General features: G+C 66.6%; 94 protein-coding genes, 1 tRNA gene, 1 pseudogene and 1 riboswitch (2 of these 97 cut by a window edge). Of the genes and pseudogenes, 43 read left to right on the top strand and 53 right to left on the bottom strand.

From position 1 onward, the window contains the following. On the bottom strand, nucleotides 1-919 hold the 5' portion of the coding sequence (locus BM244_RS15365; RefSeq protein WP_093399773.1) for a S1C family serine protease. It extends 584 nt beyond the left edge of the window; only the first 919 of its 1,503 coding nucleotides appear in the window; it begins with the start codon at nucleotides 917-919; the stop codon falls past the left edge of the window. Between the two features lie 136 nt (nucleotides 920-1,055). Here BM244_RS15365 and BM244_RS15370 point away from each other — a divergent pair, with 136 nt between their 5' ends. The 3 genes from BM244_RS15370 to BM244_RS15380 all read left to right on the top strand — a co-directional run bounded on the left by BM244_RS15370 (nucleotide 1,056) and on the right by BM244_RS15380 (nucleotide 5,813). Further along, nucleotides 1,056-2,603: a TadA family conjugal transfer-associated ATPase gene (locus tag BM244_RS15370; RefSeq protein WP_093399774.1), complete on the top strand. Its 1,548-nt coding sequence runs from the start codon at nucleotides 1,056-1,058 to the stop codon at nucleotides 2,601-2,603. 535 nt (nucleotides 2,604-3,138) lie between these two features. Beyond that, on the top strand, nucleotides 3,139-4,362 hold the full coding sequence (locus BM244_RS15375) for a S41 family peptidase (protein ID WP_175518223.1): 1,224 nt from the start codon (nucleotides 3,139-3,141) through the stop codon (nucleotides 4,360-4,362). Nucleotides 4,363-4,370: 8 nt separating this feature from the next. Beyond that, nucleotides 4,371-5,813 carry a hypothetical protein gene (locus BM244_RS15380; RefSeq protein WP_093399775.1) on the top strand — a complete coding sequence of 481 codons (1,443 nt, stop codon included), beginning with the start codon at nucleotides 4,371-4,373 and terminating at the stop codon, nucleotides 5,811-5,813. A 15-nt stretch (nucleotides 5,814-5,828) separates the two neighbouring features. Here the strand turns inward: BM244_RS15380 and BM244_RS15385 are convergent, their stop codons facing one another. Both BM244_RS15385 and phaR read right to left on the bottom strand, forming a co-directional pair. Continuing rightward, complete coding sequence (locus tag BM244_RS15385) at nucleotides 5,829-6,014, bottom strand: hypothetical protein (RefSeq protein WP_093399776.1); 186 nt, start codon at nucleotides 6,012-6,014, stop codon at nucleotides 5,829-5,831. Nucleotides 6,015-6,017: 3 nt separating this feature from the next. Continuing rightward, nucleotides 6,018-6,560, bottom strand: a complete 543-nt coding sequence (phaR, locus tag BM244_RS15390) for a polyhydroxyalkanoate synthesis repressor PhaR (protein WP_093399777.1) — start codon at nucleotides 6,558-6,560, stop codon at nucleotides 6,018-6,020. Nucleotides 6,561-6,631: 71 nt separating this feature from the next. Here phaR and BM244_RS15395 point away from each other — a divergent pair, with 71 nt between their 5' ends. Beyond that, complete coding sequence (locus BM244_RS15395; protein WP_254784471.1) at nucleotides 6,632-7,633, top strand: alpha/beta fold hydrolase; 1,002 nt, start codon at nucleotides 6,632-6,634, stop codon at nucleotides 7,631-7,633. A 33-nt stretch (nucleotides 7,634-7,666) separates the two neighbouring features. Then, nucleotides 7,667-8,854: an acetyl-CoA C-acetyltransferase gene (locus tag BM244_RS15400; protein ID WP_093399779.1), complete on the top strand. Its 1,188-nt coding sequence runs from the start codon at nucleotides 7,667-7,669 to the stop codon at nucleotides 8,852-8,854. Between the two features lie 89 nt (nucleotides 8,855-8,943). On the opposite strand, the gene BM244_RS15405 is transcribed toward BM244_RS15400, so the two are convergent. From BM244_RS15405 to BM244_RS15440, 8 genes are all read right to left on the bottom strand, one after another. Further along, nucleotides 8,944-12,147, bottom strand: a complete 3,204-nt coding sequence (locus BM244_RS15405) for a TonB-dependent receptor domain-containing protein (RefSeq protein WP_093399780.1) — start codon at nucleotides 12,145-12,147, stop codon at nucleotides 8,944-8,946. Nucleotides 12,148-12,340: 193 nt separating this feature from the next. After that, nucleotides 12,341-13,369, bottom strand: a complete 1,029-nt coding sequence (alr, locus tag BM244_RS15410; protein ID WP_093400051.1) for an alanine racemase — start codon at nucleotides 13,367-13,369, stop codon at nucleotides 12,341-12,343. A gap of 49 nt (nucleotides 13,370-13,418) precedes the next feature. Further along, nucleotides 13,419-14,198: an ABC transporter ATP-binding protein gene (locus tag BM244_RS15415; protein WP_093399781.1), complete on the bottom strand. Its 780-nt coding sequence runs from the start codon at nucleotides 14,196-14,198 to the stop codon at nucleotides 13,419-13,421. After that, nucleotides 14,189-15,157, bottom strand: a complete 969-nt coding sequence (locus tag BM244_RS15420) for a FecCD family ABC transporter permease (protein WP_093399782.1) — start codon at nucleotides 15,155-15,157, stop codon at nucleotides 14,189-14,191. Before BM244_RS15420 ends, BM244_RS15415 begins: the two co-directional genes overlap by 10 nt. Nucleotides 15,158-15,314: 157 nt before the next feature. Then, entirely contained in the window at nucleotides 15,315-16,133 is an 819-nt protein-coding gene (locus tag BM244_RS15425) for an ABC transporter substrate-binding protein (protein WP_093399783.1), read from the bottom strand. Beyond that, complete coding sequence (locus tag BM244_RS15430) at nucleotides 16,130-18,028, bottom strand: TonB-dependent receptor plug domain-containing protein (protein WP_093399784.1); 1,899 nt, start codon at nucleotides 18,026-18,028, stop codon at nucleotides 16,130-16,132. The genes BM244_RS15425 and BM244_RS15430 overlap by 4 nt, the downstream gene beginning before the upstream one ends. 115 nt (nucleotides 18,029-18,143) lie before the next feature. After that, a riboswitch (cobalamin riboswitch) is annotated at nucleotides 18,144-18,361 on the bottom strand. A gap of 309 nt (nucleotides 18,362-18,670) precedes the next feature. After that, nucleotides 18,671-20,767 carry a TonB-dependent receptor gene (locus BM244_RS15435; RefSeq protein WP_093399785.1) on the bottom strand — a complete coding sequence of 699 codons (2,097 nt, stop codon included), beginning with the start codon at nucleotides 20,765-20,767 and terminating at the stop codon, nucleotides 18,671-18,673. A 144-nt stretch (nucleotides 20,768-20,911) separates the two neighbouring features. Further along, nucleotides 20,912-21,337 carry an organic hydroperoxide resistance protein gene (locus BM244_RS15440; RefSeq protein ID WP_093399786.1) on the bottom strand — a complete coding sequence of 142 codons (426 nt, stop codon included), beginning with the start codon at nucleotides 21,335-21,337 and terminating at the stop codon, nucleotides 20,912-20,914. 119 nt (nucleotides 21,338-21,456) lie between these two features. Between BM244_RS15440 and BM244_RS15445 the strand changes: the two genes are divergently transcribed. Continuing rightward, complete coding sequence (locus BM244_RS15445) at nucleotides 21,457-21,906, top strand: MarR family winged helix-turn-helix transcriptional regulator (protein ID WP_175518225.1); 450 nt, start codon at nucleotides 21,457-21,459, stop codon at nucleotides 21,904-21,906. A 94-nt stretch (nucleotides 21,907-22,000) separates the two neighbouring features. Then, nucleotides 22,001-22,192: pseudogene (locus BM244_RS23145) on the top strand (glutathione S-transferase); the annotation flags it as partial. Between the two features lie 68 nt (nucleotides 22,193-22,260). On the opposite strand, the gene BM244_RS15450 reads toward BM244_RS23145, so the two are convergent. Then, a tRNA-Val gene (locus BM244_RS15450) sits at nucleotides 22,261-22,335 on the bottom strand. Nucleotides 22,336-22,379: 44 nt separating this feature from the next. After that, nucleotides 22,380-22,757: a cell cycle two-component system response regulator CpdR gene (cpdR, locus tag BM244_RS15455; RefSeq protein WP_093399788.1), complete on the bottom strand. Its 378-nt coding sequence runs from the start codon at nucleotides 22,755-22,757 to the stop codon at nucleotides 22,380-22,382. A gap of 170 nt (nucleotides 22,758-22,927) precedes the next feature. Between cpdR and BM244_RS15460 the strand changes: the two genes are divergently transcribed. Continuing rightward, a complete protein-coding gene (locus BM244_RS15460; RefSeq protein ID WP_093399789.1) occupies nucleotides 22,928-23,773 on the top strand; it encodes an N-formylglutamate amidohydrolase in 846 nt (281 codons plus the stop codon). Nucleotides 23,774-23,781: 8 nt separating this feature from the next. Here BM244_RS15460 and BM244_RS15465 read toward each other — a convergent pair whose 3' ends face one another. The 3 genes from BM244_RS15465 to BM244_RS15475 form a co-directional block, all read right to left on the bottom strand. Continuing rightward, nucleotides 23,782-26,952, bottom strand: coding sequence for a TRCF domain-containing protein (locus tag BM244_RS15465; protein WP_254784473.1), 3,171 nt, complete (start codon nucleotides 26,950-26,952; stop codon nucleotides 23,782-23,784). A gap of 110 nt (nucleotides 26,953-27,062) precedes the next feature. Next, the gene (locus tag BM244_RS15470) at nucleotides 27,063-28,004 is read right to left on the bottom strand and encodes a Gfo/Idh/MocA family protein (RefSeq protein ID WP_093399790.1); all 942 of its coding nucleotides are present in this window, start codon (nucleotides 28,002-28,004) and stop codon (nucleotides 27,063-27,065) included. Nucleotides 28,005-28,079: 75 nt separating this feature from the next. Then, entirely contained in the window at nucleotides 28,080-28,790 is a 711-nt protein-coding gene (locus tag BM244_RS15475) for a FadR/GntR family transcriptional regulator (RefSeq protein ID WP_093399791.1), read from the bottom strand. A gap of 160 nt (nucleotides 28,791-28,950) precedes the next feature. Here BM244_RS15475 and BM244_RS15480 point away from each other — a divergent pair, with 160 nt between their 5' ends. The 9 genes from BM244_RS15480 (at nucleotide 28,951) to BM244_RS15520 (ending at nucleotide 37,378) form a co-directional block, all read left to right on the top strand. Then, nucleotides 28,951-29,823, top strand: coding sequence for a 2-dehydro-3-deoxygalactonokinase (locus BM244_RS15480; protein ID WP_093399792.1), 873 nt, complete (start codon nucleotides 28,951-28,953; stop codon nucleotides 29,821-29,823). Further along, nucleotides 29,820-30,464, top strand: a complete 645-nt coding sequence (locus BM244_RS15485) for a 2-dehydro-3-deoxy-6-phosphogalactonate aldolase (RefSeq protein WP_093399793.1) — start codon at nucleotides 29,820-29,822, stop codon at nucleotides 30,462-30,464. Before BM244_RS15480 ends, BM244_RS15485 begins: the two co-directional genes overlap by 4 nt. Before the next feature lie 241 nt (nucleotides 30,465-30,705). Then, entirely contained in the window at nucleotides 30,706-31,827 is a 1,122-nt protein-coding gene (locus BM244_RS15490) for an 8-amino-7-oxononanoate synthase (protein WP_093399794.1), read from the top strand. Then, nucleotides 31,824-32,441 (top strand): dethiobiotin synthase, encoded by a 618-nt coding sequence (bioD, locus tag BM244_RS15495; RefSeq protein WP_093399795.1) that lies wholly within the window; start codon nucleotides 31,824-31,826, stop codon nucleotides 32,439-32,441. The genes BM244_RS15490 and bioD overlap by 4 nt, the downstream gene beginning before the upstream one ends. Next, nucleotides 32,438-33,697: an adenosylmethionine--8-amino-7-oxononanoate transaminase gene (locus tag BM244_RS15500; protein ID WP_093399796.1), complete on the top strand. Its 1,260-nt coding sequence runs from the start codon at nucleotides 32,438-32,440 to the stop codon at nucleotides 33,695-33,697. Before bioD ends, BM244_RS15500 begins: the two co-directional genes overlap by 4 nt. Nucleotides 33,698-33,789: 92 nt before the next feature. After that, nucleotides 33,790-34,908 (top strand): extracellular catalytic domain type 1 short-chain-length polyhydroxyalkanoate depolymerase, encoded by a 1,119-nt coding sequence (locus BM244_RS15505; RefSeq protein WP_175518227.1) that lies wholly within the window; start codon nucleotides 33,790-33,792, stop codon nucleotides 34,906-34,908. 360 nt (nucleotides 34,909-35,268) lie between these two features. After that, a complete protein-coding gene (locus BM244_RS15510; RefSeq protein WP_093399798.1) occupies nucleotides 35,269-36,642 on the top strand; it encodes an MATE family efflux transporter in 1,374 nt (457 codons plus the stop codon). 85 nt (nucleotides 36,643-36,727) lie between these two features. After that, on the top strand, nucleotides 36,728-36,946 hold the full coding sequence (locus tag BM244_RS15515; RefSeq protein WP_093399799.1) for a hypothetical protein: 219 nt from the start codon (nucleotides 36,728-36,730) through the stop codon (nucleotides 36,944-36,946). 36 nt (nucleotides 36,947-36,982) lie between these two features. Next, entirely contained in the window at nucleotides 36,983-37,378 is a 396-nt protein-coding gene (locus BM244_RS15520) for an MAPEG family protein (protein WP_093399800.1), read from the top strand. Nucleotides 37,379-37,381: 3 nt separating this feature from the next. On the opposite strand, the gene mmsB is transcribed toward BM244_RS15520, so the two are convergent. The 6 genes from mmsB to BM244_RS15550 all read right to left on the bottom strand — a co-directional run bounded on the left by mmsB (nucleotide 37,382) and on the right by BM244_RS15550 (nucleotide 44,324). Beyond that, nucleotides 37,382-38,257 carry a 3-hydroxyisobutyrate dehydrogenase gene (gene mmsB, locus BM244_RS15525; RefSeq protein WP_093399801.1) on the bottom strand — a complete coding sequence of 292 codons (876 nt, stop codon included), beginning with the start codon at nucleotides 38,255-38,257 and terminating at the stop codon, nucleotides 37,382-37,384. Between the two features lie 132 nt (nucleotides 38,258-38,389). After that, the gene (locus BM244_RS15530) at nucleotides 38,390-39,166 is read right to left on the bottom strand and encodes an enoyl-CoA hydratase (RefSeq protein ID WP_093399802.1); all 777 of its coding nucleotides are present in this window, start codon (nucleotides 39,164-39,166) and stop codon (nucleotides 38,390-38,392) included. Nucleotides 39,167-39,219: 53 nt separating this feature from the next. Next, nucleotides 39,220-40,263, bottom strand: a complete 1,044-nt coding sequence (locus BM244_RS15535) for an enoyl-CoA hydratase/isomerase family protein (RefSeq protein WP_093399803.1) — start codon at nucleotides 40,261-40,263, stop codon at nucleotides 39,220-39,222. A 115-nt stretch (nucleotides 40,264-40,378) separates the two neighbouring features. After that, entirely contained in the window at nucleotides 40,379-41,521 is a 1,143-nt protein-coding gene (locus BM244_RS15540; RefSeq protein ID WP_175518228.1) for an acyl-CoA dehydrogenase family protein, read from the bottom strand. 53 nt (nucleotides 41,522-41,574) lie between these two features. Continuing rightward, nucleotides 41,575-42,444: a formyltetrahydrofolate deformylase gene (purU, locus tag BM244_RS15545; protein ID WP_254784474.1), complete on the bottom strand. Its 870-nt coding sequence runs from the start codon at nucleotides 42,442-42,444 to the stop codon at nucleotides 41,575-41,577. Between the two features lie 353 nt (nucleotides 42,445-42,797). Beyond that, nucleotides 42,798-44,324 carry a CoA-acylating methylmalonate-semialdehyde dehydrogenase gene (locus BM244_RS15550; RefSeq protein ID WP_093399805.1) on the bottom strand — a complete coding sequence of 509 codons (1,527 nt, stop codon included), beginning with the start codon at nucleotides 44,322-44,324 and terminating at the stop codon, nucleotides 42,798-42,800. 107 nt (nucleotides 44,325-44,431) lie between these two features. Here BM244_RS15550 and BM244_RS15555 point away from each other — a divergent pair, with 107 nt between their 5' ends. Both BM244_RS15555 and BM244_RS15560 read left to right on the top strand, forming a co-directional pair. Then, on the top strand, nucleotides 44,432-45,349 hold the full coding sequence (locus BM244_RS15555) for a LysR family transcriptional regulator (protein ID WP_093400054.1): 918 nt from the start codon (nucleotides 44,432-44,434) through the stop codon (nucleotides 45,347-45,349). Nucleotides 45,350-45,402: 53 nt separating this feature from the next. Beyond that, the gene (locus tag BM244_RS15560) at nucleotides 45,403-45,792 is read left to right on the top strand and encodes a hypothetical protein (RefSeq protein WP_254784475.1); all 390 of its coding nucleotides are present in this window, start codon (nucleotides 45,403-45,405) and stop codon (nucleotides 45,790-45,792) included. Between the two features lie 158 nt (nucleotides 45,793-45,950). On the opposite strand, the gene BM244_RS15565 is transcribed toward BM244_RS15560, so the two are convergent. From BM244_RS15565 to BM244_RS15580, 4 genes are all read right to left on the bottom strand, one after another. Continuing rightward, nucleotides 45,951-47,033: an acyl-CoA dehydrogenase family protein gene (locus BM244_RS15565; protein WP_093399806.1), complete on the bottom strand. Its 1,083-nt coding sequence runs from the start codon at nucleotides 47,031-47,033 to the stop codon at nucleotides 45,951-45,953. A 4-nt stretch (nucleotides 47,034-47,037) separates the two neighbouring features. Next, nucleotides 47,038-48,234 carry an acyl-CoA dehydrogenase family protein gene (locus tag BM244_RS15570; RefSeq protein ID WP_093400055.1) on the bottom strand — a complete coding sequence of 399 codons (1,197 nt, stop codon included), beginning with the start codon at nucleotides 48,232-48,234 and terminating at the stop codon, nucleotides 47,038-47,040. A gap of 295 nt (nucleotides 48,235-48,529) precedes the next feature. Next, the gene (locus BM244_RS15575; RefSeq protein ID WP_254784476.1) at nucleotides 48,530-50,068 is read right to left on the bottom strand and encodes an alginate export family protein; all 1,539 of its coding nucleotides are present in this window, start codon (nucleotides 50,066-50,068) and stop codon (nucleotides 48,530-48,532) included. 52 nt (nucleotides 50,069-50,120) lie between these two features. After that, nucleotides 50,121-51,464, bottom strand: a complete 1,344-nt coding sequence (locus tag BM244_RS15580) for a dicarboxylate/amino acid:cation symporter (RefSeq protein WP_302847286.1) — start codon at nucleotides 51,462-51,464, stop codon at nucleotides 50,121-50,123. Nucleotides 51,465-51,701: 237 nt separating this feature from the next. Here BM244_RS15580 and BM244_RS15585 point away from each other — a divergent pair, with 237 nt between their 5' ends. Both BM244_RS15585 and BM244_RS15590 read left to right on the top strand, forming a co-directional pair. Further along, nucleotides 51,702-53,456, top strand: coding sequence for a sensor histidine kinase (locus tag BM244_RS15585; protein WP_217649128.1), 1,755 nt, complete (start codon nucleotides 51,702-51,704; stop codon nucleotides 53,454-53,456). After that, a complete protein-coding gene (locus BM244_RS15590; protein WP_093399808.1) occupies nucleotides 53,453-54,778 on the top strand; it encodes a sigma-54-dependent transcriptional regulator in 1,326 nt (441 codons plus the stop codon). Before BM244_RS15585 ends, BM244_RS15590 begins: the two co-directional genes overlap by 4 nt. A 124-nt stretch (nucleotides 54,779-54,902) precedes the next feature. Here BM244_RS15590 and BM244_RS15595 read toward each other — a convergent pair whose 3' ends face one another. The 14 genes from BM244_RS15595 to rpiA form a co-directional block, all read right to left on the bottom strand. Beyond that, on the bottom strand, nucleotides 54,903-55,961 hold the full coding sequence (locus BM244_RS15595; RefSeq protein WP_093399809.1) for an AbrB family transcriptional regulator: 1,059 nt from the start codon (nucleotides 55,959-55,961) through the stop codon (nucleotides 54,903-54,905). After that, the gene (locus BM244_RS15600; RefSeq protein ID WP_093399811.1) at nucleotides 55,958-56,620 is read right to left on the bottom strand and encodes a spermidine synthase; all 663 of its coding nucleotides are present in this window, start codon (nucleotides 56,618-56,620) and stop codon (nucleotides 55,958-55,960) included. The genes BM244_RS15595 and BM244_RS15600 overlap by 4 nt, the downstream gene beginning before the upstream one ends. Continuing rightward, complete coding sequence (locus BM244_RS15605; RefSeq protein WP_093399813.1) at nucleotides 56,617-57,915, bottom strand: Hsp70 family protein; 1,299 nt, start codon at nucleotides 57,913-57,915, stop codon at nucleotides 56,617-56,619. Before BM244_RS15605 ends, BM244_RS15600 begins: the two co-directional genes overlap by 4 nt. Before the next feature lie 299 nt (nucleotides 57,916-58,214). Beyond that, complete coding sequence (locus BM244_RS15610) at nucleotides 58,215-58,673, bottom strand: YaiI/YqxD family protein (RefSeq protein ID WP_093399814.1); 459 nt, start codon at nucleotides 58,671-58,673, stop codon at nucleotides 58,215-58,217. Nucleotides 58,674-58,808: 135 nt separating this feature from the next. After that, nucleotides 58,809-60,578 carry a DEAD/DEAH box helicase gene (locus BM244_RS15615; RefSeq protein WP_093399816.1) on the bottom strand — a complete coding sequence of 590 codons (1,770 nt, stop codon included), beginning with the start codon at nucleotides 60,576-60,578 and terminating at the stop codon, nucleotides 58,809-58,811. Between the two features lie 56 nt (nucleotides 60,579-60,634). Then, nucleotides 60,635-61,807 carry a BaiN/RdsA family NAD(P)/FAD-dependent oxidoreductase gene (locus BM244_RS15620; protein ID WP_302847287.1) on the bottom strand — a complete coding sequence of 391 codons (1,173 nt, stop codon included), beginning with the start codon at nucleotides 61,805-61,807 and terminating at the stop codon, nucleotides 60,635-60,637. A gap of 508 nt (nucleotides 61,808-62,315) precedes the next feature. Further along, nucleotides 62,316-62,498: a hypothetical protein gene (locus BM244_RS15625; protein WP_055881387.1), complete on the bottom strand. Its 183-nt coding sequence runs from the start codon at nucleotides 62,496-62,498 to the stop codon at nucleotides 62,316-62,318. After that, nucleotides 62,498-62,965 (bottom strand): GreA/GreB family elongation factor, encoded by a 468-nt coding sequence (locus BM244_RS15630; RefSeq protein ID WP_093399817.1) that lies wholly within the window; start codon nucleotides 62,963-62,965, stop codon nucleotides 62,498-62,500. The genes BM244_RS15625 and BM244_RS15630 overlap by 1 nt, the downstream gene beginning before the upstream one ends. Before the next feature lie 4 nt (nucleotides 62,966-62,969). Continuing rightward, a complete protein-coding gene (locus tag BM244_RS15635) occupies nucleotides 62,970-63,713 on the bottom strand; it encodes an HAD-IIB family hydrolase (RefSeq protein ID WP_093399819.1) in 744 nt (247 codons plus the stop codon). Further along, nucleotides 63,710-64,522 (bottom strand): Cof-type HAD-IIB family hydrolase, encoded by an 813-nt coding sequence (locus BM244_RS15640; RefSeq protein WP_175518229.1) that lies wholly within the window; start codon nucleotides 64,520-64,522, stop codon nucleotides 63,710-63,712. Before BM244_RS15640 ends, BM244_RS15635 begins: the two co-directional genes overlap by 4 nt. Before the next feature lie 8 nt (nucleotides 64,523-64,530). Next, complete coding sequence (gene gnd / locus BM244_RS15645; protein WP_093399824.1) at nucleotides 64,531-65,514, bottom strand: phosphogluconate dehydrogenase (NAD(+)-dependent, decarboxylating); 984 nt, start codon at nucleotides 65,512-65,514, stop codon at nucleotides 64,531-64,533. A gap of 136 nt (nucleotides 65,515-65,650) precedes the next feature. Continuing rightward, a complete protein-coding gene (tal, locus tag BM244_RS15650; protein ID WP_093399825.1) occupies nucleotides 65,651-66,775 on the bottom strand; it encodes a transaldolase in 1,125 nt (374 codons plus the stop codon). Then, nucleotides 66,775-68,865 (bottom strand): transketolase, encoded by a 2,091-nt coding sequence (tkt, locus tag BM244_RS15655; protein WP_093399827.1) that lies wholly within the window; start codon nucleotides 68,863-68,865, stop codon nucleotides 66,775-66,777. The genes tal and tkt overlap by 1 nt, the downstream gene beginning before the upstream one ends. A 69-nt stretch (nucleotides 68,866-68,934) precedes the next feature. Further along, the gene (gene rpiA, locus BM244_RS15660; RefSeq protein ID WP_093399828.1) at nucleotides 68,935-69,615 is read right to left on the bottom strand and encodes a ribose-5-phosphate isomerase RpiA; all 681 of its coding nucleotides are present in this window, start codon (nucleotides 69,613-69,615) and stop codon (nucleotides 68,935-68,937) included. 455 nt (nucleotides 69,616-70,070) lie between these two features. Here rpiA and BM244_RS15665 point away from each other — a divergent pair, with 455 nt between their 5' ends. From BM244_RS15665 to BM244_RS15675, 3 genes are read left to right on the top strand one after another with little or no spacing between them, the layout of a single operon-like run. Next, nucleotides 70,071-71,297 carry an efflux RND transporter periplasmic adaptor subunit gene (locus BM244_RS15665; protein ID WP_254784477.1) on the top strand — a complete coding sequence of 409 codons (1,227 nt, stop codon included), beginning with the start codon at nucleotides 70,071-70,073 and terminating at the stop codon, nucleotides 71,295-71,297. 6 nt (nucleotides 71,298-71,303) lie between these two features. Continuing rightward, nucleotides 71,304-74,600 carry an efflux RND transporter permease subunit gene (locus tag BM244_RS15670; RefSeq protein WP_093399830.1) on the top strand — a complete coding sequence of 1,099 codons (3,297 nt, stop codon included), beginning with the start codon at nucleotides 71,304-71,306 and terminating at the stop codon, nucleotides 74,598-74,600. Then, nucleotides 74,597-76,183 (top strand): efflux transporter outer membrane subunit, encoded by a 1,587-nt coding sequence (locus tag BM244_RS15675; protein ID WP_093399831.1) that lies wholly within the window; start codon nucleotides 74,597-74,599, stop codon nucleotides 76,181-76,183. The genes BM244_RS15670 and BM244_RS15675 overlap by 4 nt, the downstream gene beginning before the upstream one ends. 404 nt (nucleotides 76,184-76,587) lie before the next feature. Here the strand turns inward: BM244_RS15675 and BM244_RS15680 are convergent, their stop codons facing one another. Continuing rightward, on the bottom strand, nucleotides 76,588-77,157 hold the full coding sequence (locus BM244_RS15680; RefSeq protein ID WP_093399833.1) for a 3'-5' exonuclease: 570 nt from the start codon (nucleotides 77,155-77,157) through the stop codon (nucleotides 76,588-76,590). A 5-nt stretch (nucleotides 77,158-77,162) separates the two neighbouring features. Then, complete coding sequence (locus BM244_RS15685) at nucleotides 77,163-78,302, bottom strand: Gfo/Idh/MocA family protein (RefSeq protein WP_093399835.1); 1,140 nt, start codon at nucleotides 78,300-78,302, stop codon at nucleotides 77,163-77,165. Nucleotides 78,303-78,530: 228 nt separating this feature from the next. On the opposite strand from BM244_RS15685, the gene BM244_RS15690 reads away from it, so the two are divergent. The 3 genes from BM244_RS15690 (at nucleotide 78,531) to BM244_RS15700 (ending at nucleotide 84,226) form a co-directional block, all read left to right on the top strand. Beyond that, nucleotides 78,531-81,212: an EAL domain-containing protein gene (locus BM244_RS15690; RefSeq protein WP_254784478.1), complete on the top strand. Its 2,682-nt coding sequence runs from the start codon at nucleotides 78,531-78,533 to the stop codon at nucleotides 81,210-81,212. Between the two features lie 64 nt (nucleotides 81,213-81,276). Continuing rightward, nucleotides 81,277-82,002: a haloacid dehalogenase type II gene (locus tag BM244_RS15695; protein WP_093399836.1), complete on the top strand. Its 726-nt coding sequence runs from the start codon at nucleotides 81,277-81,279 to the stop codon at nucleotides 82,000-82,002. A gap of 118 nt (nucleotides 82,003-82,120) precedes the next feature. Continuing rightward, nucleotides 82,121-84,226, top strand: a complete 2,106-nt coding sequence (locus BM244_RS15700) for a PAS domain-containing protein (RefSeq protein ID WP_217649129.1) — start codon at nucleotides 82,121-82,123, stop codon at nucleotides 84,224-84,226. A gap of 48 nt (nucleotides 84,227-84,274) precedes the next feature. On the opposite strand, the gene BM244_RS15705 is transcribed toward BM244_RS15700, so the two are convergent. Together BM244_RS15705 and BM244_RS15710 are read right to left on the bottom strand one after the other, a co-directional pair. Beyond that, nucleotides 84,275-85,075, bottom strand: a complete 801-nt coding sequence (locus BM244_RS15705) for a thermonuclease family protein (protein WP_254784479.1) — start codon at nucleotides 85,073-85,075, stop codon at nucleotides 84,275-84,277. 645 nt (nucleotides 85,076-85,720) lie between these two features. After that, nucleotides 85,721-86,386: an opacity protein gene (locus BM244_RS15710; protein ID WP_093399838.1), complete on the bottom strand. Its 666-nt coding sequence runs from the start codon at nucleotides 86,384-86,386 to the stop codon at nucleotides 85,721-85,723. Nucleotides 86,387-86,683: 297 nt separating this feature from the next. On the opposite strand from BM244_RS15710, the gene BM244_RS15715 reads away from it, so the two are divergent. After that, a complete protein-coding gene (locus tag BM244_RS15715; RefSeq protein ID WP_093399839.1) occupies nucleotides 86,684-86,893 on the top strand; it encodes a hypothetical protein in 210 nt (69 codons plus the stop codon). A 36-nt stretch (nucleotides 86,894-86,929) separates the two neighbouring features. Here BM244_RS15715 and BM244_RS15720 read toward each other — a convergent pair whose 3' ends face one another. Both BM244_RS15720 and BM244_RS15725 read right to left on the bottom strand, forming a co-directional pair. Then, nucleotides 86,930-87,274, bottom strand: a complete 345-nt coding sequence (locus BM244_RS15720; protein ID WP_093399840.1) for a DNA primase — start codon at nucleotides 87,272-87,274, stop codon at nucleotides 86,930-86,932. A gap of 79 nt (nucleotides 87,275-87,353) precedes the next feature. Beyond that, nucleotides 87,354-88,613: a multidrug effflux MFS transporter gene (locus tag BM244_RS15725; RefSeq protein ID WP_093400062.1), complete on the bottom strand. Its 1,260-nt coding sequence runs from the start codon at nucleotides 88,611-88,613 to the stop codon at nucleotides 87,354-87,356. Nucleotides 88,614-88,740: 127 nt separating this feature from the next. Between BM244_RS15725 and BM244_RS15730 the strand changes: the two genes are divergently transcribed. From BM244_RS15730 to BM244_RS15745, 4 genes are all read left to right on the top strand, one after another. After that, a complete protein-coding gene (locus tag BM244_RS15730; RefSeq protein ID WP_093399841.1) occupies nucleotides 88,741-89,238 on the top strand; it encodes a hypothetical protein in 498 nt (165 codons plus the stop codon). Nucleotides 89,239-89,356: 118 nt separating this feature from the next. Next, nucleotides 89,357-90,313, top strand: coding sequence for an isopenicillin N synthase family dioxygenase (locus BM244_RS15735; RefSeq protein WP_056055084.1), 957 nt, complete (start codon nucleotides 89,357-89,359; stop codon nucleotides 90,311-90,313). Nucleotides 90,314-90,653: 340 nt separating this feature from the next. Continuing rightward, nucleotides 90,654-93,428: a DNA polymerase I gene (gene polA / locus BM244_RS15740; protein ID WP_093399843.1), complete on the top strand. Its 2,775-nt coding sequence runs from the start codon at nucleotides 90,654-90,656 to the stop codon at nucleotides 93,426-93,428. 118 nt (nucleotides 93,429-93,546) lie between these two features. Further along, a complete protein-coding gene (locus tag BM244_RS15745; protein WP_093399845.1) occupies nucleotides 93,547-95,064 on the top strand; it encodes a lipopolysaccharide biosynthesis protein in 1,518 nt (505 codons plus the stop codon). A gap of 4 nt (nucleotides 95,065-95,068) precedes the next feature. Here the strand turns inward: BM244_RS15745 and BM244_RS15750 are convergent, their stop codons facing one another. Continuing rightward, nucleotides 95,069-96,097, bottom strand: a complete 1,029-nt coding sequence (locus BM244_RS15750) for a polyprenyl synthetase family protein (protein WP_093399846.1) — start codon at nucleotides 96,095-96,097, stop codon at nucleotides 95,069-95,071. A gap of 109 nt (nucleotides 96,098-96,206) precedes the next feature. Between BM244_RS15750 and BM244_RS15755 the strand changes: the two genes are divergently transcribed. From BM244_RS15755 to BM244_RS15805, 11 genes are all read left to right on the top strand, one after another. Further along, on the top strand, nucleotides 96,207-96,494 hold the full coding sequence (locus BM244_RS15755; RefSeq protein WP_093399847.1) for a chorismate mutase: 288 nt from the start codon (nucleotides 96,207-96,209) through the stop codon (nucleotides 96,492-96,494). A gap of 46 nt (nucleotides 96,495-96,540) precedes the next feature. Further along, on the top strand, nucleotides 96,541-97,308 hold the full coding sequence (locus tag BM244_RS15760; protein ID WP_254784480.1) for a virulence factor: 768 nt from the start codon (nucleotides 96,541-96,543) through the stop codon (nucleotides 97,306-97,308). Nucleotides 97,309-97,318: 10 nt separating this feature from the next. Further along, nucleotides 97,319-97,705, top strand: a complete 387-nt coding sequence (locus BM244_RS15765; protein ID WP_093399851.1) for a DUF2147 domain-containing protein — start codon at nucleotides 97,319-97,321, stop codon at nucleotides 97,703-97,705. Between the two features lie 4 nt (nucleotides 97,706-97,709). Then, on the top strand, nucleotides 97,710-100,268 hold the full coding sequence (gene mprF, locus BM244_RS15770; RefSeq protein ID WP_217649130.1) for a bifunctional lysylphosphatidylglycerol flippase/synthetase MprF: 2,559 nt from the start codon (nucleotides 97,710-97,712) through the stop codon (nucleotides 100,266-100,268). A gap of 182 nt (nucleotides 100,269-100,450) precedes the next feature. Next, complete coding sequence (locus tag BM244_RS15775) at nucleotides 100,451-101,125, top strand: dTMP kinase (RefSeq protein WP_093399852.1); 675 nt, start codon at nucleotides 100,451-100,453, stop codon at nucleotides 101,123-101,125. A gap of 342 nt (nucleotides 101,126-101,467) precedes the next feature. Next, nucleotides 101,468-101,821, top strand: a complete 354-nt coding sequence (locus BM244_RS15780; protein WP_254784481.1) for a MarR family winged helix-turn-helix transcriptional regulator — start codon at nucleotides 101,468-101,470, stop codon at nucleotides 101,819-101,821. Further along, nucleotides 101,818-103,860 carry an FUSC family protein gene (locus tag BM244_RS15785; protein ID WP_093399855.1) on the top strand — a complete coding sequence of 681 codons (2,043 nt, stop codon included), beginning with the start codon at nucleotides 101,818-101,820 and terminating at the stop codon, nucleotides 103,858-103,860. The genes BM244_RS15780 and BM244_RS15785 overlap by 4 nt, the downstream gene beginning before the upstream one ends. Next, entirely contained in the window at nucleotides 103,857-104,063 is a 207-nt protein-coding gene (locus tag BM244_RS15790; RefSeq protein WP_093399857.1) for a DUF1656 domain-containing protein, read from the top strand. The genes BM244_RS15785 and BM244_RS15790 overlap by 4 nt, the downstream gene beginning before the upstream one ends. Next, nucleotides 104,060-104,959, top strand: coding sequence for an efflux RND transporter periplasmic adaptor subunit (locus tag BM244_RS15795; RefSeq protein WP_093399859.1), 900 nt, complete (start codon nucleotides 104,060-104,062; stop codon nucleotides 104,957-104,959). The genes BM244_RS15790 and BM244_RS15795 overlap by 4 nt, the downstream gene beginning before the upstream one ends. A gap of 164 nt (nucleotides 104,960-105,123) precedes the next feature. Further along, nucleotides 105,124-106,515, top strand: coding sequence for an efflux transporter outer membrane subunit (locus BM244_RS15800; protein ID WP_093399860.1), 1,392 nt, complete (start codon nucleotides 105,124-105,126; stop codon nucleotides 106,513-106,515). Further along, entirely contained in the window at nucleotides 106,512-108,014 is a 1,503-nt protein-coding gene (locus tag BM244_RS15805; RefSeq protein ID WP_093400064.1) for a DHA2 family efflux MFS transporter permease subunit, read from the top strand. Before BM244_RS15800 ends, BM244_RS15805 begins: the two co-directional genes overlap by 4 nt. Nucleotides 108,015-108,042: 28 nt before the next feature. Here BM244_RS15805 and mdoH read toward each other — a convergent pair whose 3' ends face one another. From mdoH to kdpC, 6 genes are all read right to left on the bottom strand, one after another. Then, complete coding sequence (mdoH, locus tag BM244_RS15810) at nucleotides 108,043-109,845, bottom strand: glucans biosynthesis glucosyltransferase MdoH (protein WP_254784482.1); 1,803 nt, start codon at nucleotides 109,843-109,845, stop codon at nucleotides 108,043-108,045. 17 nt (nucleotides 109,846-109,862) lie between these two features. Then, nucleotides 109,863-111,356, bottom strand: coding sequence for an OpgD/OpgG family glucan biosynthesis protein (locus tag BM244_RS15815; protein ID WP_093399862.1), 1,494 nt, complete (start codon nucleotides 111,354-111,356; stop codon nucleotides 109,863-109,865). Between the two features lie 90 nt (nucleotides 111,357-111,446). Beyond that, the gene (locus BM244_RS15820) at nucleotides 111,447-111,692 is read right to left on the bottom strand and encodes a hypothetical protein (protein ID WP_093399864.1); all 246 of its coding nucleotides are present in this window, start codon (nucleotides 111,690-111,692) and stop codon (nucleotides 111,447-111,449) included. A gap of 269 nt (nucleotides 111,693-111,961) precedes the next feature. Beyond that, complete coding sequence (locus tag BM244_RS15825) at nucleotides 111,962-112,651, bottom strand: response regulator transcription factor (protein ID WP_093399865.1); 690 nt, start codon at nucleotides 112,649-112,651, stop codon at nucleotides 111,962-111,964. Further along, on the bottom strand, nucleotides 112,648-115,308 hold the full coding sequence (locus BM244_RS15830) for a sensor histidine kinase (RefSeq protein ID WP_093399867.1): 2,661 nt from the start codon (nucleotides 115,306-115,308) through the stop codon (nucleotides 112,648-112,650). Before BM244_RS15830 ends, BM244_RS15825 begins: the two co-directional genes overlap by 4 nt. Beyond that, nucleotides 115,305-115,343, bottom strand: the final stretch of a protein-coding gene (gene kdpC, locus BM244_RS15835) for a potassium-transporting ATPase subunit KdpC (protein WP_093399868.1). 537 nt of this gene lie beyond the right edge of the window; only the last 39 of its 576 coding nucleotides appear in the window; its start codon lies beyond the right edge, outside the window; it ends in the stop codon at nucleotides 115,305-115,307. The genes BM244_RS15830 and kdpC overlap by 4 nt, the downstream gene beginning before the upstream one ends.

The raw sequence follows: 115,343 nt of genomic DNA on the forward strand, positions 1-115,343 counted from the left end.
CCAGCGCCCCCGCCACCAGCAACAGCCCGGCGATCGCCATGACGTTCTCGCGCGCGCGCCCAGCCTCGGTCCGCGCCTTCTCCAGCGCGACCTCCCGAGTCATCGCATCCTGCGTCGCGGCGTCGCGCTTGGCGGATGCCGCATCGGCCGTCGCCCGCGCATCCGCGTCGGCGTCCTGTCGCAAGCGATCCTCGATCGACGTGCACCCCGTCCCGATCGACGCGTATGGCTGTTTCGCATCGTGGAGGAAGCCGGCCAACTCGGTATCCGCGATCGCGAACCCGAACGTCGAATCGCCCTCCTCGCCGCGTGTGATCGCCGAGTTCACCCCGATCACCCGCCCACACCGGTCGAGCAGCGGCCCGCCCGAATTGCCGCGCGCGATGCTGGCCGTGTGAAGAAGCACCTCGACGCTGCTCAACACGCGCCGCCCGGAAAGCACGCCCTCCGACCGCACCGGCGTCATCGGCCGGATATAATCCGCCGCCGACCGCGCCGTCGCCAGGTCGACGTTCCCCGGAAAGCCCAGCGACACCACCGGATCGCCCTCGGTCATCGGCCCGGTATACAGCGCGCTCGGCGGCAGGCGCGCGCCGGTGAACTCGATCAGCGCCAGGTCGCGCTGCGAATCATACGCGATCACCTTGCCCTGGTACGACTTGCTGCCCTCGGTAGGGACGATGCCGACGACGACGTTGTCGGGATAGCGCTCGGCGAGATCGACGACGTGCGCGTTGGTGACGATCCGGTTGGGCGCGATCGCAAAGCCGCTGCCGTGGCCGAAGCCGACCACCTGATCGTCGACCACCGCGATCGTCACGACGCGCACCACCCCGCGCCCGGTGGCGGCGATGTCGTCGGCCGATGCCGAGCTGGCCAACCCGAAGGTCAGCGCGAGGAGGAGCAGCAGGCGGATCATGCGCCTGCCTTCGGGGAGTTCTTGACCGCGATCAACCCTTCGCGCTCGGCAGGACGATATCCGCCATTCCGGTTTGGTTAGCGAATTATCAAGCCTTGGCGCCTACCCCGGTGCGCAATCATCCAGGGATTTGGGCATGAGCGCATTCGGGCGTCGTAATGGCATAAGCGGAGGGCAAGCGGCCCGGCCCGCATTCGGCGTCGCGCGGCCCATGCAAGGGGGGCCTGCGCAAGGCGGCCCCGCGCCGCGTCCCGAACAGGAGGGTGGCGCGCAATTTCCGCCGATCGACTCGCTGCCGATGCCCGGCGAGACCGACGGCTTCGGCCCCGGCACGATGCCCGGCGCGCAGATCGACGCGATGCAGCGCCTCTCCGATCGCCAGAACGCCAGCGGCGAAGCGGGCAACAGCCGCGTCGAGGGCTTCGAGCAATCGATCCACAAGATCAAGGAACAGGTCCTGCCGCGCCTGCTCGAACGCGTCGATCCAGAGGCGGCAGCGACGCTCGGCAAGGACGAACTTGCCGAGGAATTCCGCCCGATCATCGGTGAAGTCCTCGCCGAGCTGAAACTGACGCTCAACCGTCGCGAACAGTTCGCGCTGGAAAAGGTGCTGGTCGACGAGTTGCTCGGGCTCGGGCCTTTGGAAGAATTGCTGGCGGATCCGAACATCACCGACATCATGGTGAACGGTCCCGACCAGACCTATGTCGAGCGCAAGGGCAAGCTCGAACTCGCACCGATCCAGTTCCGCGACGAGGAGCATCTGTTCCAGATCGCGCAGCGGATCGTGAACTCGGTCGGCCGCCGCGTCGATCAAACGTCGCCGCTCGCCGATGCGCGCCTGAAGGACGGCTCGCGCGTCAACGTGATCGTGCCGCCGCTGAGCTTGCGCGGTACCGCGATCTCGATCCGTAAGTTCTCGGCGAAACCGATCACGCTCGACATGATGGCGAGCTTCGGATCGATGTCGCCGAAGATGGCGACCGCGCTGAAGATCGCCGGCGCCTCGCGCTTCAACGTCGTGATCTCGGGCGGTACCGGTTCGGGCAAGACGACGATGCTCAACGCGTTGTCGAAGATGATCGACCCCGGCGAGCGCGTGCTGACGATCGAGGACGCCGCCGAGCTTCGCCTGCAACAGCCGCACTGGCTCCCGCTCGAGACGCGGCCCGCCAATCTGGAGGGTCAGGGCGAAATCTCGATCCGCGATCTCGTCAAGAACGCGCTGCGTATGCGGCCGGACCGGATCATCCTTGGCGAAATTCGTGGCTCCGAGTGTTTCGACATGCTCGCCGCCATGAACACCGGTCACGACGGCTCGATGTGCACGCTCCACGCCAACTCCCCGCGCGAGGCGCTTGCGCGTATGGAGAACATGGTGATGATGTCCGACATCAAGGTGCCCAAGGAAGCGATCTCGCGCCAGATCGCGGACTCGGTCGAGCTGATCATCCAGGTGAAGCGCCTCCGCGATGGCTCGCGCCGCGTGACCAACATCACCGAGGTGATCGGGATGGAAGGCCCGGTGATCGTCACGCAGGAGCTGTTCAAGTTCGAATATATGGATGAGTCGGCCGACGGGAAAATCCTGGGCGAATACCGCTCGATGGGGTTGCGGCCGTACACGCTGGAGAAGGCCAAGCAGTTCGGGTTCGACCAGGCGTATCTGGAGGCGTGCCTGTAGGGGAGTCGCCGATTGCACCCACCTCCTCGACTGTTACCGTCCCTGTTAAGCCGATCACCTGGGCGTAGGCCACCACCCCGGCGGAGGCCGGGGCCCAGTTGGAAAGGTGGCAATGACCGAGCGTGGTCCGCTGTCATTACCGTCCCCCAACTGGGCCCCGGCCTCCGCCGGGGTGGCGGCCGTTGCGAACGTTGAATGCATCCCGAACTGTTCGCTAGGCTGCCCTCGGCACGCTAGTTCGCCGGGCTGATCGCAAGACTGGTTCAAGCCACTGCACGCCCCTCCTACCGTTGCCTCGCGAACGCGGGGGGCCAGGAGTTACGAACGCCCCCGCTTGCGACCCCGGACTCTCCCGTTCGCGGGAGAACAATTATTGTTTCACGAAGCCAAGCTTACCTGGATCAAGATAAGCGCGCCGTGCCAAGCGGATACTGCCCTGCAGGCAAGCACGCCGCATCGATCCCCACCCCATCTCCACCCCGCCCCGGCAAAGCCCGCTTGTACCCATCACCCGACCCGCTAGGGACAACGCGACATGCGCCGCGCCCTGCTCACACTCGTCCCGCTGATCGCGGTCCTCTTCGTATCGGCGCGCGAACCCTCGAAATCCACGCCGGCGACCGCGACCTCCCCCGCCGCGCGTGACCGCGGCGTCTACCACCTCGCTACCGATGCCGAGGCCCGCTGGATCCCGTTCGACCTCACCCCCGGCAACCAGATCCGCTTCACGATGCAGCTTGACGGCCGCGACGTCACCGCGATCCTGGATACCGGAGTCAGCTACAGCTTGCTCGCCAAGGCCTCGCCCGCGGTCGATCCCGCCAAGCTGGCCGCCGGCGGCAGCGCAACCGCGATCGGCGGATCGGTCGCACTCGGCTGGATGCCGACGCGCTCGATTGCACTCGGGGGCCTAGCGCGGACCGGCGGCGGCGTGACCGTCGCTGACCTGCCCGCGATCGCCACGGGTAGCGCGTCCGCGGTCGACCTGCTGGTCGGCGCCGACATGCTCGCCGGCCACGCGCTCGACATCGATTACGCCGCCAAGCGCTTCCGCCTGCTCCGCTCCGGCCGCCTGCCGTTCAAGGGCGAGAGCGCACCGCTCCGCGTCTCCGCAGAGCGCAGCGTGTACGAAAGCGTGCTGACGCTGGGCAGCCGACAGCTCGCGCCGATCGTCGTCGATACCGGCGATGGCTCATCGATCACCGTCACGGCGACGGGCTGGGAGGCGGCAAACCTGAAGGCGTTGCGCACCACCAGCGCGATCTCGTTCGGACTAGCCGGCCCGGCGGTCAGCGGCCTCGCGATCGTCCCGGAAATCCGTATCGGCGAGATGGTCGCGCGCGCGGCCGAGGTTCGGATCGAGCCCGCCGGCGGCTTCTCGCAGGCGATCGGCACCGCAGGCCGGATCGGCTCGGGCTTCCTCCAGAATTACCGCGTCCTGCTCGATCCCGGCGCACGGCGCATGGTGCTCAGCCGAGGTCCCAAGGCCGACCTGCCGCCGCCGCGTTCGACCAGCGGGTTGCTCATCGGCATCGAGAAGAACCGACTGAAAATCCTTCATGTCATGCGCGGCGGCCCGGCAGCCGCCTCGGGCTGGAAGGACGGCGACCTGATCTGCACGATCGATGGTACGCCCGTCACCAGTGGCTATTCGACGAGCCCGATCGCGTCATGGACCGCGGGCATGCCCGGTCGCGTCGTGACGCTCGGACTGTGCGACGGCACGACACGCAAGCTCGAATTGACGCATTTTTATTAGGACTGCCCATGTTTAGCCTGCGTCACCGATCGGGGCAGGCAATCTTGCTGCTTCTCGTCGCCTTCGCCCTCCGTAGTCCGTTCTTCGGCAATCCGGTGATCCATAGCGACGAGCAATTCTACCTGCTGGTCGGCGATCGCCTGCTGCAGGGCGCATGGCCGTTCGTCGACATCTTCGATCGCAAGCCGGTCGGCCTGTTCCTGATCTTCGCCGCCATCCGCAGCGTCGGCGGCGATGGCGTGCTGATGTACCAGCTTGCCGCGACCTTGGTCGCGGCCACCACGGCATTCCTGGTCGCCCGGATCGTCAGCCGCCTGTCTCCCGATGACTCGAGCCCGGTGGCGAGCGTCGGCGCGGGTCTGATCTATCTCGTCTGGATCATCGTGTTCGACGGGGCGGGCGGGCAGTCCGCGGTATGGGGCAATGCCTTGATGGCGGCCGCTGCACTACTGGTGCTCGATACGACGCGCGGCCACCGGCATATCAGCCTGCGGGGTGCGGGTGCGATGCTGCTGATCGGCACGGCGATGCAGATCAAGTACACTGCGATGTTCGAGGGTATATTCTTCGGCCTGACACTGTTGTGGGCGGCGCATCGTGATGGGCGGTCGATCGGTCGCCTTGCCGCCGATGCAGCCATGTGGATTGGCGCAGCGCTGTTCCCGACCGCGCTCGCATGGGTAATCTATGCCGCGGCCGGTCACGGCGATGCCTTCGTCTTCGCCAATTTCCTGTCGATCTTCGGGCAGCGGGACGACGATACGCTCCGTTCCAACCTGTTGAAGCTGTTGGGCGGCGTCGGCCTGAGCTTGCCGCTCGCCTGGCTTGCATGGCGCGGGAGACGGGCCGGCAGCTTCGCGCTCGGATGGGTGGCCGCAGCGGTGATCGCGATCCTCATCATGCACACGTTCGAGCTGCTCTACATGCTGCCTCTCGCACTGCCGCTGTCGATCGCCGCCGGCACCGGACTGGCAGGCCCGACCGTCCGCGCGACGATATTCCGCCTTGCCTCCGTGCTGGTCTTCGGCGCGCTGGCAGCGACCATCCTGACGAACGTCCGCGTCGGACGGCGCGGCAACGCTCGCCAGATCGCACAACTCGTCGAGATGATTGGCCAGCAGCCGCGCGGCTGCATGTTCGCCTATGGCAGCGAGCCGATCCTCTACTTCCTCACCCGGTCCTGCCTGCCGACGCCTTATATCTTCCGCAGCCATCTGGGCCAGACGACCGAGGCGCACGGCACGGGGATCGATCCGGTCGTGGAGGTCGCACGGTTGCTCGCGGCCCGCCCCGGCGTGATCGTGGTGCGGGCGCCCAAGCCCAGCACGAACCTCGCGACCCAGGCGCTGGTCCTTCGCGCCATCGCCACGCGCTATCGACTGGTAGGCTCGGTGAAGATCGGCGAGTTGCGCCAGAGCGTCTATCGCCTGCGCACCGACGCGTCCCACTGACGAGGCGCCGCGACCTCAGGTCTTGAACGCGAGCCCGATCGTTACCGCGAGGCCGATCAGCGCCAGCATCTGCACGGTCAGCCAATCGACCCAGCCGACCGAGTCCGGATCGTGCCGCCGTCGCCTGCGACGCTCGCCCAGACCCGCAACGACGGCGATCGCAGCGAGTCCCCCGCCAGCACTCCACAACACAGGCGTCATACCTCAGCCGAGCTTCTCGACCTTTTCCTGCAATTTCGCGAGTTCGCTGCGCAACGCCGCGATCTCGTCGTCTTTGCTGGCGGCGGGGGCTGGCGTCGCCGCGGCCGGTGTCATCGCCTGCGCGGCGACGTCGAACATCGCCAGGTTGCGCTTGGCAATGTCGGCGAACGGCGAGTTCGCGAACGCGCCCTCTACCGCGGACTTGAACTGGTCGTGGTTGCGACGGAAGCTGTCCATCGACGCCTCGAGATAGCCCGGCACCATCGTCTGCATCGAATCGCCGTACATCGAGATCAGCTGGCGCAGGAAGTTCACCGGCATCATCGTCTCGCCGCGGCTCTCCTCCTCCATGATGATCTGCGTGAGGACGTTGTGCGTGATGTCCTCGTCGGTCTTCGCATCGACCACCTTGAAGTCGCGGCCCTCGCGCGTCATCGTCGCGAGATGATCGAGCGTGATGTAGGATGACGACTCGGTGTTATAGAGCCGCCTGTTGGCGTACTTCTTGATGATGACGATTCCGTCGGCAGCCGGTTGCTTCTTCATGGATCCCCCGTCTTATGTTTGAAACGGAGGCTACAGTCTTTGATGACGCACCGCAACACGGTCCAAGGCCCTTGCCCTTGTTCCTGTCCGTGCTGCGCAGCGAGACCGCAGCATCGCCGGATCGCATGGCCCAAGCTTTAGCCGGATTGCGCGCCTATCAGCGCGCGCCGCGAGAGAAACCCCTCGATCCGAAGCCTGCGATCCACCGCGCCGGACGCGTCTCGTTGCGCGATTACGGCGGTGAGGGCCGTCCCGTCGTGTTCGTCCCGTCTCTGATAAACCCGCCTGACATCCTCGATCATTCGCCCGAGTCTTCGCTGGTGCAGTGGACAGCCTCGCAGGGGTTTCGTGCCTTGCTCGTCGATTGGGGATCGCCCGGCAACGAGGACCGCGACCTCGATCTGGCGGCGCATGTCGAGCGGTTGCTGGTGCCGCTGCTCGAGGTGCTGCCCGAGCCGCCGGTGCTGGTCGGCTATTGCCTCGGCGGCACGCTCGCACTCGGCGCCGCCGCGATCACTCGCGTAGCCGGGGTCGCGACGATCGCCGCGCCCTGGCACTTCGCCGGCTATGGCGAAGGCCGTCCCACGCTCGCCGCGACCTGGGCCGCCGTACAACCTGCCGCGGCGATGCTCGGCCTGCTCCCGATGGAAGTCCTGCAAGCCGGCTTCTGGCAACTCGACCCGGTCCGCACCATCGCCAAATACGAGAGTTTCGCCGACCTCCCCCCAGACAGCGACGCAGCACGCGCATTCGTCCGACTCGAGGATTGGGCGAACGCCGGCGCCCCCCTTCCCTACGCCGCCGCCGCCTCGCTGTTCGAGGACTGCATCGCCAACGACTTGCCAGGCAAAGGGCAGTGGACGGTCGCCGGCATCCCGGTCGATCCGCTCGCGCTCGCCTGCCCGACGGTCGAGTTCGTATCGCTCAGCGATCGCATCGTCCCCGCCGCTACCGCGATCGGCCTCGCCGACCGCCGCGACCTCGGTGCCGGCCATGTCGGCATGATCGTCGGCCGCTCGGCACGCGCGCGTCTCTGGGAACCGCTCGCCAACTGGATCGCCGCGCTCGCCTGACCTACATGGGGTCCAACCATAGAGGATCCCGACATGACCGATCTCAATCCGAACGACGTCGTCATCACCGCCGCCAAGCGCACCCCCGTCGGCAGCTTCCTGGGCGCCTTTGCTTCAACTCCGGCGCACGAACTCGGCCGCATCGCGATCGAAGCCGCGCTCGAACAGGCTGGCGTCGCTGGCGAAGACGTCTCCGAAGTCATCCTCGGCCAGGTCCTTACCGCAGCCCAGGGCCAGAATCCCGCCCGCCAGGCCTCGATGGCCGCCGGCGTCCCCAAGGAAATCCCCGCCTGGGGCGTCAACCAGGTCTGCGGTTCGGGCCTTCGCGCCGTCGCGCTGGCCGCACAGGCGATCCAGACCGGCGACGCGACCATCGTCGTCGCCGGTGGCCAGGAATCGATGTCGCTCTCCGCGCATGCCCAATCGATCCGCGGCGGGCAGAAGATGGGCAATCTCAGCCTCGTCGACACGATGGTCAGCGATGGCCTGACCGACGTCTTCAACGGCTATCACATGGGCATCACGGCCGAGAACCTTGCCGAGCAATACCAGGTCACGCGCGGCGAGCAGGATGCGTTCTCGGTCGCCTCACAGAACAAGGCCGAGGCCGCGCGCGGCTCGGGGCGTTTTAAGGAAGAGATCGCCCCCGTCACGATCAAAGGCCGCAAGGGCGATACCATCGTTGCCGACGACGAATACATCCGCGCCGGCGCGACGATCGAGAGCGTCTCCAGCGTGAAGCCCGCCTTCAAGAAGGACGGCACGGTTACCGCCGCCAACGCCAGCGGCCTCAACGACGGCGCCGCTGCGCTCGTCATGATGCGCCGCGACGAAGCCGAACGCCGCGGCTCGACCATCCTCGCGACGATCAAGAGCTGGGCATCGGCTGGCGTCGACCCGTCGATCATGGGCATCGGCCCCGTCCCCGCTACCAAGCGCGCGCTGGAAAAGGCCGGCTGGACACTCGCCGACCTCGACCTGATCGAGGCCAACGAAGCCTTCGCGGCGCAGGCGCTGTCGGTCGGCAAGGAACTCGGCTGGGACGCATCGAAGGTCAACGTCAACGGCGGCGCGATCGCGATCGGCCACCCGATCGGCGCCAGCGGCGCCCGCGTCCTGACGACGCTGATCTACGAAATGCAGAAGCGCGATGCGAAGAAGGGGCTGGCGACCTTGTGCATCGGCGGCGGCATGGGAATCGCGATGTGTCTGGAACGGTAGAAGGTCGGTTCCAACCCTTCTATCCTAAACGAAAAAGGCAGCCCGATCGCTCGGGCTGCCTTTTTATACGTGTCAGACTTCCAGTTCGATCAGAACTTGCCGTTCACGCTCACCGCGAACCGACGACCGATGAGATCGCTGTAGCTGGCAGGGATGATGATGCCGTTATACTTCTGGCCGACGCGGTTGAGCAGGTTCGTCACCGCGAACGTGATGCGGAACCGGTCACTGGCGTTGACGTAGACGCTTGGGTTGATCGTCACGAAGTCGTTCAGCTTGTCGATTTCGCGGATGTCCGGACCGCGGCTGACACGCGAGAACAACTGTTCACCGATGTAGTTGAACGAACTCGTGATCCCGAAGTCCTCGTGGATGTAGCCGATGTTGACCTGCCCCTGGAAGGTCGGGTCGCCCAGCGTACCGTCGGTCCGAACGGGGGCGACACCCGTGATGTCGTTGACCCGCTCGAGTGCCACGAACAGATTGGCACGCATCGCGATCGAGCCTGGTAGGTTCAGCCCGGTCAGAGGACGGTTATAGACCAACTCCGACTGGATCCCCTCGAACTTCACGCGGTTGCCGTTGACGAAACCGCTGCTGACGCCGGGGTTTGCCGGATCGTTGATGACCTGGCCGCCAATACCGCGGCCGTTAGCCGCCGTCCCGGCAGAGCCTTGAGCATAGCGACGGATTTGCGAACAGAACGCATTCCCGTTTGCCGGATCGGCAGCGTTGAACGTCGCGTTATCGAAGCACGCCGACGCGATCTGCGCGACGGTCAAACTGGCAATGGGGTTGGAGATCTTGATGTTCACATAGTCCACGGTCAGCGACAGCCCTGGAATGAACCGTGGCTGCAGCACGACGCCATACGTAAAGCTCTTCGCGACTTCGTTCTGCAAGGTGATGTTGCCACCGTTGCGCCCCGGTACCGTGGCCGCAGCAGCGTCGAGCGGGGTAGCGTTCGGGAACGACGTCAGGAACGCAGCGCAATTCCGGGCACGGTTCGCCGGTGCAGCGCCAGCATTGATGTTCGCGGGCGAGCACAGGTCGGGTACCGTCGTGAACACGTTGGCCACTGGCGAGAACAACTCGGTAATCGCCGGTGCGCGGAACGACTTGGTGTAGTTACCGCGGAACATGATGTCCCGGATCGGCGCGATCGAGATACCGCCAGCATAAGCCGTGAACCCGCCATTGACCGTGTTGTCGACATGACGGCCGCTGGCATTCAACTGCAACGAGCTAAGGAACGACAGGCCATTCCTCGGTGCGACGATCGGGAGAATGACTTCGCCGAATACTTCGTCGACATTGTACCGGCCAGCCACCGGCAGGATCGCGACCGAACGTCCCAGACCCTGCTGCTCGAACGTGCTCGGCGTAAAGCTGCCGCGCTCTTCGCGGTGCTCGAAACCGATGTTGAAGCCCTGCTCGTTCCCGAACAGTTCGAAAGGCTGACCACCGATATTGGCGTTGTAGACGATCTGCTCGAGCCGGCTGTTCGTCACGTTCTGCGATATGATGTAGGCACGCGCTTCGGGGCTCGACAGGCCTTCGCCGAGCAAGTTCAGCGGGACGCACGACGCGTCAGCGATCGGCGTGCCACCGGGTGCAGCCTGTACCGCCGGCGTGGCGGTGCAGACGATCTGACCCGCGGCGTTGCGGGTCACGTTGACCGCGTTGATGAAGCGCTGTGCATTGATGTCCTGCCGGGTATCGCGAATGTCGACGCGGCCGACGTTGCTGCTCACTTCATAGTTGAAGCTGCGTCCGCCGATCTTGAAGTCGCCGCGTGCACCGGCAACCGCGCGATACTGCTTGTTGGTCGAGAAGCCGGTGAGATCCGCGAGATCGAGCGAAGCGCGCGAGACCTGGAAACGCTGGACGCCGAGCGCGGTCAGCTGCGCCCGTGCCTGGTTCGTCAGGAACGGGCTGGCCGTGGTGAAGGTCAACGCACCGCTCAGGCCGCCGAACAGGCTGCTGTTGAACGTCGGTTGCTGGACCAGTTCGTCGCCGCGAGACTGGAAATACGTCGCCTCGACGAACACCTTGAACGCGTCCGAGAAATCATATCCGGCAAAACCGTTGAACACGTTGCGGCGCAGGTCGCTGGTAATCTGAGAATAGTCGTTGAACCGGAAGCCGTCGCCGCCGCTGGCCTGCTGGACGCTTAGGAACCGGATCCCGCGGTTGAACGGAACGAGGTTGCCGCTGCGATCGAACTGATAGTTCTGGACCGCACCCGCCACGGCGCCCGTGCCGTTGACGTTCGAAAACGCCGAGGTGATCAGCCCGCCGCCGGTCAGCAATGGCAGCGTACGATCGCGGACCAGGATGGAGCCCGGGATGCCATCGGTTGCCGAATTGTTGAAGCCGATCGCCGTGTTGATACGACCGTCATTGGCAGCCGTCGTGCCTGCGGGACGGCCAAGTGCCGCTGCCTGCGCGGTCGTAGGGTTATCCGCGGAACCGACATTGTCGCGCAGGAAATCGCGCGAATTGTACAGTAAGCCCTTTTGGTAATCGCGCGTGTAGGCCAGCGTGATGTTGCCACGGCCTTCGTCGAAGTCGACGCCGCCTGCGATCGCTGCATTGTAGCGGAACGCATCGCCTTCTTCAGTAACGCCACTGGTCGCGCTGTAGCGAATGCCCTTGAGGCGCGTATCGAGCACGTAGTTCACGGTGGCCGCAATCGCGTCCGACCCATAGGTAGTCGCGCCGACCGTGGAGATGATTTCCGTGTGATCCAGCAACAGCGTCGGGATCACGTTGACATCAACCTGCGTGCCGGCACTGCCCTGATTGAAGATCGTGTTGACGTTCGACGAGACCGCTCTGCGCCCATTGATGAGCGTCAGTGTGCGGTTCGAGCCGAGGTTGAGAGCGTTGATGAAATTGACGCCCTGCCCGAACGAGCCCTGCGCGCCGGCGGGCGTGATGCTGCCACGGATGCCGGGGATTTCATTCAGCGCGTCGGCGGCGTTGGTCAGGCCGCGGTTGGACAGATACTGGTTGCCGATGACCGTGACCGGCACCGTGCCCTCGATGTTCGGCAGTCGGACGCGCGATCCGGTAACGGTGATTTCACCATCGGCAGATTCCGCACGCGATGCGCCATCCGCACCCAGCGCTGGCTCGCCCGATACCGGCGTGCACCGTGATCCGTCCGCCAGCCGCTCTTCCCCCGGCGCACATTGTGGCGTCGTCGTGACCTGCGCATCCGCGCTAGCCGCATACCCTGCCGCCAGCAGTGCGAGCGCAGACGCTCGAGCCAAATATGAATGTCGCATTGATCAAAAGCCCCCGGTTGTTATTTTTCTCCTATCAAGGTTAAGCGGGGGACGAGCGATTGAACAAACCTAAAACACTGACATCAGGCGTTTTACATGCAGAATGTTGCGAGAATGACACAAAACGGCAACATTTCTGACGCGAAATGCCGTAGTTGATGTCATGAAAAAACAGTTCGCGGGACGGGGGTGATCAGCCTCGCCAGCATCGGGAAAGACGTCGTCCCAGACTCGTCAGAAGCTCATATTGCGACATGCCCGATGCGCGCGATGCGCTCGCCAGATCGGTCTCGAAGGTCACCCAGTCGCCTTCGTTCGCTGATGGCTCGAGACGTACGTCGAGCGCCACCAGGTCCATCGAGACACGACCGATGACATTCAGCCCGGTTGTCCCGATCATCGCCGTGCCACGATCGGAAAAGCCGCGAAAATAACCGTCGGCATAGCCTAGGTTGATGATCGCGACTTCGGTGTCGGTCGTCGCGGTCCACGTTGCGTTGTAGCCGACGGTTTGCCCCGCAGGTACGCGCCGACGCTGCAGGATCTGCGCTTCGATTCTGGCGACGGGACGAATGACGTCCGCCAGATCGGCGCACGGAACCCCGCCATACAGCGCCAGCCCCGGTCGAGTCAGGTCGAACGCATAGCCATCGAGCGCAATGCCCGCGGAGTTGGCGAGGCTCATGCGCTTTGCCGATGTCGTGCCCGTCAGCGCGGCAAACCGGTCGCGCTGTACCGCGTTCATGGGAGAATCCTCCTCGGCGCAGGCAAGGTGGCTCATCAGCGTATCGATCTGGAGCGTGTCGAGCAGGCCGTCTGCGATGTCGGCCGCCGAGACGCCAAGGCGGTTCATACCGGTGTCGACCATGACGTCGCACGCGCCGCCGCCGGCCGCTTTCCAACGGGCGACTTGCGTCGGGGTGTTGAGAACCGGGCGGGCGAAGCCGGCGGCTGCGGCGGCCATGTCTTCGTCGCGGACGCCGTGAAGAACAGACACGGTCAGGCCCAGCGGCGCGAGTTCGGCGGCTTCCTGCCAGTTCGAAACGAAGAAATCGCGGCAGCCGGCCTGCGCCAACCGCCGTGCGACCTCGATCGCGCCGAGGCCGTAGCCGTTCGCCTTTACCGCGGCGCCGCACGCCGCGGTGCCGCTCACGCGGTCGAGCGTCCGCCAGTTCTGGACGAGGGCATCGCTGTCGAGGCGCAGGCGGAGCGGGGCGGGAATGTCGATCACCCGGCGCGGGATAGTGCCCCCGGCCGGGCGCGTCGACCGTCTATGCCCGTTCGATGCGTCCGACCGGCACGAGCAGGCGGCGGCCATCGTCTTCGAGGGCGGCAACGCGGACCCCGAACACCCGCGCCAGCGCGTCCGCAGTCATCACCTCGGCGACCGGACCAAACGCGACGACGCGGCCATCGGCGATCAGCAGCGCATCGTCGGCCGCACGCTGCGCCTGGACGAGGTCGTGCAACACGATCGCCACCCCTGCCCCGCCGAGCGCATAGCCGCGCAGGCGGGCCAGCAGGTCGATCTGGTGCGAGGGATCGAGGCTCGCGAGCGGTTCGTCGGCGAGCAGCCAGCGCGGTTCGCCCGCCAGCACGCGCGCCAACAGGACGCGCGCACGTTCGCCCCCGGAGAGTTCGCCGACCGGACGATCCGCGAGATGCACCGTCTCGGTATCGTGCATCGCGCGCTCTACCGCCGCGTGGTCGGCAGGCGACGGCGCGGCGTGCGCGCCGAGATGCGGCAGGCGGCCTAACGCGACGACGTCGCGTGCGACGATATTCCAGTGCACCGTCGCGTCCTGCGGGAGATAGCCGATCGCGCGGGCTCTAGCGCGTGGGTCCATCGTTGCGACGTCCTGTGCGTTGAGCCGGACGCTGCCGGTGCTGCGATCGACGAGCGCCGCGGCAGCCTTGATCAGCGTGCTCTTGCCGGCGCCGTTGGGACCGAGGATCGCGGTGACCCGGCCGGGGCGGAAATGTGCCGACACGTCGGTGAGGACGGTGCGCTTGCCGAGCTTCACGCCCAGCGCGTCGATGATCAGATCCATGCGCGACCCCGTTCCCTGACCAGCAACCCCAGGAAGAACGGCGCGCCGATCATCGCCATCGCCACGCCGAGCCGGACTTCGCCAGCGCCCGGTGCAAGACGCACGAGGCTGTCGGCAGCGAGCACCAGCGCTGCGCCACCGAGTGCGGAGGGCAGCAGCAACGCGCCCGGGCGGTGGCCGAAGATCGGGCGCAACAGATGCGGCACGACGAGGCCGACGAAGCCGATCACGCCGGTCACCGCGACGCCCGCGCCGACGACCAGGCCGGTGCCGAGCACGACCAGCAACCGGACGCGGCCCATCCGTGTCCCGAGCGACCGCGCCGCCGCCTCGCCCAGCGCCAGCGCATCGAGCGACCGGCCGGTGAGCAACAGCAGCACCGCGCCAACCGCCATCGGCGGCAGCGCGAGCGCCACGTCGTCCCAGCCGCGATCGGTCAGCGCACCCATGATCCAGTCGATCACCTCGGCGACCGCATAGGGGTTCGGCGCGATCGAGATCAGGAACGCGGTCAGCGCGCCGGCGAGGCTCGACAGCACCGTGCCCGCCAGGATGAAGGTGATCGCGCTCGGCGACCGCCATGTCAGCGCGGCGAGCAATGCGACCGCGCCGCCTGCACCCAGCATCGCGGCGGCGAAGATCGCGGGGCCCGAGCCGAGCCCGAACACGATCGCCGCCACCGCGGCCAGCGCCGCGACCGAGGACACGCCCACCACCGCAGGATCGGCGAGCGGGTTGCGAAGATAGCCTTGCAGCACCGCGCCCGAAAGCCCGAGCGTCGCGCCCAGTGCGAGCCCCAGCACCGCACGGGGCAGGCGCAGTTCGAGGATGATCCACCACCGCGGGTCGCTGGAGAACCAGGCGGAAGCCGGCACCCACACCTTGCCGCAGCCGAGCGACAGGCCGAACAGCACGATCACGAGCAGGCTGAGCGCGATGAGTTTGAGGGAGCGGGTCATCAGAACGCCTACTCGCCCATACCGAACGCCGCCACCACCCCGGCGAAGGCCGGGGCCCAATTGGGGAACGGTCGTGACGACGCGGAGCGCTTAGTTACTTCGGCCATTCCAATTGGGCCGCGGCCTCCGCCGGGGTGGTTCTGGTATGCGTGTCGCATCACAGCCCCGCCCGGATCGCGGCGAGGCGTTCGAGCGCGGGCGGGATCGTCGGCCCGCCGCAATTGATCAGCACGCGCGGGAATATGGCTTGCGGCGTCCGCGGCAGCAGACGGTGGCGCAGCGCAGTGCCGCGGCCTTCGCGTTCGGAGGCGATCACGACCGTCGGCGGTTGCGTCACGATCGTCTCCGCGGACAGCGTGCCGGTATGCGTCAGGCCGTAGGTCGCGGCGGCGTTGCGGAAGCCGACGCGCGTCATCATGTCGTTCAGCAACGTGCTCCCCCCGGTCGCGAGATCGCCGCTGATATAGAGCAAGGCGCTCGGCAACGGTCCATCCTTGCGGCTCCAGCGCGCCACGGCGCGGTCGATCTCGGCATTGATCCGCGCGCCGCCCATCGGCGCTCCCGCGGCGTCGGCGATCTGCGTGACCTGCGCCTGGCTTTCCGCGATCGAGTCGGGAATGCCGACCAGCAACGTCTTCAGACCGGCGCGCGCGTACGCCGCCTGAGTCGCTGCCGGCGTGTAGGTGCTGGCGATGACCAGATCGGGGTGAAGCGCGATCACCTCCTCGGCAGTCCCGGCGATCCCGCGAAACCGGCGCGCGACGGCGATCGGGATCGAGGTCGCGGCCGGATCTTGCGAATAATGGCTGATCGCGGCGATCCGCGCGGGCGGCAGGACGCGGACCAATACCGCGTCCACGCACGGATTGGTCGAGACGATCCCCCCGCCCCCGCCCCCGCCCCCGCTCGCAGCGAGACCCGGGGGCTTGGCGCAGCCCCCGAGCAGGAGCGCGAGGAGGATCGCCCCGCGCTTCACTTCAACCGCAACCGCACGCCGCCATAGGCCGCGCGGCCGTAATTGCCGTAGCCGGCGATCGTCTCGTACCGCGCGTCGGCCAGGTTATCGACGCGGCCATAGACCGCGAACCGCTCGCCGATCGGCAGCTCCGCACGCACGCCGGCCAACGCATAACCGTCGAGCCGCGTGGTGTTGGCGGCGTCGTCGAAGCTGTCGCCGACCATCGTCACGGTGCCGCCGACGGACAGGCCGAACGCGAACCGGTAATCGGCATCGATGCTCGCGGTCTGCCTGGGGCGCCGTGCAAGATCATTGCCGAAATTGTCCCCGATCGAGCGGTTCTCGGTATCGATATAGCTGTAGTTGGCGGTCAGCGTCAGCGCGTCGACCGGGCGCAACGCCAAGGTAAACTCGACACCATCCGCCTCGGCGCGCGCGACATTGTCGTAGACGCCGAACGGACGGTTGGCGCAGATCGAACCGGGCGTCGTCAGCTCGGCCGGGCTGCAATCGCGGAAGTCGATCTGGTTGCGCGTGCGGCGATTGAAATACGTGACGCCGACGCGGGCACGGTTGCTGAGGAAAGCCTGATCGACGCCGACGTCGAAGTTGCGCGCGGTTTCCGGATCGAGGTTGCGGTTCCCGTAGTCGGAGAAGAGCTGGTACAGGGTCGGCGCCTTGAAGCCTTCGCCGTAGCTCGCGCGGACCGTTGTGCCGGTGCGCAACGCCAATGCCGCATTCGCACCGAACGTCGTGCGGCTGCCGAAATCGTCGTGATCGTCGTTGCGGACGCCACCGGTGATCGTAAGGACATCGAGCGGCTTGACGATCAGCTGGCCGTAGACGCTGGTGACGCCGGTATCCGCAAACGTGAAGCCGTCGTTGAAACGGCTGTTCTCGCGCTCGACGCCTGCGACGACGCGGACCTGGTCGATCGGTCGGAAGTCGCCCTGATATTCATAGCGCTCGCTGCGGCCACGGCCGATGAACGACGGATCGCTGCCGAAGCTCGGGTCGTAATTGTCGCGGTTGATGTCGGCGATCGTGAACGCGACGCGGTTGTTGATCCGACCGTCGGCGAAGTTCGCATGGAGCCCGGCATAACCGTATGCCTCGCGCGTCTTCGAATATTCGGCGGTGTCGGCGAGCACGTAGTCGGGGGCCGGGAAGCCATCGATCGCGACGCGGCTGTCCGCGAAATAGCCGCGCAGGTCGAGGCCGATGCCCGGCGCGAACTCGACGCCCAATCGCCCGGTCGCGCCATATTGGCGATAGCCGTCGCGCTCGGTGCCGCTGGCCGCGGATGAGATGCCGTCGGTGCGCAGATAGCCGCCGGTCAGCGATCCCGATACCGGCCCCGACTTGCCCGACACGCCCGCGCTCGCGAACACGCTGTCGGCATAGCCATATTCGGCGTTGGCGCGAGCTTGGACGCCTTCGGTCGGCGCGGCGGTGATGATGTTGACGACGCCGCCGATCGCCTGGCTACCCCACGGCACCGAGTTCGGCCCGCGCAGGATCTCGATCCGTTCGACCGAGCTCGACAGGAGGTTACCAAAGTTGAAGCCGCCGCCGGTCGACGAGGGGTCGTTGACGCGCACGCCATCGATCACGACGAGAGTCTGGTCCGCCTCGGCACCGCGGATGCGGACGCTGGTCAGCGCGCCGACGGTGCCGTTGCGCGTGACGGTGACGCCGGGCGTGGTCGCGAGCAGGTCCGACACCACGGTGGTCTGGCGGCGCTCGATCTCGGCGCGGTCGATCACGGTCACCGCCTGGCCGATCTCGCTCAGCGGTTGCGCGGCACGCGTCGCGGTGACGACGAGTTCGGGGGCATCGGGGTCGGGAATCGTTTGTGAATACGCCGGCGATGCGATCGCTGCGGCGCTCAGCAGAAGGAAGAATTTCGTCATTGGGCACGTCCTAACCGGAGCCGCCAGCGACCATTCGCCGGACGGCCAGACGTCTCTCGCTCGAGGAAACCCGGAAGGACCGGAGCACTCGTCCGCGCCGGACACCCGCCCGCGCAGTGGATCGACCGTGAGAGGCAGGTCTCCTGGCTTCCGGGTCGCCGCGCCCACCCCGCCTTCCCAGATCGAAACCCAGTGGCATAATCGGGGTGGCCGCTATCCGGTCACAGTTGCGGGTACAGCGCCGGTCTTGCGGATTTAGATCATGACGACCCGGCCCGCGCACCGACTTCCCTTTTGATCCCGTCGCCGGGAACCCTTCACAAGGATGGCATTAGTCGCGCGTCCTGCACGGGTCAACGCAGGAGGATAAGGAGCATCGACCCGCGATAGCGCGCGCTGTGTATAGTTGGGACCCTCCATCACACCACCCCGGCGAAGGCCGGGGCCCAATTGGGGAACGTCGATAACGGGGCGCTGTGGTTCGTTATCGCCACCTTCCCAATTGGGCCCCGCCCTTCGCCGGGGGGGGTGGCGTGTTAGTCAGGACGTCGCGTTCCCTTCCTTGTTCTCCCGCGAAGGCGGGAGCCCAGACTGGGTCCCCGCCTTCGCGGGGAAACATGCTGTCTTCGTTTGGACTAACGCTCACCGCCCTCCGTACCGCAGCCCCACCCAGATTGTCCGCGGCGTCGCGCGCTCGACGATATTAGCGCCGCTGATCCCCGCCTCGACGCGCTCGTCGAACAGATTCTCCCCGCGCACCTCGGCCACCAGCGAGCGCAGGATCGGCAACGCCGCATACGCATCCAGCGTCGTCGCGGCCCCAAGCACACGCGTGTTCTGGTCGTCATCGAACTGCCGCCCGATATGCCGCACCGTCAGCGACAGCGCCGCCGCATCGCGCTGCCAATCGACCGTCCCCGACACCTGGTCACGCGGCGTCTGCGCCGGTCGCAAGCCATCCAACGCGGCGGTGATCCCCGAACCCGCGACCTTCGAATTGGTATGCGACCACGACGCCTGCACACCGAACGGGGAAGTGCCGGCATTGGGCCGATACGACGCATCCAGCTCGAACCCATGCGCGCGGATCGCGTCGAGGTTCTGGCGAACGCGGTAGGTCGTCACCCCCGGCAACACCTGCGGCGGCGTGATCGTCGTGACGTTCGCCACGGCATCCTTCAGCCGGTTGTAGAAATACGTCGCGGCGATGCTGACGCCCGGCGCAGGCGTCAGCGTCACCCCGCCCTCGACCCCGGTCAGTCGCTCCGGTGACAGCAGCGCGTTCGCCGCGGTCGCATCGTTGCCGACGCGGAACGGGCGATACAGTTCATTGAGCGTCGGCAACCGCCACCCGCGATACCCGGCCGCGCGCAGCGTGATCGCCTCGACCGGCTGGTACGCTACGCCCGCCCGCCCCGTCGTCTCGCTGCCGTCGCGATCCGCATACCGAAGGTTGGTCAACGCCGCGCCGCCCGCCAGCGGCCGTTCGGACAGATACCCGCCGTCGATCGACCACCAGTCGACCCGCCCGCCGAGACTGAACGTGAAGTCGCCAGCGACCACGCTTCCATCGGCGAACACACCCGTCGTCGTCGTGCTCCCCCCAGCCTCGCGCCGCCGCGTCGGAAGCGTGTTCACGAACGTATAAAGCTCCTGCGTCTTGCCGCTGACATCACGAACATCCGCCCCCAGCCTCAGCGTGATGCTTTCGCCCAGCGGCGGCAGGATTTCGATCCGCCCGCCGAGACCGGTCGCGGGGGTATTATACTGGTTCAATGACTGGATCGCGGTCGTCCGCGCGGCATTGATGCTGTTGAAGCTGCTCGCGAACGCCCGCGTCTGCAGATACGCCAGCGCCGAATAACCCCAACGCCCGCGCCCGATCAGCCGGACGCTCGCATCCGCGCCTTCGCTCTTATTGTCGGTAAAGTCGCTGCCCCGGTCACGCCGATCGGTGAACGCGCTCGCATTCATCTGCAACTCGGTCTTCGCGCCGATCCCTACGACGGTTCGCAACGCACCCGACGCCTGCTCGTACGGCGCCGGACGATCGACGACCCCGCGGCTTTCCTCGACGGTCGGTGTGAAGCCGTCCCCCCGCGCGTAAGCGCCGGACAGGGTCGCAAACCCCGATCCGCGCACCAGCGCCGCAGAGCCCTGAGCATCGACCGAATCCCGGCTGCCATACGCAACGCGGCCCTGGAACGGCGCCGCCTGGTCCGGCGTCGCACTCTCGAGCTCGACCGTCCCGGCCAACGCCCCCGGCCCCTGATACCCGCTCCCGCCGCCGCGCGTGACGCGGATGCGCCCGAGCCGCCCCGTCGCATAGGCCGGAAACGCGACCCAGCCGCCGAACGGATCCGCCTGCGGCACGCCGTCGAAGATCAGCAGCGCACGGCTCGACGCGTTGCCGCCGATCCCGCGCAGCGAAATTCCCTGGCTGGTCGGGTTGGCGCTGCGCGAATCCGACCGGCGAAACTGCTGGAGCCCCGCGACGTCGGCCAGCACGCTTTCCAGCCGGTTGCTCGCATTCGCCTGGATCCGGTCGCGATCGATCGTGACGATGTCGTACGCGCGGTCGCCGGGTGCATCCGCCAGCCCGCGACCTGTCACCACGATCTCGGGCGATGGCTCTGCCGTCTGGGGAACGGCCGACTGTGCCGACTGTGCCGACGAGACGGTGGCCGGCAGCATTGCACTGACAAACACGGGTAAAGCGAAGAAGACAGGACGAATCATCGCCGTTGCATGACAGCTTTTGGTGATGGTTGAACAGCGAAGATGCCGTTCCTCCCAGCCCCCAAACGACGACGGCACCGGGCGATGACGCCCGGTGCCGTGTTTGAACGAACTGCTGTGAAAGCAGTCGAGCGGAGTCGTCGATCAGGCCAGCGTGAGGCCGACATCGACATTGCCGCGCGTCGCGTTCGAATAGGGGCAGATGTCATGCGCCGCATCGACCAGCTTCTGCGCCTGTTCGCGGTCCAGGCCCGGCAGGACGACGGTGAGATCGGTGGTGATGCCGAAGCCGCCTGCCGCGCGCGGGCCGATACCGACCTTCGCGGTAACGGCAACGTCGTCCGGCACCTTCACCTTCAGCTGCTGGCCGGCGACCTTCAGCGCACCGATGAAGCAGGCGGAATAGCCGGCTGCGAACAACTGCTCGGGGTTGCTGCCGTCACCGCCGGCGCCGCCCAGTTCCTTAGGCGTCGACAATGCGACGTCGAACCGACCGTCCTCGGACTTGGCATGGCCATCGCGGCCACCGGTTGCCGTGGCGGTCGTGGTGTACTTGACGTCGATCGACATTGTATATCTCCATAAACGTTATTGCGATAACGGATATATGAGGGCGGATGCCAGATGTCCAGAACGAGATTTGCCGCGATAAAGTTTATTGTGGTATTGCGAGGCAAAGGAGCCATGCCGTGCCCGATCCCTTGCCCCTCGACGACCAGCTCTGCTTCTCGCTCTATGCCGCGACGATCGCGATCAATCGCGCCTACAAGCCTGTCCTCGACCGCCTCGGCATCACCTATCCGCAGTTCCTGGTGCTCCAGACCTTGCACGAGGCGGAAGACGGTCGCTCGATCGGCGCGATCGCCGACCGGTTGGCGCTCGAACCCAGCACGATCACGCCTCTGGCGAAACGGCTCGAAGCGGCAGGGCTCGTCACGCGCATCCGCAATCCCGCCGACGAACGCCAGGTCCGCGTTCGCCTTACCGAGGCAGGCAAGGCGTGCTGGGCGGAGTCGGGATGTCTGGGCGCGCTCGTGGTCGAGCGCACGGGAATGACTCCCGATCGGCTTGCGGCGCTGAATGCGGAAGTCGCGGCACTGCGCCATGCGCTCGCAGGCGACCGGACCGCCGCGCAGTAACGGGGTCACGCCCTCCGATCATCCGCTGTCGTCTTGTTCGCAGTAACGTCGAGATTGCCCTGCGCGAGAAGCGCGTCACGGAACGCCGTTCGTTGCTGCCAATCCGCGTGACGAGGTGCCGGCCTTGATCAGTGGCAGAACCGTGTTCGATACGACCGTGATCATGGAGTTTCTGGAGGATCGCTGGTCTGTGCCGGCATTGCTGCCCGCCGAGCGAATTCTATCCCTGCCGTCGGTCGCAGCCACCTTCACGCGAGTTCGAGGCCGCGGCGGAACGGATGGCTAGGGCTGGTGGCTAGAACGTCGAGGACAAATAAAAACCCCGCCAGTCACTGGGACTGGCGGGGCTTTCAATGGTGGGCGTGGCAAGGATTGAACTTGCGACCCCTGCGATGTCAACACAGTGCTCTACCACTGAGCTACACGCCCGCCGGAGGGCTCCACTAGCCGCGGTTATCGCGGCGTGCAAGCGCTCAATGCACCCCCGTCGCATTATCCATCTCGAACAGCCGATCGACCTCGGCGACGAGGTCGCGCAGGTGGAACGGCTTGGACAGCACGCGTGCCTGCGGCATCGCCCGGCCAGCCTTCAACGTCACCGCGGCAAAGCCCGTGATGAACATCACGCGCAGGTCCGCGCACATCTCTCCGGCCTTCTGCGCGAGCTCGATCCCGTCCATCTCGGGCATGACGATATCGGTCAGCAACAGGTCGAATTTCTCCGTCTCGAGCAACGGGATCGCCGCAGTGCCCCGATCGACGGCGGTCACCGCATAGCCCGACCGTTCGAGCGCACGCGTCAGGTATTCGCGCATCACTTGATCGTCTTCGGCCAGCAGGATTCGCAACATCGATCTAAAGTCCCGTATTTCCACATACATTCCGCGTCACACTTACGCGCGAAGCCGTTAAGATTTCCAGGTTGTTTACCGCGATCGGTGGAATGCCAGGGTCTCGCAAGCCCGGCCGGTGGAATGTCAAGCCGATTGCCCCCGGCATGCCGCCGCCCTAGCGTGGCGCGATGCATCCCTCCCCCTTCGAGCGCACGGGCGCCACGCTACCGGTCAGCCCGGTAGTGCTGTCCGTACCGCATGCCGGGCGGGACTATCCGCTGGCACTGAAGACCGCACTCCGCGTTCCCCTGGCCGGGCTGTTGCCGCTGGAGGATCGTCTGGTCGACGCGGTAGCGCGGTCGGCACGGACGACCGAAACGATGATCGTCCAGACACGCGCCCGTGCGTGGATCGACCTCAACCGCCGCGAGGACGAGCGCGATCCGATGATCGACGAGGGCGCCTTGGTCAGCCCACCGGCACAGCAATCCGCCAAGCTGCGCAGTGGCCTGGGTCTCGTCCCGCGTCGGGTTGGCGGCGTCGGCGACTTGTGGGCCAGACGGTTCACCGATGCCGACATCACCGCTCGGATCGCAAACGATCACCGTCCCTATCATCACGCAGTCGAGACCGCGCTGGCTGCCGCGCGGGCGCGGTTCGGCATTGCCGTACTGCTCGATCTCCACTCGATGCCGACGCTGGGTCCGGGCGGCGCGCGGATCGTGCTGGGCGACCGGTTCGGCCATGCCGCCGCGCCGCGGTTCGTCGGCCGGGTCGAAACCGAATGCGTCACCCAGGGCTTTTCGACTGCGATCAACGCACCGTATGCCGGTGGCCATATCCTCGAGCGGCATGCCCGCCCGGAAGCCGGCGTCCATGCGATCCAGCTGGAACTCGACCGGTCGCTCTATCTCGATCGCAAGCTGTTCGCGCCGGGTGCAGGATTCGCACGCGTCGTCGGCTTGGTTCGCGCGATCCTGGCCGCGCTGGCGGACGAGGCGCTGTCCGTTCCTATGGCGCTAGCCGCCGAATAGGTCCGCGCTCAGTCCGCCAGCGCCTCCAGCACATCTTCGATCCGGCTGGCCCGCTCGACCGGGTCGGCAAGACTTTCGGCGGCGATCCAGCGACCGTTCTTTTCGGCCAGATCAATGCCTGAACCCGTCTTGGGTAGCGCCGTCCGCTTGTCATGCGGAGTCAAGGCGATCGCGGCGGGGCCGGCATCGATCCGCCGGATATCCGCCATGCGCGCCAGCGTCCTGATTCGCGCGACCTGCAATAGCCGGCGTGCCTGATCGGGCATCGCTCCGAAGCGATCCTCGAGTTCCGCTTCGAACTGGTCGAGCGACGCAATCTCCTCCAATCGCGCCAGCCGCCCATACAGAGACAAGCGCACTTCGATCTCCGGGATCCAGTCCTCGGGCAGGCATCCGCCGAGCTCGAGATGAAGCTCGGGCGTCCAGTCGCCGGGCAACGTGCCCCCGTCGCGTTCGATCCGTGCCTGTCGCAACGCTCGCCCGAACAGATGCTGGTACAGGTCGATCCCGATCAGCTTCATGTGTCCGGCCTGCGCTTCGCCGACCAGATCGCCCGCGCCGCGCAGATCGAGATCGCGCGCGCTGATCGCAAATCCGGCGCCGAGGCGATCGAACGCCTGGAGCGTCCGCAATCGCTTCAGCGTGGCCTCGGCGATCGTCGCCTCGCCATCCGTCAGCAGCATGACCTGCCCCCGCCGGCCGCTGCGTCCGACCCGCCCGCGCAACTGGTGAAGCTGCGACAGCCCGAAGCGATCGGCATGATGGACGATCATCGTATTGGCGCGTGGCACGTCCAATCCGGCCTCGATGATGTTGGTCGCCAGCAGGATGTCACCGTCACCGGCCGCGAACGAGACCATCGCCTCGTCGATCTCGGTCGCGGGCATCTTGCCGTGCGCCTGGACCAGGCCGAGTTCCGGCACGAGTTTTGCCAGCTTGGCGGCAAGTGGCGCCATGTCGTCGATCCGCGGCACCACGACGAAGCTCTGTCCGCCACGTGCGCGCTCCCGACGCAGGGCGGCACGAACGGTGGTATCGTCGAACTGGGCTACCGCCGTCCGGATCGGCTGGCGACGCGCCGGCGGTGTCGCGATCACCGAGAGCCCCTGCAGTCCGATCATCGCGGACTGCAGCGTCCGCGGGATCGGCGTCGCACTGAGCGTGAGGACGTGCCCCGCCCCCAGCGCATGCAGCTTCGCCTTGTCGGCGGCGCCGAAGCGCTGCTCCTCGTCGATCACCACCAGTGCAAGATCGTGATAGGCGACGCCCTTGCCCGCGATCGCGCCGGTGCCGATGACGACGCCGATCGATCCGTCCGCAAGGCCTGCCTTCACCTGCGCCTTCTCCGCCGTGGTCGACAGCCGCGACAGTCCTGCAACCGCAATGCCCGTCCCTTCGAATCGCCGCGCGAAGGTCTCGATATGCTGGCGCACCAATACCGTCGTCGGCGCGGCGATCGCTACCTGCCGCCCGGCGAGCGCGACCGCCGCCGCGGCACGCAGCGCGACCTCGGTCTTGCCGTATCCGACATCGCCGATCACCAGCCGGTCCATCGGCTTGCCACTTGCCAGATCGGCGAGCGTGGTCGTGATCGCGCGCGCCTGGTCAGGCGTTTCGGTAAACGTGAAGCCGGCCGCGAACCGCTCATAGGCGGCTCGGTCCGGCACGATCGGATCGGTCGTCCGGGCATCGCGCTCGGCGGCGATCTCGGCCAGATCGCGTGCACTTTCCGCGATTGCCGCGTCGATCGCACCGCGGCGCTTCTGCCAGGATGATCCATCCAGCGCGTCGAGTGTCACGGCATCGACCTCCGCACCATAACGCCAGATGCGGTCCGCCTCGGCGACCGGAACCAGGCGACGTCCGCCCTTCGCATATTCGAGTACGATCGCATCGCCATCGGTGCCGGGCAGGGTTTCCAAGCCGCGAACGACGCCGATCCCGAACGATTCATGGACGATCACGTCGCCACAGCGCAGCTCGCTGGTCAGGCCCATCGTGTCGGCAGCGTGCCCCACCGTGTCGTCGGCTCGTGCCCGCCCGCCCAGCAGGTCCGCACTCGCGACAACGGTGACGCCGCCCGCGACGAAACCCCGGTCGATCGGCGCGGCCATCAGCACCGCGCTACCCGGCTTCGCGCTGCATGCATCGGCCCAGGTCTCGACCTGCGTGAACGCGATCTTGGTGGCCCGCTCCAGTCTCGGCTGCAGGAACCGAAGATCGCGCGCCGAACCCACGACCAGCAGGCGCCCGTCGGCCAGCACATCCTTCGCGAACCGCGAGAACGCTCGTGCGGGATCGCGTCGCTCGACGAAACGGGGCGGTTGCTCGTCGCTGTTGTCCATGGCGAGCGGGCTACGCTCTACAACGGCGACGCCCCATGCCTTGTCGTCGACCAGATCCGCTGCGGCCTTGCGACGTGGCAGGCCATCGGTGGCGATCGCGAGAAAACGCGACCGGCGCGCTTCGGCGCTTCTATCGAACGCGATCGCGGCATTCGGCAAATGCGCGAGGATCGAGACACCGTCCCCGACGGCCGGTTCGGTCGCACGGCCAAGTTCGACGACATCGATGTCGTCCTCGCCCAGCTGCGACACCGGGTCGTAGCAGCGCAGTCCGGTGATCTGGCCGTCGGCGAATTCGATCCGGACGGGCATGTCGCGATCCGCTGGAAACACGTCGATCACGCCGCCGCGGACGGCGATTTCACCCGGCTCGTCGACCCGGTCGTCCGCCAGATAGCCGATATCGGCAGCCATCGAGGCGAACGCCTCGACATCGATCGCCTCCCCGACCGCAAGCCGGGGCGGGGCGGCATCGAACATGGCGGGCACCGGATAGCGTACGGCGGTGGCCTCCGCGGTCGTCACCAGCAGGATCGGCGCCGCCCCGCATTCCATTGCGGCCCGCAGTCGTCGCAACGCGGCAACCCGTCGACCGACGTTTGCCGGCGATGCGGGCGCCTCGTCCCCCGGCAGCGCATCGCTCGAGGGAAGGTGAACGACCAGGGCATCGGGTGCCATCGCGCCCGCGATCGTCGCGATCTCGGTCGCACGATGATCGTCGGCCGCAACGTAGACGACGTTCCCCTCGCGCAGGTGTTCGACGAGCCCGACTGCGACGGGTGCAGCACGGGGAATGGCACGTTCGTCGACGATTTGCTGACTGACCTGAAGCACCGATACGCATCCTTCTTTGGAAGCTCAACGTGAGCCCCCTGGGTGCGTTCCGACGATGCTATCCTGGATCAGGGCGTTCGACCGTTACCGGCGATCGCGACCGGCGATCGTTACCAGGCGAACGGTGGCAGGGACTCACGGCGACCGATCAGGAACGCGTCCGCCACCAGCTGCAGGGGGCGCACGTCGACATCGCTCGACCGGGCCCGCACCAACTGCGCGAACCGGTCATAGAGCCGTGGATATTCCGCATCTGGCGCCTCGGTGACCGCCCCGTCGATCTCGATCACCGATCCGCCCATCCGCAACCTCAACGTGCCGCCATCGGTGTCGACGACGATGTCCCATTGCTGCTGGCCTTCGTGCAGAAAGTCGAACGCAGCCGTTACGGGGACGTCGCCGCAGGTCATCCGCAGATCGGCGGACAGCGGCGACATGCGCCCTTCCGGTACGCGCAAATCGGCGCCCTCGACCGTCCAGGCGCCCGGCAGGACCGCGGTGGCGATCGACAGGGCGTTGATGCCGGGATCGAACACGCCGAACCCACCCGCCTCGAGAATCCAGTCCTGGCCCGGATGCCAGCGGCGGATATCCTCGCGCCATTCGATCGTCATGCGCTCGACCCGACGATCCGCGAGCCACGCACGCGCCGTGGCGACGCCTGCCGCCTCGCGCGAATGCCAGGTCGCGAACAGCGTTCGACCGGCGGCAGCGGCATGCGCCTGGATCTTCGCGACGTCGGACAGTGTCGCGGCGGGCGGCTTCTCCATCATCACGTCCAGCCCAGCATCGATGGCCGCGATCGCGATCGCCGACCGTCCGACCGGTGGCGTACAGAGCGATACCGCGTTCAGGTCATGTCCGGCTGCGATCAGTTCCGCGATGTCGTGATAGTTCGCGACCCCGTCGACCACGGCATTACGGCTGACTGCGGCGACCAGTTCGAACCGCGGATCCTGCGCGATCGCCGGTAGGTGTTGGTCGCGGGCGATCTTGCCCACGCCGATGATCGCCAGCCGGATCGGCCGTGGGGCCGCTGCTTCGTTCGCCATTCCCGTATCCTCTCGATGTATCTCTTCGGTCAGCGCCGTGCCGCTCCGAATGGAAGCGGCAGCGCACGGTTCGCGCTACGCTTCGCCGATCAGCGTCAGGACGTCGCCGATGATCCGCGACATCGCGATCCGCGCCGAATCCGGATTGCGGGCGACAATGGCGTCGGCAACCGCGGCATGATCGGCGATGTTGGCGGAGCGGCCCTTGATCCGGTTGGTAAAGCGTATCGACGTGCGCAGCGCGGTCGACACCACCGACTGGAACTGCGCGTAGAACGGGTTCTTCGATGCGCGCAGGATCGCCATGTGAAACGCGATGTCGGCTTCGAGCGGATCGGCCAGCCCGGCCTCGCCCGCCTCCATCTGCTCCAGGCCGCTACGGATCGCCGCAATGTCGGCGGCATCGCCGAACCGCGCCGCGAGGGCCGCTGCCTCGGGTTCGATGGCGATCCGCAGCTGGTTGAAATGCCGCAGCAGCTCGACCGAGAACTTGCGCTCCAACGTCCAGCGCAGGACGTCGGTATCGAACAGGTTCCAGGCGCTCGCGGGTTGTACCACGGTGCCCTGGCGTGGGCGGGCACTGACCAGGCCCTTCGCCGTCAGCATCTTGACGGCCTCGCGTGTTACCGACCGACTGACCCCGTGGGTCTTGGCGATTTCGGCTTCGGTCGGAAACGGGCGTGTCTCGTACCGACCCGTCACGATCGCCCGCCCAAGCGTGTCGAGCATACCGTGCGTCAGGTTACGTCCTGCCACGCCGGCTACCGGCGGGGCGCTGTCTGTCATATCAATCGCCATCGCCGGTGGTTCTGGCCTAACCGCACAACGCTGTCACGCATCTTGCGAACCATGCCGACATTCGCCGATGGTGGACTCCCATCATTTGTCGTACAATATGTTCGGGAGTTGCGGCCGTACGACCGGCGGGAAATACTGTGAGGACGGAATGGTAAAGACGGACGCGTTCATTGCGGTCGACTGGGGTACGAGCAACCGACGGGCATTCCGGATCGAGGATGGCCTCGTGGTCGCGTCCGAACGCGACGACCGCGGCGCCGCGACCGTGGCGGCGGATGCGTACGACGCCGAAGTTGCCGGCATCCGCAACCGGCTGGGCGACCTGCCGATGTTGCTCGCGGGGATGGTCGGCTCGAACATCGGCTGGCGTAGCGTACCCTATGTTCCGGCCCCTGCAGGGCTAACCGAGGTGGCCGCTGCGCTAGACCGGATCGACGACCGGACCGCGATCGTACCCGGCCTTTCGTACCGCGACGGACCGCACGCCGACGTGATGCGCGGCGAGGAGGTCCAGTTGCTGGGCGCGGTCGCTGCAGCCCTGGTACCGGCGGACGCGGTGCTCTGCCAGCCTGGTACGCATTGCAAATGGGCGACCGTGGAGGGCGGCAAGATCGCACGCTTCACCACTGCGATGACCGGCGAACTCTTCGCCCTGCTCCGCGCGCACGGCGTCCTGTCGCGGCAACTCGGGTTTCCGGTCGAGCCAGGCGCAGCGTTCCTCGAAGGAGTCGCGGAAGGCGCCAGGCGCGATCTCGCCGCCAGCCTGTTCGCGATCCGCGCGCGGGGCGTGCTCGGGATCGCCGACGATGCGCATGCCGCCTCGTTCGCGAGCGGCCTGTTGATCGGCGCGGATACCGCCGCGCGGATCGAGGCCGGCGCGACCGTCCACATCCTCGCCGACCCGGCGCTCGGCGCGCTCTACGCAGCCGCGATCGATGCGCTTGGCGGCACCGCACACCATATCGACAGTCAGGCCGCGTTCGTGGCCGGCATCACCCGCATCCAGGATCTCGCAGCATGACTCCTCCCACGATCCACCGCCAGGCGTTCGACGACGCCTTCGCAAAATGCCCGCTGATCGCGATCCTGCGCGGCGTGAAGCCCGAGGACGTCGAGGCGATCGGCGATGCGCTGGTCGATGCGGGCTTCACGATCCTCGAAGTGCCGATGAACTCGCCCGATCCACTCGACAGCATCGCCCGACTGGCACGCCGGTTCGAAGGCCGCGCGGTCGTCGGTGCTGGCACGGTGCTGCGCGTCGAGGATGTCGAAGCGGTCGGCGCGGCCGGCGGCACGCTGATCATCGCGCCCAACGCGAACGTGCGCGTGATCGCCGCGGCGGTGGAGAAGGGCTATGTCGCGCTCCCCGGCATCGCGACTCCGACCGAGGCGTTCGCCGCGCTCGACGCCGGCGCCGCCGCGCTGAAACTCTTCCCCGCCGAAGCCGCCAGCCCCACGGTGCTGAAGGCGATGCGCGCGATCCTCCCCAAGGATACGCGCGTGCTGCCGGTCGGCGGGATCGTGCCGGAGTCGATGGCGGACTGGCGCACGGCAGGCGCTGCTGGGTTCGGCCTCGGCTCCGCCCTGTTCGCGCCCGGCATGACCGCCGCGGACGTCGGTGCGCGGGCGAGGAAGTTTATGGAGATGTGGAACGCGGGGTAAGCCACGGTCACGGCGACGGGCACAGGCACAAGCAAAAGCACAGCTAATCGCACCGTCACGCTGCATCCCAGCGAAAGCTGGGGTATCCCCGTTGAGTCTGCTGCGCGGCAATCAGGGTACCCGGCTTTCGCGGGGGTGATGGGACGGAAGGCAGGCACTGGCGTTCGAGATCGTTCCGTAAAAGGTTTATGACTCCCCCCGAACTCTCGTCTTCGCAGCGTGCAGGGTTTAGGGCGACGCGATGATGTTCGCCGACCAGAACCGAGACCTCGCCAAACTGACGGCCGCCGACCGCTACCGATCGCTCCGCCCGCGCCAAGGCGTCGATTTCGCCTCCAACGACTATCTCGGGCTCGCCGGATCGGACCGACTGCGCGCGGCAATGACCGAGGCGTTGCACCGCGGCGTGCCGGTCGGATCGGGCGGTTCGCGGTTGCTGCGCGGGAATGCGCCCGAGCATGAAGCACTCGAGGCAGACGCCGCGCGGTTCTTCGGAACCGAGACGGCGTTGTTCTTCGCGAGCGGCTATGTCGCCAACACGATCCTGTTCGCGACGCTGCCGCAACGCGGCGACCTGATCGTGCACGATGCGCTGATCCACGCCAGTGCGCACGAAGGCATGCGTCTCACGCGAGCGACCTTCGTCGCCGCCGCGCATAACGATGCCGATGCGTTCGAGGACGCGATCGCCGCGTGGCGCGCGTCGGGCGGCACCGGCCGCGCGTGGATCGCGGTCGAGAGCCTGTACAGCATGGACGGCGACCTGGCCCCGCTCGCGGCACTGGCCGAAATCGCAGACCGGCACGATGCCATCCTGCTCATCGATGAAGCGCATGCGACGGGCGTGTTCGGCACCGACGGCCGCGGTTTGACCGAAGCGCTCGACGGGCGCGAGAACGTCATCACCCTGCGCACTTGCGGCAAGGCGCTGGGGTGCGAGGGTGCGCTGTTGTGCGGGCCCGCAGTCATGCGCGAGTTCATCGTCAATCGCGGCCGCGGGTTCATCTTCTCGACCGCGCCGTCGCCGCTGATGGCGCTGGCGGTCGGCGAGGCTCTCCGCATCATCGCGGACGAACCCGCACGGCGCGAGAGGCTCTGGACGTTGATCGCTGCGGCGGAGCGCGTGCTTGCACCCTACGGCGTCACGGCGACGGGGTCGCAGATCCTGCCGCTGGTCCTGGGCGACGCCGCACGGACGATGCGCGTCGCCGGTGCGATCCAGGCGGCAGGGTTCGACGTACGCGGGATACGGCCGCCGACCGTGCCCGAAGGCGGATCGCGGTTGCGGATATCGTTGACGCTCAACGCGACCGTCGCGGATGTCGAAACTCTGGGAACGGTCATGGGAGAGGCGCTGCAATGACGATCGTCGTTACCGGGACGGACACCGATATCGGCAAGACCGTGTTCGCCGCCGGCCTGACCGCGGCCCTCGGCGCGCGCTACTGGAAGCCGGTGCAGGCCGGGCTCGCGGACGGCAGCGACGCGGCATCGGTCGTAACGCTCGGCGTTCCCGCGGACCACGTCCTGCCCGAAGCATACCGGCTGACGACCCCGTGCTCGCCGCATCTCGCCGCCGAAATCGACGGCGTTACGATCGATCCCGACCGGCTCGCGCTGCCAGAGGTCGATGGCCCACTGGTGGTCGAGGGCGCGGGCGGCGTGATGGTCCCCGTGACACGCGACCTGATCTTCGCAGACCTGTTCGCGCGGTGGAACACGCCGATCGTGCTAGTCGCGCGCACCGGTCTCGGCACGATCAACCACAGCCTGCTCTCGATCGAGGCACTGCGCAGCCGCGGCGTCCCGATCCTCGGCATCGCCTTCGTCGGCGACGCGGTCGAGGATAGCGAGGCGACGATCGCCACGCTCGGCAAAGTCCGCCGGCTCGGCCGCCTGCCCCGCCTCGATCCACTGAACGCCGCCACCTTGGCCGAGGCATTCGCCGAGAACTTCGATTTGGAGGCGTTCCGGTGAGCGACTCGCCCGTCTGGCACCCCTTCACACAGCACGGCCTGCGCGAACCCATCCCGCTCGTCACGCATGCCGAGGGCGCCGCGCTTTACACTTCCGACGGCCGGCGGATCATCGATGCGATCTCGTCATGGTGGGTGACCACGCATGGCCACGCCAACCCGAAGATCATGGCGGCGATCGCCGAACAGGCGGGCAAGCTCGACCAGATCATCTTCGCCGGCTGGACGCACCAGCCTGCCGAAGACCTCGCGCGTGGCCTGACCGCGATCATGCCATCGGATCTGACCCGCGTGTTCTTCTCCGACTCCGGCTCGACCAGCGTCGAGTGCGCGCTGAAGATGGCGCTCGGTTACTGGCTCGATCGCGGCGAGGATCGCCACCGCATCCTCGTGCTCGAACACGGCTATCACGGCGACACGATCGGCGCGATGTCGGTCGGCGCGCGCGGCGTCTACAACCGCGCCTACGCGCCGTTGCTGTTCGACGTCGGCACCATCCCCTTCCCCGCCGCCGGGTGCGAGCAAGCAACGCTCGACGCGCTGGAGAAAGCCTGCGCCGCACACCCCGCCGCGTTCATCGTCGAGCCGCTGCTGCTCGGCGCGGGTGGGATGCACATCTATCCCGCGTACATCCTGGCCGAGATGCGGCGGATCTGCACGCGCCACGACGTCCTGTTCATCGCCGACGAGGTGATGACCGGCTGGGGTCGCACCGGCACCTTGCTCGCCTGCGAGCAGGCAGGCGTGGTCCCCGACATCCTCTGCCTGTCGAAGGGACTGACCGGCGGCGCGATCCCACTCGCGGTGACGATGGCGACCGAGGCGATCTACCAGGCGCATTACGGCACCGACCGCGCGCGCATGTTCTTCCACTCATCGAGCTACACCGCCAACCCGATCGCCTGCGCCGCCGCCAATGCGAACCTGGCGATCTGGCGTGACGAACCCGTGTGCGAGCGGATCGCAGGCCTCGCCGCACGCCAGCGGACGCGGCTGGAAGCCCTCGCCCGGCATCCCCGCATCGCCAACGCGCGCCAGATCGGCACGATCACCGCGGTCGAGCTACAGGGCGAGGACGGCTATCTCTCGCAGATCGGCCCGCGATTGCTCGCCTTCTTCCGCGACCGCGACCTGCTGCTCCGCCCGCTCGGGAACATCGTGTACGTCATGCCGCCCTACTGCACCGACGACGCCGATCTCGACCGGATCTACGCAGGCATCACCGAGGCGTGCGACGTGGTCGGGCAAGACTCCTGACGTTTTTGCTGCACTGCAGCAACAAATGAAGTACATGCGACGTTGAGATAAGATCGCGGCCGAGTACGCTGGCGACGAAAGGCCCGATTACCGTGAGAAACATCGCCGATACCATCGCGCGCATGGCGCGCGCCGGAGCGCCGACGCCGCGCGACACCGCGCCCAGCCGCCTGACGCTGCTGACCGAGTTCGGGACCAATCCGGGTGCGCTGCTCGGCTTCAGCTACGTTCCCGCCAACCTTCTGCCGGGCGCGCCACTGGTCGTAGTCCTGCATGGGTGCACGCAGACCGCGGCGGGGTATGACCACGGTTCAGGCTGGTCGAAGCTCGCCGATCGCGCGGGTTTCGCGCTGGTGTTCCCCGAACAGACGCGCGCGAACAATCCCAATCGCTGCTTCAACTGGTTCGCGTCGGAGGACACCGCGCAGGCCGGCGGCGAGGCAGAATCGATCGCGCAGATGACCGAGACGATGATCGCGCGCCACGGCCTCGACCGCAGCCGCGTGTACGTCACCGGGCTGTCGGCGGGGGGCGCGATGACGATGGCGATGTTGGCCACGCGGCCGGACCTGTTCGCGGGCGGCGCGGTGATCGGCGGGCTCGCCTACGGCACCGCGACCGGCGTGTCGCAGGCGCTGGACCGGATGCGCGGGCACGGCGACACCAGCGACACAGCGCTGGTCGACATGGTCCGCAGCGGCGCGCGCGGGCATGACGGACGCTGGCCGACGCTCGCGATCTGGCACGGCGGCGCGGATGCGACGGTAAGCGTGGCGAACGCGGACACGATCGCGCGGCAGTGGCGCGGTGTGCACGGCGTCGACGCCAAAGCGGTGCGAACGGAGCGCGTAGGCACCGCCGTCCACCGGATCTGGTCCGACGCGGAAGGGCGCGATGTCGTCGAGGACTGGACCGTACCCGGCATGGGCCACGGAACGCCGATCGATCCTTCGCGTGGCGAACGCTTGGGCGCCGCCGGGCCGTTCATGCTCGACGTCGGAATTTCGAGCACGGCTGTGATCGCAAAGTCCTGGGGCCTGGTTTCGGCGGCGAAGGCGGAGACTGCGATCAAGCCGGCACCAGTCGAACGCGTCGCCAAGATCGCGATTCCCGTCTCGCCGAAGCCTGCGTCGAAGCCCCGCGCCGAGGCACCAGCCGGAATCCAGGCAACGATCGAGAACGCCCTCCGCGCTGCCGGGTTGATGCGATAAAAGCCCCTATTGGCTAGCGCTTATGTCGGACGCGCCGACCAACCCCAACCGTCATCCTGACGAAAGTCAGGACCCTGAGCCAAACAGGACACCATCCGTTACCCTGGATCCTGACGTTCGTCAGGGTGACGGAGTTGGTGAAAACCTCGACGGCCTCGACCGCACAATCTGCGCGGCACACGCCACCATATCGATCCTCCCCCGCCAGGGGGAGGTGGCAGGCACTTGCCTGACGGAGGGGGCGGGATGGACGGCATCCGTTGCTGCTCCTCCCCCTCCGACGTCTACGGCGCCACCCCCTAACAAGGGACGATCGACGCGGGTAATCGACAAGCCGCCCAACCCGGCTAAAGCCACCGCATGACGTCCACCCCGCCCCGCCCCTGGCGCACCGAGTTCGCCGCCACGCTGAAGCTCGCCTGGCCGCTGGTCGCGACCAATCTCGCGCAGGCGTTGGTCGGTGCGACCGATGTCGCGATGCTGGGGCGGCTCGGGTCGGACACGCTGGCGGCTGCGACGCTGGGGCTCAACCTCTACCTCGTCTTCCTGATCTTCGGGATGGGCCTCACCACCGCCGCCGTCCCGATGATCGCGCGCGAGCGGGGTGCGCGGCCGCATGCGGTGCGCGATATCCGCCGAACGGTGCGCCAGACGATCTGGGTCGCCGCCACGCTTTGCATCCCGTCCTGGATCGTCCTGTGGAACGCCGAGCCGATCCTCGTACACCTGCTCGACCAGAATCCAGCGCTCGCGCACGAAGCGGCGCGGTTCGTTCGCGCGGTCATGTGGGGGATGCTGCCCAGCCTGTGCTTCCTCGTGCTCCGCGCGTTCGTCGCCGCGCTCGAGAAACCCGCCTGGTCGTTGGTGGTGATGGTCGGGCTGCTGGTCGTCAACGCCGGGCTCAACTGGCTGCTGATCTTCGGCCACGCCGGCCTCCCCGCGCTCGGCCTGCTCGGTTCGGGCATGGCAAGCAGCATCGCAAACAGCCTAAGCTTCGTCGCGATGGCCGCGGTCATCGTCTACGCCAGGCCGTTCCGCCGTTATCGCCTGCTCGGCCGGTTCTGGCGCGCCGACTGGCCACGATACCGCGCGGTCTGGACGCTCGGCCTGCCGATCGCGATCACGCTCGGGTTCGAATCCACCGTGTTCATCGCCGCCGTCTTCCTGATGGGCCTGCTCGGCACCGTGCCACTCGCCGCGCACGCGATCGCGATCCAGATCGCCAGCGTCACCTTCATGGTCCCGCTCGGCATCGCGCAAGCCGCCACCGTCCGCGTCGGGCTCGCCTCGGGACGCGGCGATCGCGCGGGCATCGGGCGCGCAGGCTGGGTCGCGTTCGCGATCGGGGAGGGCTTCATGGTGCTGACGGCCGCGTTGCTGGTCCTGGCCCCGCAACTCCTGATCGGCATCATCCTCGACGTCGACGCACCCGCGAACGCGCCGGTAGTCGCGCTGGCGATCTCGCTGCTCGCGGTCGCCGCGGTGTTCCAGGTGGTCGACGGCGCGCAGGTGATCGGCGCGGGGATGTTGCGCGGACTGGGCGACACCAAGGTACCGATGCTGTTCGCCGCGATCGGCTATTGGGGCATCGGCATCGGCGTCGGCGCGTGGCTCGCCTTCGCGCGCGGCTGGGGCGGAGTCGGCATCTGGACCGGGCTGGCGACCGGGCTCGCGGTGGTATCCGTGCTGATGATCGCCCGCTGGCAGGCGCGCGAGAGACTTGGCCTTGGCTAAGGCTCGCCTGGGCTCTTTATCCGATATTACTGATACATAGTCGCCGGGACGTGTTAACATGCGTTAAACCACTGGAGCCTGACATATGCCTGATCAAGACCGCATCGTCGCGATCGGGTTGCTCACGCAGCGCGACGTTTTCGCGCTCGGCCATGACCTGTCGCGCGTCTATCCGATCGACGAGATGCCGTGCTTCGGCAGCCTGCTTGGTGCGATCGACGACGCGGACCGCGCGTTCCACCGCTCGCGCGATGCGCAGCAGCGTGCCATTCCTTTGCGACAGAGCGCAACCTCGCTCGCATAGCGGCGTTCGAGACCCGCTGCCCCGCGGAGATCGATCATGACGCTGCCTACCGAATTACTGCTGCTTGGCTGGTCGACGGTCCTGCTATTCGCGTACATCATGATCCAGGGGCAGACCGCGACGCGCGACCGCGGGCTCGACTGGAACGCAGGCCCCCGCGATGGCGAGCAGAAGCCGCTAGGCGAGATGGCCGGCCGCGCCGAACGCGCGCTGAAGAACTTCCAGGAAACCTACCCGGTCTTCGTCGCGCTCGCGCTGGGGCTGGCCGTGACCGATCGCACCGGCGGGCTGGGTGCGATCGGCGCTTGGCTCTGGTTCGGCGCACGCATCGCGTACATCCCGCTCTATCTGTTCGGCATCAAATATGTCCGTAGCCTGTGCTGGACGGTGTCCATCCTCGGCCTGCTGCTGATGCTGATCCGCTTCCTCTGAAACCTAGTCTCTCAGCGTGCGGATGATCGCCGAGAAATCGAGTCCACCCTGCCCGGCCTCGGCGAACGCCTCGTAACACTCGGCCGCTTTCGCACCCATCGGCGTATCCGCTCCGGTGTCCTTCGCCGCAGCCATTGCGAGCCGAAGGTCCTTGAGCATCAGCACCGACGCGAAACCGCCCTGATAGTCGTGATCGGCCGGCGTATCGGGACCGATCCCAGGCAGCGGCGCGTACGTAGTCATCGACCAGCTCTGTCCAGACGACACGCTCGCGATATCGTAGAACGCCTGCGCATCGAGCCCGAGCTTCTCCGCCAGCACGAACGCCTCGCAGGTCGCAATCATCGTCGCGCCGAGGATCATGTTGTTGCAGATCTTCGCCGCCTGCCCAGCGCCGTTCGCGCCCGCGTGAATGACCGCCTTGCCCATGTCGGCAAGGATCGCCTGCGCCCGGTCGAACGCCTCCGCCGAGCCACCGACCATGAAGGTCAGCGTCCCCGCATTCGCCGCGCCGATCCCGCCAGAGACCGGCGCGTCGACCGCGACGAGGCCCTTGGCCTGCGCCGCGGCGGCGACCTGCTTGGCGGTAGCGACATCGATCGTCGAGCAGTCGATCAGGATCGCGGAGGGCGACGCGACGCCGAACAGCATGTCATAGACCTCGGCGACATGTTTGCCGGCGGGGAGCATCGTCACGATCGCCTCGGCACCGTCGGCGGCTTCGGCAGCGGACGCGACCGGCAGGCAACCCGCGGCCTTCGCCTTGTCCAGCGCGTCGGCGCTCAGATCGAACGCGCGGACGTCATGGCCCTTCTTCGCGAGGTTCGCCGCCATCCCGCCGCCCATGTTGCCGAGCCCGATGAAACCGATCCGTGCCATGTTCTCTCTCCTAATTTTGCTCCCCTCCCTTTCACGGGAGGGGTTGGGGGAGGGCAGTGCCGCAAATACGTCGCGCGTGGTCGCGGCACGTTCCTCCCCTGACCCCTCCCGCAAGCGGGAGGGGAATATTGATCATTTTCCCGTCCAGGTCCCGGCGCGCTTCTCGACAAATGCGGCCATGCCCTCGCTCTGGTCCTCAGTCCCGAACAGCCCGTGGAACAGCCTCCGCTCGAACTGCACGCCCATCGCCAGCCCCGTCTCGAACGCCGCGTTGACCATTTCCTTGTTCGCCAACACCGCCAGCGGTGCCATCGCCGCAATCGTCGCGGCAGTCTTCACCGCCTCCTCGACGAGCTCCTCCGCCGGTACGATCCGCGAGACCAGCCCCGCACGCTCCGCTTCGGCGGCGTCCATCATCCGCCCGGTCAGGCACATTTCCATCGCCTTCGCCTTGCCGACCGCGCGCGTGAGGCGCTGCGATCCGCCCATGCCCGGCGACACGGCGAGCTTGATCTCGGGCTGGCCGAACTTGGCGGTATCCGCGGCGAGGATGAAGTCGCACATCATCGCCAGCTCGCACCCGCCGCCGAGCGCATAGCCCGCGACTGCGGCGATCACCGGTTTCCGCGTCCGCGTGAAATTCTCCCAGCCAGCGAAGAAGTTGCTCGCGTACATCTCCGCGAAGCCCTGCGACTGCATCTCCTTGATGTCCGCCCCCGCCGCGAACGCCTTGGCCGAGCCGGTCAGCACCGCGCAGCTCTGCGACGCATCCGCGTCGAACGCGGCAAACGCAGCGATCAAATCGGCGAGTACCTGCGAATTAAGCGCATTCAGCGCCTGGGGCCGGTTCAGCGTGACGAGCGTAACGCCACCGCGCTGCTCGACCAGGATCGTTTCGTAGGTCGCCATTTCTATTCCTCCAATTACGTCAGCCCAGCTTTCGCTGGGTGTCGTGTTGTTCTTTAACCCGGCGTCCACGCCTCGCTCTCCGGCAACGGCGCGAAGATCTGGTCGATCACGTGATCGGTCACATCCTCGGGCGTCGCCGGATCCCAGTGCGGCGCATTGTCCTTGTCGACGATCACCGCCCGCACGCCCTCGATGAAGTCATGCCGCTGCACGACATGCGCGCCGACCGCATATTCCTGCCGCATCTCGTCCGCGAAACTCGCCATCCCAGCGCCCTCGTGGAGCAGCCGGAGCGACACCTTCATCGTCTGCGGCGACTTGGTCTTCAGCGTCGCAAGTGTCTGAGTCGCCCACTCCCCGCCATCGGCGTCGAGCGCAGCGTAGATCTCCTCCAGCACGTCTGACGCGAAAAGCCGGTCGATCTCGTCCTTGCGAGCCAAGATCTTCGCGTCGGGTACCGACGTCGCCAATGCATCCAGCACGCCCGCAATATCCTGCGGCGTCTCCGCAATCCGCGCCTTGGCCGTATCGAGCGTATCGCTCGCGCGAAAATGCGTCGCCAGCCCAAGCGCGAGGCACTCCGCACCATCGAGCCGGTGCCCGGTCAGCGCCAGATACTGCCCGATCCGCCCCGGCAACCGCGACAGATACCAGCCACCGCCGACATCCGGGAACAACCCAATCCCCGTTTCCGGCATCGCAAACTTGGTATTCTCGGTCGCGACACGATACCGGCACGGCAACGCGAGACCGACGCCACCGCCCATCGTGATCCCGTCCATGAACGCGACGATTGGTTTGGCATAGGTGAACAGCCGATGGTTCATCCGGTACTCAGCGTGAAAGAACGCCCGCGCCTCGACGCCGTCAGTCGCACCTGAGGCTGCAAGCATGCGGATATCCCCGCCAGCACAGAACCCGCGTCCCTCCGCATGATCGACCACGATCGCCTCGACCGCCGCGTCACCACGCCACGCCTCCAGCGCCTCAAGCACGCCTTCGCACATCGCCAGATTCAACGCGTGCAATGCTTTCGGTCGATTGAGACGAATACGGCCGACAGGCCCTTCACTCTCGACGATCAGATCATCGGTCACGCGGTCACCTCCAAAGCACCATCTCCGCGCCTCCGCGTCTCCGCGTGAACCAAAAGTTTTTTCACGCGGAGACGCGGAGGCGCGGGAGAGAAAGATTGAGCAAAGCTACGCGGATTCACTGCCGGGTCAGTTCGCGACCGACGATCATCCGCATGACCTGGTTCGTCCCCTCGAGGATCGAATGCACGCGCAGATCGCGCCAGAAGCGCTCGATCGGGTAATCCTGCAAATACCCGTAGCCGCCATGCAGCTGCAGCGCACGGTCGACCACCGACGAGCCGGTATCGGTCGCCAGCCGCTTCGCCATCGCCGCGAACTTGGTCTTGTCGGGCGCGTTCGCCGTCACCTTCGCCGCCGCGATATAGAGCAGCGCCCGCGCCGCCTCCAATTCGGTCGCCATGTCCGCCAGCATGAACTGCGTGTTCTGGAAGTCCGCGATCGCCTTCCCGAACTGTTTCCGGTCCTTGGTATACGCGATCGCCTCGTCCAGACACCGCTGCGCGCCCCCGAGCGAGCACGCACCGATGTTCAACCGTCCGCCGTCGAGCCCCATCATCGCGATCCGAAAGCCCTCGCCCTCGCCACCGACCATGTTCGCCGCCGGCACGCGGACGCCGTCGAAGATCACCTGCCGCGTCGGTTGCGAATGCCAGCCGAGCTTCTTCTCGTTCGCGCCGAACGACACGCCCGGCATGTCCTTCTCGATCACCAGGCACGAGATGCCCTTCGGCCCGTCCTCGCCGGTACGGACCATCGTCACGTACACCTCGTTCTCGCCCGCACCCGAGATGAACTGCTTCGAGCCCGTCACGATCCAGTCGTCCCCGTCGCGAACCGCGCGCGTCTTCAGAGCGGCCGCGTCCGAACCCGACCCCGGCTCGGTCAAACAATAGCTGCCGAGACGGTCCATCGTCACCATGCTGGGGAGATACTTGTCCTTCACCGCGGCCGACCCGAACCGATCGATCATCCACGCCGCCATGTTATGGATGCTGATGAACGCGCTGGTCGAGGGACACCCGTACGACATAGCCTCCATGATCAGCGCCGCCTCGAGCCGCCCGAGCGCGATCCCGCCGCTCTCCTCGCTGACGTAGATCGCCGCGAAGCCGAGTTCCGCCGCCGCCTTGATCGTCTCGCGCGGGAAGATATGCTTCTCGTCCCACTCCGCCGCATGCGGCGTGATCCGGTCGGCGGTGAAGCGGCGCGCCAGCTCCTGGATCTCGCGCTGGTCGTCTGTCAGGTCGAACTGGTTCATCATCTGTCCTTCAGCGAGCGGCGCCGTTCGGCTGTCCGCTCAGTTCCTCTCGTTTATCGAAACACCACGGTACGCTTGCCGTTCAACAACACGCGCCGTTCTGCAATCCATCCGACCGCTCGCGCGAGCACCTGCGCCTCGCTATCACGCCCGATCGCGATCAGATCGTTCACGGTGGCACGGTGATCGACGCGTTCGGCGGCCTGCTCGATGATCGGGCCCTCGTCGAGATCGCTGGTCACGAAATGCGCGGTGGCGCCAATCAGTTTCACGCCGCGCGCATGCGCCTGGTGATACGGCCTGGCACCCTTGAAGCTCGGCAGGAAACTGTGGTGGATATTGATGCACCGCCCCGCCAGCCGCTCGACCAGATCCGCGCTCAGTACCTGCATGTAGCGCGCGAGCACCAGCAGGTCGGCCCCGCTCGTCTCGAACAGGTCGAGCAACGCAGCCTCCTGCGCCGCCCGATTGCCCGCATCGACCGGAAGATGGTGGAACGGCAACCCGTGCCACTCGGTCAGCCCGCGGAGCGTCTCGTGGTTCGATACCACGCCGACCGGCTCGATCGGCAGGGCACCGGTCGACCAGCGGTGCAACAGGTCGTTCAGGCAGTGCGACGTCGTCGACACCGCGATCAACACGCGGGGCCGCGAGTCGGCACGAACCAGTGACCAGTCGAGTGCAAACGTCTCGCCGACCTTCCCAAGCCGCGTGCGCAAATCCGCGTCGCCGTCGTCGGCCGCGCTGAACACGACGCGCATGAAGAACCGCCCTGTCTCCAGATCGGCATATTGCTGGCTGTCGAGAATGAACCCGCCCGCCGCTGCAAGCTCGCCGGTGACGGCCGCGACGATGCCGACGCGATCCTCGCACGTGAAGGTCAGTATCTGCGCGCTCATGCGCTCGTCTCGCTCAGGTGCCATCGGCTGCCATATAGATGCGCGAACACCGCGACCCACTCATAGGATCGTGGCGCCGAGCAACAGTTAGGCATGGATGCTGTGCAGAATCGTGCGCCGTATCGTGAAACGTCGGCCCAAATCGGGCTGGTCGAGCTACGACCGCCGAAGGCGCTACGGCACTGATAATCCTCCCCCGCCAGGGGGAGGTGGCACCGAAGGTGACGGAGGGGGAGGGCACGCAACGCTGGACGCACCCTACCGCCCCCTCCGTCTGGCAATTGCCAGCCACCTCCCCCTGGCGGGGGAGGATCGCTCGGATCGGACTTGTGACGGTCGGCAGCGCGATGCTTGGGCCACGAATTCAACGGCCCACATCACCCCATCGTCGGAATAACGAACGCGTCGTTATTCCGTGCAGGCCCGCCATCCTCGGCCATCGCCGGCAGTGCAGACCCGTCCGGCCAACGCTGCGTGATCGTCTTGACCTTCGTCCAGAACTTCACGCCCTCCATCCCGTGCTGGTTGGTGTCGCCGAACGCGCTCCGCTTCCAGCCACCGAACGTGTGATACGCGACCGGCACCGGGATCGGCACGTTGATCCCCACCATCCCGACGTTCACCCTCGCCGCGAACTCGCGCGCCGCGTGCCCGTTGCGCGTGAAGATCGCGACGCCGTTGCCGTATTGATGCTCGCTCGGCAGCCGCACCGCCTCCTCGAAATCGGCCGCGCGGACGATCTGGAGCACCGGCCCGAAGATCTCCTCCTTGTACGCCGACATCTCGGTCGTCACGTGATCGAACAGCGACGGCCCGATGAAGAAGCCCTTCTCATGCCCCTGCAACGCAAACCCCCGTCCATCGACGACCAGTTCCGCGCCCTCGTCGACGCCGGTCTGGATCCAGTTCTCGATCCGGGTGCGGTGCGCCGCGTTCACCACCGGGCCGTAATGCGCGTCGTTGTCGGTCGACACACCCACGCGCAACGCCGCGATCGCCGGGATCAGCTTCTCGCGCAGCGCAATCGCGGTCTTCTCGCCCACCGGCACCACCACCGGCAGCGCCATGCAGCGCTCGCCGGCGCTCCCGAACGCAGCACCCGACAGGTCGGCGACGACCTGGTCGAGGTCCGCGTCGGGCATGACGATGCCGTGGTTCTTCGCGCCGCCCATCGCCTGGACGCGCTTGCCCGCCTCGACGCCGCGCCGATAAACGTAATGCGCGATGTCGGACGATCCGACGAAGCTCACCGCCGAAATCGCCGGATGATCGAGGATCGCGTCGACCATTTCCTTGTCGCCGTGGACGACCTGGAAGATCCCCTCGGGCAGCCCCGCCTCGACGAACAATTCGCCGAGCCGCACCGGCACCGACGGATCGCGCTCGCTGGGCTTGAGGATGAACGCGTTGCCCGTGGCGATCGCGACGCCAGACATCCATAGCGGGATCATCGCCGGGAAGTTGAACGGCGTGATCCCCGCGCCAATGCCTAATGGCTGGCGCATCGAATAGACGTCGATCCCCGGCCCGGCGCCCTGCGTGTATTCGCCCTTGAGGATGTGCGGAATTCCGCAACAGAACTCGATCACCTCGAGACCGCGCTGGATATCGCCCTTCGAGTCCGCGATCACCTTGCCGTGCTCGGACGACAGCAGCCGCGCTAGTTCGTCCATGTTCGCCTCGACGAGCCGCTTGAACTCGAACATCACGCGGGCGCGACGCTGCGGGTTGGTCGCCGCCCAGCCAGGTTGCGCCTTCTGCGCCGCGGCAACGGCCGCATTCAGATCGGTCGCACCCGAAAGCCGCACGCGCGCCTGCACCTCGCCCGAATTCGGGTCGAACACATCACCGAAGCGCTCGGCCGTGCTGGCCGCACCGCTCACGAAATTCTCGATCGTCCGCATGGGCATCCTCTTCTAGTTGCCCGCATCGTCCGCCATAAGCGTTTCGCAGCCAAGTGGGGCTGTTTGCAGATACGCTCTGCAAATGTGCAGCATGGGGTGAGGCGTTCATGGATTGGGACGACGTCCGGTATTTCCTCGCTCTAGCGCGCACGCACCGGCTCGGCCCAGCCGCGAAACTGCTCGGCCAGGACGCGACGACGGTCTCTCGGCGGTTGCAACGGCTGGAGCGGCGGCTCCAGACGACATTGTTCGAGCAGACCGTGGCGGGATACGCGCTGACCGAGCGCGGCGCGGCGCTGCTCGAGCATGCCGAGACGATGGAGGCGTCCGCGCTCGGCATCCAGGAAGTCGTCGGCAATGACGCGGGCGTGCTCGCGGGGCCGATCCGGTTGAGCGTCTCGGAAGGCTTCGGCAGCCGCATCCTCGCGCCCCGGCTCGCATCGTTCACCAACCAGCATCCGCGGATCGCGGTCGACCTGATCGCGTCGACCGGCTTCCTGAACCCCTCACGACGCGAGGCGGATATTGCGGTGATGCTCGCCCGCCCGAAGAGTGGCCCGCTGGTCGCGCGGAAGCTCACCGATTATCACCTCGGCCTCTACGCGCATCCCGATCACCTCGCACGGTCGGGACCGATCGCGACGACTGCAGACCTGATGCGGCACCGCCTGATCGGCTACGTACCGGACATGATCTACGCGCCCGAACTCCGCTATCTCGCGGAGATCGACGGCCGGCTCGACGCATCGATCCGCAGTTCGAGCATCGTCGCGCAGGCCGAACTGATCGCGGCGGGTGCCGGATGCGGGATCCTGCCCTGCTTCATCGGCGACGGCATGCCGGGACTGGTGCGGGTGCTGCCCGACGCCGTCGATATCCAGCGCTCGTTCTGGCTCGTCGTCCACCGCGACGTCCGCCGGATCGCGCGGATCGACCGGTTCATCGCCTGGCTGGACGCGACGATCGGCGCGTTGAAGCCGCTGATGATCGGCGTGCCCTCTGCGCCGATTGCCGCCCCCGAGTGAGCCCCGTATAGATCGATGTTGCATGGCAGCATCGCCGGGCCTGGAGCAGCGCGTTGATCCCCAAACTCTATCACCAGATGATCGACGCGATCGGCGACGGCACTGGGCTGCCCGATATCATCCTCCACATCCACGCCGGCATGGCGTTGCTCATGCTCGCGCGACTAGTGACGCGGCGCTCGTTCGGGACGTTCATTCCGTGGTGGGTGGTCGTCGCCGGCGAGGCGTTCAACGAGATCATGGACCGGCTGAACTTCGGGTCGTGGCGGTGGGAGGATACCTCGCTGGATATCATCAACACGTTGCTGTGGCCGACGGTGATCTGCCTCGGCGTGCGGTTGCGGCCGATGATCGCGCAGCGGGTCACGGTAAAAGTGGGGTCGGTCGAAACCGCGCCGGATGCCGTCTCGATAGAAGACGTGCCAGTCGAGACGCAGCACTAGTTTGCGCCCCTCCCTGGAAGGGAGGGGTTGGGGGTGGGTAGGCCGCTTGGCTGGCGCACCGGACCACAAGCAGCCGCCCCCCCCTAGCCCCTCCCTTCCAGGGAGGGGAACGCGTTGTGACCGGGGTTACCTCAGCCACCCCAGCCAACCGCCCCGGCTCAACTCAAAGCAATGTACCGTTGCAGATGATAATCTTCATCGCCCAACTGGTGGTCGATCATCACTAGCCGCTTGGCATAATGCGACACCGCATATTCCCACGTCATGCCAATCCCGCCGTGAAGCTGGATCGTTTCCTCCGCGACCAATGCCCCAGTCCGCCCGATCGTATATTTCGCCGCGGACAACGCCCGCTCTCGCGCCTTCGCATCCTCGCCATCGAACGCCGACGCCGCATTGATCACAGCGGAGTGCGCCTGCTCGATCTCGAGCAACACCGTCGCCATTCGGTGCTGGAGCGCCTGGAACTTGCCGATCGGCACGCCGAACTGCTTGCGGTCGCGGAGGTAGCCGAGCGTCGCCTCCTTGACGAACTCCATCGCGCCGACCGCTTCGGCCGAAAGCGCGAGCAACCCCGCCCCGACCGCCGCATCGACGATCGCCTGCCCCTGCCCTTCGCCACCGACGCGCGCATCGGCGCCGAGCGTCACGTTCTCGAACGTCACGTCCCCGGCAGCGCCGCCCTCGACGACGTTGAAGCTGCGGACCGACACCCCGGCCGTATCCGCCGGCACGAGCAACACGAGCGGTTCGCCATCCTGCTCGACGGTCACGACGAACACCGAGGCCGCACCGGCGTGCGACACGACCGCCTTGGTCCCATTGAGCGTCCAGCCATCGCCACTCTTCGTCGCAGTCACCGGCGTCGCGCCATCCTCATGCGCGAACGCGGCGATCGTGTCGCCCGACACGATTCCGGCCAGCGTCTCGTCATGCCCGCCAGCCTTCGCCAGCGCCCGCCCGGCCATCAGCGCACCGAGGAACGGCTCGACCACCAGCGCGCGGCCGAGCGCCTCGAACACCACCATGATGTCGAACCCGCTGCCGCCGAAACCGCCCGCCGCCTCGTCGAACAGCGCGGAGACGATGCCGAGTTCGTTCAACTGCTGCCAGACCGCCGGATCATACCCCGCCTCGCCATACGCGCCCGCATTGCGCGTCTCGATCGAATAGCCGTCGCGCAACGCCCGCACGAGCGTGTCGGCCAGCATGCGGCGGTCGTCGGTGTGTTCGAAGTTCATGGTATCAGAGACCCAGGATGGCTTTGGAGATGATGTTCTTCTGGATCTCGTTCGACCCGCCGAAGATCGACAGTTTCCGGTTGTTGAAATAGCTCGGCGCCGCCATCGCCGCGTCCTCCGGCCCGACATCCTCGCCGTTCCACCCGGCCTCCAGAGCTTCGGGTATGTAGGGCGCCGCGTACGATCCATACGCACGACGGGTCAGCGAGGTGATCTCCTGGCGGATCTCGGTACCCTTGATCTTGAGCATCGAACTTTCCGCGCCTGGCGCACCGCCACCCGCGACTGCCGCCAGCACGCGGAGATTGGTCGTCTGCATGTTCGCGAGGTCGATCTCGACCCGCGCCATCCTTGCCGCGAACAGTGGATCGTCCGCCAAGGCCCGCCCGCCCTTCTTCTGCATCTGCGCGACCTCCTTCAGCCGCTCGAACGACGCGATCGAGAAGCCGACGCCGGCGATGTTGGTCCGCTCGTAGGTCAGTAGATACTTTGCGTAGGTCCAGCCTAGATTCTCCTCGCCGACGAGGTTGGCGACGGGCACCTCGACGTCGGTGAAGAACACCTCGTTCACCTCCTGCTCGCCGTCGATCAGCGTGATCGGGCGGACTTCGATGCCGGGCGACTTCATGTCGATCAGCAGGAACGAGATGCCCTCCTGCTTCTTCGCGGTCGCATCGGTGCGGACGAGGCAGAAGATCATGTCGGCATGCTGGCCTAGCGTCGTCCAGGTCTTCTGGCCGTTGACGACATAGACGTCGCCCTTCCGCACGGCAGTCGTCTTCAGGCCGGCGAGATCGGAGCCCGCGCCCGGCTCGGAATACCCCTGGCACCACCAATCGGAGCCGTCGAGGATCCGCGGTAGCCATTGCTTCTTCTGCTCTTCGGAGCCGTATTTGATCAGCACCGGCCCGAGCATGTTCACCCCGAACGGCACGACGCGAGGCGCGTGCGCGAGCGCGGACTCATTGTCGAAGATGAACCGCTGGATCACGCTCCAGCCGGGACCGCCCCACTCCTCGGGCCAATGGTTCGCCAGCCAGCCGCGCTCGTTGAGGATCGCGTGCCATTCCTCCATGTCCGACTTGCGCAACCGCTTGCCCTCACGGACCAGCGTCGAGAGGCGAGCGGGCAGTTTGTCGCGGAAGAACGCGCGGACTTCCTCGCGGAAGGCTTCTTCCTCGGGCGTGAAGCTGAGATCCATGGCCATGTGACTCCTGATGTTGGAGCCTGTGTGCCACAGTCGATCGTGGAATTGAAGGACCGGTATGGTCCGAAACGAAGAAAACACGGCGCCGAACGACGCAGGTTAATCCGAACGGTATCGCAGTTCCAACACTGACGCTCTCCCCTCCCTGAAAGGGAGGGGTCGGGGGTGGGTCGGCCTGCTTGGGTCACGCGCGTGCGTATGCGGAAGCCGACCCACCCCCAGCCCCTCCCTTCCAGGGAGGGGAGAAAATGTCAGACCTCCCTCCCTTTCGGGGGGAAGGGGAGCAGGATCAGAACCGGTAGCTGATCCAGCCGGCCAGGAAGTCGGAGTTCTTATACCCCGCATTCGTCAACGCAGGCCCCGCGATCAAATGCTCGTACCGCCCGGTGAACGACAGCCGCGAGGTGAACGGATACACCGCCTGGAACCGCAACGTATCGGCGATCTTCTTGCCCCCGAAATTCTGCGTCCCCGCAAACGCGGACCCGTTCGCACGATACACCGCATCGCTTGTCGTATCGCGCCACGAGCGTTGATATTCCGCCGTCATGCGCAGCTTCCCGAACGGCGTAAACGTCACGTTCGGCGCCAGCGCGATCAGGTTGGTCGGCGTCGCGAACAGCTGATAGCTGTAATAGATGTTGTTGCCGAACGGCGCCAACGAGTTGCGCAACGTGCCCTTGCCATACGCGCCGCCGCCGCTCGCATAGTCGGCATGGAAACCGACGCGCGGTGCGGACTTGCCCTCACCAAGCTTGTAGGTCTGCGCCAACAGGATCAGCCACGCCTTGATCGAGCGATCATCGTAACGGCCGCCCTGGTAATTGATCGTCCAGTCGAGATTGACCGGCCCCGCATCGCCCCAGACATGCAGGCCATAGAAGTTGCGAACTTCCCGGGCATTGTCTGTGCCCCATACCGCCGCGCGATTGCGCAGGCGCCAAAGGAACGGATCGACGTACAGCTTCGAGCCCCCGAACAGCGTCTCCGGCACGACGATGCCCGTCGAGATGCCCGAGAACCGCCGCGCGCTCTCCGCATTGTCATCCTGCGTACCGCCATTGCCGTACGCGGTCGGCTTGAAGTCGAACACGTCGGCACGGACGCCAGCGGCACGCGCCCAGGCGCGGAAGCCGTTGAAGCCAAAGAACAGCGTGTTGTTGTCACGCGGCACGACCATCAGGTTAGGACCGTCCGCAAACGTCTGTCGGCCATAGCGCACCCCGACATCGACGTCGGCGACCGTCCCGGTCAGATCGACGAACGCCTGCTGCACCGCCAGCTTGTTGCGCAGGTTGGGCAGCGCGGTGCCAAGATTCTGCCCCTCCAGCGTGCCGTGCGCCAGTTCGCCGTAGAAGCGCAGATGCTTGCCGACATGCAGGTCGGCGCCTCCAAACAGGCGCAGAATGTCCTGCCGCTGCGCCTCGGCATCGCGCAGATTGGGGTTGGTCGTCTCGTTGACGCGCAACCGCGCCTCGCCCGACAGCGTCAGATAGACGTCGCCATCACCCGCGATCGAGATGAACTTCAACTGGTCGACGATGTCCTTGCGCTTCTTCGGATCGCGCAGCTTCGACCAGTCCTCCGCCCAGCGCGACTGGTTGTAGCCACCCGTCGTCGTACCGTCGCCAATCGCAGCGTTGGGATAGCTTTCGGCGATCGGTGAGGCCTCGGCCGTGCTCGACACGTCCTTGGCACCGGCATTGGCTTGCCTCGAAGGCGGGGCTTCGGCTTGCGCGATGGCCACGCTCGAAAAGGCGACAGTCGACAGCGCGGACGCGGCAAAGCCGGCCGCATACGCCATGCGGCGGATCGTCATCGGGGTCATAAGCAAAATCCGGTACTGGCGGGCGGGGACGGGCTGGCCGTCCCCGCCGGCATCAATGGGCGGTAGCAGCGGCGGGGATCGCCGCCGGCACGAACTCGGGAAGCTTGCCCGACAGCGCGGCATCGAGCTTGTCGCGGTCGAGTGCGCCTTCCCAGCGGGCGACGACGATCGTCGCGACCGCGTTGCCGATGAAGTTGGTGAGACTGCGGCACTCGCTCATGAAGCGATCGACGCCGAGGATCAGCGCCATCCCCGCGATCGGCACCGTCGGCACGATCGACAACGTCGCGGCCAGGGTGATGAAGCCCGCGCCGGTGACGCCCGCCGCACCCTTCGAAGAGATCATCGCCACGACCAGCAGCAACAGTTCCTGACCGAGCGTCAGGTGCGTGTTGGTCGCCTGCGCGATGAACAGCGCCGCCAGCGTCATGTAGATGTTGGTGCCGTCCAGGTTGAACGAATAACCGGTCGGCACGACCAGCCCGACCACCGACTTCTCGCAGCCTGCCGCTTCCATCTTCTGGATCAGGTTCGGCAGCGCGGCTTCCGACGACGACGTCCCGAGCACCAGCAGCAGCTCTGCCTTCAGATACTTGATCAGCTTGAAGATCGAGAAGCCGGTCAGCCGTGCGACCGTGCCGAGCACGACCACGACGAACAGCGCCGCGGTCAGATAGAAGGTCGCGACCAGTGCACCCAGATTGGCGAGGCTGCCGATCCCGTATTTGCCGATCGTGAACGCGATCGCGCCGAACGCGCCGAGCGGGGCTGCGCGCATCAGGATGCCGACCAGCTTGAACACGATCAGGCTGAGGCGCTCGAGGAAGTTCAGCACCGGCTTGGCAGGCTCGCCGACCAGGCTCAGCGAGATGCCGAACAGGATCGCGACGAGCAGGATCTGGAGGATGTTACCTTCCGTGAACGCGCTGACCATCGTGTCCGGGATGATGCTCATCAGGAACCCGGTGATCGTCGTCTCGTGCGCCTTCACGGTGTAGTCGGCGATGCCCTTGGTATCGAGCGTGGCAGCGTCGATGTTCATCCCCGCGCCCGGCTGGACGACGTTGGCGACGATGAGCCCGACGATCAGCGCCAGTGTCGAGAAGAACAGGAAGTAGGCGAACGCCTTGCCCGCGACGCGACCGACCGAGCCGAGCTCCTTCATGCCCGCGATGCCGGTGACGAGCGTCAGGAAGATCACCGGTGCGATGATCATCTTCACCAGCTTGATGAACGCGTCACCCAGCGGCTTCAGCGCGGCGCCATAGGTCGGATAGAAATGCCCGAGCGCCGCGCCGAGCGCGATCGCGATCAGGACCTGGATATAGAGCTGGCCGCTCCAGCGCTTCCGCGCGGGCGTTTCCGCGACGCCATATGTCTGGGTGAGTAGGGTCAACATCGCCTCCTGCAATCCTCGTCCACTCACGCGGGACGTTATGTGCGACGGTAATGCCGGGCCGAACCCAGGACTACAAGAGTGCGACGTCTATCCCCTAGAACGTTGGTTTTTAGCCATTTATCGGCATACCCATTATTCTGACGTGCGAAAAATGCCACCTTTCGTTGATAGCGCGCGCGGCAGGTGTGTGATAATCCGCACAAAATGACGCGACTCCGATCCTCCCTTTTCGTCATGGCGTTGACGGTGCTGCTCGCATTTGCGGCGCTCGGTATGATCGTGGCGGGAGTCGCCTCGATCTACGGCCGGCGCGCTGCCGAAGACGCGCGCGCAGGCGTTCGAATGCGCGCGGTCCAGCAGACCCGCAGCAATCTCCGCCTGCTCGAAGCCGAGTTGCAGACCTATCGCCTGCTACCGATCATGCTCGGCGAATATCCCGACGTCCGCGCGGCGCTGGCATCCGGCAACGTCGACGCGGCACTCAACATCAAGCTCGCAATGCTGGCCGAGCGGACCGGCGCGCCGGTGATCTACGCGCTCGATACCCAAGGCATGACGATCGCCGCCTCCAACGCCGGGCGCCCCGACAGCTTCCTCGGCCACGACTACCGCTTCCGCGACTATTTCACCAAGGCGATGGCCTCCGGCGCGACCGAGTTCTTCGCGCTGGGCAGCGTCAGCGGGCGGTCCGGCCTGTACCTGTCGCGACGGATCGACCGCGCCGGCCAACCGCTCGGCGTGGTCGTGGTGAAGGTCGAGTTCGAGAAGATCGCGCGCGCGTGGATCCAGGATCGGATGGCAACCTTCGTGACCGATCCCGACGGCATCATCCTGATCTCCAGTGATCCCAAGCTCGAATTCCGCACCACGCGCCCGCTCCCGCCAACGCGTCGCGCTGCGCTGGTACGGACACGCCAGTTCGGGGCCTCGCCCTTGGTCCCCGCCCCGCTGACACTGGCCGAGGGCGTTTCACGACTACCCGACGGATCGCCCGCGATCACCGTGTCGTTGCCCGTGCCCATCGCGGGCTGGCGACTGGTGCATATGGAGCCACTCGACACAGCATTGCGCGCGGCTGCCGTCCGCACGCGCTGGGCCACCGCGATCGCCGCAATGCTGACGATCGCCGCCATGCTGGGCGCGTGGTGGCTGTACGAGCGGCGCAAGCGCAACGTCGGCGCGCGCGCAGAACTGGAAGCGGAGGTCGCCCGCCGCACTGCCGAACTCCGCGCCACCGCCGACCGCCTCCAGATCGAGGTCGAGCAGCGCGAGGCGTCCGACCAGCGCTTCCGCCAGGCGCGCGAAGAACTCGCGCACGCCAACCGCGTCGGCTCGATCGGCACCATCACCGCCAGCGTCGCGCACGAGATCAACCAGCCCGTCGCCGCGATCCGCACCTTCGCCGACAATGCCGCGGCGTTCCTGGACCGCGGCGAGCCGGCGCGCGCGGCAACCAACCTCCAGTCGATCGTCGACCTCACCAGCCGGATCGGCACGATCACCGCTGGGCTGAGGCGCTATGCCCGGCGCGGTGCAGGCTCGATCGGCCCCGTCGCGCTCGACGAGGCGATCGACGGCGTCCGCCTGCTGATCGGCGACCGCTTCCGCGCCAAGGGCGTGACGCTCGACCTGCCGAACGGCCCCGAGGCACGGCTCACGGTGATCGCCGGCCGCGTCCGCCTGGAGCAGGTGCTGGTCAACCTCCTCCAGAACGCCCTCGACGCGGTCGCCGACCGCCGCGACGCGCGCGTCAGCGTCACCGTCGGCAGGAAAGGCCGCGACGTGGTGCTGACCGTCGCCGACAACGGCCCCGGCATCGAGCCCGACATCGCCGATCACCTCTTCACCCCGTTCGCGACGAGCAAGAAGGACGGCCTCGGCCTCGGCCTCGGCATCGCACGCGACATCATGACCGAGTTCGGCGGCACGCTCGACCTCGTCCCCGCTCCAGAAGGCGCCATCTTCCGTATGATCCTGGTGAAGGCATGAGCGAGCAAGCCGTCTTGCTCGTCGACGACGACGACGTGTTGCGCGGGGCGCTGGAGCAATCGTTCGAACTCGCCGGGATCGCGGTGATCGCCGAGCGTGACCCGACCGTCGCGCTTGCTCGCGTGACCGCCGGGTTCGACGGTGCGGTCGTCTCCGACATCCGCATGCCGAAGATGGACGGCCTCGAACTCTTCCGCCGGATCGCCGCGATCGACCATGAGATCCCGGTGCTGCTGATGACCGGCCACGGCGACGTCGCGATGGCGGTCGCCGCGCTGAAGAACGGCGCGTTCGACTTCATCCCGAAACCCTTCGCGACCGACCATTTGATTGCGGGTGCCAGGCGTGCGCTCGAAATGCGCCGCCTCGTCCTCGACAACCGCCGCCTCCGCGCCGCCGCCGAGGAAACGATCGGCGCCGAACCGCTGATCGGCGAGACCCCGGTGATGGTCCGCCTCCGCGAAACGATGCGCCAGATCGCCCAAGCCGATATCGACGTGCTGATCGAAGGCGAGACCGGCACCGGCAAGGAACTCGTCGCAGTCCTCCTCCACCGCTGGAGCAACCGGCGGTCACGGTCCTTCGTCGCCGTCAACTGCGCCGCTTTGCCCGAGGCGGTCGCAGAGATCGAGCTGTTCGGCCACGACGGCGACTCCCGCCTGCCGCGTACTGGCAGGATCGAGGCGTCCAACCGCGGCACGCTGTTCCTCGACGAGATCGAGAGCACGCTGCCGGCGTTCCAGGCGAAACTGCTCCGGGTGTTGGAGGAGCGCGAGGTAATGCCGGTCGGCGGCGACCTGCCGCGCGCGCTCGACCTCCGCGTGATCGCCGCCGCCAAACCCGGCCTCGAACAAGCGGTCGAGGCAGGCCGCTTCCGCGCCGACCTGCTGTTCCGGCTAGACGCGGTCCGCCTCCGCATCCCGCCGCTGAGGGAACGCCGAGACGACATTCCGCTGCTGTTCGGCCACCTGCTTCACCAGGCAGCAGAACGGTTCGGCCGCGAGGTGCCAACGATCGACACTGCGACGCTAGCGTATCTCGGCCAGCACGACTGGCCCGGCAACGTCCGCGAACTCGACAATCTCGCGAAACGTCTGGTGCTGCGCGTCGAGACCGAAGACCCGATCGACGAGGACAGCGACATCCCCCTCCCCGCCCGCGTAGACAAGTTCGAGGAAGCAACGATCCGCGCCGTGCTCCAACAGGTCAGCGGCGACGTCCGCTCGGCCTTGGCCGCGCTCGGCATCCCGAGAAAGACGTTCTACGACAAGCTGAAGCGCCACGAGATCGACGTCGAAGCCTACCGCCCGACCAAGGGCTAATTCTCAATCCTCCCCTACAAGGGGAGGTGGCAGCGCGCAGCGCTGACGGAGAGGTGACCCGCTCTCGATGGGGCGACACCCCTCCGTCGCTGCGCGACACCTCCCCTTGCAGGGGAGGATAGAGTCAGGTCGGGATACCCGGCGGCGGCACACCACCCTGCCGCGTGGCCACGAACTTCGCGAGCGGCGGCCCGATCAGCAACACCCCTAGAAACCGCAACACCTGAAGCGCCATAACAAACGGCACATCGACCGGGCTAGACGCAGCGATGATCGCAACCGAGTCCATCCCGCCCGGACTAGTCGCCAGATACGCGGTAACCGGATCGATCCCCCACCACCGGGTCAACGCCGCCGCGATCCCGCCGCAGAAAGCGATCAGCAACACCACCGACAACAATATCCGCGGCATCGCCTTCCCCGCCACCCGCAGCGTATCGCGCGTGAACGAAAGCCCGATCCGCCACCCGACCACCGCATAGCTTATCGCGAGCAGCCACTGCGGCAACACCGGCTGCGCAACGCCAGTAACGTTGAGCGCCGCCCCCGCCACCAGCGACCCGAGCAGCGCGCCGGCAGGAAGCTTCAGCACGACCCCCACGGTCGCACCAACACCGGCAATCGCGATCGTCCGCAGCACGGCAACCGGATCGACCGCCGCGAACCACGTCGCGGCAACATGATGCCCGCTCCCGCCCCCGACCATTACCGCCGCCAACACCGACGCGACCACCGCCACGCTCACCACCCGTGTGTACGTCATCACCGCGACCAGCCGCGAGTCCGCGCCGTACGCCTGCGCCATCAACACCATCGCGCTCGCCGCACCCGGCGTCGATCCCCACACCGCGACGGTCCCCGGCAACACCTGCCACCGGCTCAGCAGGTACCCGAGCACGCTACTGGCCGCGAGCGTGACGAAATTGACCATCAGGAACACCGGCCAGTGATTCGCCACCGTCGCGACGATCCCCGTAGTGATCGACCCCGCGATCAGCGTCCCGACCGCCGCCTGTGCGCCCCGAAATGCCGACGTCGGCACGCTCAGCGACCATCCCCGCACCGCCAGCACGACCGCCGCGACCATCGGCCCGAGCAGCAACCCCGCGGGCAGCCCGACGACCTCCAGCAGCCCCGCGATCACCGCCGACAGCGCGATCAAGACGGCCCACCGCCAGATCATGGCTTGGTAGCGAACCAGATCGTGTGCCGCGCGCCGCCCTTCCGCGTCGCCCGCGCAATCACTTCGTCGACCGCGAACCCCGCGTCGGAAAGCCGGGTAGCAAACGGCTTGCTCGGCGCGGAAGACCACACGGCAAGCACCCCGCCCGGCCGCAAAGCCGCTCGCGCCAGAGACAATCCCCGCGCCCCGTAAAGCCGATCGTTACCCGGCCGAGAAATTCCGTCCGGACCGTTATCGACGTCGAGCAGGATCGCGTCCCAATCGCCCTCCGCGATCACCGCGGCGACATCGCCCTCGAAAATCCGGGTCCGCGGATCGGTCAGGCTGTCACCGTGCAGCGCCGCCATCGGCCCGCGCGCCCATTCGATCACCGCCGGTACGATCTCCGCAACCGCCACCTCCGCATCAGCGCCAAGCCGCGCCAACGCAGCGCGGAGGGTAAACCCCATGCCAAGCCCACCAATCAGCATCCGAACACCCGGCCGCCCACCGATCCGGTCGCAAGCCTGCTCCGCCAGCGCCTCTTCCGACCCGCTCAACCGGCTGTTCATCAACTCGTTCGCACCGAGCATGATCGAGAACTCCGCGCCACGCTGGAGGAGCCGAAGCTCACCCCCACCCGGCACCTGCGCCGTCCCGAGAAGCACCCGAGGGATCATGCCGACCAAGCCGCGATATCGTCCTGCTCGCCGATCAAGGCCAGCCCGTGCGCGATCGAGGTTAGCTCGCCGCCACTCATGATCGCCGCCTCGCCGAACCGCTCGACGAAGATCCGCCGGATACGCGGGATCAGCGACGATCCACCGGTCAGGAACACCCGGTCGATCTCGCCACCACCAACGTTCGCCACCTCCAAGGCCCGGTCGACCGCCGCCTCGATCCGCACCACGTCGTCGGCGATCCAGCCCTCGAACTGCGCCCGCGTCACGTCCGCCTCGATCTCCAGCCCCGCGCCCGCAAAGTGGAAATGCGCATCCTCGCCACTCGACAGCGCCCGCTTGAGCGACCCGACCGCATCGTACAGCGGATAGCCCAGTTCGTTCTCGATCACCGCGATCATCCGCCCGATCGCGTCGGGGTCGACCGCGGTCTTCTGCAACCGCTCCAGCTCGGTCATCGTCTTGCGATTGCGCATCAGCGCGAGCCGCGACCAGTCCGCAAAATCGGCGAAATACGCGCGCGGAATCTCCAGTTCCTTGCCGAACGACTTGTACGCGCCGCCCTTGCCCAGCATCGGCAGCACGAGCCGGTCGAGAATCCGGTAATCGAACCGATCCCCCGCAATCCCGACGCCAGCATGCCCAAGCGGCGTACACCGCCGCGCCGCGCCCGGCTCGGCCACGCGCACCACCGAAAAGTCGCTCGTACCACCACCAAAATCGGCCACTAGGATCGTCGCAGGCTCGGTCAGCCGCGTCGCGTAGCTATACGCCGCCCCGAGCGGCTCATAAACATAATGGATTTCCGCCCCGAAACCCTTGAACATCGCGTCATACCGCGTCCGCGCCAGCGCCTCGTCGGGCCGCGCGCCGGCATATTCGACCGGGCGCCCGACGACGATCCGGTGCGGCCGCGTGTCGAGCTTCCCGCCAGCATGCGAAATCAGCTTCTCGAGAAACAGCTGGCCCATCTCCTCGAAGCGATAGCGCTTGTCGAAGACCGAGGCCTGCTCGAACGTCTTCATCGCCGCGACCGACTTGAACGACTGGATGAACCGGCTGTCGAGCGGATACTCCATATATTCGGCGATCGCCCACGGGCCTGCATCCGACGCGAGCCCCTTACCGCTGTCGTCCTGCCAGAAGCACAGCGCCGAGCGGAATACCGGGCTCGTTTCGGCAGGGGCGGCGAACGTTACGAGTTCAGGCGTCCCGCCGCGCGTCCCCAGCGCCACGACGCTGTTGGTCGTGCCGAAATCCAGCCCCAGCGCGGGGCCGCCAGCGTTCGTGTGCATCGCATGTTCTCCGTGAACGCGCGCCTATGGCGATACGGGGTGCGTGATGGCAACCCCGTTCGGGCAAAGTGCGACAACGGACGCGACCATAATCAGCAGCCCTGGAGACGCCTGGTCTGCGCAGTCAGGACGGATCGACGCTCAATCCCGCCTCGTCTGCGCAACTCTTCTCTCCCCTCCCTGAAAGGGAGGGGTCGGGGGTGGGTCGGGTTCCGTATCGTCGACCGTCAGCGTCACAAGCCGACCAACCCGCCCCCAGCCCCTCCCTTTCAGGGAGGGGAGATCGATGAAGATCTGCCCTAAAGTCGCTTGAGCCGCACCAACGCCGCATCGAGCGCGGAGAGGAAGCTCGACCGGTCGGCCTTCGAAAACGGCGCCGGCCCACCGATGATATCGCCGCCCGCGCGCAGGTCCGCCATGATCGCCCGCGTGGCGATCGCGCCGCCGATCGAGCTGGTGGTGAACGGCTTGCCGGTGTTGGCGAGCACGGTCGCGCCGGCCTTCACACAGCGATCGGCGAGGAGGATGTCGGCGGTGATCACGACCGATTTCGCATCGGCCTGTTCGGCGATCCAGTCGTCGGCGGCGTCAAAGCCGTCGCTGACGACGACGCGCGAGATCAGCGGGTGGACAGGGATGCGGAAATGGCTGTTGGCGACGATCGTCACGGGGACTTCGTGGCGCCACGCGACCTTGTAGATCTCGTCTTTGACCGGGCACGCGTCAGCGTCGACGAGGATGCGGATGGTGTCAGTCATTCAAAATCCTCCCCCGCCAGGGGGGGTGGCAGGCGCAGCCTGACGGAGGGGAGGCATCCACCACATCTGTCGCGTATCCTCCCCCTCCGTCACCTTCGGCGACACCTCCCCCTGGCGGGGGAGGATCGTGCTAGCTCAGCTCCGCTCGCGATTACCGCGGTACGGGGGCTTCCGCGCAGGAGCCGGACCGCCACGCGGGGCTGCACGGTGCAGCGTCGAGCGGGGACCGCTCGCATTGCTGCGACCACCGCCGCCGCCGTCATGCCGCGCACCGCTCTCGGGCGCACCCTGCATCGCCTCGATCGCCACGCCGCTCTCTTCCTCACCAGCCTGTGCCGTCCGCTGGATCGCCGCCGAGAACCGCGAGGCCACAGCGCGCGGAATCTCGAACGCCGTCTCGTTCGGCCCGATGCGGATCGCACCGATCTCGGACTTCGTGATGTGCCCGCGACGGCAGATCAGCGGCAGGATCCAGCGCGGATCGGCGTTCTGGCGACGACCGATGTCCATGCGGAACCAGACGGTGTCCTCGAAGCCCGCGCGCGGACCCTGCGAACGCTCGTCCTGCGTCGGCTGCTTGCTCTGGTCGATCAGATCCTCGGCCTGCGGCATCGTCGCGCGGTGCATGTGCACCAGCGCGGCGGCGATATCCTCCGGCGTCTTCTCGGCCATCAGGCGGACGGCGAGTGCGCGATCCTCCTCCTCGACCTCGACCGGCTGCAACAGCATGCCGATCAGCCGCTCGTGATCGTTCTTGCGGATGTCCTCCGCGGTCGGGGCGTTGACCCACTCCGCGTTGATCTTCGCACCACGGAGCATCATCTCGACGCGACGGCGACGCGGGAACGGCACGATCAGGACGGCGGTGCCCTTCTTGCCCGCACGACCGGTACGGCCCGAGCGATGCTGAAGCGTCTCGGCATCGCGCGGCAGTTCGACGTGCACGACGAGGCTAAGCGTCGGCAGATCGATACCGCGCGCCGCAACGTCGGTCGCGACGCAGACGCGCGCACGACGGTCGCGCAGAGCCTGAAGCGCCGCGTTACGCTCGTTCTGCGAATGCTCGCCCGACAGCGCGACGGCCGCAAAGCCACGCTCGACCAGGCTCGCATGCAGGTGACGCACGTTGTCACGCGTGGCGCAGAACAGCATCGCCGTCTCCGCCTCATGGAAGCGCAGCAGGTTGATCACCGCATGCTCGATCTCGGACGGCGAGACCGTGACGGCCTGGTACGAGATATCGCCATGACCGCGATCCTCGCCGACGGTCGAAATCCGCAGCGCGTCCTTCTGGTAGCGCTTGGCAAGTGCGACGATCGGCCGCGGCATCGTCGCCGAGAACAGCAGCGTGCGACGGCTCTCGGGCGATGCGTCGAGGATCTGCTCGAGGTCCTCGCGGAAACCCATGTCGAGCATCTCGTCGGCCTCGTCGAGCACAGCGACCTTCAGGGCCGACAGGTCGAGCGCGCCACGCTCGAGGTGATCGCGCAGACGACCCGGGGTGCCGACGACGATATGCGCGCCGTGCGCGAGCGAACGACGCTCCTTCGAGGCGTCCATGCCGCCGACGCAGGTCGAAATGCGCGCACCGGCCTTGGCATAGAGCCACATCAGCTCGCGGCTGACCTGGAGCGCCAACTCGCGAGTCGGCGCGATGCAGAGCACGAGCGGCTTGTGCGGCGTGGGCAGGCGCTGGACGCCGTCCTCGCCGGCTTCACCGAGCAGTTCGCCGGCCATCGCCAGGCCGAACGCGACGGTCTTGCCCGAGCCGGTCTGCGCCGACACGACGAGATCGCGACCGATCGCATTGTCCTCGATCACATGAGCCTGGACGGGGGTGAGCGCGGTATAGCCGCGCGCTTCGAGCGCCTCGGAAAGAAGCGACGGAATATTTGTAAAAGGCATGTACGTCCTAATTGGTGGCCGGCTTACGCAACGGCAAGGCACTGGCGTGGTGGTCCCTACAGGACTTGACCCGCGGCCCACCCGCTCGCCCATGCCCATTGGAAGTTGTAGCCGCCGAGCCACCCTGTGACATCGACCGCTTCGCCGACTGCATACAGCATTGGTACGCGTTTGGCTTGCATTGTTTGCGATGACAGTTCCGCAGTGCTGATTCCACCCGCGGTGACCTCGGCCTTGGCATAGCCTTCGGAGCCATTCGGCGTGAATTGCCAATGACTTAGCGCGCGCTCGGCGTCCTGGAGTTTCCGATCGGTGAGCGTGGAAATCTCGCTCGTCATCCCCAAACGCTCGCTCAAAGTCTCCGCGAGTCGGTCCGGGAGCGTGCTGCCGAGCAGTTTCCGGAGAGTCGCGCGCGGCGTGGTACGCTTGGCGGCGGGCAGCCAGCCGGACTCGCGATCGGGGAGGAAATCGATCCCGACGGGCTGGCCGTTGCGCCAATAGGACGACACCTGGAGGATCGCGGGGCCGGACAGGCCGCGGTGCGTGAACAGCGCGGCCTCGCGGAATGCGGTCTTGCCAGCGGTGGCGACGACTTCGGCGGCGACTCCGGACAGTTCGCGGAACAGCGTCTCGTCGCCGCCGAGCGTCAGCGGGACGAGTGCGGGGCGCGGTTCGACGACCTTCAAACCGAACTGCCGCGCGAGATCATAGGCGAACCCGGTCGCGCCCATCTTCGGGATCGATGGCCCTCCGGTGGCGATGACCAAAGCGGGCGCAGCGACGGTGCGACCGTCGAGCGACACGCGGTACTGCCCGTCAGCGTGCTCCACCCCGGTGACCGCGCGGCCGAGCGACAGATCCACCCGCCCCTTGTCGCATTCGTCGAGCAGCATCTCGACGATCTGGCGCGCCGAGCCGTCGCAGAAGAGTTGGCCGAGCGTCTTTTCGTGCCACGCGATGCCGTAGGATTCGACCAGCGCGAGGAAATCCTGCGCGGTGTAACGGCCGAGCGCGGACTTCGCGAAATGCGGGTTGGCGGAGATGTAGCGGTCGGCGGCGGTGTGGACGTTGGTGAAATTGCACCGTCCTCCGCCGGAGATCAGGATCTTCTTGCCCGCCTGGTCGGCGTGATCGACGAGCAGGATCTTCCGCCCGCGCTGGCCGGCGACGGCGGCGCACATGAGGCCGGCGGCGCCTGCGCCGAGGATTATCGCGTCGTAATCGGACAAGGGTCGCTCCGTGCGGCTTGGTTGCGCGAGCCGCTAGTCAAGAATGTTTCCCCGCGAAGGCGGGGACCCAGACTGGGCTCCCGCCTTCGCGGGAGAACAAGGGATGGCCGCTGTAGCGTGTTAGGGGTACGCCACAAAGGTGGTGAGGCGTTCGTAAGTTTACGAAACCCATATTCCAGATAGCACCACCCCGGCGAAGGCCGGGGCCCAGTTGGGGGACGGCAGTGGCGCAAGTTGCGCCTCGTTACAGCGACCTTTCCAACTGGGCCCCGGCCTCCGCCGGGGTGGTGCCTATCGCGGCAATGTCTCTCGCGGTGGTGCCGTTCGAAGTGGCGCCATCCGTGGGCGCGGAAGCCTCCGACGGCGTGGAGGAGCACGATAACGCCCCCCTTCTGCTCCCTCTCCCCTCCGGGGAGAGGGTCGGGGTGAGGGGCGGCCAAGCAGTGCGCCGCCAAGAACAGCCCCTCACCCAACCCTCTCCCCGGAGGGGAGAGGGCTCTTTTTCACCTCACCGCAGCTTGGCAATATTCAACGAGTCTTCCTTCGCCCGAACCTTCACCGACTCCTCACTCCGAGTCAGCGCCTTCGCGATCGCCTTCAACGCCATGCCCTTCTTCGCCAGCGTGTGCAGCTTCTGGATCTCATCCTGAGTCCAAGCCTGACGATGCCGTTCGAATTTCGCCTCAGCCATCAGCCGTCATCCTTGTCGATCGCCAGAACCTCGATCGCGTCCGGCTTGTCCGCAAACGCGACCGTCTCGCCAACCGCCGCGCCCATCAACGCGCGCGCCAACGGTGCCGAGAACGCCAGCCGGTCCTCGCCAGGCTCCGCCTCGTCACCACCCACAATCGCGATCACGCGCTCCGCCCCGTTCATCCGAACCCGAACGCGCGAGCCTATCCCGACTTCATCCTCTTCCGGCAAAGGCGCGAGTTCAGCGGTCGTCTGGCGCGTGTGCCAATACCGCAGGTCGCGCAGCAACAGCTTGCGCGCCTCCTCGTCCGTCTCAGCCGCAACCGCCGCCTCGATCTCCGTCACCCGCTCGCCAAGCAACCGAAGCCCTCGCGCCGTGACCAGATTAGGCCCCGGCGCGATCGGCTGTTCGAACTTCGGCTCGAGATGTTCCTCGTCACTCTCGCGACGAAACGCGACGCTCATGCCATTACTTCAGGCACGCGACGATCCCGGCGATCGCCGCCAGCGTGCCGTCGACGTTCTTTACCTTCACGACGTCCAGCCCAAGCTGCTCCGCCGGATAATCATTCCCGCCCGGGAAGATCGCGTCGCCGATGAACATCATCTTGTCGAGTGCGATGCCGCTCGCCTCGTTGAGCTTCTTGAGACCATACGCCTTGTCGACGCCCTCACGCGTGATGTCGATCGAGGTCGCGCCGCCCATGTTGATCGACAGCCCCGGCAGGCGCTTCTGCAAGTCCGCCTGGATCACTTTCCGCTTGGCGAAGTCGGGATCCCAGCTGTGCTTGGCGTCGATTGGCGCTTCCTGCCCCAAGGCAGAGAACGTGATCTGGCTACCACGATCCTCGATCCGCTCGCCCCAGGTCTTCTCCGGCACGAAGCCAGTGGCTTCCAACGACTCGTCGAACGCCTTGAGGATCTTCTGCTTCTCGTCCTCCTCGAACAGCTCGGCATACACCGCGCGCCATTCGCCATCGAACCGGTACAGCTTGGTGCCCGTCGTCGGCATCAGCCACAGCTTGGTGCGGTCGGCACGCTCGGGCAGGCGCGACGCGACCTGCTTCTCGAACTGCGGCCAGTCGCCGCCCGAGATCACCGCGACATGCGCGACGTCGAGCAGGTTCGCCAGCGCCTCGCCCATCGGCTCCTGCAAGGGCTGCTTGCTCTCGGCCAGCGTTCCATCGAGGTCGAAGGCAACGAGCTCTTTCATGCGGAAACTCCAGTAAGGATAAAGGTGTCGATCGCGTGCGCGACGCCGTCGGCATCGTTCGCGCTGGTAATCTCGTGCGCGACGTCGCGGACGGCTTGCGGTGCGTTGCCCATCGCGATCGCCAGCTTGGCGCGCTTGAGCATCGCAATGTCGTTGGCCTGATCGCCGATCGCCGCGGTCTCGGTCAACGAGATACCGAACGCGTCCGCCAGTTCCTCGATCCCGCTGCCCTTGTTCCCGGCCACCGGCGTAATGTCGAGATAATAGGTCTGGCTCTGGACGATCGTCGCCTGCGTATCGAACTTGGCGGCGACCTTCGCGTGCAGGTCGCGCAACAAATCCTCGTCATCGCTGACGAACGTCACCTTGTCCGCCTTGGCTAGCAGGTCGGTGAAGTCGGAGACGATCACCGGGTCCTGCGCGGAGGCCTTCTTCTCGCTGCCGACATGCCCGCCCTGGTCGGTGCTGGCATACCAGACATCGTCCGCGAAGAACCACGTGTCGACCGGCGCGTCACCGATGATCTCCATCGCGCCGCGGACGACGTCGACGTCGATCATGTGGTGCTCGATCACGGTGCCGTCGCGCTTGAACACGATCCCGCCGTTGAACGCGCCCATCGGCTCGTCGATGCCGAGCAACTCGGCGATCGGCATCATCCCCGAGCGCGGCCGCGCGCTGATGATCGTAAAGCCGAGACCCGCCGCCTTCAATCGCTTGACCGCGTCGACGGTGGCTGGCGTGACCTTCTTCTCCTTGTCGACGAGCGTTCCGTCGACATCGGAGACCAGCAGCTTGATACCGCTCATGCCACCGCTCACTGTGGCATCTCGACATGACCGCCAAAGCCATAGCGCATCGCCGACAACAGCTTATCGCCGAACGTATGGTCCACTCGGCTGCGATAGCGCGCATACAGCGCCGCGCTCAGCACGTTGACGGGCACCTTCTCCTCCATCGCCGCATCGATCGTCCACTGGCCTTCGCCCGAGTCCGCGACGCTGCCGCTGAACCCTTCGAGCGTGCCGTCCTTCGCCAGCGCGATCGCCGACAGGTCGAGCAGCCACGACGAGATCACGCTGCCGCGACGCCAGACTTCGGCGACGTCGGTCAGGTTGATGTCGAAGCGCTCCTCCTCGACGACATGCTCGCCCGACTTGCCCTTGAGGATGTCGAAGCCCTCGGCATAGGCCTGCATCAGGCCGTATTCGATGCCGTTATGGACCATCTTGACGAAGTGGCCGGCGCCCGAGGGGCCTGCGTGGATATAGCCCTTCTCGGCGCGCGGATCGGCTTGGCCTTCGATGCGGCCCGGCGTGCGGACGATCGTCCCCATGCCCGGTGCGAGCGTCTCGAAGATCGGATCGAGCAGGTCGACAGTCTCCTTGTCGCCGCCGATCATCATGCAATAGCCGCGCTCGAGGCCCCACACGCCGCCCGACGTGCCGACGTCGACATAGTGGATGCCCTTCTCGGCCAGTTCCTTCGCGCGGCGGACGTCGTCCTTGTAGAAGCTGTTGCCGCCGTCGATGATGATATCGCCCGAATTCGACTTCGCGGCGATCGCCTGGACGGTGCTCTCGGTCGGCTCGCCTGCGGGGACCATGACCCACCAGATCGCCGGCGTGTCGAGCTTGGCGTGCATGTCGTCGAGCGAGTCCGCGCCGATCGCGCCGTCGGCGGCGAGCTTCTTCACGGCTTCGGCATCGCGGTCGAACGCGACGACTTCGTGGCCGTTCTTCATCAACCGGCGCGCGATGTTGCCGCCCATCCGGCCGAGGCCGATCAGTCCGATCTTCATGGGGAATTCCTTGTGTGGGTAGTGCAACGCCAAATTCCGTCACCCCGGACTTGCTCCGGGGTCCACCGTTCCGCAAATCGAACCTGTCGGATTCGCGGAACCGTGGATGCCGGAACGAGCCCGGCATGACGTAGACTTACGCCGTCGCGGGCTGCTTCTTCGCGATCGAGCCGAGCAGGTCGTCGAACGCCTTCACGAACGAGGCGACGCCCTCCTCGACCAGCTTGCCGGTCACGCCGTTCAGGTCGAGACCAAGCCGCTCAGCTTCGGCCAGCGTGTGCTTCGCGCCCTCGACATCCTGCGTGATCGTCTCCGCCGCGGTGCCGTGGTCGCGGAACGCATCCATCGTCTTTGGCGGCATCGTGTTGACCGTATCCTTGCCGATCAGCGTGTCGATGTAGAGCGTGTCGGGATAGCTCGGATCCTTCACGCCGGTCGACGCCCACAGCAGACGCTGCGGCTGCGCACCCTTGGCGGCAAGCGCCTGCCAGCGATCCGACTTCAGGAAGTCGAGATACCATTGATACGCCATCTTCGCGTTCGCGATCGCGACCTTGCCGCGGACCGCCTTCAGCGCATCGGCCTCGGCATCGCCCTTCTCGAGACGCGCATCGATCTCCTTGTCGATCGACGCGTCGATCCGGCTGACGAAGAAGCTCGCAACGCTGGCGATCTTGTCGATCGGCTGCCCCTGCTTGACGCGCTCTTCCAGACCAGCCGCATAGGCCTCGGCAACGCGAATATACGCGTCGAGCGCGAACAGCAGCGTGACGTTCACGTTGATCCCGCTCGCGATCGTCGACGATATCGCCGGACCGCCCGCAAGCGTCCCCGGGATCTTGATCATCAGGTTCGGCCGATCGACCGCCGCCCACAGCTTCTTCGCCTCGGCGATCGTCGCGTCGGTATCGTCCGAAATGTACGGCGACACCTCCAAGCTGACATAGCCGTCCTTCGCGTCGAGCTTGTCATAGACCGGCTTCAGAGTCTCCGCCGCCGCCTTGATGTCCTGGATCGCCAGATGCTCGTAGCGGTCGATCGTCGCCGCGCCGGCATGCTGCTTGTCGTATTCGGCCAGTGTCGAGTCATAGGCATCGCCGTGACCCATCGCCTTTTCGAAGATCGACGGGTTCGACGTGACCCCGGTCAGGCCATCCTCATCTACCAGCTTCTGGAGGCCACCGGCCTCCAGGAACTTCCGGTCGACGAAATCGAGCCATACCGCCTGGCCGAAGCCTTCGAGATCGTTGAGCGCACCCATCACTTGGTCTCCATCACTTGGCGGGCGACCTTGACGACATTGTCGACGGTGAACCCGAACTTGTCCTGTAGCTTGGCGAGCGGTGCCGAAGCCCCGAAGGTCGACATCGTCACGGTCGCGCCGTCGAGGCCGACATAGCGGTCCCAACCGATCGACCCGGCCATCTCGACTGCAACGCGCGCCCGCACTTCACGCGGCAACACGCTTTCCTTGTACGCGGCGTCCTGCAGTTCGTAGCGATACCAGCTCGGCATCGACACGACCCGGCTCTTCACGTCGTCCGCGGTCAGCTTCTCGTGCGCCTCGACGACCAGCGACACTTCGCTGCCGGTTGCGATCAGGATCACCTCGGGCGTGCCATCGCTATCCGCGAGGACATAGCCACCCTTCTCGAGCCCGTCTGCGCTCGCATATTTGGTCCTGTCGAGCGTCGGCAGAGCCTGGCGCGACATGATCAGCGCGGCCGGCGTGCTGGCGTCCTTGAGAACCGCCTTCCATGCCGCGACGACTTCGTTCGCGTCGCTCGGACGGATCGTGTCGAGACCGGGGATCGCGCGCAAAGTGGCGAGATGCTCGATCGGCTGGTGCGTCGGGCCGTCCTCGCCGACACCGATCGAATCGTGCGTGAACACCCAGATCGCGCCGACCTCCATGATCGCGGACAGGCGCACCGGCGCGCGCATGTAATCCGCGAACACCAGGAAGGTGGAGCCGTAGGAGCGCAGATGCGACAGCGCCATGCCGTTGACGATCGCGCCCATGCCATGTTCGCGGATGCCGAAGTGGAAGTTCCGGCCGGCGTAGTTCTCCGCCTCGAACGAGGGCTGGCCCTTGATGTCGGTCTTGGTCGACGGCGCGAGATCGGCCGAACCACCGATCAGCCACGGCACCTTGGCTGCAATCGCGTTGAGCACCTTGCCACCCGAATCGCGGCTAGCAACGCCCTTGGCATCCGCCTCGAAGGTCGGGATGTCGGCGTCCCAGCCCTCGGGCAGTTCATCCTTGAGCAGCAGGTCGAGCTCGGCGGACAGCTCGGGATAGGCACCGCGATACTTGTCGGTCAGCGCGACCCACTCGTCACGTAGCTTGGCACCACGCTCGGCGATCGCACCGTTGAAATGCTCGATCACGCCGTCGGGGACGTAGAACGACTTGTCTTCAGGCCAACCGTAAGCCTGCTTGGTAAGCCGGATATTCTCCTCGCCGAGCGGCTCGCCATGCGCCTTCTCGCTGCCCGCCTTGGGGCTGCCGTAACCGATCACCGAATGCACGACGATGAAGGTCGGCTTGTCGTTGGTCGCCTTGAACGTCTCGATTGCGCGGCTCAGCGCAGCGGTGTCGTTCGCGTCGTCGATGTGAATGACGTTCCAGCCATAGGCGTCGAAGCGCAGGCCGACGTCCTCGTCGAACGCGAGATCGGTCGCGCCCTCGATCGAGATGTGGTTGCTGTCGTAGATCCAGCAGAGGTTGCTGAGCTTGAGATGCCCGGCGAGGCTCGCAGCCTCGGCCGAGACGCCCTCCATCATGTCGCCGTCGCCACAGATCGTGTAGACGTCATGGTCGAACAGCGTGAAGCCGTCCTTGTTGTAGCGCGCGGCGAGCCAGCGCTCGGCGATCGCCATGCCGACCGAATTGCCGCAACCCTGGCCGAGCGGCCCCGTGGTGGTCTCGACGCCCGTCGTGTGACGGTATTCCGGGTGACCCGGCGTCTTCGACGACAGCTGGCGGAACTGCTCGATATCGGCGAGGCTGACGGCCTCCTTGCCGGTCTTGTTACCGTCCGCGTCGATCTCTTCGATCTTGGCGAGGTGGATCAGCGAATAGAGCAGCATCGACGCATGGCCGACCGACAGCACGAAACGGTCGCGGTTGGGCCAGTCGGCGTGCTTGGGATCATAGCGCAGGAACTTCGACCACAGCGTGTAGCCGACCGGCGCGAGCGCCATCGGCGTGCCGGGATGGCCCGAATTGGCCTTCTGCACCGCGTCCATCGACAGCGTGCGGATGGTATCGATCGCCAGACGCTCGGGGGAGCCGTCCTCGTGCAGCATAGGGTCCGCCTTGGTGGGGGCGGTTGCGGTATCGGTCATGGAAGAAGCCTCGCTCTAGACGGTGACCGAACGCCGCGCATCCGATCTGGTTGCCAACATAGGATGCCTTTAGTCGGATGCACCCGTCCGTTCCAGTCGCGTAACGACGCCATCGGTAGCAATATACGCGGCATCGACCTCGTCGAGGAACAGCCCGTGGCCGAGAATACCGGGGATCGCGGCGAGCGTGGTGGCGGTTGCGCGGGGGTCTTCGAGAGTCGCGAAGTGGCAGTCGATGACGAGATTGCCTTGATCCGTCCGGTAGTTGTCACGGATCGTCGGGGCGGCTCCCATGTCCGTGAGGACGCGCATGACATAGGTGATGGCGAACGGCAGCACCTCGACCGGCAGCTTGGCTGCGCCGATCCGGTGGACGCGTTTGGAGCCGTCCGCGATCACGACCATCCGTGCCGAGCTTGCGGCGACGATCTTCTCCCGCAGCATCGCCCCACCTGCGCCCTTGATCGCGAAGCACCGCGAGTCGATCTCGTCCGCGCCGTCGATCGTGAGGTCGACATGGGCGATGGTGGCGAAGTCGAGGATCTCGATGCCGAGTTCGCGGGCGAGTTTGCCGGAAGCTTCGGAGGTGACGACGGCGTGGATCTGCAGACCTTGAGCGACCCGTTCGCCAAGCGCTCGAATCGCAAACGCTGCTGTGGAACCGGTGCCAAGACCGACCAGCATCCCGTCCTGAACTTCCGCCACGGCAGATACAGCAGGCGCCTTCTTGTCATCATCGATCGAAGCCATCAGCCCACCCCATCCGTCATGCCGGGCTCGTTCCGGCATCCACCGCTAAACGCGCTCAAGAGAATTTGGTTTGGAGGACCCGAACAACAAGCACCACCCCGGCGAAGGCCGGGGCCCAGTTGGAAAGGTCGCAGTAACGACGGACCGCCCTCCGTTAGCAACGTTCCCCAACTGGGCCCCGGCCTCCGCCGGGGTGGTGTAACGGTCGGGGCGCCCGCCCCTTCCTTGTTCTCCCGCGAAGGCAGGAGCCCAGTCTGGGTCCCCGCCTTCGCGGGGAAACAATTCTTGGGACGTTGGCGGGCCTTACGTCGCACAAAACACCCTCAAACAATCAAACAGGTTACTCTTTCTTCCCTATTTCCAACCCTTACTTTTCAACTGACATACTTCTGGTACATCCTCGTGGTTTAGGCCGACCAACAGCTGCCACCACCGATCGCGAGCGGATACCAAACTTGATAGCCACACGATTTTCTGCGCGGCGGTGCGCCATCCTGCTGGTGCCCGCACTGGCGCTCGCCGCCTGCTCCGGCGGCGACGACAAGGCCCAGGGCAAGGCCGGCCGCAGTGGCCAGCCCGGTCAGGGCACGCCGACCGTCGGCTACGTCGTCGTCCAGCCGACCAGCGTCGCGATGACCACCGAACTCAGCGGCCGCACCACCGCGTTCGAAAGCTCGGACGTCCGCCCGCAGGTCACCGGCATCATCCGCCGCCGCTTCTTCACCGAGGGTACGCTCGTCAAGAAGGGCCAGCCGCTCTACGAGATCGACCAGCGACTCTATCGCGCCGCCGCCAACGAGGCGCAGGCCAACCTCCAGAGTGCGCGCGCCAACCAGCAGGCGCAGACCATTCTCGCACAGCGCTACAAGCCGCTCGCCGAGATGGAGGCGATCAGCAAGCAGGACTATACCAACGCGGTCGCCACCTCGCGCCAGGCCACCGCCTCGGTCGCGCAGACCCGCGCCGCGCTGGAGACAGCGCAGATCAACCTCAAATTCACGACCGTCCCCGCGCCGATCACCGGGCGCATCGGCCGCTCGCTGTTCACCGTCGGCGCGCTCGTGTCCGCGACGCAGACCGACCCGCTCGCGCAGATCCAGCGACTCGACCCGATGTTCGTCGACATCCAGCAATCCTCCGGCGACCTGCTCGCGCTGCGTCGCTCGCTCGGCCAGAATGGCATCGTCGCGACCCGCGCCGAAGTCCGCCTCACGCTCGAGGACGGCAGCGAATATGGTGCGACCGGCACGGTCGAGTTCGCCGAAGCGCTGGTCAATACCGAGACCGGCACCGTGACGCTGCGCGCGCGCTTCCCCAATCCGCAAGGGCTGCTGCTCCCCGGCATGTTCGTCCAGGCCAAGTTCGCGCAGGCGATCAACCAGCGCGCGTTCCTCGTGCCGCAGGCGGGCGTGTCGCGCGATGCCAAGGGCAATGCGACGGTCTACGTCGTCGATGCGAACAACAAGGCGGTGCAGAAGAAGATCAAGGCCGACCGCACGCAGGGCGCATTCTGGGTGGTCACCAGCGGGCTCAACCCCGGCGACAGGATCATCACGCAGGGCCTGTCGAAGATCGCGCCGAACCAGGGCGTGAAGCCGGTGCCGGAAAACACCGCGCAGAAGATCGAAGCGCCCAAGGACGACTCTTCAAACGGCGACTCCAGCCAGAAAAAGGCCGGCTAAGCTCTTATGTTATCCCGTGTCTTCATTGATCGCCCGATCTTCGCCTGGGTGCTCGCGATCATCGTGATGCTCGGCGGCATCGGCGCGATCATGAGCCTGCCGATCGCGCAGTACCCCGACGTCGCGCCTCCACAGGTGACCGTCCGCGCGACCTTCCCGGGGGCCAACGCACAGACCATCCAGAACAGCGTCACGCAGGTCGTCGAGCAATCGCTGACCGGCATCGATGGCCTGATCTATTTCAGCTCGTCCTCGTCGTCGCGCGGCTCGGTGACGATCACCGTGACGTTCGAGAAGGGCACCGATCCCGACATCGCGCAGGTCCAGGTCCAGAACCAGGTCCAGCAGACGCTGTCCCGCCTCCCCACGCAGGTGCAGCAGCAGGGCCTCGTGGTGCGGAAATCGAACCCGGACAACCTCCTGATCGTCGGCGTCTATGACGAAACCGACAAGCTGACCAATCAGGACGTCTCGGACTATCTCGTCTCGAACCTGCAAGACCCGCTCGGCCGTATTCCGGGGATCGGCGACAGCAACGTGTTCGGCGCGCAATACGCGATGCGGATCTGGCTGAACCCGAACAAGCTCGCCAGCTACCAGCTGATCCCGAGCGACGTGACCACCGCGATCCAGGCGCAGAATACCGAAGTCGCCGCTGGCGAGCTCGGCGGGCAGCCCCAGCCCGACACGCAGATGCTGAACGCCACCGTCACCGCGCAGTCGCGCCTCCAGACGCCCGAGCAGTTCGCCAACATCATCCTGAAGACGACCAACGACAGCGCCGTGGTCAAGCTGCGCGACGTCGCCCGGATCGAGCTGGGTGCGGAGAACTACAACGCGCGCAGCCGCGTCAACGCGCATCCCGGCGCCGGCATCGCGGTGCTGCTCGCGCCGGGCGCCGACGCGCTCAAGACCGCCGAGCTGGTCAAGGCGTTCGTCGCCAAGTCCGCCAAGAGCTTCCCGCCAGGCCTCAAATTCGCCTACGCCAACGACACCACCGACTTCATCAAGCTGTCGATCGACGAGGTCGTGAAGACGCTGATCGAGGCGGTCATCCTCGTCGTTATCGTCATGTTCGTGTTCCTGCAAAGCTGGCGCGCGACGCTGATCCCGACGATCGCGGTCCCGGTCGTGCTGCTCGGCACGTTCGGCGTGTTCTATCTCGCCGGCTTCTCGATCAACACGCTGACGCTGTTCGGGCTCGTGCTCGCGATCGGCCTGCTGGTCGACGACGCGATCGTCGTGGTCGAGAACGTCGAGCGCCTGATGGAGGAAAATCCCGAGATGACGCCTCGGGAGGCGACGATCGAGTCGATGAACGAGATCACCGTCGCTCTGGTCGCGATCGCGCTGGTGCTGTCGGCGGTGTTCCTGCCGATGGCGTTCTTCGGCGGATCGACCGGCGTGATCTACCGCCAGTTCTCGCTGACGATGGTGTCGGCGATGGTGCTGTCGGTGCTGGTCGCGCTGATCCTCTCCCCCGCCCTCACCGCGACGCTGCTCAAGCAGAAGCAGAAGGACGCAGACGGCAACACCGAGAAGAGCTGGGGCGAACGCAAATTCCCGAAGGTCGCGCACTTTTTCACGCGGGCCGGCGACAAGTTCAACAGCGGGTTCGAGAAGGGCACGCAAAAATACACCAGTGCCGTGCAGTCGGTGATCGATCGCAAGTGGCTGTTCCTGCTGATCTACGCGGTGATCGTCGCGGTGCTCGCGGTGCTGTTCCTGCGACTGCCGACGGGCTTCCTGCCGACCGAGGACCAGGGCTCGGGCATCGTCCAGTTCCAGCTGCCCGCGGGTGCCACGCAAGGCCGCACCTTCGCGCTGCAGAAGCAGATCGAGCAATATTACTACACCAACGAGAAGGCCAACGTCCGCACAATGTTCACCGTCAGCGGTGGCGGCGGTGGCGGCGCGAGCGGCCAGAACACCGGGCAGGGCTTCATCGCGTTCGCACCGTGGGACGACCGCAAGGGCAAGGAAAACACCGCCGACGCGATCACCGGTCGCGCGTCGAAGGCCTTCGCCGGCTTCCGTGACGCGCAGGTCTATTCGCTCGTGCCCCCGGCGGTGCGCGGTCTGGGCTCGTCGAACGGCTTCACGATGGAGCTGCAGAACGCCGGTGGACTCAGCCAGACCGAGTTCAACGCCGCGCGCGACAAGTTGCTCGCGCTCGCCCGCGCCGACTCGTCGCTGACCGCGATCCGCCTGACCGAACTGCCCGACGTCGCCACGCTGCGCGTCGACGCCGACCAGCAGAAGCTGTCGACGCTCGGCCTGACGCAAGCCAACGTGAACTCGACGCTGTCGACCGCCTGGGGTGGTCAGTACGTCAACGACTTCATCGACCGTGGCCGGGTCAAGCGCGTCTATGTCCAGGGCGACGCACAGTTCCGTGCGCAGCCATCGGACCTCAGCCAGTGGTTCGTGCGCGGCTCGAACGGCCAGATGGCGCCGTTCTCGTCATTCGCGAAGACCAGTTGGGGCCAGGCACCGACGACGCTGTCGCGCTTCAACGGCATCGCCTCGTACGAGATCCAGGGCTCCGGCGCGACGGGCGTCAGTTCGGGCGATGCGATGAACCGGATTGCCGAGCTTGCGGGCCAAATCCCCGGCACCTCGGTCGCGTGGTCCGGCCTGTCGTATCAGGAACGCCTGTCCTCGGGTCAGGCACCGATCCTCTACGGGCTGTCGCTGCTGGTCGTGTTCCTGTGCCTCGCCGCGCTGTACGAGAGCTGGTCGATCCCGATCGCGGTGCTGCTCGTGATCCCATTGGGCCTCGTCGGCGCGATCCTCGCAGTCACCCTGCGCGGGCTGATCAACGACGTCTATCTCCAGATCGGCCTGCTGACGACGATGGGCCTGGCGGCAAAGAACGCGATCCTGATGATCGAGTTCGCCGAGCAGGAAGAGAAGAAGGGCAAGCGCGTCATCGAGGCGGCGCTGTCCGCGGCGAAGATCCGATTGCGCCCGATCCTGATGACCTCGTTCGCGTTCATCCTCGGCGTGTTGCCTCTGGCCCTCTCGACCGGCGCCGGCGCGAACAGCCGTATCGCGATCGGTACGGCGGTGGTCGGCGGCATGCTGACCGCGACGATCCTGGCGATCTTCTACATCCCGCTGTTCTTCGTCCTCGTCCGCCGCGGCGCGCGCGACGGCATCGCCAAGCTGCGGGGACGCCCGACCGGCTTCCAGGGTCATGGCGACGACCACGGGCATGACGGCGACGGCCATGATGGCGATCGCAACGAACCGCTCGGCCCGCCCGAACCACAGGGCCCTCACCGGCCGGAGCCCGCATGATGCGTTCGCTAGTCCTGATCCTCGCCGCCTCGACCGCGCTCGCCGGTTGCTCGCTCGCGCCTAAATACGCGCGTACCGAACTCCCGGTGCCGCCCTCGCTCCCGGTCGGCGACGCGTATCTGCGCCAGTCGGAGGCCGCGCTGCCGGCGATCACCTATCGCGACGTGTTCCGCGACCCACGGCTCCAGCAGATCATCGTCCAGGCGCTGGCGAACAACCGCGATCTCCGCGTCGCCGCCGCCAACATCGCCGCCGCGCGTGCGCAATACCGCATCCAGCGCGGCGACCTGTTGCCGCAGATCGATGCGAGCGGTCGCTACACATATTCCGGCGGCGGGAGCGGCACGCGCAGCACCGTCTCGAGCGGCACGGGGACCACGACGGGCACCGGAACCGGCACGACCACCGGCACCACCACCGGCACCGGCACGACTAGCGGGACCGGCACGACCACCGGTACGACCGGCTCGGTGGTGACGTCCTCGAGTTCGAGCAGCGCGTTCTCGGTCGATCTCGGCACCACCGCGTTCGAACTCGACCTGTTCGGCCGCATCCGGTCGCTGACCGGCGCCGCGCTCGATCGCTATTTCGCGACCGAAGCCGCCGCGCGCGCCACCCGCCTGACGCTGGTCGGCGACATTGCCGACGCGTGGCTCACCTACGCGTCGGACCAGAGCCTGCTCAAGATCGCGCAGGACACCGTCGCCAGTTCGCAGCGCAGCGTCACGCTGACCAACGCGCGGTTGCGCGGCGGCGTCGCGCCACGCACCGACCTGCGGCAGGCACAGCAGATCCTGTTCACCGCGCAGTCCGACCTCGCGCAGCAGCGCACCGCGCTCGCACAGGACGTCAACGCGCTGCAATTATTGGTCGGCGCGCCGGTCGATGCGGCGCTATTGCCCGTGTCGATCGAGCAGGCCCTGCCGACCGTCGCCGCGCTCCCGGCGGGGCTCGACAGCAGCATCCTCCTGCGCCGGCCGGACGTCGTGGAATCGGAATATGAACTGCGCGCCACCAACGCCGAGATCGGCGCGGCGCGCGCGGAACTGTTCCCGAAGATTTCGCTGACCGGCATCCTCGGTTTCGCGAGCACGTCGCTGACCTCGCTGTTCAGCGGCGGCGCGTTCAACTATTCGGTCGCGCCCTCGGTCAGCTACCCGATCTTCCGCGCCGGTGCGGGGATCGCCGGGGTCGCCTATTCGAAGGCGCAACGCGACGCCGCGCTCGCGACCTACGAAAAGACGATCCAGACGGCGTTCCAGGAGACGGCCGACGCGCTGGCTCGCCAGGGCACGATCGCGGACCAGTTGAAGGCGAACCAGAACTTCTCGGAGGCCGCTCTGGACACGTATCGCCTGTCCGACGCGCGCTATCGCGGCGGGATCGACACCTTCCTCAACTCGCTCGACGCGCAGCGGTCACTGTATACGGCACAGCGAAACCTCGTCGCGACGCAACTCGTCGGCGCGAGCAACCGCGTGACGCTGTACCGCGTGCTGGGCGGGGATTCGACGCTGGAAGCCACCGCAGGCGGTCCGCAACCGGTGACGATGAGCGGCGCTTCGCGGGCGGAAACGGACTGAGGCACCGGGGGTATCGCGTCGAGGTGTCGGCGCACGCAGGCCCCCCGTTGCCGTCGACCAATTGGCTCCACCCCGGCGGAGGCCGGGGCCCAGTTGGCAAGGTCGTAGTAACGACGGGCCGCGCTCCGCTAGCTGTGTTTCCCAACTGGGCCCCGGCCTCCGCCGGGGGGGCGTGATAGTCGTAAGGGTCGCGGCAACCGCTCCGTGTTCTCCCGCGAAGGCGGGAGCCTAGTCTGGGTCCCCGCCTTCGCGGGGAAACAAGCTTCTCAATATAGATGACCAACTCCAGTTTCAGAACCACCCCGGCGGAGGCCGGGGCCCAACTGGCAAGGTCACAGTAACGAAGCGCTGCACGTCGTCACAAACCCGTCCCGATTGGGCCCCGGCCTCCGCCGGGGTGGTGCCTAAGACAGGTACGTCAGCCCATACCCCCTGGCCCGCCGCGCAGCTTCAGCTTTCACCTCCAACCACTGCTCGCGCTCCGCCACCGCATCGGCAAGCGCCCGGTGATCCGGCACCCGTCCATTCCGCCGTTGCGACACCTCGCCGACCACCTCCCGCGCCAAAGCCTCCCGCACCGCCGGCGGCTCGACACCCGCCAGACACGCTCGTGCAGCCTCCAGTTGCGCCTCGTCGCTATCGCGCAACCGCAACACCCGCCGCGGCTGCCCGCCAGCCCGCAGCAACGCGCTTAGCCATTTGCCATCCCAGGACGGCGCGCTCGCCAGCAGATCATGCCCCGCCAACGCGTCGACCATTCGCGCCGCCACGACGGTGTGGTCCTCGCCAGTCTCTTCCAACACGCGTCGCTCGATCCGGTGGATAGCCTGCGCCGCCGGATCCCAGTCGGTCCATTCTGCCGCGGGCCGGATCAGGTGGCTTTCCGACGTCCCGTCCTCGAACACCCACGCCACCTCGATCGGGTAGCTCGCCTTCGCTAACGACGACGCTTCGAAATCGAGGAAGGCGAGCATGCCGCTCAGCCGGTCGGGCTGGCGGCGTGGACGAGCTTGGGCTCCTTGACCGGCGACAGGGTCTGCTCCTGGTCCGCCGAAATCCGCCGCGACCGCTGGAACGGCGGCAACGTCACCGCCCGGCCCGTCTTCAACGCCTCGAGCACGCCCTCGATCACGCGCAAGTCGGCAAGCCCCTCCTCCGCATCCGGCTCGGGATCGCGATCCTCGAGGATGCAGTCGGAGAAATACCGCATCTCGCCACCGAACTGGTCGGTCGGCTTGAAGCTTTCATGGCTCTTCTTCTCGCCGATCGTCACGCGCTGCTCCATCGCGTCGCCGAAGCCGTAGGCCGGGTCCATATGGATGCTGCCCTTGGTGCCCGAGATCGTCAGGCTGTCGACATTGTTCGCAGAATAGGAAACCGTGAACTGCGCGAGCCGATTGCCGGGAAAGCGCAGCGTGACCGCGAACGTGTCGTCGAGGTCGCCCAGCCCCGCTTCCGGATGCCGCGTCGCGACTGCCGAAACGACCTCGATCGGTTCGGCACCGAACAGGTAGCGCGTCGCGTTGATCGGGTACGGCGCCATGTCGAACAGCGGCCCGGCGATGATGCCGTTCTTGACGCGGTGGTTGGCGGGATCGACCTTCTGCGTGAAGCACGAGGTGAACGCGACCAGTTCGCCGAGTTCGCCGGCGCGGATGCGGCGGATCGCGTCGAGCGTCGACGGCTCGAAATGCAGCCGGTACGCGGTCATCAGCTTGGCGGACGATGCGCGCTCGGCGTCGCGGATCGCCTCCGCCTTTTCGACCGAAATCTCCAGCGGCTTCTCCGACAGCACGTGGACCCCTGCCCTCAGCGCGGGGATCGCGAACTCGGCATGGCGCCAGTTCGGCGTCCCAAGATACACCGCGTCGATCAGCCCGGAGGCGAGCAGTTCGTCGAACTGGTCGTAGCGATAGGTCGCCTCGACACCGTACATCTTGCCGAGCGCGCGGGCCTTCTCCGCGTCGTCTGTCACCAGCGCGGTGATGTCCGAATTGCCGGTATGCGCGACGCCCGGCATCATCGATGCCTGCGAGATGTCGCCGAGCCCGACGATCGCATAGCGGACCTTCTTCTTGCCCAGCCCGAGGGCCGACGTGATCGTGGAAACTGCGCTCATGGGAAATGCCTCGGTGGATAGGGTCACGCGCTCAACGCCACAGCGCGGATAGCTATCCCGGATTTTTCTGCTGACGACATCGGACTTGCGCCGTTCCGACCTTCGACGGAACGGCAGAACATATTGTTTCGATACGAGAAATCCTCGGGGGATTTACGCGAAAGAAACCAATTCGGGGGAAATACCGCGACACGCGAGTGTTCGGGCATCGCGCGCCATATCCGGCATTTGGCCCTCAAGGTGACGAATACCGCGATGTATGCCCCGCTTCCCTCCGCCGATCGCCGTGCGCAAGATCGGCCGTCCTCCCTCGCGTTGCGGGGGCTGTTCGGGCTGGCCGCGGATACCGGCGATCAGGCGAACGATCTGTTCGTGCTGAAACTCGCGCAGGTCGCCGCCGTCTGGCCGTTTGCCCTGGCGATCCAGATCGTCGCCTGTGGCCTGCTGGCCTGCCTCGCGGTCGTCGGCGATCCATCCGCGCACGCGTCGATCGGCGTGATCGTCGCGCATGGCGGTATCCTCACGCTGGCGTCGCTGCTCGTGTTCGTGACGGTTCGCCTGCCCGATACGGAGTCCCTCGCACCGCACCGGCGAAACTGGATCGTCGCCTTGTCGGGGGCGATCATGGGGGCGGCACTCACTTCGCTGCTATGGTCGGTCACCTCGACGCCGGATGGCCCCGTACAGTTCGGGAGCGCGATCGCTGTGGCGGGGACGATCGGCATCACCGCGGTCAGCCTGCATCCGATCCGCGCCGCGATCCTCGGCGTCGGCACCGGCCTCGTGCTTGCGCTCGCGATCCTCGCCGGCTTCACCATTGCGGTCGCGATCGCGCTCCTGTTCTTCGGGTGCCTGGTGGCCGCGACCGTCAGCCTCGCGCGGATCGATCACGTCCTCGAACTCGACCGGGCGACCGCGTCCAACGAAGGGCGCATCGCGGTCAAGATGATCGCCGAATTCGAGGATCATGGTGCCGGCTGGTTCTGGGAGGCCGATCGGCAGGGCCGCGTCACGTATATTTCGGTCAAGGTCGGACGGGACCTCGTTCCCTCGGGCGATGCGGTCGGCCAGATGCTGACCGACCTGTTCCGCATGGACAGCGACGCGACCGGTACCGAACGGACGCTCGCCTTCCATATCTCGTCGCGCACCTCGTTCTCGGAGTATTCGGTGTGTGCCGCGGCGCAGGATTGCGAGCGGTGGTGGTCCATATCGGGCCGGCCGATGGTCGACGACCTGGGTCGGTTCCAGGGTTTCATCGGCTCCGGCAGCGACCTCACCGAACAGCGCAAGTCGGAAGCGGAGATCACGCGGCTGGCGCTGTTCGACGGCCTGACCGGGCTCGCCAATCGCCAGCGGATGCGGATATCGCTCGACAAGACGCTGGCGCAGAACACCGGCCCCTATCGCGCCACATCGCTGTTCCTGATGGACCTCGACCGGTTCAAGGCGGTCAACGACACGCTGGGCCACCAGGCGGGCGATGCGCTGCTGCAACAAGTCGCGCAGCGCCTGCAACGCGGGGTCGGGGATGCCGGGCTGGTCGGACGGCTCGGCGGCGATGAGTTCGAGGTCGTGCTGCCGGGGATCGACAACCGCGATACGCTGGCGGTGCTCGCGCGCGATCTGATCGCGGCGCTGTCGCAGCCCTATTTCATCAGCGGCACGGCCGTCACGATCGGCTGTTCGATCGGCATCGCGATCGCGCCCGACGACGGCGACGATTCCGAGACGCTCGTGCGCAACGCCGATCTCGCGCTCTATGCCGCCAAGGGCGATGGACGCGGCGTCCACCGGTTCTTCTCGGACGAGATGCTGGCGGGCGCACGGACGCGCAAGCTGCTCGAGGACGATCTTCGCATCGCCGTCGCGGAAGGCGCGTTCCACCTCTGCTACCAGCCCGTCGTCAGCACGCAGTCGGTACGGATCGTCGGCTACGAGGCGCTGATCCGCTGGAACCACCCGACCCGCGGACTGGTCTCGCCCGCCGACTTCATACCCGTGGCGGAGGAATGCGGGCTGATCGAGGCGATCGGCGAATGGGTGTTGCGCACCGCCTGCATCGAGGCGGCGCGCTGGCCCGACACGATCCGGGTCGCGGTCAACGTCTCGCCGATCCAGTTCGCCAACCCGGTCCTTCCCGCACTCGTCACCAGCGCGCTCGCGCAGTCGGGGATCGCGCCCGGCCGGCTCGAACTCGAGATCACCGAAGGCGTGTTCCTCGACGAGACGCGCTCGTCCGAACAGATGTTCAAGGCGCTGAAAAGCGTCGGCGTCCGGCTCGCGCTCGATGATTTCGGCACCGGCTATTCGTCGCTCGGGTATCTGCGCAACGCGCCGTTCGACAAGATCAAGATCGACCAGTCGTTCGTGCGCGGCGCCGCCGAACCCGGCAACCGCAACGCCGCGATCATCAAGGCGATCGTCACGCTCGCCGACACGCTAGGCATGGAGACGACCGCCGAGGGGGTCGAAGTGCAGGACGAGATCGACCTCATCCGCGACCTCGGGTGCAGCCATATCCAGGGCTATGTCTATGGCCGCCCGGTCCGCGCCGAAGAGGCGTTGCGGCAATTGGACGCGGAGAACGGCACCGTCACGGCGAGCGGCTTCAAGGTCAGCCGCGCGCCGCGCACCAAGATGCTGCGCTCGGCACGCATCGTGATCGGAGGCGTCCGCGGCGACGTCCGGATCCGCGACATCTCGACATCGGGCGCGATGCTCGACGGCCTCCGGATCGACGGCGACCCCAATGGCGTCGCGATGCAGATCGAACTGCTCGAAGACCAGATGACCCCTGCCCGCGTCCGCTGGGCACGCGACGGCAAGGCCGGCGTCGAGTTCGACGAGGCGTTCAATCTGGACCGGCTGAACCAGGGCCACTCCACCCGCCTCCGCCGGGCGGGTTGACGCCGTTGCGCCCCGCGAAGGCGAAGGCCGGGAACCAACCGCCGCCCCCCACCGTCTTTCCCTCATGGTACATCGCGTCCCGATCAAAGCCCTTGCGTTCGACGTATTCGGCACCGTGGTCGACTGGCGCGCAGGGATCGCACGCGACGCCGCGCCGATCCTCGCGCGCCTCGATCGCACCGATATCGACCCGCACGCCTTCGCCGACGGCTGGCGCAAACGCTATCAGCCCGCGCTCGAGGAGGTCCGCAGCGAGCGGCGGCCGTTCGTCATCCTCGACACGCTCCACCGCGAGGCGCTCGAAGACCTGCTCCGCCACCACGACATCGACCCCGTCGCGCTGGACGAGGCCACGCTCGCTGGCCTGACCCACGCCTGGCACCGGCTCGATCCCTGGCCCGACTCGGTCGAAGGCCTTACCCGCCTCAAGATGCGTTACCCCATCGTCACGCTGAGCAACGGCAACATCGCGCTGATGCTGGAGATGGCCCGCCGCGCCGGCTTGCCCTGGGACGCGATCCTCGGCGCCGAAGTCAGCCGCGTCTACAAGCCGCTCCCCGAATCCTACCTCGCCACCGCGCGCCTTCTGGCGATCGACCCGGCCGAACTCTGCCTCGTCGCCGCGCATCACAGCGACCTCGCAGCCGCCCGTGCCGCCGGCCTGCAGACCGCCTACATCGACCGTCCGCACGAATATGGCGGCCGTCGCGCACCCGACGCCGACGCCGCGCAGGACTGGGAGTACAGCGTCGACAGCCTGACGCGATTGGCGGACGAACTGTGCCGCTGACCCGCCGACCTGCCCGCGAACCGGTAGAAACGCACGACGCGGCGCCGTATCGAACGCCCGTAGCGAACGAGCACCGAAACACGGTTCGGCCCGGCGTGCGACCCGGCAGGAATTCACCATGACCATACGAACGACCGAGGCCGATTTCCTGACGGGCGGCGGCGAGATGGCCACGATGATCCGCACGCATGACTGGTCGGCATCGCCGCTCGGCCCGATCGAGCACTGGCCGCAGTCGCTCCGCTCTATCGTCTCGCTGATGCTCGCGTCGGAATTCGCGATGTGCCTCGCCTGGGGGCCGGAGCTCGGCTTCCTCTACAACGACCATTATGCGCGCATCATGCACGACAAGCACCCGCGGGCGCTCGGCCGGCGGTTCGCGGAGGTGTGGGCCGACGTCTGGAGCGATATCAGCCCGCTGGTGGCCAAGGCGCTGGCAGGCGAAGCGTCGTTCTTCGAAAACCTCCCGCTCGTCACCGACCGCAAGGGCTATGACGAGCATACCTGGTTCACCTTCTCCTATTCGCCCGTGCGCGACGAGAGTGGCGCGATCGCGGGCATGTTCTGCTCGACCTACGAAAGCACCGAGCGCGTCCTGACCGAACGCGCGCTGCGCGACGAGCGCGAGCGGATGGGCCAGATGTTCGCGCAGGCACCCACCTTCATGGCGATGTTGCGCGGGGCCGAGCACCGGTTCGAGCTGACCAATCCCGGCTACGACAAGCTGATCGGCCACCGCGAAGTCCTCGGCCGCACCGTCGCCGAGGCACTGCCCGACGCGGTCGAACAGGGGTTCCTCGATCTGCTCGACGGCGTGTTCACGAGCGGCGACGCCTTCACCGCGCGCGGCATGCTGTATGCGGTCCAGGCCGAGCCCGGCGGGCCGATCAACGATCGCTATTGCGATTTCGTCTATCAACCCATTCGAGACGCGACCGGCACCGTCGTCGGCGTGTTCGTCGAGGGCGCCGATGTCACCGATCGCAAGACGCTCGAACGCGATCTCAAATCGCTCAACGCCGATCTGGAACAGCGCGTCCGCGATCGCACGCAGGAGCTGATCGAGGCGCAGGAGGCACTCCGCCAGGCGCAGAAGATGGAAGCGGTCGGCCAGCTTACCGGCGGCATCGCGCACGACTTCAACAACTTGCTGCAAGGCATCACCGGCAGCCTGGAGATCGTCCAGCGCCGCGTCGCGCAGGGGCGTGTCGGCGAACTCGACCGCTTCATCACCGGTGCGACCACTGCCGCCAACCGTGCCGCGGCGCTGACCCACCGGCTGCTCGCCTTCTCGCGCCGCCAGCCGCTCGATCCGCGACCGGTCAAGGTCAACGCGCTGGTCGCCTCGCTCGAGGACCTGCTTCGCCGCACGACGGGCGAACAGATCGCGTTCGAGACCGTGCTCGCCGGGAATCTCTGGACGACGCTGTGCGATCCCAACCAGCTCGAGAATTCGTTGCTCAACCTCGTCATCAATGCGCGCGACGCGATGCCGGACGGCGGCAGGCTGACGGTCGAGACCTGCAATGCGTTGCTCGACGACCATTTCGCCGCCAGCCAGCGCGACGTCCGGCCGGGTCACTATGTCTGCATCTGCGTGTCGGATACCGGTACCGGCATGTCCGCCGACACGATCGCGAAGGCCTTCGAACCGTTCTTCACGACCAAGCCGATCGGCCAGGGCACAGGGCTCGGCCTGTCGATGATCTACGGGTTCGCGCGCCAGTCGGAAGGCTATGCGCGAATCTACAGCGAAGTCGGCCAGGGCACGACGATCAAGCTGTATCTGCCACGCCATTACGGCGAAGCCGAGCAGGACGAGGCATTGCCCGGCCTTACCCCGGCGCACGTGACCGATGCGGGCGAGATAGTGCTGGTGGTCGAGGACGATGCCGTCGTCCGCGCGCTGATCGTCGAGGTGCTGGGCGAGCTCGGCTATCAGGCGGTCGAGGCGCATGACGGCCCCGCCGGGCTCGACCGCCTACGTCGGATGGAGCGCGTCGACCTGCTCGTCACCGACATCGGCCTGCCCGGACTGAACGGCCGCCAGGTCGCCGACGCGGGCCGTGCGCTGCGCCCCGACCTCCGCGTGCTGTTCATGACCGGCTATGCGGAGAACGCCGCGCTCGCCTCGGGCTTCCTGGAGCCGGGAATGTCGATGATCACCAAGCCGTTCGCGATGGAGGCGCTCGCGACGCAGATCAGGACGATGATCGAAAACTAGAGCGAGAGCGCGAACCGGATCTTGATGGCCTGGAAGGCAGGACCGCTCTCAGACCCATCTGCGCCAGCCGCACCATCCGGCACGCTTGCCGCCGCCATAGCGTCGCGCCAGCCCGCGCCGCACGAGCACCGCGCCCAGCGACTTGCCGTTGCGTTCGACCAGCCGAAGCTTGCGGCCGTAGCGGTCCATGTCCCGCTTGATGGGGACCAGTTCGAAGGGACCGGCGTTCAACAGCGCCTGCATCGCGAGCGTCGCCGCCTTGCCCGCGCGGGCTTCGGACACGCACCGGGCCGGGTGGGTTTCCGGCGTGTCGATGTCGGCAATGCGGATCTTCGTGCCGGCCATCCAGAAGGTATCACCGTCGACCATGCAATCGATCCGCTTGGCGTGTCCGCAAATCGTGAAGCGCGCCGATACCGGGCTTCTTCCCGACAGCGTCGACGCCGCGGCCGCGACGGTCGATGCCGCGCTGGCAACACCTGCCGCAGTGGCCAGGGCTCCCGTGGCGCCGGCGGCTGTGGCGGCGGTGGCCCCGGTTGCCACGGCGGCCGCGGACGACGCTTCGGCCTTGGCCGCGTCGACGCCCCTGGTCCAGCCGCCCGGCACACGCAGATGCCCCGCGGGCCAGGCGATGCCGAACCCGGTCGGCCATTCGATCTTCAAGCCGGGCGGCACCAACGCCGACCAGTCGATCTGGCGGATCACCGGCATCATCAGCCCGAGCAGCACGCCGTAGAACACGAGACGGAGTTGCACGAACACGCCCGGCCTTGCTCTGCGTCCCACGCCGCCTCGGCCACGCGGGGCGCTGGTGCGATCGCCGCCGAGCAACCGCATGAAATCAAACACATACTCCATCATCGATCGCGCGTACGCGCGCGCGCGTAGAAGTCACCGTAGGACGCGCCGATCTTGCGGCCAGCGGAGTCGGAAACGAGGCGAACGCATCGTGAACATGCGCCGCCCCGTGTGCGCGCGGCAAAGTCGATTCCGCTTGGCTGATCGGATGGCGATGTCGCTCGAACCAGAAGGGGAAAGTTCGGTAGGAAACGGCGCAGGATGCGGGCGTCGAAACATCTTGCGCCGACATCGATGACGGTACCCTGTTTCGTCGGACCGAACCATCCGGCCGACTCCCCGATCGACCAGCCGGGTTCGACATTACTGCCGAACTGCTCCGATGAAATCTGGCGCGCGGGGCATTTCGGGCATTGGTCAGGTGGCAGTCGACGGCAAAATTCGCTGTCCTACACGCGTCGGCCATGGCCAGTTCGACGCATGGCATCGCTGATCCACGTCCTCGTCACCACGAACTGCGATCGGCGGGTCCGGCGTCGCGCCCGTCCCATGCACGGGATCGTGCGAGCGTCTGCACTTCCTATACTTCACTCGCCAACCCATTGGAAACGCCAGACACACGAAGGGCGGGAAATGGCCCTAGCCACTCCCCGCCCCCGTTACGCGTCCAGCTTGAACCTCTTGCGAGGCAAGGGCTTAGAAGTGCGTGATGATGCCGAGCATCGGACGGAAGCTCTGCGCGTCGCCGAAGGTGTTGACCTCGGCGCGGATGCGGAAGCCTGCGTTGCCGGTGATGCCCTTCAGGCCAATGCTCTGCGGACCGACTTCTGCGCCGATGCCGTAGGTGATCGCGCTGTAGTCACGACCGGTGTTGCCACCGTTGGTCGAGCGTGCCGAGAAATGGTCGAAGTTGACCCACTGGTAGCCGACCTTGCCGTAGAAGATGCCGCTATCGCCAGCGCGGAAGCCGAAGCGGCCTGCTGCGCCATATTCCCAATCGATGTTGCCATCGATGCCCTTGATGACGTTGCCTTCTGCGCCAACGAAGACCGGGCCGAGCGGCACGTTCACGCCGAGCACGCCCTGGACCAGCGAGCCCGAAGGCTTGTAGCCGCGACGGATCGTGTTGTCAGCGTTCAGCGCCTGCGGGATGCCGTGGCCGCGCTCGTTGTCGAACTGCTCCCAGCCGCCCATCACGCCGAAATACGGCTCGATGCCGAATGCCTTCGAGCCGTCGGGTGCTGCTGCTTCGCCGGGCTGTGCGCTGTTGTCGGTGGCAGCCGGTGCCGACATGTCCTGCGCGAAAGCGGGAACTGCGACCGTTGCGGCGGCGAGGGCGATTGCCAGGGAAAGCTTACGCATGAGTTTGACCTTATACCGTATGTTGCGTGGATGCCCGACTGCACGGTGCGTCGGTTCGGTCCAGGCAAGTCGAAACCGGCCGGCGGGCACATGGTTGCACAAAAAACGTCACATTCAGGGAACTGTTCGGCTGTGTTGCGTTACAGCAACGGTTCCTGTCATTTACATGAACGAACCGTGGCAGAGACAGGGCCGAGGCTGCTGAAATGCAGCGGAAAAGCGGCAAAAATCAGCCTGACGGGATGTTAACGCTGTATCTTTACGGGTCGGTGACGACCGGTGTGCGATGCAGCATGGATGGGGTTTTCACGCCTGTTCCGCAGCCGTTGGGCGGCCTTGTTCTGGTGCGCCGGAATCCTGTGGACGGCGTATGACGTCGCCAACGACGCGCCCGAACCGGCTCCGTCGAATGCGTCTTCGGCAAATGCAGGGGATGGACCGACCGACGCGACGGGAACTGCGTTCAATGCGCAGGATCTGGCCGTCTTGGCGAACGCCGTCGGTTAGCGGCGACGCGCCTGTCGCAGGCGCGTCGCGGATCGTTCAGGGCTTCAGCGCGACGTCGTCGGCATCCTTCAGGTCTTCGTCGTCGTCGATCGTGTCGTCGTCGAGTTCGTCCTGGACGTCGTCCTCGTCCATGTCGGCTTCGTCCATCGTGACGGAGGAGTCCGTCTCGCCGACCTCTTCCGAATCCATCTTGGTCTCGTCGATCGACTCGTCGTCGGTGTCGTCTTCGCCCAGATCGGGATCGAGGTCGGTCAGGATGACGCCGTCGCTCGGCCCGTTGCGCGTAGCCTCGAGGATCTCGGCGCGCTGGCTCTCGTCATAGCCCTCTTCGTCATAGCCGTCGTCGCCCGATCCGGCACTCGGCACCTGATGTCCGCCCATGGTCACACTCCCTCGTTCCAGGACGCCCGCACGTTGCGGGCCTGCCAGATGCGAACGGTGGACGTGCGCGGTGGTTCCTTCAAGCGCGGACGGGTGCCGTCGACGCCGGCCGGAACAGGCGCCCCCGCTCGGTGATCAGGATCGCCACCAGCGCCGCCAACCCTGCGAGCAGGAACCCGCCGACCAGCGGCACCGTGGTGCCGTTGAACGCCTGCCCGATCAGCGCGCCGAACACGGCGCCGACGGTGACGCTCAGGAAGCCCTGCACGCTCGACGCGGTACCCGCGATGCGCCCCATATTCTCCATCGCCATCGCCGAGAAATTGGAGGTAGCGAGCCCGAAACAGCCGAGCGTCAACGCCTGGAAAACCGCGAAACTGACCAAGGTCTCGAACCCGATCTCGATCGCGAACAGGTGGACGAGCGACACCAGGATCAGCACCGACAGCGCGCCGTGGCTGATGAGACGCGTGCCCAGCCGCATCACGATCCGCGAGTTCAGCAGGTTGCACGCCGCCATCGTCACCGACGTCGTCGCGAAGATCAGCGCGAGCAGCGTCGGCTTGTGGAACACGTCGGCCATGATCTGCTGGATCGAATTGAGATAGCCGTACAGCGCACCCATCAACGCGGTCGAGGCGAGAGTGTAGCCGAGCGAATTGCGATCGCTCAGCGTCAGGCGCCAGTCGCTGAGGATCCGCCCCGGGGTGATCGGCAGGACGTTCTCGGGCGCCAGCGTCTCGGGCATCCGCAGGTAGAACCAGATCAGCACGCCCAGCGTCAGCACCGCGACCGTCCAGAAGATCGCGCGCCAGTCGCCGAACTGGAGCACCGTCCAGCCGAACGTCGGCGCGAGAATGGGGACGATCATGAACACCATGAACGCGATCGACATCACCCGCGCCATCGCCCGCCCGTGATAGCAATCGCGGACCAAAGCGATCGTCGCGACCCGGGCCGCGGCAATCACCGCGCCGCCGAATGCCCGCGCCGCCAGCAACAGCGTGAAGCTTCCCGCGGTCGCGCAGGCGACATTGGCGATGATGTACAGGACGAGCGACCACAGCAGAACCGTCCGCCGCCCGAACCGGTCGGCGAGTGGTCCATGAACGAGTTGCGCGATGCCGAACCCGATCACGAACGCGGTCACGACGAACTGTCGCCCGTTCTCGGACGTGACGCCGAGCGAGTCGCCGATCGCCGGCAATGCCGGCAGCATCGAGTCGATGCCGAGCGCGGTCAGCGACATCAGCGAGGCGACGAGCGCGACGAACTCGACGAAACCGATCGGCGCGCCGCGCATCGCCGGCGCGTCGGATTGGGGGTCCTGGGTCTGCATGATGCGTGCGCCCTTACCCGCTCGGCCGGTCTTGCGAAACCCGCTAACCATCGCAGCCCGAGATGATTGCGCGGGGCGGCAATGCTCCCTATCTGTATTGTTGGAACAACACACCTCGGAGATAGCCATGATCCGCCCGCTCTTTCTCGCCACCCTCGGGCTCGCCGGCGCACTCGCGCTTTCCGCCTGCGATCGTTCGAACGAAGGCGCGTCGGTCTCGATCAACGCCGATGGCGGGAACGTGCTCGGCGCGATCAACGGCGAGACCGGCGAGATGAAGATCGACGTCCCCGGCTTCCAGGGCTCGGTGAAGCTGCCGAAGATCAAGATCGATACCGGCAATTTCGATCTCAACGGCGTGCGGCTGTATCCGGGATCGTCGATCAAGACGCTCAACATCGTCGGCGACGACAAGGCGGGCGGGTTGCGCGTGGCCTTCGCCAGCCCGGCAACACCGACTGTCGTCCGCGACTGGTTCGCCCAGCGGCTCGGCAAGGTCGGCTACCAGGTCCATCCCGAGGGCGCGAACCTGATCGGCACGACCGATGAAAACAAGCCTTTCCGCCTCGAACTCGCCCCCGACGGCAAGGACAAGGCGACCGGCACGATCGTCATCAGCGGCTGAATCTGCACTCCTTCCCCGCCAGGGGAGGATTGAAATCTCGCCCCACCCTAACCCAGGCATTTGGCACCGCCCGCCCGATCCCCTATATCGGGCGTCCCCCAATCCGGACACGAACCCCATGCTCGACACCCCCGCCGCCCAGGTCCCGACGCTCAGCCTCGCCACGCAGGATACCGACCCCGATGGCTTCGCCGCCGCGTTCGGCGAATCGTTCGAGCGGTACGGTTTCGCGATCGTCGCTGATCACGGCATCCCCGCCGACCTGATCGAGCGCGCCTGGGCCGAAACCAAGCTCCTCTTCGACCTCCCCGAGGACGAGAAGCGCGGCTATCACATCCCCGGCGGCGGCGGCGCGCGCGGCTACACGCCGTTCAAGACCGAGATCGCCAAGGACGCCAAGGTCGTCGACCTCAAGGAATTCTGGCACGTCGGCCGCGAACTGCCCGAGGGTCATCGCTATGCGGACACGATGGCGCCGAACGTCTGGCCGACGCGGCCCGAGGGCTTCAAGCCGGTTTTCCTCGAACTCTTCGCCGCGTTCGACCGCGCCGGCGACAAGCTGCTCTCCGCGATCGCGCGCCACCTCAAGCTCAAGCCCGACTGGTTCGATCCGGCGGTGAAGGACGGCAACAGCATCCTTCGTTTGCTGCATTACCCGCCGATCCCCGCCGACGCGGAAGGCGTCCGCGCCGGCGCGCATGAGGACATCAACCTTATCACGCTGCTGCTCGGCGCCGAGGAAGCGGGGCTCGAATTGCTCGACCGCGCCAATGGCCGCTGGCTGTCGATCAAGCCGCCCGAGGGCGCGATGGTCGTCAACGTCGGCGACATGCTCCAGCGGCTGACCAACAACGTGCTGCCCTCCACCACGCACCGCGTCGTCAACCCGCCCCCCGAGCGCCGCGGCCACTCGCGCTATTCGATGCCGTTCTTCCTACACCCCGCGCCGGATTTCCTGATCGAGACGCTGCCGGGCACGATCACCCCGGACAACGCGAACCGCTATCCGAACCCGATCACCGCGCATGATTACCTGTACGAGAGACTGGTCGAGATCGGGCTGATCAAGAAGTAAGAGGCAGCATGTTTCCCCGCGAAGGCGGGGATCCAGTCTGGGCTCCCGCCTTCGCGGGAGAACAAATTGGAGGGGGTCGGTGGGGTTAAGTTAGCGGGGCCTCCGCTACCACTGCCCCCACCCCGGCGAAGGCCGGGGCCCAATTGGGGGACGGTGATAACGAAGCGCAGCGCGCCGTTACGACAACCTTTCCAATTGGGCCCCGGCCTCCGCCGGGGTGGTGCATCTCTCGGGACCGCTAGAGCGCTCCCATCCCCCCACCGCTTTTCTACCCACCTGATACCCAACAACCACGCTTCGCCCATTGGAGCCCGCCCCCGCATCCGCTAGACCGCGCGCGATGCCCCATCTCTATCTCGTCGACGGCTCCGGCTATATCTTCCGCGCCTATCACCGGCTGCCGCCGCTCACCAACAAGCATGGCGAGCCGGTCGGCGCGGTCTATGGCTACACCACCATGCTGTGGAAGCTCGCGGACGAGGTCCACGCCGCCGACGGCCCCACCCACATGGCGGTCATCCTCGACAAGTCGTCGAAGACCTTCCGCAACGATCTCTACGACAAGTACAAGGCGCAGCGTCCGCCCCCGCCCGAGGACCTCGTCCCCCAGTTCCCGATGATCCGCGACGCCACGCGCGCGTTCAGCCTCCCGTGCATCGAGACCGAAGGCCTCGAGGCCGACGACATCATCGCCTGCTATTCGAAGGCCGCACTCGCGCAGGGCTGGGAAGTCACGATCGTAAGTTCCGACAAGGACCTGATGCAGCTGATCGAGCCCGGCCTCGACATGTACGACACGATGAACAACCGCCGGCTCGGCGCGGAACATGTCGCGGAGAAGTTCCACGGCGTCTTGCCCGCGCAGCTCGGCGACGTGCTCGCGCTGATGGGCGACAGCGTCGACAACGTCCCCGGCGTCCCCGGCGTCGGCCCCAAGACCGCGGCAAAACTGATCCTCGAACACGGCGATCTCGAATCCGTGCTCGCCGCCGCCGACGGCATGAAGAAGGGCAAGCTCCGAGACAACCTGATCGAGCATGCCGAGATGGCGCGGCTGTCGAAAGTTCTCGTCACGCTCAAATGCGACGTGTCGCTGCCCGAGCCGCTCGAGGATCTCGAACTCAAGGGCATCCCCGACGCGCCGCTACGTGCGTTCCTCGAACATCACGGCTTCAAGTCGCTGATCGCGAAGCTTTCCGCGGTCGCCGAAGCCCCCGTCGCGGAACCGGCAAGCACCGCCCAGTTCGACGAGGACGAACCGTGTAAACACGACGACTACGAGACCGTCGTCGACGAGGCCGCACTCGATCGCTGGATCACGGTGGCGAAACACCAGGGCTGGATCGCGATCGATACCGAAACCACCGGCATCGACGCGACGCGCGCCGATCTCGTCGGGGTGAGCATGGCGCTGCATCCGAACCTCGCCTGCTACGTACCTATCGCGCATGGCGGCACCGATTTGCTCGCGGAAAACCCGGTCCAGCTCGATCGCGCGCTCGTGCTACAGAAGCTGAAGCCACTGCTTGAAGACCCGAGCGTCCTGAAGATCGGCCACAACCTCAAATACGACATGATCGTCCTCGGCCGCGCCTATGCGTCGACCGGCGGCGTGCAGATCGCGCCATTCGACGACACGATCGTGATGAGCTTCGATCTCGACGCCGGGCTGCACGGCCACGGCATGGACGAACTCGCCGCCACGCATCTCTCGCACAGCTGCATCGCATTCAAGGACGTCGTCGGCACCGGCAAGACGCAGCGGACCTTCAACGAAATCGATCTTAAGGCCGCGACGCGCTACGCCGCCGAGGATGCCGACGTGACGCTCCGTCTCTGGCGCCGCTTCAAGCGCCGCCTGCCCGCGGAAGGCTCGACCCGCGTGTACGAGATGGTCGACCGCCCGCTCGTCCCCGTCATCGCGCAGATGGAGATGCACGGGATCAAGGTCGACGCCGCGAAACTGTCGAAGCTCTCGACCGAGTTCGCCGGCCAGATGGCGAGCCTGGAAACCGAGATCCACGCGCTCGCCGGCGCGCCGTTCACGATCGGCAGCCCCAAGCAACTGGGCGACGTGTTGTTCGAGAAGATGGGCATCAAGGGCGGCCGCAAAGGCAAGTCGGGCGTCTATTCGACCGACGTCAACGAACTCGAACGGATCGCGGCGGACAAGGATTCGCCGGGTGCAGTCATTGCGCGAAAAGTGCTCGACTGGCGCCAGTTGTCGAAGCTGAAATCGACCTACACCGATGCGTTGCAGGCGCAGATCAACCCGGCGACGGGCCGCGTCCACACGTCCTACTCGCTGACCGGCGCGCAGACCGGCCGCCTGTCGTCGACCGATCCAAACCTCCAGAACATCCCGATCCGCACCGAGATCGGCCGCCAGATCCGCGACGCGTTCGTGGCCGAACCCGGCAACGTCATCCTCGCCGCCGATTACTCGCAGATCGAACTGCGGCTGGCGGCGCACATGGCCAATGTCCCCGCACTGAAGGCCGCGTTCGCAAACGGCGACGACATCCACAGCCTCACCGCGCAGGAACTGTTCGGCGAGGTCAACCGCGACACCCGCGGCCGCGCGAAGACGATCAACTTCGCGATCCTCTACGGCATCTCGCGCTGGGGCCTCGCCGGGCGTCTGGACGTGTCGGCGGACGAAGCACAGGCGATGATCGACCGCTATTTCGATCGCTTCCCGGGCATCTCGAACTACATCGTCGAGACAACCGAAAGCGTTCGCGCGAGCGGCTACACGACCACGTTGTTCGGGCGCAAAACGCACTTCCCGCGCATCCGCTCGAAAATCCAGCACGAACGCCAAGGCGCCGAACGCGCCGCGATCAATGCCCCCATCCAAGGCACGAGCGCCGACATCATCAAGCGCGCGATGGTGCGGATGGGGCCGGCATTGCTCGAAGCGGGTCTGCCCAATGTCCGCATGCTGCTTCAGGTCCACGACGAACTCGTGTTCGAATTACCGGAAGGTGACGTCGCCGCGGCCAAGCCCGTGATCGAGCAGGTCATGGCGAACGCCGCGCAACCCGCGGTAACGCTCGACGTCCCACTCGGCATCGAGATCGGCACCGGCCTTAGCTGGGGAGCGGCACATTGAACGCGCAGGGCGGCAGCCGGCCATGTCCGGCTGACTCGCACCAGCGCGGCCGGCGGAGCGTTCGCTCCGACCGACGACGCGGCTTTGCCGCGGCGCGATCCACGAATGGCGCAGCAGCGTGACCGAGGCCACGCAGGATATCGACACGCTCGCCAAGGGCGGTCGGACCAACATCGCCGGCTTCGTCCTCCGCCTCGCCGCGCGCATCCCGTTCCTGTTCATCGCCGGCCGCATCTACGGCCCTGACCTCGTCGGCCGCTTCGCGATCGCGGTCGTGGTGGTCGAACTCGCCGCGCTTCTCGCGACGCTCGGGCTGAAGCGCGGCCTCGCGCAGGCCCTCAGCAGCGCCGATCGCCCCCACGCCAACGTCGTCTGGGACGCGATGGCAGTCGCGTTCGTCGCGTCGCTCATCGCCAGCGCCGTGCTCTGCACCTTCCCGCAGATCATGTATCCGAACAGCGCGATCACCGGGCTCGACCGGTTCCTGCCGCTGATCATCGTCGCGATTGCATGGTCCGATGTCAGCCTCGCAGCACTTGCGTACAGGCTGAACGTCAAGGCCGCCGTCACCGCCCGCGCGGTGGTCGAGCCTTGGACGATCTCGATCGCCGCCTGGGCGTTCTCCTATTTCACGATCCGCGACGGCCTTGTGCTCAGCTACGTCGCGTCGATGACCGCGGCGCTGATCGCCAGCCTCGTGCCGTTCCTGCGCAGCTACGGCATCCCGCGCGGCTGGTCGCCGCAGCTCCGTCCGCTCTACGCGCTCGCCCGCGCCAACGTACCGCTCGCGGGCGCCGACATCCTCGAATGGGGCAGCCGCAACGTCGACCGCTTCATCCTCGGCGTGATGTTCGAGCCCAAGGTCGTCGGTATCTATTACATGGCACAACAGGTCGCGAGCTTGCCGCAGAAGCTCAAGACCAGCTTCGACCCGATCCTCGGCCCCGTCATCACCCACAGCCTCGCGATCAACGACCGCGCGGCGATCGCCAACCAGGTCCGCCAGGTCGCGTTCTGGATCATGGCGGCGCAAGGCGGGCTCGCGCTGATGGGCTCGATCCCCGGCGAAGCGGTGATGGGCGTGGTCGGGCCGCAATTCGTCGCCGGCACCGCCGCGCTCGCCTTCCTGCTCACCGCCGAAGTGCTCGCCTCGACCGGCGCTGTCAGCGAGTCGGCGCTCGTCTACATCGCCCGTCATCGCAACCTGATGATCTCGGCGGCGATGCTCGCGTTCCAGGTCGGCCTCAGCTTCGCGCTGATCTTCACGATCCGCGCGCTCGGCTACCCCGTCAATTACCAGGCGGCAGGCCCCGCGATCGCGCTGATGCTCTCGGTAGGGCTGACCTCGATCATCAAGTCGAAGCTTCTCGGCCATCTGCTGGGTGCCAGCGTCTCGCCATGGCGCTGGCCGCTGATCTGGGCTGCGCTCGCGGCGATCGTCGTCGGGGCTGCATTCACGGCGCTGCCCAAGCGCTACGAGTGGGTCGAACTCGCGATCGGCGAACCCGCGATCGCGGCGACCTACCTGTACATCCTGTGGAAATACGCGTTCGGCCCCGCGGACCGCGCGCTGTTCGGCAAATCGGCACCTGTCGGCGAAGCGACGTTGCCGAATGCAGGATCACCGATCCGCTAGGCGATCAGTATGCGCGGGCGACCGCGAACTCGACGGCTTCGACCATCGCGTCCTTGGCTTCGCCATTGGGGAAGCCGGCGATCGAGTCGATCGCGCGCTGGCCGTAATGCCGCGCACGCGCGAACGTGTCGTCGATCGCGCGCGTGGAGCGGATCAGGCGAATCGCATGCTGGAGATCGGCCTCGCTGTCGCGACGACCTTCGACGGCGTCCTTCCAGAACGCACGATCCTCGGCCGAGCCACGCGCATAGGCCAGGATCACCGGGAGCGTCATCTTGCCCTCACGGAAGTCGTCGCCCGCATCCTTGCCCATCGTGTCGGCGTCCGAGACGTAATCGATCGCGTCGTCGACCAGCTGGAACGCGATGCCCAGGTTGCGACCATAGGCGTCGAGCGCGGCTTCCTCGGCCTCGGGGCGATCGGCGACGACCGCGGAAATCCGGCAGGCGGCGGCGAACAACGCCGCGGTCTTCGCACCGATGATGTCGAGATAGCGCTCCTCGCCGAGATCGACGCGGCGTGCGGCCGTAAGCTGGTTGACCTCGCCCTCGGCGATTACCGCGCTGGTCGAGGACAAGATCTTCAACGCCTTCAGGCTGCCCGCCTCGACCATCAGTTCGAAGCTGCGGCTGAACAGGAAATCGCCGACCAGCACGCTGGCGGGATTGCCCCAGATGATGTTGGCGGTGCGCTTGCCGCGGCGCAGGTCCGAGCCGTCGACGACGTCGTCGTGGAGCAGGGTCGCGGTGTGAATGAACTCGACCGCGGCGGCGAGCAGGTGATGCTGCGTGCCCGTATAGGCAATGAGTTGCGCGCTCGCGAGCGTCAGCATCGGCCGCATCCGCTTGCCCCCACCCGCGATCAGATGACCGGCGAGTTCGGGGATCAGCGGAATTTCCGACTGCATCCGGCCGCGGATGACCGCATTGACCTGGTCCATGTCGCCGGTGACGAGTTTGACCATCGGGTCCAGCGACGGCTGGGACTCGGGATTGGCACGTACGGTTTCGAGGCGGTGGATGGTGGCGCTCATCTTCCCGAGCCTCTGACGCCTATGCCCCTGCAAAGCAACCCTTGGTGCCTCTTGCCGTTCGCGATCCACGCCCGCAAAAGGCGCGCCGAACCAACGAAAGGGTGCGCGGATGGCTGACGACCTGCTCAACGGATACCGCCAGAGCATCGATAATATCGATGCGGCGCTTATCCACATGCTCGCCGAGCGCTTCAAGGTGACGCAGGCGGTGGGCCGGCACAAGGCGACGCACGGCCTTCCCGCCGCGGATCCGGGCCGCGAGGAGCGCCAGATCGCAAGGTTGCGGCACCTCGCGGCGGAGGCACAGCTCGATCCGGAATTTTCCGAAAAGTTTCTTCGCTTCATCATCGACGAAGTGATCCGCCACCACGAGCGGCTGGCGCACGATCCGCTGTAAGCGGCGCGGCGGCGATTCTCTTCCCCCCTCTCCAGGGAGGGGAGCAATGCGTGAAGAAAACGTCATCCTTGCTCCACCTGCCGATCATTCGGCCCGGTGCAATCGGTTGCGAATGACGTGGCTCCGCCGATCCCTGTTCGCGCTGGTCCTGGCCAGCGTTGCCGCGACCGGTTTCATGGGCTGGCTCGGCTATTTCGGTGGGCCGCTGTTCACCGATGTCTACCCGACCAGGCCGCAACGGCCGTTCGCCGCCGTGCTCCTCACGGGCGATCTCGGCTACAAGATCGGCATGGCACCGGAGATCGCGCGGCGGCTGGCGGCGGACGGCGTGCCAGTGGTCGCGGTCAACACGCTGACCTATCTGCGCACGACGCGAACCCCGGCGGACATCACGACGCTGATCGCGCGCGCCGAACAGCGTGCGTTGCGGCTAGGCCATACCGATCGGGTGGTGCTGATCGGCCAGTCGTTCGGGGCCGACATGCTGCATGTCGGGCTGGTCGACCTCGCCCCCGAACTGCGCGCGAAGGTTGCGAAGGTCACGCTGATCGTCCCCGAGGACAACGTCCAGTTCCGCGCTTCGCCCAGCGAGGTCTTCGATCTCTGGACCCCCACCATCGATGCCATGCCGACCGCGCGGCGGCTGACCTGGGCGCCCCTGCTGTGCGTCCAGGGTGCGGAAGAAGTCGGAAGCTTGTGTCCGTTACTCAAGCAGCCCAATGCCCATATGGTCGCACTGCCGGGTGGACACCCGCTTCACCGTGACGCAGATGCGCTCTACGACGTGCTGGCGCGGTTCGTTTTCGCGGATTGAGGATCGACCGATGGTTCCTGCAATGATGGCGCTCGCGATGGCCGCGGGCAGCCCGGCTCCCGCTTCACCGGTGGAGGGAGTCTGGCACAACCCGAAGAACAGTGTCGCGGTAAAGACCGGTGCCTGCGGTGACAAATTGTGTGGCTGGGTAATCCGCGCCGACGACGAGGCCCAGGCCGATGCGCGCGATGGCGGTACGCCAAAGCTGATCGGCACCGCGTTGCTCCGCGAATACCGCACGAGCGGTCGCAACAAATGGTCGGGCCAGATCTTCGTCCCCGACATGGGCCGCACCTTCGGGTCGACGCTGACGCTGGTCGATGCGAACACGATCGACGTGAAGGGGTGCCTGATCGGCGGGTTCTTCTGCAAGACGCAGACGTGGCGCCGCGGCTGACCCGATGACCACGGCGACATTGGTCATCCGGATCCGCGACTGGATCGCGCATCGCCGGGGGATGCTGATCGCGCTGGCGGTGCTGGTGGTCGCGGTGCTCGGCTTCGCGGCGATTCACAAGCTAACCTCGGAAATCCGCCTTTCGGAGGTGCGCGCCGCGTTCGCGGCGCTTGGCTGGTCGCAACTGTCGGTGTCGATCGGGCTCACCGCCGTCAGCTACATCGCCCTGACCTTCTACGATTCGATCGCGTTGAAAGTGATCGGCCATCCCCTGCGGTGGCGGACCGCAGCGGTCGCGTCGTTCACCAGCTATACGATCAGCCACAATCTCGGTCTCGCGATGCTGACCGGCGGCTCGGCGCGTTACCGCGTCTACAGCCGTGCCGGGCTCGACGAAGCCGCCGTTGCGCGGGTCGTGCTGATCGCAGGCGTGACGTTCTGGGCCGGGGTCGTCACGGTCGCGTGCCTGTCGATGGCGATCCATCCCGGCACGTTGCCGATCGTCGACTGGACGATGCCACCGCTGCTCGAACGCGCGGTCGGCATCGTCATCCCGCTCGTCATGCTGGGCATCGTCCTGCGTCATCGCCAGGGCGGATCGATCGGACTGTTCGGTTGGCGGTTGCCCTTGCCGAACTGGCGACAGGCGCTCGCACTCCTGCTGGTCTCGACGGTGGACCTCGCCGCGGCCAGCGCGGCACTCTTCGTCCTCCTGCCCAACGCCTCGCCCGATCTCTATCCGGTGCTTTTTCTCGGCTATGCGGTCGCGATCGTCGTCGCGTTGATCAGCCATGTGCCAGGCGGTCTCGGCGTGTTCGAAGCGGTCATCATCGCGACGATGCCGCAGAACAATGCGACCATCCTCGCCGCCCTGCTGGCCTACCGGATCATCTACTACGTCGCGCCGCTGGTGCTGGCGGCCGCGCTGCTGGCGTTTCACGAGGGTCGGCAATGGCGCAGTCGAGCACGCGGCAAGGGGACCGATCCGCTCGCGATCGCACTGCCGCTGGCGCCGCTCTTGCTGAGCGTCCTCGTCTTCCTCAGCGGTGCGATGCTGCTCGTCTCCGGTGCCCTGCCCGCAGCCCCCGGCCGCATGGATACGCTCGCGACTATCCTGCCGCTGCCGATCAGCGAGATGGCGCATGTCGCGGCGAGCCTCGTCGGCGTCATGCTATTGTTGGTCGCACTCGGTCTGTACCGCCGGCTCGATGGTGCGTTCTGGGCGGCGCGGCTGTTGCTTGTCGCCGGCGCGTTGCTGTCGATCGCCAAGGGGCTCGACTATGAGGAAGCGACGGTCCTCGTTCTTACCGCCGCCGCGCTGCAATGGACGCGCGCAGCCTTCTATCGGCGGACGCGACTGACCGCCGAGCCCCTGTCACCCGAATGGCTGGTCGGTGTCGGCGCCGCGATCGGACTGTCGGTGTTGATCGGGTTCTTCGCCTACCGTCATGTCGGCTATTCCAGCGACCTGTGGTGGCGGTTCGAGACCGATGCGAACGCCTCGCGCTTCCTGCGCACCAGCCTGGCGGTCGGCCTGCTGTTGATCGGTGCGGCGATCTGGCGATTGTTCGCGGCGGCACCCGTGCCGATGGTGCACGACATGCTGCCCGACGACGTCGCCGAGGCCGCGCTCGTGCACGCCGATCGCACCGACGCGATGCTCGCCTTCACCGGTGACAAGCGCTTCCTTGTGTCGGACAGCGGCGACGCGTTCCTGATGTACCAGGTCAAGGGATCGAGCTGGATCGTGCTCGGCGATCCGGTAGGGCCGAGCGAGGCATGGTCCGAATTGCTCTGGGCGATCCGCGCGCGTGCCGATGCTGCGCAGGGTCGGCTGCTGCTGTACCAGATCGGCCTCCGCATCGTGCCGATCGCAATCGAGATGGGGCTGAAGCTGGTCAAATACGGCGAGGAGGCGACGGTCGAACTGGAGGGGTTCACCCTCGACACGCCCGACATGCGCAGCGTGCGGAAAGCAAGCAGGGTCGCCGAGCGGGCGGGCGCGCAGTTCGCCGTCGTGGCCGCCGCCGACATGCCCGCGATCATTCCCGAATTGCAGGCGATCTCCGACTGGTGGCTGGCCGACAAGGATCATGCCGAGAAAAGCTTCAGCGTCGGCCGGTTCGAGCCGGGGTACATGGCCAAGTTCGACTGCGCGGTCGTGCGGATCGAGGGCAAGGTCGTTGCCTTCGCCAACGTCTGGGGCACGCCGAACAAGCAGGAATTGTCGGTCGATCTGATGCGCCATGCCGAGGACATGCCGCAGGGGGGCATGGACTTCCTGTTCACCCGGCTGATGCTGTGGGGACACGAGCATGGCTACCGCAATTTCTCGTTGGGCATCGCGCCGCTGTCGGGGATCGAGGCGCGGCGGCTATCGCCGACGTGGTCGAAGGTGGCGGCATTCCTGTTTCGCCACGGCGAGCGCTTCTACGGCTTCGCCGGGCTGCGCGCGTACAAGGAGAAGTTCCGCCCAAACTGGACGCCGCGCTATATCGCGTCGCCGGGGGGGACGTCGCTGTTGCGCGGGCTGATCGATCTGCAGGCTTTGGTGAGCCGGTAAGGCGTACGAGCAAACCGGGCAGACGCCCCTTCGATTGATCGTCACCGGAAATCGGTCCGACGATCCGGTCGACAGGTACGCAAACCAGATCCCGTCGATCCCCAGCGCCGTGTTTGCCGGATCCCGTCCGGCATGACGAAGATCGCTTTAAACCGAACGTCGATCCGTTCTAGGGCTCTGACATGAGTTTCCTCCTGGCAATCGAAGGCGCCGACGGCGCGGGCAAGGCCACCGCGTCGGCATTGGTGGTCGAGCAGTTGCGCGCTGCGGGCCGCACCGCGGACGTCGTGTCGTTTCCGCGCTATACCGAGACGGTCGGCGGCTGGGCGCTCGGCGCAATGCTGGCCGGTACGTTGCCGCGGGGCACCTCGCCCAAAGCGGCTGCGGTGTTGTATGCGCTCGACCGGATGGAGTCGCGCGATCATCTGCTCGCCACGATGGCAGCGAACGACGTCGTGGTGTTCGACCGCTATATCGCCTCCAACATGGCGTATCAGGCAGCGCAGGTTCCCGCGGACGAAGCCGATACGATGATGGCCTGGATCGCGGATCTGGAGACCGGGTCGTTCGCGCTGCCGAAGCCGGATCTGTCGGTATATCTCGATACGCCCGCCGCAATCGCGCGCGGCCTGATCCTGAAAAAGCGCAAACGCTCGTACACTGACGATGCGTTCGACGCGTACGAGGCGGATAGCGGGCTGCAGGACCGGGTTCGAACGAACTATGCCGCGATGGCTCAGGCGGGCTTGCTTGGACGCTGGGCGACCGTCTCGACGGTCACGGATGGTGCGTCGCGCTTGCCCGCCGAGATCGCCGCGGAGATCGTCGCGCTGTTCGACCACTACGGGTCTGTCTGAGCGCTAGCCAACCTTCCCCGCTGCCGTCCTCTTGATGGAATCGTGTGTCGAAGGAAACAGAGCGCCGGCCGGCTGTACCCCTGATCCCGGCTTTCACGAGGCTGACGCAGGTCTCACGGCGAATCTCTTGCGCCGTTACGCCGCGGCGGTCGCCGCTCGACGCGTATCGCGACGTTCCTAACTTTTCTGTCATGAATCTTTTCCGCATTGCAGCATAGGAAAACACCATTACTTAGCACGCTAATGACTTCTCCTCGTGCCGTCCTTGAATCGTCCTACGCCCGCACCCTGCTTCCACTGGCAAGGATGTGGCGGCAAGCGGCGGATCGTGCGCTCAGCGACATGAACGTCTCGGCATCGATCGGCTGGGCCCTCGTCCAGGTCGGGCGGCTGGGCGACGACGTTCGGCAGACAGACCTCGCCAACCAGCTCGACGTGACGCAGGCTTCGCTGGTCCGCTCGATCGACCAGATGTCGGCGGCGCGCCTGGTCGAGCGTTGCCGCGATCCCGCCGACGCGCGCGTCAGCCGCATCCGCCTGACCGAACACGGCCGCGCACTCGTGACGACGATCGAGGCGAAATTCGCGAGCCTGCGCGGAGCGATGCTCGACGACGTGTCCGACCAGGACCTTGCCACCGCGCTACGCGTCGCGGAGCAGCTGGGCGCACGCTTCATGGCGGATCGCGCCCGATGAACCTTGCCCGGTTTGGCGGGAAGGAAGCGCTCTTCTCCGTCAAATGCTTCATCGCCGCGATCCTCGCCTATTACATCGCGCTCAGGATCGGGCTGACCCGACCCTATTGGGCGGTCACGACATCGTACATCGTCGCGCAGCCGCTCGCCGGCGCGGTGCTGTCGAAGGCGGTGTTCCGCGTCGCCGGCACGGTGCTCGGCGCGGCAGCTGCCGTCGTGTTGGTGCCGAATCTGGTCAACGCGCCCGAACTGCTCTCGCTCGGCTTGGCGCTGTGGCTCGGGCTGTGCCTGTATATCTCGCTGCTCGACCGGACGCCGCGCGCGTATCTGTTCCTGCTGGCGGGCTACACGGCCAGCATCATCGGGTTTCCGTCGGTGACGACGCCGGGTGCCGTGTTCACGATCGCCGCATTGCGCGTGCAGGAGATCACGATCGGCATTCTGTGCGGAAGCCTGATCCACGGCTTCGTCTTCCCGCAGACCGTGACCGCGACGCTGCTCGCGCGGATCGACGCGATCCTGGCGGATGCAGAGCGCTGGTCGCGGGACTCGCTGGCGGGGGCGTCCGATGCCGCGCTTGATCGCGATCGCCGGCGGCTGGCGCTTGACATCAACGAGCTTCACCAGCTGTCGATCCACTTGCCGTTCGACACCGCACGCCTGTTGCCGCGGACACGGACGTTGCGCGCGTTGCAGGCGGAACTGTCGATGTTGTTGCCCCTGGCGAGCGCGGTCGACGACCGGATCGTCGAACTGAAGCGCGGCGCCGATGCGCCCCGCCCCGAAGCGCTCGCGCTGATCGAGGACGTCCGCGAATGGTTGCACGATCCGGCGGCCGTGGCGGAGCGTGGTCCGACCGCGGATGCGTTGATCGAACGCGCCCGCGATCTCGAGCCCAAGGTGGGCGACACGCTGATCTGGCGCGACGCGTTGCGGCTCAGCCTGCTCGCGCGACTTGCCGAACTGGTCGACGCGCACCGCAACGCGCGCGACCTGCGCGACCAGATGCGGTCGCCATCGCGCGCGCCGGTCACCCCCGCCGTCGCGCGGCTGCTGGCCCGGATCGCAAAGCGACCGCTGCACCGCGATCGCGGGATCGCCTTGCGCGCCGCCGCCGGCACCGTCGCGACCATCCTGCTCGGCTGCGTCTTCTGGATCGGTACCGGCTGGGCGGATGGCGCCGGCGCGGTGCTGATCGCGGGCGTGTGCTGCGCGCTGTTCGGCAACAGCGACGATCCCGCGCCGGCGATCAAGGCGTTCTTCTACGGTACGATCATCGGGCTGGTCGTGTCCGCGATCTACGCCTTCGCGATCCTGCCGCGCGTGACCGATTTCGTAACCCTGGTCGCGGTCCTCGCGCCACCTATGCTGATCGGCGGGATGTTCCTGGCACGCCCGACGACCTTGCTGGTGACGCTCGGCGCGCTGCTCGGCGGATTGAATACGGTCGGCCTGAACGACCGCTTCGGCAGCGATTTCAGCAGCTTCATCAACGGCGGCATCGCCCAGCTGGTCGGCACGCTGTTCGCAGTCGTCACCGTCGGGTTGTTCCAGACGATCGGCGCGGATACCAGCGCGCGGCGATTGATCCGCGCAGGCTGGCGCGAACTGGCGGCGCGCAGCGATTCGATGCGCCGCCCCGATGCCGCGGGTTGGATCGCGACGATGCTCGACCGCATCGGCCTGCTCGCGCCGCGCCTCGCGTTGCAGGGCGAGGATCCGGGCAAGCCGCTGCTCGACGCGCTGACCGACCTGCGCGTCGGCGTCGCGGTCGGCGAACTCAAGCAGTTGCGGATGGATGGCTCGACCGACGAGGCCGCGGTGATCACGCCGGTCCTGCGCGGCGTCGGCGCGCATTACCGTGCGTTGCGTCCCGACGAACCCGCGCCGCCCGAACCCGATCTGCTTGCGGGTATCGACGCCGCGATGATCGGTTTTGCGACCAGCACGCCCGATCGCCACCGCACCGGCATACTCGCGCTGACGTCGCTGCGCCGCAATCTCTTCCCGCAAGCACCAGCCTTTGGAGGGGTTGCATGACCGGCGAAATCTCGATCGGCGGCGTCTATCTGCCGAGCATCCTGTTGCTTGCCGTCGCCGCCGTCATCCTGACCGGTATCGCCACCCGCCTGCTCGCGTTCGCCGGCGCCTACCGAATGGTGACGTATCGACCGCTCGTAGACCTGGCACTGTTCCTTCTCATCCTCGGCCTCCTCGCCCTGCTCACCGGACCTTCCGCATGAATACCCGCCTGAAATCTTTGCTCGCCCCTCTGGGTCGCTCGGCCGTCACGCTGATCATCGTCGCGCTCGCGGTACTGGTCGCGCTGTGGCTGTGGAAGCGGTACGAGACCGATCCGTGGACGCGCGACGGGCATATCCGCGCCGATATCGTCCGCGTGACGCCCGACGTCGCGGGCCTCGTCACGCAGGTCGCGGTGCACGACAACCAGGCGGTGAAGCCCGGCGACGTGCTGTTCGTGGTCGATCGCCCCCGCTTCCAGCTGACGCTGGCGCAGTCCGACGCGTCGATCGCGAGCGCCCGCGCGACGCTGTTGCAGGCGCGACGTGAAGCACAGCGCGATCTGGCGCTCGGCGATCTGGTGGCGAAGGAAACGCACGAGCAGAACGTCGCGCGCGTCGCCACCGCGTCGGCCGCACTCGCGCAGGCGCAGAGCGCACGCTCCACCGCGGCGCTCAACCTCGCCCGCACGACGGTGCGCGCGACGGTTCACGGGATCGTCACCAACCTCGATCTCCACCCCGGCGACTATATCGCGACCGGAACGCAGGCGATGGCGCTCGTCGATACCGACTCGCTCCGCGTCGAGGGATATTTCGAGGAAACCAAGCTCGGCAGCATTCATCTCGGCGACCCGGTGATCGTCCACCTGATGGGCGAGCCACAAGCGCTGCACGGCCGCGTCGACAGCATCGCCGCGGGGATCAACGACAGCGAGCGGACCAATACGACGAACCTGCTGCCGAACGTGAATCCGACGTTCAATTGGGTGCGCTTGGCGCAGCGGATCCCGGTGCGGGTAAAGCTAACCAGCGTCCCTAAGGGGACGCAACTGATCGTTGGTCGGACGGCTACGGTAACGGTTCAACCGCGCATCGCACCGGGGACGACGGCATGATGTTCGGTCGCCGCCCCGCGTCGTTCGGCAACGCCCCTTCTTCCCCCCTCCCTGAAAGGGAGGGGCCGGGGGTGGGTCGGCGTCCACAAATCCGAACCGTCGTGCCTCAAGCCGGCCTACCCACCCCCAACCCCTCCCTTTCAGGGAAGGGGGCGGTTGCGTCCGTGGCTGTCCTGGTAGCCTCAACATTGCTCGCCGCGTGCACCACCGCCGGCCCGAACTACGCGCTCCCCGAGTCCGCAGTCGTCAAGCGCCCCTCCGCCCAGGGCGAATTCGACAGCGGCCACGAGAAGGCGTTCGCCGACACCCCCCTCCCCGATCACTGGTGGCAGCTCTACGGCGACCCCCGCCTCGACGCATTCGTCACCGAGGCACTCGCCGCCAACACCGACCTCCGCGCCGCCGACGCCAACCTGCGCCGGGCCGACGCGGTCGTTGCCGAAGTCGCCGCGGGCCGAACGCTGTCGACCGTGGTCGGCGGCGGCACCTCGCTCGACCGCCCCTACACGACTGGCGGCAACCTACCCGGCACGCTCGACTACAACCTCGGCATCACGCTAGCCTATCCACTCGACCTGTCGGGCCGCATCCGCCGCGCGATCGAGGCGGCCCAAGGCGACGCCGAGGCCGTCGCCGCCGCGCGCGACAACGTCCGCGTGACCGTCGCCGCGGAGACCGCGCGCAGCTACGCTACCGCCTGCACCGCGAACTCGGTGCTCGCCGCGAACAACCGCATCCTCGCGCTGCAACGCCAGACGCTGAACGTCACGCAGCGCCTGCAACGCGGCGGGCGCGGCACCGCGTTCGACGTGACGCGCGCGCGCACCGCGGTCGACCAGAGCGAGGCGCTAATCCCGTCACAGGTAGCGACGCGCACCGCCGCGCTCTACCGTCTTGCCACGCTGATGGGCCGCACGCCCGCCGACTATCCCAAGGACGTCGCGACCTGTGCGAAGCCCCCGGCGCTAACCCGGCCGCTGCCGATCGGCGACGGGACCGCGCTGATCCTGCGCCGCCCCGATATCCGCCAGGCCGAACGCTCGCTCGCCGCCGCCACTGCGCGGATCGGCGTGGCGACCGCCAACCTCTATCCGCAGGTCAGCCTCGGCGGCTCGGCCGGGTTCACGGGTCCGGTCTCGTCGCTCGGCTCGACCAACGCGTTCCATCTCGGACTCGGGCCGTTGATCAGCTGGAGCTTCCCCAACCGCCCGGTCATCCGCGCGCAGATCGCGCAAGCCGGTGCCAGCGCGGATCAGGCACTGGCGCAGTTCGATTCGACTACACTCGAGGCGCTCCGCCAGACCGAGACCGCGCTCTCCGCCTATGCGCGCGAAGGCGACCGCAACGCAGCCCTGCGCCGCGCGCAGTCCAGCGCCGCACGCGCCGCGGATCAGGCCGGGACGCTCTACCGCTTCGGCCGCACCGACTTCCTGTCGCTGCTGACCGCGCAAGCCGCCCTGACCACCGCGCAAGCCAACCTTGCGGCATCCGATGCGCTGCTGGTCGATCGCCAGGTCGACGTCTTCAAGGCGCTCGGCGGGGGGTGGCAGGCATGAGGCTCCGCAGACGCGGGCTCGCCTCGATCAACAGCGAAATCCGCGACGGCATCATGCCCGCCGCCGACACCATCGCGCGCGTCGCGAAGGACCCGGACGCGTTGCCGCATACGCCAAGCAACTACCGCGTCACCGCACTGATCATCGCCTGCGCGCTGTTCATGGAGCAGATGGACTCGACCGTGCTCGCCACCGCGCTGCCGACGATGGCGCGCGATTTCGGCGTCCCCGCGACCAGCATGAGTTCGGCGTTGACCTCGTACCTGCTGGCGCTCGCGATCTTCATCCCCGCGAGCGGACGCCTGGCGGACCGGTTCGGCTCGCGCACGATCTTCCGCGCGGCGATCCTCATTTTCGTCGGCGGATCGATGCTGTGCGGCCAGGCGACCAGCCTGCCCTTCATGATGTTCGCGCGTTTCCTGCAAGGGCTCGGCGGCGCGATGATGATCCCGATCGGCCGCCTCGTCCTGCTCCGCAGCGTCGCCAAGGAGGACATGGTCCAGGCGATGTCGTGGCTGATCATGCCCGCACTGATCGGCCCGATCCTGGGTCCCCCGGTCGGCGGCGCGATCGTCACCTATCTCGACTGGCGCTGGATCTTCTATCTTAACGTGCCGATCGGCCTGCTCGGCGTGATCCTGGTGACGCGCTTCATCGGCGAGGTTCGCGAGGACAAACCGGCGCGCTTCGACGTGCCCGGCTTCATCCTGTCGGGCGTGTCGCTCGGCTGCCTGTTGTTCGGGTTCGAGATGACCAGCCGCACCGGCGAACTGTCGCGGGCAATGGTACTGATCGTGGTCGGGCTGGTCGCGGGCGTGGCGTATATCCGCCACGCGAAACACCGCAGCGACCCGATCCTCGATTTGTCGCTGATGCGGATCCCGACGTTCCGGCTGTCGGTGATCGGCGGATCGCTGACCCGCATCACGCAGGGCGCGCAGCCGTTTCTGCTGCCGATGATGCTCCAATTGGGCTTCGGCATGACCGCGGCGGCGAGCGGCGCGATCACGATTGCCGGCGCGATCGGTTCGTTGATGATGAAGAGCCTCGCACCGCGCGTGCTCAGGCGCTTTGGGTTCCGCAACAGCCTGATCGTCGGCGGCCTCTGCGCGAGTTCGGGCTACGCGGTCGCAGGGTTGTTCCGCCCCGACTGGCCGATCCCCGCGATCTTTGCGGTATTATTGGTGTCGGGCTTCTTCATGTCCTTCCAGTTCTCGGCGTACAACACGATCGCCTATGACGAGATCCCGTCGTCGCGGATGAGCAGCGCGACCAGCTTCTACGCGACGTTCCAGCAGCTGATGCTGTCGCTCGGGATCTGCGTGGGGGCGGCGTCGCTGCATGTTGGAATGCTGGGGACGGGTGCGACGCGGCCTGCGCTGACGGACTTTACGCTGGCGTTTCTAGTGGTGACTGCGGTGTCGGCGTCGGCGACGATCTGGAACCGACGGTTCGCAGCGGACGCCGGAGCGGACTTAAGCGGACACCGAGCCGCATAATTATCCTCCCCTGCAAGGGGAGGACGTATCAGCTGCTATGCGCCGGCAGCGAGGGTCGCGACAGCACCGAAACATGCTCGCCGGGCTCGACGAACATCCCGTGCGACAGCGCCCACTTCCCCGCCTTCTCGCTCGCCGTCAGCATTGTCAGGAACGGACTGAGCAGAAACCCCAGCGTAACCGGTGCAAGCCATGCCGCGGTGACCGGCGCGAACGGCGTGATCAGCAGCAACGCCACCCCCACTCCGACATGCCAGCGATACCGCGGCATCACGTCCGCCAGCGACAGTTCGTGGGCATCGCGGTTCTGCGGTGCCCAGCCGGACTTCCGCCCCATGAGGATCCCCGCGAGATCGATCGTCTGCGTCAACGCGATCACCGGCGCGGACAGCATCGAGAACGGCACGTCGAGCAGCACCGATCGCACGATCCCGCGCCGCCCCCCAAACCCCGCACGCCGCTCCGCATTCGAGAACGCCCAGATAACGCTTAGCAGTTTTGGGCCGAAGAGCAGCATCAGTGTTACGAACAGCACCTGTAGCGAGGTGTGCGCTTCGACGATGTTGCGCTCGCCGATCAACGCCTGCACCACGCTCGTCGCGATCATCAGCAGCCACACCGGCGAAGTGATGAACGCCGACGCGCCCATCAGCAGTTGCAGGCGGCTGACCCAGTGGAACCCCGACGACGTCAGCAAACTCAGATGCTGGATATTCCCCTGCGCCCAGCGCCGATCGCGCACCGCCGCATCGATCAGCGTCGGCGGATATTCCTCGAACGTCTCCTCGGTCATCAGCATGTGGACGCGCCAGCCGCGCCGCCGCAGCAACGCCGCCTCGACCATGTCGTGGCTCATGATGACGCCGCCGAACGGCGCGCGCCCTGGCAGGTCCGGTAGCCCGCAACTGGAAGCGAACGCCTCGATCCGGATCAGCGCGTTATGCCCCCAGAAGGTCGCCTCCGAGCCCGACCACCAGACCAGCCCGGCAGTCGATATCGGGCCATACAACCGGCTGGCGAACTGCATCCAGCGCTGGAAGAACGTCACGCCGTTAATCACCGCCGGCACGGTCTGGAGCAGCGCCACCGCAGGCCGCCGTTCGAGCACCTGCGCCATGCCGATGATCGTGTTGCCGCCCATCAAACTGTCCGCGTCGAGCATCAGCATATAGCGATAGCCGCCGCCGAACCGCCGGATCCATTCCGCGACGTTGCCGGGTTTGCGGCCGACGTTCACGGTACGGCGACGGTAATAGAGCGCGCAGTCGAGTGTCGGCGCGAGCCGCTCCCACGCCACGACCTCGGCCGCTTCCGCAGCTTCGCCGGAATCGCTGAGGATGAAGATGTCGAACCGGTCGGCGACACCGCCGGCGGCGATCGCCCGCGCCATCCAGGCGATCCGCTCGAACACCGCATCGATGTCCTCGTTGTGGACCGGCATCAGGATCGCGGTGCGGCCCTCGAGCGGCTCCGACTGGCGCGGCGTCGGGACGAACCCCGGATGCCCGCCGGTCATCAGCAGCACGAAGCCGATCGCGGCGTTCATGAAGCCGAACGCGATCCACGCGAACAACGGGAAGAACAGTGCGAGCAACGCCGCGTCCCAGAAACTCAGTCCGTCGGCAAGCAGCGATTCCTGCACCGCCGACGACGCCGCGGTTGCTAGCAGACCGGTCATCAGCACGAGAAGGATGCGGCGCGCGAGCATGTCGTCGGAGGACACGACCATGCCGGGGCTGGGCTCGGGTGCGGACCAGGGCGGCGGCGGCCCGTCGAAACGCTGCGGGGGCATATCGATCGGCGTTTCGCCCGGCATCATGGAGGCCATCATTGCGGGAAGCGCGGGCATCAGAATATCGGAGTCAGGACGGTTTCACTGAGAGCGCGACCGCCGCGCGTGAGGAACAACCTGACGTCGGCGGGGCCCTGCGCATCGGGAGCCACGTCTGCGGTGACGCGCCAGCGGTTCTTCTGGCCGACGACGGGATAGGCCGCGTTGGCAAGCACCTTGCCGCGGACGACGTCGATCTTCGCGGTCACACCGCTCTGTCGATCAAGCCCGGCAAGACCGTCGCCGATGAAATCGACGACGAGCTTCCGCGCCCCCTTCACCGGCTCGGCGCCCGGGCGGCCGGCGACGCCCTGCCAGCAATCGACAACGTGCGCGGTCGTGGCGACGGCGGTCGGATCGGCCGATTTCCATGAGAGCGAGTAATCGAACTGCAACCGCTGCCCCGCTTTTGCAGGCACGGCCGGGGTCCAGAACGAGACGACATTGTCGACCGTCTCGCTGTTGGTCGGGAAGGCATAGAGCATCACTGCGCCCTTGCCCCAGTCGCCCTGCGGCTGGACCCACAAATTCGGCCGGCGATCGTAGAACGCGCCGTCGTCCTGGTAGTGATCGAAGTTCCGATCGCGCTGGATCAGCCCGAAGCCCTTGGGCGCCTGGTCCGCAAAACTGTCGAGCGTATCGTGCGGCGGATTGTTGAGGGGGCGCCAGATGCGTTCGCCGGCTCCGGTGAGGAGCGCCAGGCCGTCCGAATCGTGGATCTCGGGACGCCAGTCGACCGCAGCGGCGCGATTGCCTTCGCCGTACCAGAACATGCTGGTGGCAGGCGCCACGCCGAGCCGCTCGATATCGCGGCGCACGTTGAGCACGGACGAGACCTGCTGCTCGACCCCCGCGCCGGCGACGTGGCGCGACTGGATGCGGTACGCGCCGGTGACGCTCTCGCCGTCCATCAGCGCATAGATCGTGTACGCGTCCGCGCCGGTTCGCTCGATCCAGAATTCGGTGAAGTCGGGGAATTCCTCGCGGCCCGGCAGCCCGGTGTTGATCGCGAGTCCGCGCGCGGACAGGCCGTACTGGTCCTGCGCGCCGGCGGTCCGAAAATAGGACGCGCCCTGGAACGCCATCCAGTCGCTGGTCCCGCCCGGTGCCATCGCGCGGAACCCGGCGATGCCCAGCGCGGCGGCGTGGCCCTCTTCGGCCTCGAACAGGTCGCGCGAGAACTCGATGCGACGCGCTTGCCCACCCTCGACGACGTTTATCGCGACCGGCATCGGCGCATAGCGGCCAAGCGGGAACAGGCGGATACCGCCCGCCAGCGTCTTGTCGGCGCGGAAGCGGATGCTGCCAACCTTGTCGTAATCGATCGCGGCGGCGGCTGCGACCTTGGCGGGAGCGGCGTATGGCTTGGTGGCGAGCGTCGCGGCGCGCTGCTGGAGCGCATCCCACGAGAACGGCTCGGCCTTGCCGGGCACCGTACGCATTGCTGCGGCGGCCTGCGGGAGGACACCCAACAGACCCAGCGCGGTTACTACTTCGCGTCGACCGATCATGCAGAGCGCTCCCTTGTCATCATCATGCTGCAGTGCGGTAGCATAGTGACGATGCGCGCGCGCGTCGACAGGTCCCGCGGCGGGCGCGCCCTATCGCGCGGCGCGTCGCCAGCGGGCGCTGATCCTGACCGGGTCGTGGATATGCCCGCCGACGACCACCAGCATCGTTCCGGCAGTTGCGCAGAGGAAGCCTATCGTGGCGAGCAGGAACGCGAACGGGCCGGCTGCCGAGTGAAGGCGAGCGAGCGCGTGAACCGCGGTAATGGCAATCGCGAGCGACAGAACACCACTGGCGCGGAGGCTGAGATCGGTGCGGAGGCGGTGAGCGTCGGTCATGCGACACTCCAGCTATCGCCTGCCGCATATGCGTTCGAGATTGGTTTTGAGGGGGAGCCATAGTGTTCACATAGTGCGCAACCCCGTCATCCCGGCGAAAGCCGGGACCTCGCGCGGCAGGGGCGACGCGTGGCTGGAAACCTTAGCATTTGCTGGGGTGACGGTTGGCTGCGTGCATTTACCAGCGAACCGCCTGCTTCCTCATTCTCCCGCGAAGGCGGGAGCCCAGTCTGGATCCCCGCCTTCGCGGGGAAACAAGTTTTCTCAGCTCATGCGTCGACCAACAGCCGGTACCCGATCCCGAGTTCGTTCGCGATGACCGTGCCGACTCCCCCCGTCCCCTCCAGCTTCTGCCGCAAGTTACGCACGACGATGCGGAGATATTCGATCCGGCGATCGTGATCCGTCGGCCACGCCGCCTCTAGGATCCGCTGGTGCGTCACCACCCGCCCCGGATGCGCCGCCAGCGCCGACAGCACGTCGAACTCCTTCCGCGTCAGATGCGCCTCCTCGTTGCCACGCCGGACTAGGCGATGCTCGAAATCGATCTCCACTCCATGCGCGCGCAGGACCGTCGGCCGCGATGTCGCCTCCCCTCGACCGCGCAACGCGACGCGGAGGCGGGCGAGCAGTTCTTCGGTGTCGAACGGTTTCGTCACATAATCCTCGGCACCCAGATCGAGCGCGGCCACCTTTTGGTCGGTCGCCTCGCGCGCGGAGACGACGAGAATGATCGGATCGCCGAGCTTCTTCAGCAGCGGCACCAGTTCAAGTCCGTCTCGGTCGGGCAACCCCAGGTCGAGTAGCACTGCGGTCAACGGTCGGCTCCCCGCGATCCGCAGCGCCTCACGCGCGTCGACCGCCTCCTCGACGCCGTACCCCGCGCGTTCGAGCGTGTTTTTCAACAGCCGACGGATATGCAGTTCGTCGTCAACGATCAGAACCGTCTGCGCGCTCACAGATTCGCTCCATCGGTATCGCGGACGAGCAGGGCCACGGGAAAGCACAGGCTGAACCGTGCGCCCGTCAGGTCATCGCGGTTGCTGGCTTCGACGGTCATCCCCATCGCTTCGGCGAACGCCTTGACGATCGCAAGCCCGAGCCCGGTGCCGCCGATCGCGCGGTCGGAGCCTTCGAGGCGGCGGAACGTCTCGAACACCTCCTTCTCGCGGCCGGGTGGCAGGCCGGGTCCCTGGTCGATCACCGACAGGCGGAGCAGCCCGAACCGGTGTTCCGCGCGCACGACGATCGGCGTACCGGGATCGGCATAGCGCCCCGCATTGTCGAGCAGGTTGAGCAGGCAGTGGTGCAGCAGTTGCGGATCGACGCGGACCAAAGGCAGGTTCGGCGCGACGTCGAGTTCGATCGCATGACCTTCGAGCACGCGCTTCGTGTCGTGGACCGCGCCCGCCACCGCATCGGTGAGGTCGGTCGGTTCGAGCCGCAACCGGAGCGCCCCCGCCTCGACGCGCGCCATGTCGAGCAGGTTGCCGACGAAACGATTGAGCCGCGCCGCCTCGGTCTCGATCGTGTCGATCAGCTCCGGCGTGACGCCGCGGTGCAATTCCGCTGCCGCAGCCATCACCGAGGTCAGCGGCGTGCGCAGGTCGTGGCTCACCGACGACAGCAACGCCTGCCGCAACCGATCGCGCTCGCGCACCGCATCGACATCGCGCATCTCGACCTCGAGCCGCGCCCGTTCGAGCACCAGCGACGCCTGGTCGACCAGGCTCATCAGCAATGGCAACTGGTCCGACCGCACCGGATCGCCACCCGCCTCGCGAGCCAGCCCGAGCACCGCCAGTGTCCGCTCGCCCGAGCGAAGCGGCTGGAAAAACCACTCCGACGCCGCCAGCGTGCTCGACCCACGCCCCGCCGGCGTGCCCGTATCATAGGCCCATTGCGCGGCCGCCATCTCCATCGTCTCGAGCCGATAGTCCACGCCGTTCGCAGCCTGAACCGCAAGGCCGGGATCTTCCGCGACGAGGATGACGGAACGCACGCCGAAAAGCCTGCCGATTTCCTCGCAGATCGCGCGGGCCAGCGCGACCGGGTCGTTGAGCGAGGTCAGTTGGCGCAGGAACCCGGCGAGCGCGGCGTTAGTGCGAGCGCTGGCGGCGGCGATGTCGGCCTGCGCGCGGACTCGCGACGTGAGCTGGCTCGTCACGAACGCGATGCCGAGCAGCACGAGGATCGAGATCACGTTCTCGGGATTGTTGATCGTCAGCGTGCCGGTCGGCGGCAGGAAGAAGAAGTTGTACGCGATCGACGAAACCACGCCTGCGAACAGCCCGGTGCGCAGGCCGAACAGGCTCGCCGCGGCCATCACCGGCAGCAGGTACAGTAACGCGACATTGCCGAGGTTGAGGATGTGGAACAGCGCGCTGGCCATGCCGGTGACGCCGGCCACCATAGCAGTCGTCCAAGCATAGCCCGCCTTGCTGCCCCAGCCGCCGCTGTGCGTGCGCTTGCTCCGGGTGGCGGTGCCCGCCTCCATCGGCAGGACGTGGACGGCGATCCCCGGTGACTCGCGGACCATCTGGTCGACGACCGAGCCGTGGCGCAGTTCGAACAAGCGCGAGCGGGTGGACTTGCCGACCACCAGCTGCGTCGCGCGGGCTTCGGTGGTGAAGGTCTTGAGGCCGTCGACCACCGACGTCGCGGGGACGGTCGCGACGTCGCCGCCGAGTTGCGTCGCCAGGTTGAAGACCGCGGCGAGCTGGCGGTGCTCGGGCTCGCCGAAGGTCTGCGCACGCGGCGTCTCGATATACACCGCAGTCCAGGGCGCGTGCATCGCGTCGGCGATCCGCTTGGTCGCGCGGACGAGACCAAGTGCGCCGGGCAGTTCGCTGATCGCGACGACGATCCGCTCGCCGCCTGCCCAGGTGCCGCCGACGCCTAATGCGCGGACGTGTTCGAGCATCTGCGCATCGACGGCCTGCGCGGCGCGGCGGAGGGCGAGTTCGCGTAAAGCCGACAGGTTCGACTTGGAGAAGAAGTGCGCGAGCGCCCGCGTGGCTTCGTGGGGGAGGTAGACCTTACCCGCCTTCAGCCGCTCGATCAGTTCGTCGGGCGGGATGTCGACGACTTCGATCTCGGCGGCCTCGACGATGCTGTCGGGGACGGTCTCGCGGACGCGGACGCGCGTAAACGACGCGACGACGTCGTTGAGGCTTTCGATGTGCTGGATGTTGATCGTCGAATAGACGTCGATGCCCGCAGCGAGCAGTTCCTCGACGTCCTGGTAGCGTTTGGGGTGGCGGCTGCCGGGCGCGTTGGTGTGGGCGAGTTCATCGACCAGGACGAGCGTCGGCGCACGATCGAGGATGGCGTCGAGGTCCATCTCGTCGAGCGTGCGGCCCTCGTAGGGGATCGCTTTGCGCGGGACGATCTCGTGGCCTCGCGTGAGCGCTTCGGTTTCGACGCGGCCGTGCGTCTCGACCACACCGATGACGACGTCGACTCCGGCGCGGCGACGTTCCGCGCCTTCGGAGAGCATCTCGTAGGTTTTCCCAACACCGGGGGCGGCGCCAAGGAAGATCTTCAGACGGCCGCGCCCCTCCTGCGACGCCTGTCGCAGAAGGGCCTCGGGTGATGGTCGTCCGTCGTCGTTCAACGTGCGGCGTCGAGGGCGCGGTTGAGGGCGAAGAC

The sequence above is a fragment of the Sphingomonas sp. OK281 genome, assembly GCF_900115295.1.
GTDB lineage: Bacteria > Pseudomonadota > Alphaproteobacteria > Sphingomonadales > Sphingomonadaceae > Sphingomonas.

What these genes read in the sequence shown, in the direction of transcription:
- BM244_RS15420 (WP_093399782.1), bottom strand. Translation starts at nt 15,157, where the DNA reads ATGACCCGCTCCCTCAAACTCATCGCGCTCAGCCTGCTCGTGATCGTG.
- BM244_RS15750 (WP_093399846.1), bottom strand. Translation starts at nt 96,097, where the DNA reads ATGAGCGCCACCATCCACCGCCTCGAAACCGTACGTGCCAATCCCGAG.
- BM244_RS15555 (WP_093400054.1), top strand. Translation starts at nt 44,432, where the DNA reads ATGGATTGGGACGACGTCCGGTATTTCCTCGCTCTAGCGCGCACGCAC.
- BM244_RS15570 (WP_093400055.1), bottom strand. Translation starts at nt 48,234, where the DNA reads ATGGATCTCAGCTTCACGCCCGAGGAAGAAGCCTTCCGCGAGGAAGTC.
- BM244_RS15510 (WP_093399798.1), top strand. Translation starts at nt 35,269, where the DNA reads ATGACGTCCACCCCGCCCCGCCCCTGGCGCACCGAGTTCGCCGCCACG.
- purU (WP_254784474.1), bottom strand. Translation starts at nt 42,444, where the DNA reads ATGGCACCTGAGCGAGACGAGCGCATGAGCGCGCAGATACTGACCTTC.
- BM244_RS15685 (WP_093399835.1), bottom strand. Translation starts at nt 78,302, where the DNA reads ATGAGCGCAGTTTCCACGATCACGTCGGCCCTCGGGCTGGGCAAGAAG.
- BM244_RS15405 (WP_093399780.1), bottom strand. Translation starts at nt 12,147, where the DNA reads ATGCGACATTCATATTTGGCTCGAGCGTCTGCGCTCGCACTGCTGGCG.
- BM244_RS15795 (WP_093399859.1), top strand. Translation starts at nt 104,060, where the DNA reads ATGAATACCCGCCTGAAATCTTTGCTCGCCCCTCTGGGTCGCTCGGCC.
- phaR (WP_093399777.1), bottom strand. Translation starts at nt 6,560, where the DNA reads ATGAAGAAGCAACCGGCTGCCGACGGAATCGTCATCATCAAGAAGTAC.
- BM244_RS15695 (WP_093399836.1), top strand. Translation starts at nt 81,277, where the DNA reads ATGGTACATCGCGTCCCGATCAAAGCCCTTGCGTTCGACGTATTCGGC.
- BM244_RS15755 (WP_093399847.1), top strand. Translation starts at nt 96,207, where the DNA reads ATGGCTGACGACCTGCTCAACGGATACCGCCAGAGCATCGATAATATC.
- BM244_RS15400 (WP_093399779.1), top strand. Translation starts at nt 7,667, where the DNA reads ATGACCGATCTCAATCCGAACGACGTCGTCATCACCGCCGCCAAGCGC.
- BM244_RS15565 (WP_093399806.1), bottom strand. Translation starts at nt 47,033, where the DNA reads ATGAACTTCGAACACACCGACGACCGCCGCATGCTGGCCGACACGCTC.
- cpdR (WP_093399788.1), bottom strand. Translation starts at nt 22,757, where the DNA reads ATGTTGCGAATCCTGCTGGCCGAAGACGATCAAGTGATGCGCGAATAC.
- BM244_RS15775 (WP_093399852.1), top strand. Translation starts at nt 100,451, where the DNA reads ATGAGTTTCCTCCTGGCAATCGAAGGCGCCGACGGCGCGGGCAAGGCC.
- BM244_RS15530 (WP_093399802.1), bottom strand. Translation starts at nt 39,166, where the DNA reads ATGGCGACCTACGAAACGATCCTGGTCGAGCAGCGCGGTGGCGTTACG.
- BM244_RS15430 (WP_093399784.1), bottom strand. Translation starts at nt 18,028, where the DNA reads ATGACGAAATTCTTCCTTCTGCTGAGCGCCGCAGCGATCGCATCGCCG.
- BM244_RS15550 (WP_093399805.1), bottom strand. Translation starts at nt 44,324, where the DNA reads ATGCGGACGATCGAGAATTTCGTGAGCGGTGCGGCCAGCACGGCCGAG.
- BM244_RS15540 (WP_175518228.1), bottom strand. Translation starts at nt 41,521, where the DNA reads ATGAACCAGTTCGACCTGACAGACGACCAGCGCGAGATCCAGGAGCTG.
- BM244_RS15490 (WP_093399794.1), top strand. Translation starts at nt 30,706, where the DNA reads ATGATGTTCGCCGACCAGAACCGAGACCTCGCCAAACTGACGGCCGCC.
- BM244_RS15725 (WP_093400062.1), bottom strand. Translation starts at nt 88,613, where the DNA reads ATGCAGACCCAGGACCCCCAATCCGACGCGCCGGCGATGCGCGGCGCG.
- BM244_RS15815 (WP_093399862.1), bottom strand. Translation starts at nt 111,356, where the DNA reads ATGATCGGTCGACGCGAAGTAGTAACCGCGCTGGGTCTGTTGGGTGTC.
- BM244_RS15485 (WP_093399793.1), top strand. Translation starts at nt 29,820, where the DNA reads ATGACTCCTCCCACGATCCACCGCCAGGCGTTCGACGACGCCTTCGCA.
- BM244_RS15615 (WP_093399816.1), bottom strand. Translation starts at nt 60,578, where the DNA reads ATGCCTTTTACAAATATTCCGTCGCTTCTTTCCGAGGCGCTCGAAGCG.
- tkt (WP_093399827.1), bottom strand. Translation starts at nt 68,865, where the DNA reads ATGACCGATACCGCAACCGCCCCCACCAAGGCGGACCCTATGCTGCAC.
- BM244_RS15385 (WP_093399776.1), bottom strand. Translation starts at nt 6,014, where the DNA reads ATGACGCCTGTGTTGTGGAGTGCTGGCGGGGGACTCGCTGCGATCGCC.
- BM244_RS15680 (WP_093399833.1), bottom strand. Translation starts at nt 77,157, where the DNA reads ATGCTCGCCTTCCTCGATTTCGAAGCGTCGTCGTTAGCGAAGGCGAGC.
- BM244_RS15520 (WP_093399800.1), top strand. Translation starts at nt 36,983, where the DNA reads ATGACGCTGCCTACCGAATTACTGCTGCTTGGCTGGTCGACGGTCCTG.
- tal (WP_093399825.1), bottom strand. Translation starts at nt 66,775, where the DNA reads ATGGGTGCGCTCAACGATCTCGAAGGCTTCGGCCAGGCGGTATGGCTC.
- BM244_RS15735 (WP_056055084.1), top strand. Translation starts at nt 89,357, where the DNA reads ATGCTCGACACCCCCGCCGCCCAGGTCCCGACGCTCAGCCTCGCCACG.
- BM244_RS15415 (WP_093399781.1), bottom strand. Translation starts at nt 14,198, where the DNA reads ATGGATCTGATCATCGACGCGCTGGGCGTGAAGCTCGGCAAGCGCACC.
- BM244_RS15715 (WP_093399839.1), top strand. Translation starts at nt 86,684, where the DNA reads ATGGGGTTTTCACGCCTGTTCCGCAGCCGTTGGGCGGCCTTGTTCTGG.
- BM244_RS15460 (WP_093399789.1), top strand. Translation starts at nt 22,928, where the DNA reads ATGCATCCCTCCCCCTTCGAGCGCACGGGCGCCACGCTACCGGTCAGC.
- BM244_RS15805 (WP_093400064.1), top strand. Translation starts at nt 106,512, where the DNA reads ATGAGGCTCCGCAGACGCGGGCTCGCCTCGATCAACAGCGAAATCCGC.
- BM244_RS15585 (WP_217649128.1), top strand. Translation starts at nt 51,702, where the DNA reads ATGGCGTTGACGGTGCTGCTCGCATTTGCGGCGCTCGGTATGATCGTG.
- BM244_RS15605 (WP_093399813.1), bottom strand. Translation starts at nt 57,915, where the DNA reads ATGCACACGAACGCTGGCGGCCCCGCGCTGGGGCTGGATTTCGGCACG.
- BM244_RS15590 (WP_093399808.1), top strand. Translation starts at nt 53,453, where the DNA reads ATGAGCGAGCAAGCCGTCTTGCTCGTCGACGACGACGACGTGTTGCGC.
- mdoH (WP_254784482.1), bottom strand. Translation starts at nt 109,845, where the DNA reads ATGATGGCCTCCATGATGCCGGGCGAAACGCCGATCGATATGCCCCCG.
- BM244_RS15515 (WP_093399799.1), top strand. Translation starts at nt 36,728, where the DNA reads ATGCCTGATCAAGACCGCATCGTCGCGATCGGGTTGCTCACGCAGCGC.
- BM244_RS15595 (WP_093399809.1), bottom strand. Translation starts at nt 55,961, where the DNA reads ATGATCTGGCGGTGGGCCGTCTTGATCGCGCTGTCGGCGGTGATCGCG.
- BM244_RS15435 (WP_093399785.1), bottom strand. Translation starts at nt 20,767, where the DNA reads ATGATTCGTCCTGTCTTCTTCGCTTTACCCGTGTTTGTCAGTGCAATG.
- BM244_RS15720 (WP_093399840.1), bottom strand. Translation starts at nt 87,274, where the DNA reads ATGGGCGGACATCAGGTGCCGAGTGCCGGATCGGGCGACGACGGCTAT.
- BM244_RS15575 (WP_254784476.1), bottom strand. Translation starts at nt 50,068, where the DNA reads ATGACCCCGATGACGATCCGCCGCATGGCGTATGCGGCCGGCTTTGCC.
- BM244_RS15760 (WP_254784480.1), top strand. Translation starts at nt 96,541, where the DNA reads ATGCGTGAAGAAAACGTCATCCTTGCTCCACCTGCCGATCATTCGGCC.
- gnd (WP_093399824.1), bottom strand. Translation starts at nt 65,514, where the DNA reads ATGAAGATCGGACTGATCGGCCTCGGCCGGATGGGCGGCAACATCGCG.
- BM244_RS15635 (WP_093399819.1), bottom strand. Translation starts at nt 63,713, where the DNA reads ATGAAAGAGCTCGTTGCCTTCGACCTCGATGGAACGCTGGCCGAGAGC.
- BM244_RS15785 (WP_093399855.1), top strand. Translation starts at nt 101,818, where the DNA reads ATGAACCTTGCCCGGTTTGGCGGGAAGGAAGCGCTCTTCTCCGTCAAA.
- BM244_RS15790 (WP_093399857.1), top strand. Translation starts at nt 103,857, where the DNA reads ATGACCGGCGAAATCTCGATCGGCGGCGTCTATCTGCCGAGCATCCTG.
- BM244_RS15375 (WP_175518223.1), top strand. Translation starts at nt 3,139, where the DNA reads ATGCGCCGCGCCCTGCTCACACTCGTCCCGCTGATCGCGGTCCTCTTC.
- BM244_RS15670 (WP_093399830.1), top strand. Translation starts at nt 71,304, where the DNA reads ATGTTATCCCGTGTCTTCATTGATCGCCCGATCTTCGCCTGGGTGCTC.
- BM244_RS15475 (WP_093399791.1), bottom strand. Translation starts at nt 28,790, where the DNA reads ATGACAGACAGCGCCCCGCCGGTAGCCGGCGTGGCAGGACGTAACCTG.
- BM244_RS15370 (WP_093399774.1), top strand. Translation starts at nt 1,056, where the DNA reads ATGAGCGCATTCGGGCGTCGTAATGGCATAAGCGGAGGGCAAGCGGCC.
- BM244_RS15630 (WP_093399817.1), bottom strand. Translation starts at nt 62,965, where the DNA reads ATGAGCGTCGCGTTTCGTCGCGAGAGTGACGAGGAACATCTCGAGCCG.
- BM244_RS15700 (WP_217649129.1), top strand. Translation starts at nt 82,121, where the DNA reads ATGACCATACGAACGACCGAGGCCGATTTCCTGACGGGCGGCGGCGAG.
- BM244_RS15780 (WP_254784481.1), top strand. Translation starts at nt 101,468, where the DNA reads ATGAACGTCTCGGCATCGATCGGCTGGGCCCTCGTCCAGGTCGGGCGG.
- mmsB (WP_093399801.1), bottom strand. Translation starts at nt 38,257, where the DNA reads ATGGCACGGATCGGTTTCATCGGGCTCGGCAACATGGGCGGCGGGATG.
- BM244_RS15480 (WP_093399792.1), top strand. Translation starts at nt 28,951, where the DNA reads ATGGTAAAGACGGACGCGTTCATTGCGGTCGACTGGGGTACGAGCAAC.
- bioD (WP_093399795.1), top strand. Translation starts at nt 31,824, where the DNA reads ATGACGATCGTCGTTACCGGGACGGACACCGATATCGGCAAGACCGTG.
- BM244_RS15765 (WP_093399851.1), top strand. Translation starts at nt 97,319, where the DNA reads ATGGTTCCTGCAATGATGGCGCTCGCGATGGCCGCGGGCAGCCCGGCT.
- BM244_RS15600 (WP_093399811.1), bottom strand. Translation starts at nt 56,620, where the DNA reads ATGATCCCTCGGGTGCTTCTCGGGACGGCGCAGGTGCCGGGTGGGGGT.
- rpiA (WP_093399828.1), bottom strand. Translation starts at nt 69,615, where the DNA reads ATGGCTTCGATCGATGATGACAAGAAGGCGCCTGCTGTATCTGCCGTG.
- BM244_RS15380 (WP_093399775.1), top strand. Translation starts at nt 4,371, where the DNA reads ATGTTTAGCCTGCGTCACCGATCGGGGCAGGCAATCTTGCTGCTTCTC.
- BM244_RS15440 (WP_093399786.1), bottom strand. Translation starts at nt 21,337, where the DNA reads ATGTCGATCGACGTCAAGTACACCACGACCGCCACGGCAACCGGTGGC.
- BM244_RS15675 (WP_093399831.1), top strand. Translation starts at nt 74,597, where the DNA reads ATGATGCGTTCGCTAGTCCTGATCCTCGCCGCCTCGACCGCGCTCGCC.
- BM244_RS15625 (WP_055881387.1), bottom strand. Translation starts at nt 62,498, where the DNA reads ATGGCTGAGGCGAAATTCGAACGGCATCGTCAGGCTTGGACTCAGGAT.
- BM244_RS15640 (WP_175518229.1), bottom strand. Translation starts at nt 64,522, where the DNA reads ATGAGCGGTATCAAGCTGCTGGTCTCCGATGTCGACGGAACGCTCGTC.
- BM244_RS15820 (WP_093399864.1), bottom strand. Translation starts at nt 111,692, where the DNA reads ATGACCGACGCTCACCGCCTCCGCACCGATCTCAGCCTCCGCGCCAGT.
- BM244_RS15610 (WP_093399814.1), bottom strand. Translation starts at nt 58,673, where the DNA reads ATGACTGACACCATCCGCATCCTCGTCGACGCTGACGCGTGCCCGGTC.
- BM244_RS15730 (WP_093399841.1), top strand. Translation starts at nt 88,741, where the DNA reads ATGATCCGCCCGCTCTTTCTCGCCACCCTCGGGCTCGCCGGCGCACTC.
- polA (WP_093399843.1), top strand. Translation starts at nt 90,654, where the DNA reads ATGCCCCATCTCTATCTCGTCGACGGCTCCGGCTATATCTTCCGCGCC.
- mprF (WP_217649130.1), top strand. Translation starts at nt 97,710, where the DNA reads ATGACCACGGCGACATTGGTCATCCGGATCCGCGACTGGATCGCGCAT.
- BM244_RS15710 (WP_093399838.1), bottom strand. Translation starts at nt 86,386, where the DNA reads ATGCGTAAGCTTTCCCTGGCAATCGCCCTCGCCGCCGCAACGGTCGCA.
- BM244_RS15470 (WP_093399790.1), bottom strand. Translation starts at nt 28,004, where the DNA reads ATGGCGAACGAAGCAGCGGCCCCACGGCCGATCCGGCTGGCGATCATC.